The sequence below is a fragment of the Niallia sp. FSL W8-1348 genome, from assembly GCF_038006745.1.
GTDB lineage: Bacteria > Bacillota > Bacilli > Bacillales > Cytobacillaceae > Niallia > Niallia alba.
On the sequence record NZ_JBBOVV010000001.1, the window covers coordinates 3,034,557 to 3,149,899 of the forward strand.

Genomic DNA, 115,343 nt, shown 5'->3' on the forward strand with positions numbered 1-115,343 from the left:
AACCAGCAAGTAAGCAGACGATATTTTCATCTAAAAGTAAAAGTCCCAAATAAACAGCTATTCCCTGTTCAAGCAGGACAATTTTTTCATATAAAATGTAGTGATGATGCCAAGCCTTTGCTTCGCAGACCGCTCAGTATTTTTCGCATCAATGAAGAAGAATGTACATTGGAGTTTCTTTATCTAGTGAAGGGCGTAGTGACGAAGGCATTAGCGCAGCGAAAACCGCAAGAAATGCTTGATATATTGGGACCATTGGGCAAGGGGTTTAGCTTGAAAGAAGAAAGTGAAAATATTCTTGTCGTTGCAAGAGGCGTAGGGATTGCCACACTTTCTGCACTGGCATTTAAAGCGAAAAGTAAGAATATTTCGTGTTTTGCTATTATAAGTGCCAGAGCAAAAGAGGATTATTTAGTGGAAGCGGAGTTAAAGGAAGCGGGGGTTGAGGCGATCTTTGTAAATGATGAGGATGGAACTAGTGATCCTCGTTGTGTAAAACTTTTAGCAGAAGCTCTGATAAAAGAAAAAAAGATAGATGGAATCTATACATGTGGTTCACGAAGATTATCGGTATTAATGAAGCAAGTGGCTTGTGAACATCAACTATTTGCTGAAATTGCCTTGGAAGAAAATATGGGATGCGGGATTGGTTCTTGCTACGGATGTGTTTGTCAAATAGAAGAAGAGGAACGGATTCGTCCTGTACGTATTTGTTTGGAAGGACCAGTCTTTCCTTTAGAGAAGGTGGTTTTTGCATGAGTGGCTTGGAAGTAACATTAGGCAATCTACATTTGAAAAATCCATTAATGCCTGCATCGGGAACATTTGCGGAACAGATGACTCACTATATTGATGTTAATCAGATTGGTGCGATTATCCCCAAAAGTATTACGAAGCATCGGCGAACAGGCAATCCAACTCCGCGTATCTGTGAAACGAAGGCTGGTGGCATGATCAATTCGATTGGGATTCAAAGTGAGGGGTTAACGTATTTTAAGGAAAAGACGGTCCCTTTTTATGCTTCTTTTTCTACACCATTTATTGCGAGTGTTTCAGCAGAAAGTATGGAAGAATTTGCTGAGGTTTGCGAGGAACTTGGTGAAATGGAAGATGTGGATGCTATCGAATTAAATATTTCTTGTCCGAATTTGAAAAATAACGGTTTAGCTTTTGGAATGGATCCATCTGTCACATATGAATTAGTAACGCGTGTACGAAAAGTGACAAATAAGCCGCTTATTCCGAAGTTATCACCCAATGTAACTAGTATTACGGAAATTGCTCGAGCGTGTGAAGCTGCCGGCGCCGATATTTTAACGGTTTCTAATACTTTTTTGGCAATGTCTATCGATGTTCATTCACGAAAACCGAAAATCAGCAATATTATGGGCGGATATTCTGGCCCTGCCATTTTGCCACTTGTTGTGCGAATGGTTTATCAAGTATATCAGGCTACCTCCCTCCCGATTATCGGATGTGGTGGTATCATGACTGGTGAGGATGCAATAGAGTTAATGCTAGCGGGTGCCTCTGCTGTTCAAATTGGCACGGCTTCATTTGTTGATCCCGAAGCGATGATAACGATACGGGAAGAGATGGAAGCGTATATGAAGTTGCATGGAATAAAAGAGATAGAAGAGATAATCGGTGGAGTGCTGGTTCATCAAGCGTAGGGAGTGGGGGTTGGCTGATATTTATGAAGAATTGGCTGATAAATTGTGGGTTTGGCTGATATTTGTGAAGAATTGGCTGATAAATCAGAAGTTTGGCTGATATCCATGAAGAGTTGGCTGATAAATTGGAAGTTTGGCTGATATTTATGAAGAGTTGGCTGATAAATTGGAAGTTTGGCTGATATCCATGAAGAGTTGGCTGATAAATCAGAAGTTTGGCTGATATCCATGAAGAATTGGCTGATAAATTGGAAGTTTGGCTGATATTCATGCAGAATTGGCTGATAAATTGGAAGTTTGGCTGATATCCATGAAGAATTGGCTGATAAATCAGAAGTTTGGCTGATATCCATGAAGAGTTGGCTGATAAATCAGAAGTTTGGCTGATATTCATACCAAATTAGCTGATAAATCAACTTTTAAAACATGAAAAAAGGAGTGGAGAAAATGTTGTGGGATCATGTCATAAAAAATGGCTATTTATATACTGGAAGTGGATTTGATAAAGGGCATCTTTACATAAAAGATGGAAAAATTGCTGCTATCTCTAAGGAAGAGTTAACGGGAGAAGCTTTGGAAGTAACGGATGGAGAAGGATTGTATGTCTGCCCTGGCTTTATCGATACACATGTTCATTCAAGAGATCCAGGTCCCACTTATAAAGAGGATTTTTACTACAGTACCAAGGCAGCAGCTGCTGGGGGGATCACAACTGTTTTTGAAATGCCCAACACCAATCCGCCTATTAATAATGTGGACAATTTTGAGAAGCAAAAGGAAAATCTTACATCGAAGGCACATGTGGACTTCGGGATATGGGGCATTTGCTTAGGAGATGCCAATAAAGCGGATATCGTTCCCCTTCATCATGCTGGTGTTATCGGCTTTAAGTTTTTCTGGGGCTATGCGATTAATAAAGAGACTTATCAGTTAATGTATAACTATAAGGATGGGGACGAAGGCGTAATTCCGCCCCTCTCAGATGGAGAGGTATATAGTATTTTCCGAGAGGTGCAAAAAACAGGACAAATTCTTGCCATTCATGCGGAAAATAATCAAATTATTCAAAGGCTGACAGAGGAAGTAGAGGCTTCGGGAAAAAGAGATTATAAAGCACTTCTTCAAGGACGTCCCAACCTAGCAGAGGAAATGACGATTCAATCTGGCATTGCCCTGGCGAAAAAACTTGGAACGAGGCTGCATATTCTCCATGTAAGTACAGGCGAAGGAGTTAAGCTAGTAAGACAAGCACAAGCAGATGGCTATGCGAATATTACATCAGAAACTTGTCCACATTATCTCTTTTTATCCAATGAGGATTATGAAAGAGTAGGCCCACAAATGAAAGTATATCCACCTGTTAAATATAAAAAGGACCAAGAGGAGCTGTGGAGAGGGATTCAGGACGGAACAGTATCGATTGTGTGTTCTGACCATGCTCCACACACGGAAGAAGAAAAGGAAGGAAGTTTATGGGATATCCCTGCTGGAATGTGTGGAGTAGAAACCCTTGCACCATTATTATTAAATGCAGTAAGCGAAGAAAAAATCTCTTTAGTCGATGCATGTAAGCTACTCTCCGAAAATCCAGCAAAACAATATGGAATCTATCCACAAAAAGGATCATTACTGGTAGGAACAGATGCAGATATTACTATAGTAGATAGGAATAAAAAACATACTATTAAAAGAGAACAGCTCCATAGCAAAAGTAAAGTAACAGCATACGACCAAACCCCCATTACCGGAATGCCAGTAGCCACAATTGTCCGAGGAATAAAAGTGATGGACAATGGGGAAATCATAAGCCAACCAACTGGGAGGATTGTGGTGCCAGGGAGATAAAGCAAGTTTTCGGTTTAGTAGATAAAAAGACTGTTTTCAAAAAACAGGAGGAGAGAGGATAAATGAATAAAAAAGAAAAGCTAGATTCCTTTGTAAAACTATACCACTTAATTAACTTTTATTACGAAAACCGCGACCGCCCAGTAGATAGGGAGTTTGATTTCTTTGAAGAAGTGAAGAGCAATTGTGATACATTAGAGATTGATTATGATTCATTTATTCAGGAACTTCGACTGCAGCGGTTGTGAGGAGGAAGCTGGGGGGGCGGTTCTACGGATACCTTTAATTATTTGAAGGAGTAGAAGGGGGAGAGCTGAATAACTCGCTTCCTTAAAATGAAAAATCTTCCGTCTTATTGGGAGATTTTTTATTTTGCCTGAATGGCGATGGCTAGACTAATGGAACGTACGTTTGGTATAATTAATTTATTCATAAGTACAAGTTCAGAGATAAAAAAAATAAACAAATAAAAAATAGCTCAGCCCCACAAAACGGTAGCGGGGAAAAGCTATCTTTACGATTATAGTTACCAGCACTACAATACGGTAGCAGAGAAAGTAACTATCAATATTAATTTATTCTGTAATTATAACATCTATGTACTAAAAGTCAATATTTTAATTCAAAGGGGAAAAACATGAATTACTTAATCTATTTTGATGAATCGAATAAAATTGATCAATTTAATAAAGAGTTTTCTTACTATGGTGCTTATAGTGGAACAGATAAATCATTAGCAATGATAGTTAATAAGATCAGAAAAATTTTTAAGGCGGCTAATTCAACCAGTGAGCTGCATTTTCGTGAATATAAAAAAGATTTACATCTAAAAAAGTATTTTCAAACTTTACATACGGTAATAAATGAGAATATACGAATAAACATACTAATAGTCAACAATGAGGATGCATTGACCTCTGCAACAAAAATTGGCCTAAATGCTTCTGAACTAAGGAACCTGTTTTATATTAAAATACCAGAGAGATTATTTTACGGATTAACTAGAGACCTTTCCCATCTAGATAATCAAACTAATGAATTGGTAGAAGTGAAGATTAAAATTGATCGTAATGACGAATATGACAAGTTATTTCTTAATGATAAGATAATTGAACAAATGAATGCACATTCCGCATATAGAAATAAAAATTATAGAGTAAATAAAGTAATTTCTCAGGACTCTAGTAAATCAATTCCTCTTCAAATCATTGATACATTTATCGGTATAGTAGTCTTCTTACTTGAAGAAAGTTACCTAGAAGATACTGATCGAACTATTGTTAAAAGTGATTTGATTTATCGTTTTTTAATGGAAAATGCTAATATTAAAAGGTTTCAGGAACAAGTGCGTCTATTTAAATGGACTGGAAATGAAGAACTAACACGTATTAATATTGCTGAATACCTATCTCCGTTTATGGTATACAAGATCAATTATGATATTAGTGAAATAGTCAAGGTCCAAGAAATTTTAACTATGGAACCAACTATTACTACGAAGGAATTAAGAATAAAAATGAAGTATCCTAATACAAGATTGAGACAATTACTTGGATATAAAGATCAACTAAGTGGCATAGGGAGAAATACCTTTCTAAAAAGCAAAGAATGGTGATTAATTATACATGGAAAATCACTAGTGTCGCATTAAAATAATTCAACATAGCTAAATAAATTAAATTTTCCGCAAATAAACTTTTCTATAAAAAAAGCCTTTATAATGGGTTGGTGGTAGTAACCTATCCAAATCCAAAATAAAGGACTAACGCATGGATAAGTTTACACGAAAAACATCATTTGAACAATGGCTTTCACCTATTTCCAACAATTTGTTAGAGGAACAAGTGAAAAACTATCAATTAAATTACTATACGAAGAAGCTGCATATGACTTCCTTTTTGAAATTACTACTATATGCACAACTCCATGAAACGGAGAGTTTGCGTGCATTAAGTGATTGCGTGTTTTCAGAAGAATTACAAAACGCCACTCAACTTGATTCCATTAGTTTCTCTCAACTGGGTAGGCGATTAAATCTGGTTCCAACGGAGTTTTTCCAAACTATTTTTCTTGATTTAGTCAAGCAAATTCATCGGAAGACTGATTTTCAAGCGAGACGAAAAACGACAACACCTCTTAAAATTATTGATTCCAGTACATTACCATTAAACTTGAACAACCATAAGTGGGCAAAATTTCGAAAAACCAAATCTGGTGTGAAGCTCCATCTACGCCTCGTATTTATGGAAAAAGGTCATTCCTATCCAGATCAATCCGTGCTTACAAATGCCAACGAACATGACCGAGGCCAGCTTGAGATCCTGGTCGATGACAAAGAATGCATGTATGTGTTTGATCGTGGATACTTGGACTATGAACGATTCGATCGCATGACAGATGAAGGCTATTTCTTCGTCTCTCGACTGCGTAAAAATGCGGTTGTACGTAGCCTTGAAACACTCTCGTTACCAGAAGATTCTTCTGTGTTATCGGATGAGATGGTCGTCATTGGAACCACACAAAATCGATCGGAGAATGTTTTCCGTTTGATCAAAGTATGGGATACAAAAGGAAATGAGCTACACTTGTTAACGAATCGTTTTGATTTAAGTGCGGATGAAATCGCTGAACTTTACAAATCACGGTGGGCCATTGAACTGTTTTTCAAATGGATGAAACAGCATTTGAATATCAAAAAATTCTTTGGACAGAGTGAACAAGCTGTGCACAACCAAGTGTATATAGCGATGATCGTCTATTGCTTGAATGTACTGGCTCAACGGAACACGAAAAGTAAGCGATCGTACTTACAAATTAGTCGTTATTTGAAAGCAGCTTTATGGAAACCGGAACACATTTGGTTGAGAAAAATAGGGGGAAACACTGTCCCATAAGCCAATCACTGTCTCTATCACACTCGCCACAAGGTATAGTAAAAAAATGGATGTTTACTACCTATGTTTAATCATCTTTCTTTTTACTCAAAAGTAAGGATAATTAATAACGGAAAATTCCGTCAATGTTTATGCGACGCTAGTGAAATAGTATATATATACTTAATTGAGTTGTTGCTTTTTTGACGAAATGAATCGAGTCTCGGTCAATCAATAATATAGAAAGGATATTTACTAGCACAAGTATCCCTGTTAAGGAAAAACTTGATTTGATATTCAGCATTTCCTTCAAACTTCGTGTTATAGCCCAAATACATAAACACATTGGAGGCATTACAACAAGTAACCATGAGAAAATGAAAATATATTCGAATCGTTCAATAAAAGGAACTTGAACAATTTTTGTCATGGAGAGTGTTGGCCATATTATATATTTCAGCATTCCTTGATTATAAAAAGCATACGTTATGATCGTTAAAATAAGATAGGTCAGGGTTGTAAATAGCAATCCTAAATGTGCCCATCTTTTTGTACTCTTCCCTTTTTTAATAAAAGGAAAAAATAATAGGACGGTTTCAAAACCAACAAAGGAAATGATTCCTTCTTTAGCAGACAACAGTATTTCTTTGATATCATGATTAAAAAAGGGTTGTAAATTAGAAAAGTGACTAAACTTTAGTGTATATCCTAGTACGAAAACTAAAATAATCGGTATTAATGTACTCCAGAATGATATTCCGGCAATCACTCTAAACCCACCTAATACGATATAAAAAATTACCACGGTAATCACTAACCCAATTTCCCATGGAGCAACAATGGAGTATACCCAAATTTGCAATATTTCAATATAAGACCTAAAGACAAGTAAAAGCAATAAAAAAAAGTAAACTACAAAGACCATAGACAAGATATTGCCAAAGATCTTTCCAAAGTATTGTTGGTGTAGGGAAATAACATCACCATTATTAGAGCTTGCTAAAATTTTAAAGAGCATTAAAAATATGACATGAAGATATAATCCAGCAATCACTATTCCTATCCAAGCGTCTTGTTCCGCGTATTTAGCAATATCTCTTTGCATGCTTAACATACCAATGCCAGTTTGTGAGGAGTGAATGAGAAAGAAAAGGAAAAATGGAGATAGAGTTAGACTTTCTCTAATTTTTATTTTCTCATTACTCATAAGTATCTTCTCCCACGCCTGATTGCAATATATCTATCTTAATAGTTGGTTCAAGTTTTAAGTTTGGATACCTCTTATTATAGAAAACTTTCTCGTTCCAATTCTTATTTTTACTTCTATAGATATCACCAATTCCTAGAGGATCAACGTGATTGTCTTGGAATTGCTTAAATAGTTCTTGATATTTTTTTTGAAAAAATTTTTTATTTCTTTCTCTAAAAATGCGTAATCATCCGGAAGCTTTATCCATTCAGGATAATCAAGTATGATGGTATCAAGCTTTAGCCTTAATAGGACAATATCATTATGATTAGATTTTATGTTGGATTTTCCACGTAAGCTTTTTAATGTGATACTGCCTTCTTTCCCATCCCTTTCAATAGGTACTGGAAAGAAGATTTCCTTGGATTGGTCCTGAATTAGTTTGATGAGTGTTGCGTCCTCTTCTTCTAATAGGAGTCGAGCGGACGCCTCTCCAAACCAACCTTATTTTCACTTTCAAATATGCTTGCTCTTCATTTCGCACGAAAAAAAGACTTTTTCAGTGGTCTCGGACGGTTCCACTGATTCCTTTAAGAATGTTCATGCTAAAGCTAGAGAAGGAAGATACATTCACTTTATAATAGTTTTAATTTTTTCAACGTTGATATTCTTTCCCTTTACGATTTATAAAACGCAACGATTTTTCTAGCCATCTGATAAATGTCCTGTTGCAATGAGGTAGGGAAGATGACTCTGATTTGGTCACCGAAACCAAGGATATAAGCAATTGCTTCTTGTTCCGTATCACAGCGAAGACTTACGGGTATCCATCCATCGGCAGTCGGTGGTTCTATATTTTCTATTTGCACAAAACGTCCAGTGAATTTCATTCTGTGAACGATTGATGGTGACACTTCCACCTCTGCCTTATATTCAGGGAGAGTGTTAATGAAGTTTTGCGTTGATTCCACCCAGTATTTTTCCAAATGAAAGTCATCCGGTCTCGTAAAAGATTTATCTGTCATCTCTACAGTAAGGAGTCTTGAAGCTCGGTAATTTCGTATCTTTTCGTCTGAGGAAGCAATTAAGTACCAAGTACTACCTTTTGCTACCAATCCTAAAGGATCGACTGTTCGAAAAATCTCCTTACCATCTGCTCGTTCATATTTTATCTGCAGTACTTTTTCCTGCCAAATCGCTTCCTGCAAAATTTTAAAGGAGTCAATTTTTTCAGATGGTTGCTTCCAGGCGGAAGTGTCTATGTGGATGCGATTCCAAACGTCGAGGGATTCTTTGCGAAAAGAGTTTGGTAGTGCAGCAACCATTTTTTGACGAGCATCATACCATTCCTTCGATAAATCTAGATCGGAGAGCAATTGAATAGAAGGAGAAATAAGCAAAGATATTATTTCATCATACTTTAATCCAGTTAAATTCGTGCGATACTGGTCAAGTAATTTCCAACCGCCAGATTTTCCCCTCTCAGCTACAATAGGTATGCCCGTTGCACTTAATGCTTCCATGTCCCGATGTATCGTTCTCTCCGTAACTTCCAATTCCTTAGCTAATTCCTTTGTTGTCATTTTTCCTCTATTTTGTAAGAGGAGCAAAATGGATAGCAACCGATCAGCCCGCATACAACCACCTCTAAAATTTTATATATGACAAAGGATGTCATTATTGAGCATTATACTATAAATATTAATCTTTTTAGGAGGAAAGTATATGCGAAAACAGCGAAAACTTGTATTATTAATCGCAACAAGTCTGGACGGTTATATTGCTACAAAGGATGATTCATTAGATTGGTTATTTAAAGTAGAAGGTGAAGGGGACAATGGAATTTCTGAATTCTACGAAACGGTAGATACGATTCTAATGGGAAGAAAAACATATGATTGGATCATCACTCATATGACGGAAGAGTTCCCATATAAAAATAAGGAATGTTACGTATTTTCGAGACAGGAAAACGAGGATACGGAGGATGTTAAATTTATAAAGGAAGACATAATCGATTTTACAAATAAATTAAAAAATGAAGAGGGGAAGAACATTTGGATTGTTGGTGGGGGAGATCTATTACACTCGTTTATCAAAGAAAAGTTAGTGGATGAGTTTATCATTACAATCGCCCCAACAATAATAGGAGAAGGAGTTCCTTTGTTTAAAGAAGATGAATATCAATTGGAGCTATTCTTAAAGGGAACGAGATGTTTCAATCAATTTGTAGAGCTACATTATGACAGGAGAAGGTAGAGAAAAACTAACTAAAGTCATATTAAACTAGTCTTCCAGTATAAAGAGGAATGAATGATTAACTGAACTTCGAATGGTTAACATATGATGGTCTATAACGATTGTATAAACTATTATTATCCAACCAATATTTTCTCTGTGTTATACTATTCTTACAACTACATAGGTGCGGGTGGTATGCACTCTTTTCCTGATTTAAAGGGAAAGGAGGTGATATACCAATGGACTTCGTATTGGACTTACTCAAAGAAGTGGCAAAAGCCTTTTTTACTACTCTGGCTGCAGGCATTGCAAAGCGCATAGCAAGCAGAAAAAAGAACAAACGAAAAACCACCCCGCGCCGTAGGAAGCAAAAGGGTGGTTCTTCTAAATAAAATTTAGCATCCCACTCGTAAGTAGTTGTCCAAGGAGTTCCAGCTCCTTGGTTTTTTTAGTTTAATTCTTATATATAATAATATACCCTAACTGAAAAAAATTCAATCATCATGTAGGTGTCAGGCACCAAGAAAATACATTAAGGGAAGCAGTAAAACGCCCCCTCTGCTTCCCTTTTATCTTAAATTTGGATATCCCTGCTGTCGCAATGCTTCGAATACCAATATTGCTGCTGTATTTGAAAGGTTCAGTGAACGGATATGTTCTGTCATTGGTATTCGTAAAAAATGGTCTTTATGTGTTTCGAGTAGGTCTTTCGGTAATCCGGTTGTTTCTTTGCCAAAGATAAAATAATAATTCTTTGATTGATCTGTGAAATCATAGGATGTATATGTTTTTTCTGCGAATGTTTCAATATAGTAAAACTCCCCTTGATTTTTTACAAAAAAATCATCTAATGAGTCGTAATACGTGATGTTTATAGTCTCCCAAAAATCTAGTCCCGCTTGTTTGATCATCTTTTCATCAGTTGAAAAGCCAAGTGGTCGAATTAAATGTAGGGCTGTTTCTGTTCCTGCACAAGTACGTGCAATATTGGCAGTATTAGCCGGAATTTCTGGCTGATACAATACAACGTGTATTGCCATAAATGTCACCTCTATCTTTATTTTCCCCTTCGAATTATAGCATATTTTCTAGAAGTTGCAGGGTTCAATTCGCTTATTCAAGTGATATCTGTCTATGAAATAGTGCTATTTATCAAGTAACTCCCACGATAACTTCAAGTTAGCCGCCATTTTTAAACATTTATTTCCTTTTTCTCCTCGTAACTTTCTTTTTCTTCAATCGAAAAGAGTCCTTTCTTTCCATAAAGTAAAGGTACCTAGGAATAAGCAAGAAAAGTACTTTTCTAGAAGGAAACGAGTATGGAAGGGAAGAATTATGAGCAATTAGTGGAGGAGTTTACACCGATGATTCACCATATGATGAAAAAGCTGGCGATTTATAAAGATAAACAAGAGTTTTTTCAAATTGGCTTAATAAGCATTTGGGAAACAAGGAGAAATTTTAATAAGGAAAAGGGGAAATATAGCAATTATTTGTATCGGCATATGCAAGGGAGATTTCTTGATGAGTTGAAGCGCCGGACAAGGGAAGCAGAAAGAAATGATTACCCAAGTGAAGCGTTTTGGACCATGATAGAAAGTCCTGTTTTATATCGGGAAGAAGAGGACTATATCAAAGGACTTTGCGATGAATTAACCGAAGGAGAAACAAAGTGGGTAATTGCTACCTTTGTTCATCAGCTGACGGTGAAAGAAATAGCGAAGAAAGAACAAGTCTCACTTTCCGCAGTTAAATGGTGGAGGAAAGGAGCAAAAGAGAAGTTAAAGCAAACGCTGTGGTCCTAATGGATACAGGGGGGACGGTTCTCCTGTTTTCCTCAAATGAATGCACCTTTAGAGATGACTCTAATTTAGAACTTAGTTTAGCTTAAAAGGAATTTATGCCATAATAATTTTAACTATTCAAATGAGGTGAAAGAATTGGTTAGAAGAAGATAGCTAGCCTCCTAAAGTAGATGTTGTGATTGTTTTAGGAGGCTATGTTAAATGATAGGAGATGGAAAGTATGAAACAAAATAAATATGATGATAATAATTTCTTTTCTGCGTATGAAAGAATGCCACGTTCAGTTCAAGGACTTGATGCTGCGGGAGAATGGCATATATTAAAAGAAATGATACCTGATCTACAAAATAAAAGTGTCCTTGATTTAGGATGTGGGTTCGGCTGGCATTGCCGTTATGCTCGTGAACAGGAAGCAAGTTCTGTAATTGGTGTAGATATATCAGAAAAAATGCTACAAAAGGCTCGGGGAATGACAGATGACTCTGCAATATCCTACATCAAAATAGCAATTGAAGACATAAATTTCTCAGAAGCACAATTTGATGTTGTCATTAGTTCATTGGCTTTTCATTATATTAAGTCATTTGAAGCAATCTGTAAAAAAGTTTATCATTGTCTAAAATATGGAGGTTCATTCGTATTTTCAGTGGAACATCCAATTTTCACTTCTCGGAATGAACAAGATTGGTATTACGATGACCAAGGGAATCGTCTGCATTGGGCATTGGATAATTACCAATCAGAAGGTTTGCGGGAAACAACTTTTCTTACTGAGAATGTTATAAAATATCATAGAACTTTTTCGACATATGTCAATGACTTAATTAATGCTGGGTTTATTATAAAGGAAGTTAAAGAACCAATTCCTTCTGAAGAAATGCTGAAGAATAGTACTAATATGAAAGATGAACTGCGAAGACCGATGTTTTTAATTTTTTCAACAGAAAAATAAGACGGTTTATTAAACGGAGTGTATTTTATAAGCAAAGAGACTGGGATATAAGTATTCCAGTCTCTTGCCAAAAATATTATAAGGTTATCAATAGTTCAAACATTATTGGCGGCATCATTTAACTGCTCAGCTGAAGCGGCTACACCCGAAGTGGCTTCTCCTATTTCTTTTATTATCTCCGTTAGTTCAATCATCTGACTACTTACTTCATTTGATTGATGGACGTTATGGTCAGAAGAATATAAAATGTGTTGGAATGTCTCATTCGTTTTTTCAGCCTTTGATTTCCCATCGAGAACAGCCGTTTTAACTTCTAGTAGAGATGATGTAACACGTGTTGTATAATCGCTTGAATTAGAAATAAGTTGATGTATTGTATCAACAGCCTGTTTTGTTTGCATCGCTAGTTTTCTTACTTCGTCAGAGACTACTGCAAAGCCTTTTCCATGTTCGCCAGCTCTAGCTGCCTCAATGGCAGAGTTTAATGCTAAAAGGTTTGTTTGGTCTGCAATCTCTTTGACGATTTGAACAACATTTAGTATTTCTATAGAAGATTCCTCTAAGCTAGAAACCATCTTTTCCATATGTTCTGTATCTTCTACAACCTTTTCGATGGTATGGTGTAATGTATTCATTTGTACTTGTCCATCTTTAACAAATTCTTGTGTTTTAAATGTTTCTTCACTGCTTTGCTTAACAATATCCTTAACCACATCACTATTTTGGATTAATGTTTCTACAGAAGCAGAAGTTTGTTGAGAAAGTGCAACTAAACTAGTACTGATATCAACAATTTTTCCTTTGAGATCTTGTTTCACTTCCTCGTACTGTGCTTCTTTTGCCAGCCTATTTTCATTCTCGTATTGCTCTAATACTATTTGTTGCTCTAGGCTAATAATTTTTGTAATAGCCTTAATAATCGGAGGTATTTCATTTTTATTACTTAAGGACGAATAGATAATATCGATTAGTGATTCTGTAATACTTTGAAAAGCTCCCATATACCATGCTGGTTTCAAACCAATATGAAAATGGATTTTAGCTACTTGAAGTCGCTTTTCAAGGAAACTAGAATCAAATTTCACATTAAAGAGCTCGACAATATAACCACTTAGCGTATTTCTTAATCGATCAAGTGTACTATGTGTGTTTATTATTGTATTAAGTTCTGGTACTTGCAGAATTCTTTCATAAAAGGAATCTACCAATAATGAAATATTTTCCTTCACGATTGGCTGTAGACTTTTAATTATCTTTAAATCTTCCTCGGAAAGATTAAGCATGTTAATTTTATCTTTAATGCTAGGATGGGTGCTATTTATGGAAACATCTATGTCAGTAGTCTTTGCTAACCAGCTAGATTGCTTTTTCTTAAAGAATTTTTTCATATTCATTCTCCTACTTTTAACCTTGGTAAATGAACTATTTACCTTCAGTGATTGTATTTTTCATTTTGTAAAAGAGAACAGCCTTTCCGCTATCATATGTTGAAAAATTCCTGTTGAGTTATCTAAAGGGGAGCTGTTTTCTAATTTTATTTACTGCCTTAAAACGTAATCCCTTTCTTTTGTAGTAAAATATACCTAATTATATAGGAGGAGTCCCAAAAATTGAATCTTTTTTTATCTGTAATTTTTCTGGGAAGCGAGAGGACGGTTAATCGTCTTTTAACGAAGGTTTAGTTTTTACATCTAATCCCTAAAAAAGTAACAAAATGTTAACAAATTCCTTCCTACAAGAAGTACTACAACTAACTAGTCTCCTTCATAATAGTTCTAAAGGAGGTGAAAATTTTGATAGGAAGAGGGGAAAAAGGTTGTATTGATTATCGGCTATTGAAAAAGAGAAGGTTAGAAAAGAATTTATCTCAATCTAGGCTTGCGAGTGAGACTGGCTTAAATCAAAATCATCTTGGCCAAATTGAAAGAGGACAAAAGGTACCAAAAGTGAAAACATTATACAAGATTTGTGAAGCGCTTGATTTACAATTGGATGCAGTCCTAATTAAAGAAAAATCGGAGGAACTGGAATAAAAGAGTGAGAAAGAAGGAGTGTATAGGATGAAGGAAGGAATCATTCTAAATAAATATATTGCAAGTGATACCACTATGATAATTATGCCGATTAAAGCGATAGAATATTATGCGGTTGTAAGAGAAATCGATCGGACTGTCTATGTTAAACAAACTCCTTTTGAAATAATAAAGGAAAATCTATTAATTGGAGGTTCTGATTATAATGGAAGAAGACGTTCCATTACATATAAACTAGGAATGCAGAAAAAACTGCCAATGCCAATTAACCCCGCTAGAAATATTTATGCATTTCCCACCCATGCTCCAAGTCAATTTCACTGCCAATGGATATTCACCGAGCATATTGATCATATACACCCAGTCAAACACAATAAGAAATACAAAAGCGCTATCCTCTTTAAAAATAGTGAAAAAGTATTTACAGAAGTATCGCCTTATATTCTAGAAACACAAATCATAAAATCATGGAAAGTAAGAAAGGCAATGGAGGGAAGCAGAGGGATGGTTCGAGGGCACTGAAAAACTGGCTAGTTAATGATGATGGACAATAGCCACTTTTTAAACATAAGATGATGGATTTGTTTTCCGAGGCGTCCGCTCGCTTTCCATGGGGCGAGCGCCAAGCCTCCTTGCGGGGTCTCGGACTTTCTCGCAGCTCCCATAGGAGTTGAGCGGACGCCTCTCCAAACCAACCTTATTTTCACTTTCAAATATGCTTGCTCTTCATTTCACACGAAAAAAAAGACTTTTTCAGTGGGCCCGAACGGTTCTTCTGTAGACATTCTTTTTATTTATAGTTAAAAGAAAGCAAGAGAACCGTCCCTCTGTACATCTAGTATAAACTTCTAATGGCTTCTTTCATGTCTGTATACTGAAATATATATCCATTTTCAAGAAGAACAGTAGGTGTAATATGTTGACCTTCCGTAATTAATAGGCTCATTTCACTAAGTGCGATTTTCAATAATGGTTCTGGAATAGAAAACCAATTTGGGCGTCTTAAATGATTGCTGATACAGCGACCTAATTGACTCATTCTTATTGGTTGTGGAGAGGTGAAATTTACTGGCCCTTCTATTGTGGGATGATTGATGATAAAGAGAAGGGCCCCCACAACATCTTCTAGCTTTTATCAAGGTCCCTTTTGATACGTGCAATCATTAATAGCTCGGTTGCATCACGTTCACTTAAAATAGTAAAAATATCAATTAATTCTTTTGCTTCTTTAGATAAACTTAGAAGTTTATTGGTAGTTGAATCATAGGTTGTTTCCATTAGTTTATTAGTCCCAATTGCAGGCTTGTCATCTTTTATAAGGATGTTCCCGCTTCTCAGTGCCGAGTCCCCTATGTATTCTTCTCCACCAAGTAACCAATCAGATGATACTTCAAATTCCCTCGAAATTGCGTAGATTGCTTTTGCACCAGGCAAAGATTTTTTTTTATCACTCTCCCAATCTCCAACATTTCCAGAAGATACGCCAATTCTTTTTCCAAATGCTGCCTGCGATAATCCGTGTTTTTCCCTCAATAATTTAATACGATCTCCAATGTTTTCAATATTTTTCAACTCTTTTCCCCCTCTACACGAAAAAACGTAATAATATACGAAATTTCGATTATTTTTAGTTGACTCACTCGAAAAAACGTGTATAATTTTAATTAATAAAGGATATATGGTGCACCTAACAGTTAGGTCAAGCTACATAAAAAGTATTAAAAAGAGCAACAAAAAAAGTTCATAGTTGTTTCAAGCCAATGTCATTAGTTGGTTATTTGGGTGATCCCTTATACTTTCAAAATAAACAATACTCTATTACGTGGTGTTGCCGAGAAGCTTTTGTGCGCACTTCAAAGAAGGGGTAGCTTACCTCCCAAATCTAGTAGACTAGCAATCCCTAAAAATAAACTCTGGCTGCTAAACACAGTCTCATCCGAAAAGTTATTAACTTAATTTAATGAAGCGAAAGTTTTTTCAAAATACACAAGCATTGTTTTAAAACAAGGAGTGGATTTAATGCAAATTGGAATGATTGGTTTAGGAAAAATGGGATACAACCTTGCGTTAAACTTAGCAAACAATGGTCATTCTGTCTATGGTTTTGACCAATCTAATGAGGCAAGAATTAGTGCAAAAGAAAGCGGTATACATATTGTGGAAAGTATAGATCGAATGCTTACAAGCATGCCGTCTCCAAGAGTGGTATGGGTAATGGTACCGGCAGGGAAATCTAGCGAACTGGTGATAGACGAGCTGTTTCAAAAAATGAAAGCGGACGACATTGTGATTGATGGTGGAAATGCGAATTATAAGGACTCAGTCCGCCGAGCAGCTCAAGCGGATGAAAAGAAAATGCATTTCTTAGATGTTGGAACATCTGGGGGCATTTCAGGCGCTAATGAAGGAGCATGTTTAATGATTGGAGGCAAACGTGAAATTTTTGAACGTGTGGATCCAATATTTAAAAGTGTTTCGATTCAAGATGGTTACTTATATGCAGGAGAATCTGGTAGTGGCCATTTCTTAAAAATGGTTCATAACGGAATTGAATATGGATTTATGCAAGCGATTGGAGAGGGATTCCAAGTGCTAAAGCAAAGTCAATATCATTTTGATTTAGCTAAAGTAGCTACAGTCTGGAATAATGGTTCCGTAATTCGTAGCTGGCTTTTGGAATTAATGGAATCCGCATTCAAAAAAGATGCTAGACTCGAAAATATTCGTGGAATGGTGGCATCGTCGGGTGTGGCCAAATGGACGGTAGAAACAGCGTTAGATTTAGAAGTTCCTGTTCCCGTTATTGCTTTGTCGCTTATGATGAGAAACCGATCTTTGGAAGAAGATAGTTTTTCTGCGAAAGTGGTTGCTGCTCTCCGTAATGAATTTGGTGGGCACAGTGTGATAAGGAAGTAATTTATATTAAATATAATTATTTCATTTTTATTATTCGAAAGGAGGTTAGCTTTGTAGTAGTTTGTGCAATTATTAACATTTTAAAAACATAAGGGAGTGATAAGACAAATGGCAACACTATCCGTTGGTCAAGCACTGATAATAGCCATTTGGGTTGCAATCGTTATGTCCCGCGGTATTGGGTATGCAACCTTAACATTGCGCTTTAGCCCGTTAATGACGGGGTTAGTTGTTGGAATTGTTACAGGACATATAACAGAAGCAATGATTATTACGGCTGCAATTCAATTGGTTTATATGGGAGCAGTAGCGCCAGGAGGAGCATTACCGAGTGAACCTGCTATTGCCGCAGCCATTGCTGTAACAGTGGCAGTATTAGGTGATTTTACACCAGAAAAAGCAGTAGCTATCGCAGTTCCAGTTGGGATATTAGGTAGTTATGCTTATCAATTCCGCTTCTTTTTGAATACGTTTGCATTGCGTGTATTAGATAAGTATGCAGCAGATGTAAATGACAGAGGAATATTTACGTCCGTCATCATTATACCTATCGTCATAAGTTTCATTCTTTATGTCCCATTAGTGTTTGTTGCTCTTTATTATGGAGCTCCTGTTGTCGCTGATTTTGTAAATTCTATTAGTGACGGTCCAATTATCCACGTGCTTGAAGTCGTTGGTGGAGGTCTTGCAGCTCTTGGAATTGCCGTTATTATGCATGTAATTGGCAAGAAGGAATTGCTTTTATTCTTCTTCCTTGCATACTTCATGAGTGTTGCTTTAAAAGACTTACAAATTAACACTGTTACTTATGCTATTTTCGGTGCTATTCTTGCTGGTCTCTATGTATTATTCACGCGAAGAAAGGAATCAGCTTAAGAAATTTAAAAAGGTGGGTTAATAGATGAATACGGAAGAAAAGAAACAAAGTCCAGTGAGTTATCCAGATCCTATTACTAAAAAGGATTTGCTTAAGGCTTGGTCAAGATGGTGGTGGGCAAATGAAATCCCCCATACATTTGACAGAATGGTAGCTCCTTCCTTTTTATTCGGGATGACACCAATATTAAAAAAATTATATAAAGATAAAAAAGATCTAAGCGAGGCGTATCAAAGACACTTATTATTCTTTAACACGCAAGCAATTTGGGGTGGAGGTACGTTGACTGGGATTACAGCCTCTCTTGAGGAATCTCGTGCAAAAGCGCTTGCGGAAGGAAAAGAAGAAGAAGCGCCTAGCCCAGACATGATTAACAATACAAAAGTAGGATTGATGGGTGCTCTAGCTGGTATTGGAGATGCGATTGATTCAGGTACTGTTCAATATATCTTTATAGCAATCGCTTTGCCATGGGCAATGGCAGGTAGCCCACTTGGTGCATTGTTTCCGTTCCTTGGCTTCACGCTTGTAACATTTCTTTATGGCTACTATTTCGTCAGAATGGGCTACGGTTTAGGCCGAAATGCTGCAAAAGAGATTTTAGCCGGCAGCCGGATTAAAACCATGATTGACGCTTTATCTGTTCTTGGATTGTTTATGATGGGGATATTGGCAGGATCCTATGTAAAAGTAAGTAGCTCGTTATCTTTTACTCTATCGGAAAAGCAATTCGTCCTGCAGGACATACTAGACTCGATTTTACCTGGCTTATTGCCATTATTAACCGTATTAGGCGTTTACTTATATTTTGATAAGAAGGGCTTTAATATTACAAAAGGTTTATTATGGCTAACCGGTACATTAATTGTACTTGGGACAATCAAAGTCTTATAAGATTGCTATTTATAGGATGTTTAAGGGTTAATAAATTCTAAATGGAGTATAAAAACATAATTAACAATACAAAATGGGTAACTTAATAACTTTTATCCCACTCTTAACGGAAAGTAAGATGCCTCCTCAAGCTTATAAGAATACGAGGAAGATAGGTGGGGGATCAACTGTCTGTAAAGGTTCGATTGGTTAAACTAACCATCTGTGGGGGAGGAAGGAAAACCTCACTGATGGAAGTTTCCCTTTATAGCTTCATTAGGTTATCCAAAAAATAAAGGAGCAGGAGTATGGCAAATCGGGCAATTTTGGTTATTACACATGGTGAGTTCGGCATCGAGATCATTAAAAGTGCTGAAATGATTATGGGTCCACAGAATAATTTGCGTGCATTAGCACTTAGACCAGGTGAATCAGTGGATGCCCTGCGGGAAAAAGCAAATGAGATTGTGGAAGAGAACGAAAAAAACGGTTTAGAAACAATTTTATTAGTAGATTTATTGGGGGGCAGTCCTTCTAACGTATCATTGTCTTTATTATGCAAGTACGATTTACACATATTAACAGGGATCAATATGCCGATGTTAATTGAATTATTAACTTTCTACCAAACAGTAGAAGAAACAAAAAATTTAATAGAAACAGTTCAAGGAACAGGTGCTAGTGGGATCCATCATTTGAATCGGAGTTTCTTAAAGAAATAAATCTTTATCGTTGAAAGGGAGGCCAGTATGGGGAAAATCAATTTAGTAAGGGTAGATGATCGCTTAATTCATGGGCAAGTAATGACAAAATGGTCGAAAGGTTTGGGTACGAATGCCCTTTATGTTATTGATAATGAAACAGCATCTGATGAATTTATGAAAGATATTTATATAAATACAAACTCTTCTTCTGGATTAAAGATTCAGGTATACAGTAATCAAGAAGTAGTTGAAAAATGGAATAGCGATCAATTTGGAAACGATACTGTTGTCCTTCTATTTAAACATATTGCTAGTGTGAAAGAAGTCATTGAAAGTGGCCTGCCTGTTACTAGACTAAATGTAGGCGGAGTTTCAAAAAAAGGGAATGCTCAATTTGTTATCCCAACTGTTGCTCTAACTAATACTGATGCTGAAAATTTAAAAGCAATAGACGCAAAAGGAATCGAAGTGTTTTTCCAGACTGTTCCAGATAGTAAAAAAGTTTCGTTGATTGATGGATTAAAAACAATTAAAAAATAGTTCTCAGGATTAATATCATTCCATCTAAGTATGTTCAGTAGTAAACAATATAAGTGGAAAGGAACAAAAGCAATGGGAAATAAAATCGCAATTGTAAATTCAAGTAGCTTTGGAGAAAAATTCCCTAATCAAATAGAACGTCTTGAAAAAATTGGAGAGGTAAAAAGATTTACATTCCCTGTAAATACTTCTGGAAAAGTACTAGCAGAAAAATTGTATGGCTTTAATATTATCATATCTAGCGTCACTCCCTTTTTTACAAGGGAATTCTTTGACCAAAAAGACGAAACACTAATTATTTCACGTCACGGAATTGGTTATAACAACATTGATATCGAAGCTGCAACAGAAAAAGGAACGATTGTGACAATTGTATCGGCATTAGTAGAAAGAGATGCAGTAGCTGAAAATGCAGTGACTAATCTCTTAGCAGTAGTGAGAAAAACATATCCAGCAGCAACCGCGGCAAGAGAAGGGCGTTGGACCGATCGGGCTCAGTTTATTGGACACCAAATCAATGGTAAAACAGTTGGTGTGATTGGATTAGGCAATATAGGAAGTAGAGTGGGTGAGATTTTAAAGAATGGATTTAATGGTAGATTACTAGCATATGATCCCTATCAAACAAAAGAACAGTTGAGACAAAAAGGTGCAGAAAGTGTTACTTTAGAAGAATTATTAGTACAGTCCGATATTATTTCGTTAAATGCTTTTGTTAATGAGGGAAGCTATCATCTGCTGACTGACAGTGAATTTTCTTTAATGAAAGAAGGCGTATATATCACTAATACTGCACGAGGAGAATTATGGGAGCAAAATGCTGTATTGCGAGCATTGGAGAGTGGAAAAATTGCTGGGCTAGCAACAGATGTTTTAGAAGGAGAACCAGTTGATAAAACTCATCCATTTTTCCAATATGAAAATGTTCTTGTAACGCCACACACTTCTGCTTATACAATGGAATGCTTAAGAGGCATGGGAGAGAAAGTAGTTTCAGACATAGAAAGAAGTATTAAAAAAGAGAAACCTGACAATGTGGTAAATGTAGAGTTGTTTCTGGGATAAACTGTCTCGAGAGAGTGATGGTTGTAACAAGTGTTGTATCAATTGAAAGGAGAATCGGTTTGGGACTTCCATCTTTAGTTATTTTTGATATGGATGGCTTAATGTTTGATACGGAAAGGTTAGCCTATGAAGCTTGGCAAATTGCATCTGACCATTATGGCTTTCAATTTGAAAGAGTGCTATTTGAACAATTTATCGGCATTACGAATCAAGATATTGTCCGTAAAATGGCGGATTATTATGGGCCAAGTCATCCCGTTCAAGAGTGGCGAGCATATATGCGTTCTAAAAAGTATGAATTAGAGCACTCATTTATTAGAGGACCTCATTTTAAAAAAGAAGGGTTGGATAAATTACTCCAATTTTTAAAGTCTAAGGGCATAAAAGTAGCTGTTGCATCATCAAGCTCAACTGAAGTGATCAACAGATTTCTAACGGTATCTGATACTTTACCATTTATAGACTTATATGTTTCGGGAGAGGAAGTGCCAAAGGGGAAACCAAGTCCTGATATTTTCCTTGAAGTCTGTACTCGATCAAAAGTGAAGCCGAAAGATGCAATTGTACTGGAAGATTCTCCAGCAGGTATTCAAGCAGCCAATAACGCAAGCATACCAGCATTTTTTATACCGGATTTTGTGAAAGAATCAGAAGTAATCTGCAAGCTTTCACCAAAAAAATTTGTGAATTTAGCTGAAGTCGAACAGTATTTACGACTACTATAATGTTCCACAATAAGCAAACGAAAGGAGGAGGGAGATAGATGCCCAAAGTATTAATTACTCCCCGATCATTTGGAAAGCACAGTGATGAGGCCAAGCGGATATTAACAGCTCATGGCTTTGAGGTGGTTACCAATCCATACGGAAGAATTCTGACAGAAGAAGAAATGAAAAAGGAAATTGTTGATGTAGACGCAGTTATTGTGGGTGTGGATCCATTGAATGCTGATGTATTAGCTTTCGCGAAAAACTTAAAAGTCATTTCAAAGTATGGCGTAGGTACAGATAATATCGACATAGAATATTGTAAAGCCAACAATATCCCAGTAACGATTACTCGTAATGCAAACTCAGACTCTGTCGCAGATTTTACTTTTACCCTTATGTTAGCGATTGCTAGGAGAATAGTAGAAATAGATAAATCATGCCGCGCAATGGATTGGGGCAAAAAAACAAGTATTGGGATATATGGAAAAACCCTTGGTGTTATAGGCACAGGTGCAATCGGAAAGGGTGTCATTAAAAGAGCATATGGCTTTGACATGACTATTCTTGCCTATGATATGTACCAAGATGATCAATTAGCAAAAGAATATAATGTTAACTATGTTGCATTTGAACAGCTTATTAGAGAAAGCGACTTTATAACACTTCACTTACCAGCAACGTCCGAAACAACCAATATGTTTAGTGAGAAAGAATTCAGCATAATGAAGGATACGGCCGTGTTGGTCAACACAGCTCGCGGAGAACTTATTGATGAAGACGCCCTTTATGAAGTTCTAAAAAACAAGAAAATTTGGGGAGCAGGGCTTGATGTTTTCAAAAAAGAACCACCTGAAAAGAAAGAATTACTTGAGCTGGATAATATTATTGTAGGAGCACATGCCGCTGCTTCCAGCGTCGATGCAGTCAACAAAATGAGCTTAATGGCGGTTGAGAATATCCTTGCAAATTTCAAATAAAACGAAAAGGTGATCTTTTATGGATAAAATTGAAATTTTAGCAAAAATGAGAGAGGAAAAGGTTGTAGCAGTTATACGAGCACAAAATGAAGAACAAGGATTGCTCGTAAGTGAGGCAATACGTCAAGGTGGAGTTAAGTTTTTAGAGCTGACCATGACGGTTCCGGGCGCGTTAGATGTTATAAAAAAACTATCTGACAAATACGCGGGAGAGGATGTCATAGTTGGTGCTGGTACGATATTAGATCCTGAAACAGCACGCCTAGCTATCTTGGCTGGAGCAAAATTCATAGTAGGACCAAATCTTTCACCTGAAGTAATTACTATGTGTCATCGCTATCGTGTTGCCGTTATGCCAGGCGTTATGTCACCAACTGAAGCGTTAACTGCTATAGAACTTGGCGCAGATGTCATCAAAGTCTTCCCAGGTGGAGCTTTCGGACCAAGTGTTGTCAAAGATTTTAAAGGACCACTTCCACAAGGAAACTTCATGCCAAGTGGAGGCGTCACCGTAGAAAACGCGAGCGAATGGATCAAAAATGGCGCCTTCGCCATAGGAACAGGCTCAAGCTTAACTAAAGGAGCCACTACAGGAGATTACGAAGCAGTCACCCACGAAGCAGAAAAATTTGTTGCGATTGTGAAATAGGGAAACATAGGGACGGTTTTTACGAGGACAATACCCTCCATAAAAAACCGTCCTCTATCATTCTATCTATAAAACCTTTGGTATTTGTACCTCTACCGTTGTCCCCTTTCCTCGCTTGCTAGTATAGGATAAACCATATGCTTCTCCATAGGCCAACTTAATTCGATGATGAACATTCTGTACGCCATATCCTTTTGTTTTGGTAGTTAGAATGGTTTCTAGTATTTCTGGTTCCATACCAGGACCGTTATCCGAAATAGTAAATAGGAGATCGTTATCTGTCTGTTTTCCGATAATCGTTACTATTCCTCTCTCTCTATCTTCTTTATGGTCTATTCCGTGATTAATTGCATTTTCTACTAGTGGCTGAAGTAGTAAGTTAATCATTGTATATCCAAGTATTTGATCGTCCACATTGATAGAAAGATCAAAGGAATTGCTATGCATCATTTGCTGTATTTTCATATAGGAAATTGTATTTTCTAGTTCATCTTTAACGGTTATCATATTTTTCCCTTTATTTAAGGTAGTGCGATAAAACGTCGAAAGGAGTTGTGCCATCTCGCTAATGTCTTCTTGCTCCACAAGGATAGCCTTACTATTAATTAGAGAAAGGCTATTATAAAAAAAATGCGGGTTGATTTGTGCTTGTAGTGCTTTCATTTCATATTCTTGCTGGGCAATTTTGCTTTTATAAACTTCATCAATCATTTCTTGGAGATTGTGAACCATGTCTCCAAACTGTCCAATTACATCGCCAATTTCATCTCGAGAGGAATGGGTCACAGTAACGGTTAAGTCTCCTTTTTCAATTTGCTTCATATTGGCTGCTAGTAACTCCAATGGACGGACCACAACCTTTGAAAGAAAAAAAATAGAAAGATAGAGAGTAAAAATACATAGGACAATAACAATAATTACCCAAGTCATAATAGGTGAAGTAGATTGAGAGACGATATCCAATGGTCGAAATAAATAAGCAGACCACTCGTTTGATTGGAAATTAGCACTTTTATACACATATTCGGTTTTAAGTGACCCATTATTGATTTTGTTTAACAACTCGTCTGCTGAGAGTGTATAAGATTGTCCCTTTTTATTAAAGTTTTGATGGATGTAAACAGGTTGCTTATTCTCATCTAAAATAATGAGTCCATAGGAATTTTCAAATAGGTTGGATAACGGATTAAAGAAAGATTGATAATGGATATCCATGTAGACAATATTTATATTGTTTCCGTTATAATCAAATATTTTGCTGACCATTTCAAAAGAGCTTTTATCAGAAGAAACGATTAAATGGGCGGAAGCATTGCTGATGACTTCCGGAAACCATTCTGATTTTCCTACATCTGTAAGAGGTCGAAGAAAGTTCCCATGTGGGAATAATGTATTGTTATTGCTATAAACTGTTATCCGATTGATATCGGTTTGTGAATTTTTTACATTGAAAATAAGTGGCTTAAGATGATCACGGTACATAGTATACATATCAAAGTTATTGTCATAATTAGCGGTTAATCCGCTTTTTATATTTTGATTCCAAACAATTTGATTCATTGCATCATTATAGGAATTGATTTTATAATCAAGACTTAGAATAGCTTGGTGTAAGGATTCTTCTAATACTTCCTTTTCTCGATTGATTAATAGTTTTTGAATTTGAAAATAGCAATAGCTTCCTAATGCAGTAACAGGCAATAAACTGGATAGAAGGCAGATCACTAATATTTTTCTGCGATATTTTAAATCTTTAAACCATTGGGATAGCTTATTCATCAGTTCGTCTTCTCTTTCGTCTTTCCATTTGATTGTCTGAATTTTTCAGGACTTAGACCAAAACTTTCACGGAAACTGCGGACAAAATAGGAAATATTTTGATATCCCACTTGCTTGCAAATATCATTGACTTTCATATTTGTATGAATTAGTAGATTCTTGGCCGAATCCATTCGAACCTGTTTTATATATTTATTTATCCCAGAACCAGTTTCTTGAATAAATACTTCACTTAAATAACGCGGTGATAGGTATACTTTATCAGCAAGAATATTTAGGCTTAAGTCTTCGACATAATGTTCATGGATATATTGCTTTACAATATGAATTACATGTTTAGGTGACTTTTCCTTTTTCTCTAGGAAGGATAAGACATTCCTTTTTACTTCTTCTATTATTTGTTCTATTTCTGAAAAATGAGTGCATGTATAAATAGCTGATATTTTTTTATTCAAAATCGTTTCTTTGTACTCAGGTAATGCATTACATAAAATCTGAAGCAATCGTGAAAAGAAAAAACGAACGTAAATATGCGATATTTGCTTTTGGCTATGATATTTTTGAAAAAGGGTATCTATGCTAAGTCGAAAGCTAAACGTATCTACATATTGAATAGCATTCTGTATCGATAGCAGAAAATTTTCATCCTGTTCTAGATATTCCTCTTGTTCTAACTTTCCACATTCAATCGGATAAAGATAGTTATCTTTATAGAAAAATCGATCTTCTAAATAATATTCGATTTGTTTAAATCGTTCTGGAATGTTTTCCGGTGCTTCCACTTCTTCACTAATAGAAAAATAACCATGTATCCCAAAAGTGGAGTGAATCTGCTGATGAATATTCTTGGCTATCAGTCTTATTTCTGTTTGCTCTATTGGCTTCTTTAATAGAAGTAATAATTGATAGGGATTTAGATGAAGATAGTCAAAAGACATTCCTTCCATACATTGCTTGATTTGTGCAAAAAGTAGGGAGGTCTCTTCTTTGAGCAATTTATCAAATAAAGGTACATCAAATTGCATCAGTATCATTCGTCTATATTCATGTAAATAATCTATATCTATGAAAGGGTATTCATTTTTTAGTACATCTATGGAGGTGCCATTCAATAACCGATATAAGAGATGATTTTTAAGGAAAGCAATATTCGATTTTTCTCGCTTCAGCTCCCTATTTTGTTGTTCCATGTTTTGGATAACAGAAGATATCGTTTGTTTTAATTCATTTGGATTAACTGGTTTTAATATATAGTCAACGGCTCGCAGCGACAAGGCATTTTTGACAAAATGGAAATCATCATGGCCGCTAAAAAAAATAAGTTGTATATTAGGATTTATAGACTTGGCCATTTTAGCTAAATCTATGCCATTGACAAAAGGCATTTTCACATCGGTAAATAAGATATCAATGGATTCTTTCTCTAATAAGTGGATAGCATCTTTTCCATTAGCTGCTTCTATAATATCGAGTTGAAATTGAAATTTATCAAGAAGAAAACGAATAACGCTACGTTCGTCCTTTTCATCATCTGCTATTAATATACGATACATAGTAATACCTCCTGACTAAAATTCTAGTTGATTATAACATATTGTCCTTTTTATTAATGATGAACAGAAAAACTTCCGGAAAAAAGTACATGAAAACGGTTTATTTAATATATTCATCTCTTTGTTAATCCAGTAAACTTTAACTATATTTTGGTAACATGTAAGATTTCTTAAAAAACTTATTTCATTTGCTATCACTTATATAAAAAAGGGAGGACATTTTATGAAATACAAAACATTTTGTAAGCGTGCGGCATTAGGATTAATGGCAACTTCATTAACACTATCACTAGCAGCATGTATGGATAATTCTTCATCCGGTGACAGTGTGACAGAAGATGGGAAAACCATCATTACGATGGGACGGGTAACCGCAGCAAATTCTAAATTGCCTGAAGGAGACACTTATGAAAACAATGCATATACAAGATTAGTAGAAGAGAAACTAGATGCTAAAATAGTGGATCAATTCGAAGCAGAAGGCGATGACTATAATCGTCAAGTTGCACTTGCGATCGCATCCGGTGAGTTGCCAGATATGATGCGTGTAGATAGTCGTGAAGAGCTGAAAGAGCTAGTGGAAAATGACCTAATTGCTGACTTGACGGAAGTGTATGATAAAAATGCAAGCGATTTCATCAAAGAGGTTTATGGCACGTATGATAACAGAACGCTAGAAGATGCTACATTTGACGGGAAATTGATGGCTATTCCAGGTACAATTGGAGATTCTGCGCCAAATATAGTGTGGATTAGGAAAGATTGGATGGATACATTAGGGATTAAATTGGATACAGATGGAGACAGACAAATTACTTTAGACGAGTTAGAGAGCACTGCAAAAGCGTTTGTTGATAAGGATCCAGGTTCCACGGGGAATCCAGTGGGTATTCCATTTGCTTCTTGGTTAAATGCAGGTGATTATGGTGGAAGCGGCATGAATATGACTAGCATTGCCGGAGTGTTTAATGCTCATCCTCGAATGTGGTTAGAAGATAGTAAAGGAAATATTGTCAATGGTTCTACAACCGAAGAAACGAAACAAGCATTAGGGGTAATGGCAGATTGGTTTAAAAAAGGTATCATAGATCCTCAGTTTGGAACAAGAACATGGGATGATATTATGGCACTTGTTACTAACGGTCAAACTGGGATAGTTACGGGACCATGGCATATACCGGATTGGGGATTATCAACAGTAAGAGGAATGGATAAGAATGCTGAGTTTGCTGCTTATGCAATAGAAGGAGAAAACGGTAAAGTAAATGTATTTCATAATAACCCAACAGGTCAATTTATTGTTGTCCGGAAAGATTATGAGCATCCAGAATTAGCAATAAAAATATTAAACTTATTCTATGATGAAATTTTAAACGCAGATGACTTACAGAAAGATTATCCAGAAATCTATAAATATGGAGAGTTGGCAGTGGATGGTTCTACAAGACCATTTAATATTGAAGTTTATAAATCCACAAATATTATAGACGAATATAAATATATTCAAGAAGCTGTGGAAGGGAAAATTTCCATGGATGATATTCCTACTGCTGGTTTAAAAATCGATGCGAAAAGTGTAATGGCATATCAAAATGATCCAGAAGGTGCAGGAACGTCTGAATGGGCAAAATATCATTCGAGAATGCTTGGTATGAGTATGATCGATAAATTTACAAACGAAGAGCAATTCAATTGGACTACCCCTGTATTTTTCGGTAATACTCCAACCATGGAGAAAAAGGGTGCCAATCTTTTAAAATTAGAAGAGGAAGATTTTATTAAAATTGTTACAGGTAATAAGCCACTAGATTATTTCGATACCTTTGTAGCTAATTGGAAGAAACAAGGAGGCGACGAAATAGCTGCTGAGATAAAAGAAGAGTTAGCCAATAAATAAGATAGATTCTAAGCTGTTCTAATCATGTAATTCTTCTATTAGGAAGGGAAAGTCATCATTAGAACAGCTGAATTGTAAGGAGGGGTTAGAATGTTTCAGCAGCCGCATTTGAAAATAGAAAATGGTAAGGATCCATTAGCTAGCACAAAAAGGAAAAAAACAAAAAAAATAGTAACGAAAGAAGAAATGTTTTATCATTCGATGTTGCTTCCTGGAATGATTTTTTTGATTATCTTTACGTTTGTTCCAATGTTTGGGGTAATCATGGCATTTCAAGATTATGTACCTGCAAAAGGAATTAGGGCTTCAGAATTTGTAGGTTTCGAACATTTCAAGTATATGTTCTCTTTACCTGATATCGGTAAACTTTTCAGAAACACAATTGTTATCGCTATCGGAAAAATCGTTTTAGGATCTCTGCTGGCGATCGTTTTCGCTATCCTATTAAATGAAGTTAGATTGAAACTGCTTAAGAAATCCATTCAAACAATTGTTTATTTACCACACTTTCTTTCATGGGTAGTGCTAGCATCTGTGGTAGTTAATATGTTCAGCCTAGATGGAACAATCAATCAAATTCTTGCTTTTTTTGGCATAGACAAGCTGAATTTTCTTGGAAGTAATAAACTTTTTCAACCGTTGCTGATAGGGACAGACGTATGGAAAGAGTTTGGTTATAATTCAATTGTTTATTTGGCAGCATTAACAGCTATTGATCCTGGTCTTCATGAGGCAGCAAGCATAGATGGCGCAAATTGGTGGAAGCGAATCTGGAACATTACCCTTCCCGGTATGCTGCCGATTATCCTATTGTTGGCAGTATTAAGTTTGCCTAATGTTTTAAATGCTGGATTTGATCAAGTGTATAATCTTTATTCACCAATGGTATATGAATCAGGTGATATACTGGACACTTATGTCTACCGAGTAGGATTAATGGGTCGGGAGTATAGCTTTGGTACAGCAGTAGGTTTATTTAAATCAGTAATTGGAATAATCCTGATTATATCAGCAAATAATGCAGCAAAAAAATATACTGATCGCAAATTATTCTAGGAGGGAAGAACGCATGATAGAAAATAAGAGCTTTTCTGCACGATGTGGCAGATTAACTATTTATGCAATCGTCATTTTCCTTGCCCTTACTTGTTTGCTTCCACTGTGGAATATTGTGGCGATATCATTTAGCGGAGGCGATGCAGTAGCTAGTAATAAGGTTGGTCTAACACCAATTAATACGACCTTTGAGGCATATAAAATGATTATGGAAGATAGTCAGTTTTGGCGCTCCTTTGGTATTTCGATTCAAAGAGTAATATTGTCATTGGTTATTAACATGGTGTTAATTGTTACTATGGCCTATCCTCTTTCGAAAACCAAAAGAGAGTTTAGAGGCAGAGGAATCTATATGAATCTGCTTATCTTCGCGATGCTATTTAATGGCGGAATGATTCCAACCTATTTGGTTGTGAAAAACCTTGATATGTTGAATACGATTTGGGCACTAGTTCTTCCAGGAGCTGTTCAAGTTTTCAGCATTATCCTTGTAATGAATTTTTTTATCGGCGTTCCCAAATCACTAGAGGAAGCAGCAATTATGGATGGCGCGAACCCATTACAGGTACTGATTAAAGTATATATACCGATATCGATGCCTGCTTTGGCGACAGTTGCTTTATTTAGTATCGTCGGAAACTGGAATGACTTTTTTTCAGGATTGATCTATATGACAAAAGTAACTAATTATCCATTAATGACATATATCCAATCATTGACAATCAGTATTGAGGAAATGCTAAAAGCTGGAGCAACTTCAAGTGACCTAGCAAATGCAGGAGAAGTATCTAACAAGAATCTTAATGCAGCAAAAATTGTTGTTTCCTGTGTTCCATTGCTATTAATCTACCCAATGCTGCAAAAATACTTTATTACTGGTATTGTAGTAGGTTCGGTGAAAGAATAGCCAGATTGATTTGCTTAAAAGGAAAAAGAATGAGGTTATCCAGTGAAACTCATTCTTGTGGTTTTATTAGAAAGGATAACCTCTAAACTTAGGAAAGGAAGGAATTGCGGTGAATAATATTTTTGAATGGAATGGACCTTTCTACCGATTTCTAGCAAAAATAGTTGATTTATTACTATTAAATGCTCTATTTCTCATTTCTTGTTTGCCTATTGTTACAATAGGATCGGCACTAACAGCTATGTATTCGATAACAATAAAAATGGCTAGAAATGAGGATGTATCAATCATTAGGGGATATGTCGCTGCCCTTCAAAAAAACTTTAAACAGAGTACCCTCATATGGTTGATTTTATTAGCAGTCGGCGTTGTGTTGTATATGGATTACTATTACCTGAATCAATATACAGGAAATTTACTTTTCCTTGTTAAGGTAAGTCTTGGTCTATTTTCTTTTGCTTACTTACTATTGTTTAACTTTATTTTTCCTTATGTTGCAAGATTTGAAAATTCAGTAAAGGATTCAATCATTAATACATGGAAGATAGCGCTAGTTCACCCCATTAAAACAATTTCCGTCCTAATGATTACTATGATTCCCATTATAACTTTGTGGATATCGGTCTATTCCTTTTTCTTTCTTTTATACTTTTGTCTATTTATTGGCTTTTCCTTCTTTGCTTATATAAATACTTTTATCATCCTCCATATTTATGAAGGATATGAGAAGTGAAGAGGGAACCGTCCCTCTGCCTCTGCGTCCCCTGTCGCTATCTGTCACATGCCGTCGCAATGTCAAATTTCCCCGAAATATTTCTTCTTTTATTAGTTGTATCTCTATTTCCACAGTGTTAACATTGTTTTTGTAAGCGTTTTCTTATATTGGTGCATGACCATTAAATTATCTACTTTTTAAGGAGGAATTCGATGAACCAACAGACTGTAGTTTTAAAAGAAAAGGTTGAAAAGTTCCTAAGTGGTAAGAAAAAGTTATTTATTAATGGTGAATTTGTAGAGAGTAAATCACAAAAAACGTTCGACAGTTATAATCCAGCGACAGATGAGGTTTTAGCAAGTGTATATGAAGCAGGTCCAGAAGATATTGATTTGGCAGTGAATGCTGCACGTAAGGCTTTCGATGTGGGACCATGGTCAAAAATGAGTGCTTCTGAGCGCAGTCGTCTTATGTACATACTGGCCGATTTGATGGAGGAAAACAGTGCAGAACTTGCCCAATTAGAAACGTTAGATAACGGAAAGCCGATTCGCGAGACTACGAACGCGGACATTCCATTAGCAATTGAACATATGCGCTATTATGCTGGTTGGTGTACAAAAATTACAGGACAAACGATTCCTGTTAGTGGACCATACTTTAACTATACGCGTCATGAAGCGGTAGGGGTAGTAGGACAAATCATTCCTTGGAATTTCCCACTTTTAATGGCAATGTGGAAGCTTGGAGCTGCTCTTGCAACTGGATGCACGGTTGTATTGAAGCCAGCTGAGCAAACGCCATTATCCGCGCTTTATTTAGCCGAATTAATTAAGGAAGCTGGTTTCCCAGATGGAGTTGTGAACATTGTTCCTGGCTTTGGAGAAACAGCTGGTCAACCATTAGTTGATCATCCTTTAGTAGATAAAATTGCCTTTACAGGATCCACAGAAGTTGGAAAAATGATCATGGCAAATGCCTCTAAAACATTGAAAAGAGTAACACTTGAGCTTGGCGGAAAATCACCAAATATTATCTTGCCAGATGCGGATTTAACAAAAGCTATTCCAGGTGCGTTTAACGGTGTTATGTTCAACCAAGGCCAGGTATGCTGTGCTGGTTCTCGGGTGTTTATTCAGAAGAAGCAATTTGATAATGTTGTTGCAGATATGGCTGCACAAGCGAAAAAACTGAAACAAGGTGCTGGCATTCATGCTGATACAGAAATTGGACCACTTGTTTCCGTTGAGCAGCAACAGCGAGTTCTTGGCTATATTGAGAGAGGGTTAAACGAAGGAGCACAACTTGTCGCGGGTGGTTTCAATCCACGTGAAGAAGGTTACTTTGTTTCTCCAACCGTTTTTGCAGATGTGCGGGATGAAATGACGATTGCCAAGGAGGAAATCTTTGGACCAGTTATTTCTGCTATGCCATATGACGATTTAGATGAGTTAATTAATCGTGCAAACAACAGTAATTACGGATTGGCAGCAGGCGTTTGGACACGAGATATCGCCAATGCCCACTATATCGCCAGCAAATTACGCGCCGGAACCGTTTGGGTCAACTGCTATAACACATTTGACGCAGCTTCCCCATTCGGCGGCTACAAGCAATCTGGCATTGGTCGCGAAATGGGCTCTTACGCATTAAATAACTACACTGAAGTAAAGAGCGTTTGGGTTTCCATGCAATAAGGAAAGCAAGGGGACGGTTCTTGTGTCTCCCTTATTGAATAAATGATATAGAATCAGAGGCTGACTCAGGAGGCGTTAACAAAACAACTTCTTGAAGTCAGCTTCCTTTTGTTAAAAGAAAATTATATATTTGAGGGAGTAGTAATAAGGTATCGTGTATTGATTATGCGATATTTTTTTTACAGTTTCGCATAATAGTGCATAAATTTCATTAATGAATTAAGGGAGAAGGGAGAAAACATGAGATGAGAAACATTCTTTTAATAGCTGCGTTTGCTTTAACAGTTGTGGTAATTTATTTTATTGCCACACGTCCTAGTCCGACTAAGCCTGTCATTATTCCTACTACCTCCTTGGAAGAAAGTGTATGTGAAGAAGTATCGGCACAGTTTGGCGATTGCAAAAGAATTCTTTTGTTTGATGCTCAGTCCCATTTAGTATTTGCTGAAAGTAGTTCGGGCATCATTCCTGTACTTACTAATAATGAATTTACGGACTTTAAAAAATTTATTTATCCCATATTGGATTTTCAGGAGTTTAAAGAGGAGAAACAGGAGAGAGATTCCATTACCTGGCAAGCGGATAATAATGTTCAAAAGGATTTCTCCATTATATATGGGTTTGCCGAAGATAACGTTAAAACTATCGTAATTACTAGTGAAGGCAATAGACAACCCAATAAGTTCTTCCTTCGAGATAACCTATGGGTATGGTATGCTACCTTCCCAAAAGATAAAGTCAAATTGCCAGTTGAAATAGAGGTTTATGAATAAAAGGAAGCAGAGGGACGGATCTTCTGCTTCTCTTTTTGATGGTTTCGAAAACCCCTGGCTATGCCGGGGGTTCCGGAGAGCTTATAGCGAGGTAACAAAAAAACCTCCTTTCATGGTAGGATAAAGTTGGTTTCCCGACCACTTTATCTCACGCAAGAAGGAGGTATGCCCTTATGAAGGTCATGAACAGTTTAGCACATACAACATGGAATTGTAAGTATCACATAGTCTTTGCCCCAAAATACAGAAGGCAAATTATTTATGGCAAATACAAAAAGAGTATAGGACAAATCATAAGAGAGCTATGTGAAAGAAAAGGTGTCATTATACATGAAGCAAATGCCTGTCCGGATCATATCCATATGTTGGTTAGTATTCCACCAAAATTAAGTGTATCGCAGTTCATGGGTTACCTAAAAGGAAAAAGTAGCCTGATGATATTTGATCGACATGCGAATTTGAAATATCGCTATGGGAATCGTAAATTTTGGTGTCGTGGTTTCTACGTTGATACCGTGGGGAGAAATAAGAAACAAATACAAGAATATATAAGAAATCAGCTGAAAGAAGATTATATGGCTGATCAGCTAACGTTGTTCGAAGAATTCGATCCGTTCACGGGTGAGAAAAATCGGAAGTAAATAAAGAAATTCTTTAGAATTGGTGAGTGAATGTGGTGCAGAAGGGAAACCTTTTCAGTGGGCCTTTAAGGCCGAGGCCGGTAAGAGAGGCTTTTAGCCGCAGAGCAAACCACCAGTTCACACTGGTGGTTTTGATTTGCTAATTATATGGGAGGATCGATGCTTTGTTGTGTGTTTGATCACTTCCTTCAGGTTGTTGAAGATGGAGAAGTAAAAAACTATATCGAGTTTGCTATTACACTTTCTCAAAAACATCTTAAGCAAATGGAAAACATCTTCAATCGAGAAAATATTCCTATTCCTGTTGGATTTGGGGAGCAGGATGTTCGGAAGGATGGACCACGTTTATTTAGTGATATCTTTATGATTTTTTATATTACTCAAATGGCCGGAGCAGCTGTAATTACATATGGTCATGCTTATACCAATGCGACAAGACAGGACATAATGGACTATTTCAGAAACAATATAGACGATGCAGTTGAAACCTATGAAAAAGGTATACATTTATTGTTTTTAAAAGGAGTGGATATTAGCCATCCTACGATTCCGTATCCTAAGAAAGTGGACTTTGTGGGGAAAAAATCATTTATCTCTATCTTTACTGGAAGAGATAGACCGCTTACTGCTAATGAAATAAAACATTATCATTATAATATTATTACGAACATATTAGGAAAATCTTTGATGATAGGATTTAGTCAAGTCGCCTCTTCAGAAAAGTTAAGAGAATATTTTCAAGAAGGCGCAAAACTAGCTAGTAAACAAATTAAGATTTACACGAATCGCTTAATCAATCAAGATTTACCATCACCTAAATTAATGGATACTCATATAACTGATTCAACAGCATCTCCTTTTTCAGATAAGCTTTTGATGTATCATGTTTCGTTGGCAGGAAACATGGCTTTAGCAAATATTGGTACTGCCCTTTCGGAAATGTTAAGGCATGATTTAGCTGCAGAGTATATAGCGTTAATTCCTACTATTGGAAAATATAATAATGATGGATTAAATATAATGATTGAACAAGGATGGTTGGAAGAACCATATACAGCAGCGGACAGGAAAAAACTTTCTAAGCATTCATCTGGAAATCAGACATAAAAATCAATCATATTTTTTAAAAAAGGTGGCCTGGGAATGATGTGAATAAGAATTCGTTTGAAAAACTTCTATGGTCTATCGCTTTACCTGGATTTGGGCAGCTACTTAATAAGAAATATACAAAAGGAATTATTCTTATTGTTCTTGAGGTAGTAGTGAATGTACAATCAAACTTTAACATAGCGATTATTTCAAGTTTTCATGGAGATATTTCTGCATCTTTAGAGGAAGTTAATTTGAGGTGGCTAATGTTTTATCCATGTCTCTATTTTTTTGCTATGTGGGATGCAGTTAAAGATGCTGATGATCAAGGAAAAAATTCTTCCTTCTTATTCCTACCTTTTGTGTTTGCTGCCTATTTTGTAACGGTAGGATTAATCTATTCATCAGAAGTTAAGCTATTTGGGCATTTGATAGGTCCTATATTTTTACCAATACTTTTTGTTATACCAGGAGTAATCGTTGGGTTGGTAATAAGAAAATTAATCAAAGTATTTGTGAAAAAAAAAACCATCTTGTAAAAAGCAGATGGTGTTTTATTTTTCTTTTCAGGCTTTCATGTTGGTGGTCCATCATTAGTAAAGACGTTTCGACGAGGTTTAGAACAAGGAGATGAACAGTATTATAGTGCTGAAAAAATATTTGAAAGGGAACAGAGGGACGGTTTTACCACTTCCCTCTGTTTCCTTCCTTACATATACTTAGCTACCAATTCATAGCATCTGTCTTTTGTAACAGACGCTTGTGTTGCCACATATTCCAATCCTTCCATTGTGCCACCTTCGTATTTGAGGGAAGCTTCTTTAGCTTTTTGATCTCTTTCCTTTATCCAATCCCGTTGTTCTTCATGCAATTGCTCCATCTCTTCTGCAGAAAGCTGTTCATTTAGGACGCTATATATTTCATTTAATGCTTCGTCCCAACGATCCAATCTTTCTGCTTCCTCTTTTTCCAACTCTACTGTAGTACTAGCCTTTGAGGTGTCTGCAGGTACTTCTCTGTCTTTTTTATCCATTTCGTTTAGTTTCTCTAAATACTCATCTTTCAAACTGTTAGAAGTATCTTCTTTGTCATTCGGTTCAGTAGCAGTATCCTCATTTGACGAGGAGTCGCTTTCTTCCGTTTGAGTAGAGTCATTATTAGAAGGCAGGTTATCTGAGGATGAAGCAGTACCATCAGTTGTTTTTCCACAAGCAGCTAAAATAACTCCGACTAAAGCTAACATTGTGATGAAAAATTTTTTATTACCTTTCATGTTTAATTGCACCTCCACTAGTTGAATAGGATCTTCCGTTTTATCCAATATTCTAATCGAATCAAAGGGAACCGTCCCCCTAATTTCCTTGATTCCCTGTATCCATCATTCAAAAACATATCAGCGGCTTTCTCTGAATAGGCTGTAAGAGAATAGAAAACGGATGGTGGTAATGATGGATCTGCCGTTAATTTTGTCTGGGCCGATGGTGCGTAGGGTGGAGGTAACCTCCGCCTATCTTTGGATTGCTTTAAGTGAAAAATACCGATTGAACGCTAAGGTTTACTCCATTGAAATAAATCCAGAAACAGGGGAATATGATTATCAACCAATTAGTATCCAGTCGGATGCGCAAATCTTTCGCTTAGGAAAAAAAGTATATGTATATTTGATCAAAATCCAGCCTAACTCCAAAATCCTTCCTTCTCAAACTTTGTTAGGATACAATATTGAACTAAAAAAAGGGAAACGAAGCTATGATTTAAGTGACTTTGGCTTGCTGTCCCCAACACATCCCGCTTCTATTTGTTATGGAAATTTACAATACCCCACTTTTTTTATTCCAGCAAGGGATCAATCAAACATCTTATATGGTTCCTGTCGTAAACTACATGGAATTGGCAAGGATGCGTTAAGCTTAGGAGACGAAAAACTGCAGGAATACTATTTTCAGTTAGAAAAAAGACCAAATGCACTTTTTCTGACAGGTGACCAAATTTATGCAGATGATGTCCCAGCGCCAGTCGCTCCTTTCTTATCTGCATTAGGTAAGCAACTGATAGGTAAGGAGGAACCGTTAAAGGAATTATGCAAGGACTTTAATAGCAAATCCCTCCAAACAGCCTTCAGCCAGTTAAATGGAAGAAAAGAACTAATAAAGAAATACTGCCAGTTTACTTCAAGGAAGGCTGATAATCACCTTATGACACTGGGTGAGTATGCGGCAATGTATATCATGAACTGGAATCCTGAAATTTGGGAGCTGGCAAACAAGGCGGGGTATTTGAAAGATTTTGATGACTATTTAGTAGATGACGAGATTTATATAGATAGTGATAAAGAACAACCAAAAGAGTATGGAAGAAAAATCAATATAATAAGGAAAGAATTTAATCAGCAGCAAAAAGATATGGAAAGGTTCCAGCAATATCTGCCAAAGGTGCGCCGTTTATTGGCAAATATCCCGATTTATATGATATTTGATGACCATGATGTAACAGATGATTGGAATATAACAAAAGAGTGGCAGGAAAAAGTAGCGAGTTCGCCGCTTGGAAATCATGTCATTGCTAATGCTTTAACTGCTTATTGGGCTTTTCAAGGCTGGGGTAATAATCCGGAAGCTTTCCCTCTTTCTTTTTTCACAAAAATAGGAAACTATACAAAAAGGTTAAAAGTACACACATTAGCATATACAGAGTGGCTTCAGACGATATTAACCTTTCGTTCATGGAGTTATGTAGCACCAACAAATCCGAGAAGCCTCATATTAGACACTCGAACACAACGAGCTTATCCAGCAGAACGGACCTATGTTATTGGAAATGTCCTAAAGCAGCGGACAAACGGACCGAATTTAATCCGGAAAAAGGAATGGAATCATTTATCAGAACTATTATTTTCAAGTGGATGGCAAACGCAAACGCCATTAGTCATCATCTCTGCGACTCCCTTATACGGGGTTCATTTGATTGAGTCCTTTTTAAAAAATTTCATTCTGCCTCTTACGAATATCCTTCCTTCTCTGCAAAAAAGTTTAGATTTGGAATGGTGGAAATTTAACGGAAGAGGTTTTTCCTTTTTCCATCAACAAATAGCTGAATGGAATCCAAGCAATTGCATAATTCTTTCTGGAGATGCCCATATGGCTTCTTCGATTGCGGTAGAGGTATATTTTCAGCAGCAAAAAAAACGAAGTCTTCATCAATTTACAAGCAGTCCCATAAAAAATCAGTCTTTTGATGGATTATCTGGAATGGCATTAAAAAGCATTCTTCACTTTAGAAAGAGTAGTACAAAGCAACAGAAAATGTCGCGATATTGCGGGAATGATTATGTAATTCATGAAAAAGAGGCTTCTGCATCCTTTCTATGGAAGGAAATAATCTCCCATCAAGTTTTAGCAAATGGATCGATGATTGATACAAAGAATAATTTAGGGTGGCTAGCTTTTAATAAGGATAGTTTTAGACATAGTTTTCTAAAAAAGTAATCATTTTTTAAAATAAGAGAGGACTTCTTTTGGCTTCCCGGCACTATTGGATAAGAGGAAGCATCAGTAATAGGCACTGATTTAAAGATTCATCCTTTTGATGCGTGTTTGATTAATGGATATTCTGCACATGCTCTAGATTTAGATGATGTTCATTCGGAAATTCGAGGACATCCGTCTGCGATTATTTTGAGCTTATTACATTCACTAATAGAAAAGAAGCGTGATAGAGAACGCTTCTATGAGGCTTATTTAATAGGGATTGAAACGATGAAGTGCTTTGCTCAATTATTAGGTGCACAGCATTATGAAAAAGGGTTCCATACAACAGCAACTGCAGGAATTTACGGAGCGGTTGCTGCTGGAGCCCATTATTTAAATTTCGACTCGGAGAAATTCGCGCAAGCTATTAACTTATGTGTCTCAAAACTAAGCGGTTCTCGGAGTCAATTTGGAACAATGGTTAAACCGTTGCATGCTGGTATGACAGCCCAAAGTGCTTGGCAGATTCTTCATTTTATTGATAAAGGGATTGCAGGAAGTATTAATACAATTCAAGCAAAAAATGGTTTAATCTCTATGTATGTGGAGCAAAGAGAAAATCCATTTGAGATTTTCGAAAAGTGGGGAGACCCTTGGGCAATAGATAAACCAGGACTATGGTTTAAATTATATCCATGTTGTTCTGCGAATGCACATGCAATTGATGCAATCCAGTATATAAAGACACAGAAAAAATTTTCTGTAGATGAGGTTGCCTTTGTGGATTTGTACTTCCCACCCAATGGTGATGCTGCATTAGTTTACACCCACCCACAGAATGGGGAGCAAGGGCGCTTTAGCGTAGAATACTGTGTAGCTTTATTATTACTGGGGGAAGCGTTATCTATAGAGAACTTTTCTGTCGATCAAATTGCTACTGATGTCAATCAAGTAATGAAAAAAATTCATCGAAAGTATGATCACCGAATTCCAGTAAAAGTGGATAGCTATCCAAAAGATAGATATTGTATGGTAAAAGTAACTTTAAACGATGGTCGACAGTTGGTTTCTAGAGTGGATGCGCCAACAGGTTCACCAGGTAAGCCGCTAATAATGGAGGATTTAGTCAATAAAGCTAACACTCTATTGGGCGAACAAGCAAATACGTTAAACAAGTATTTTGCTGGAGGAATAGAAGGTTGGTAAGACAGTCGGTGTCAGGCACCATAAAAAGACAAATCATATCATTTTGTGTTTATCAGCAGGACGGTAAAAGTGTAGAATAATTTCGATAAGCTTATTGTGTCCATCAATTATTTTTTAGGCTTTCTCCCTTAATACTCAGAAACAATTTCATCTAAGGTGACCTGCCAAAAATCTGGTGTAATGGTATAACTCCTTGTGCTGCAATATCTCTATATCTTTTAAACGGAGAATTTCAAACAACAATTTGACTCTCTGTTTCAATGAGCAAAGAAAATGGCTGTATTCTTTTATAGGCGATTTTAATAATAGTGCAGCCTTCAAAAAAAGGACGTTTTCGGTAAAAGACTCTTATACCGAGAACGTCCTTTTTTTATCTTTCTTTAATCAACTGCACCCGTCCTACCTGTCCATCTTCTAGGCGAACCTTAATTCCATGAGGATGAAATGGAGACTTTGTTAAAATATCTTTTACAATGCCTTCTGTTCGTTTCCCTGTTCTTTGGTCTTGCTTCAGCACAATTTCAACGTGCAAGCCTGGAGCTATGTCTTTTCTATTCTGGCCGTTCATTACACACCCATGCGTTTTCTTTGATTATTTGGCTTTTTCGTCAGCTGACTTTTCATTTTCTGCATTTTTTGATTGCCGCTTAAACTTGCTTTGCCACCTTGTCCTTGCTGCGTTTTATTTGCCAACTGTTGTTTCATCGCTTCCTGCAAGCTAATTTTCTTTTTGCTTTCTTGCTCATTTGTCTGATTATCGTTCACGGAAGTTCCCTCCATTATTATAGAAATAAGGCTACTATCCCCATCATAACAAAGGACGGTGGATACTTCCAATCCAAAATCAGTGTCAGGCACCATAAAAAGACAAAAATTAGTTTTTATAAAGAGGGTTTTAATCATGTCCTTTAGCTTAGATAAAAAGAGAGTGCCATTCTTAACGGGATTCTGCGAAGGATGGCACTTTCAGATGAGAGCTTTGATAGAGCATGGCTTAGGAACTGGTGCCGATTATATTTTACTTGGATAATGGTAATTTATCAGGGTTCATAGTCATATACATTTCTTTAATTTTGTCCTTGATGATGTAAAAGCTCAAGATACTATGAAGTGTTCCATTCATGTAAATAACGATCGCGGGCTGACTATTGACATTTCTAATCTCAAAATAAAAGTCTTTTGGGACTTTTTTTATGATACCGTATAATAGGGATAAAACATTGGGCAGAGATACGATTGGGCGAACAGCAGCCCTAACTTTTCCTCCACCATCTGAGTAAAGGGTGACATTTTCATATATAAGTTCTAATAGGGAATCCATGTTTTGCGTTTGAAATGCTTGAATAAAGCGACTAATAATAGATTTATTCTTTTCATAGTTTAAACTTTCATCCCCTATATAAGGGATTTTTTGCTTAGCACGACTGAGAATTTTTCGACAGTTATCTTCGTTCTTACCTATGATAGTAGCGATTTCTGAATAGGAAAAATCAAAGACTTCTCTTAAAAGAAGGACTGCTCGCTCATTTGGTGATAAATGTTCCATCATTCGTAAAAAGGCAATACTCACTCCTTCTTTTTTCAATATAATTTCAGATGGATCTGAATCATTGGTTTCCTCTTGCAATAATGGCGCAGGATTCCATGGTCCCACATATTGTTCTCTTTTGTGTCGTACTGCCTTTAATTCATCAAGACAGCGATTAGTTACCATTTTACAGAGATACGCCTTCTTATTATCTATTTTCTGTTCTTCCATTTGATACGCTTTTAAAAAGGTTTCTTGCACAATATCTTCGGCATCCACCATTGAACCTAACATACGATAGCCTATGGAGAACAACAAAGGTTTAAATTGTTGATATTCTTCAGTGCTAATCTGCACAATATCCACTCTTTTCTTTTAGGCTGTTTTCGCAAAGTTTGTTGCAATGAACCCGCAGCCTGAAACACATTGCTATTGCTTTCTGTGGATTTTACGTGTATCAGACTGTTCAGTATATTTAAGTCATTTTTATCCCATTGCAAAAGTAATAATCTTTTAGAAAACAATCCTCCTTTTTAAAATTTCCTCTGCAATTTCCTTCGCACTACTGACTGCCCCCTCTGACAAAATAGAATTTGGAGAAGTCCAATCTCCTGCTATATATAATCCAGGAATTCCTAATTTAGAACACTGTAGCATCTGCTCATCTCCTATCTGAGGTAAGCGTTGATTAACTGTAATTTTAGGAAGGAAACGGCTAGTTATTTCATAGTTTTTCCACCCAGGCTGTATCTTTTCTAAGAATTGTTCAAGTTCCATTTTAATCTGCTTGCTATCTATCGTATCATCTGGATGGTGGTATCTAAAGACATGCATGACTGTCCCTTTTGCATCGTCAGAGAGTCGGGCGTAATTGGAATGGACGGAAAAATAGATTGGATTCTTTAAGTCCATGGCGAACAATTGTTTAGGATTAGGTAATTGTGATAAAGCAACATCGAACGTGGCTCCCTTTACAGGTATAATTTTGGTAATAGTGTCATTTGGAGCGAAGGGAGAGTTTTCTCCTAACATATGATGAAGTTCGTGTGGTCCTGTTGTACATATTACATGTTTTGCAAATATTTTCTCATCATTTGATAGAACTATTTTAAAATTGTCAGGTGCAAGGGGTGCGATGTGCTTAACCTGCTTATGTGTTTGAATCTGCACACCAGCGATAACAGCCTTATTATGGAGCTGGTCTATCATTGTCTGCCAACCGTTATCTAAATAATGTACGCCGCCACTAATGACAGTTTTTAAATGGGATACAATAATTTTGGCACTTGCTTTTTCGGGAGCGTGACAATAAGTAGCAAGTCTACCTAGTAAATAGAGTAATGCTTGAATGTTTTCTGAACTGGTTGTTTTCTGAACCCATTGTTTGAAGGTCTGTTGTGCTAGCTTTTCCTCATTAACGAAAACTACTTTTATCAAAACATTCGCCCATTCCATTCGTTCTTTCCAATTTAAAAAATTTGTTTTAATAATGCCTGGAAAAGTAAAAGGTGCAGTATATTTTAGGCTATCTTTAACTAAAATACCTCCTAATTTAGGTGACTTTCCTAGAAGCTGTACATTTAATTCTTCGAGAATTGACTTGGCTTTTCCTCTTTTATATAGTGCATGTGGACCTAAATTGAAATATTGTCGTCGTATCTGATCCGTTCTAGCCCTTCCACCAAGCTTTTTCCCTTTTTCGAGTACCAATATGGATAAATCGTTACGCGCTAAATAATTTGCTGCCACGAACCCCGACAGTCCACCACCAACAATAACAACATCCCACTTTTGAATCATCTGATAACCTCCAATTGTTATTTTCATAAACAAGACGATGAAGAGGTAATAATTGTGACAAATTATTTTGTTGCTGGTATTGATATCTTTGGTAATTCTTTTTAGTTTCTGGTAAACGAGAAAAGTCCTTGAATCAATGGTACCCATAGAAAATAAAAGATTATAGTTCTATTAATGATAAACAAAATATGGTTTATTTAACCAATCGTCAGGTTTGTTTTGGTGGAAACAAATAGAGGAACGGTTCTTATAAGGTCACTCGACCCTCAAGAACCGTCCCTCCGTATTCCTTGTTTAATATTCCACCATCATTTTGGCTTTTGAAAGCTGAACATTACTAAACGCAATTCCCCCTAATATAAGAGCAACGCCGATCCATTGTAACATTCCCACATGTTCTCCTAAAACTAGCGCAGACATGGAGACAGCTACTGGAAGCTCAGATGCTGTTAAGATAGTGCCAAGTCCTGGACCGATCTGCGGCATCCCAATGGAATAGAGGAGAGGCGGAAGAACAGCACCGAAAATTCCAAGCAGCAATCCGTATGGTGCTACTCCTATTAAGGTTGGAATATCAACTAAATAAACGGGTGGGAAAACTAGAAAAACAACGAATAAACCACCCGCTGAAAGAAGACCACTCTTCAGAAGAGGAGCGGTATTTTTCCCGACGGATCCGCTAAGAAAAATGAATGTTGCAAAGGTAAAGGCTGAGAGTAGTCCCCAACCGGCACCTTGCCAGGAAAGGTTCATTCCCCCTTCTAAAGAAACGCCTCCAGCTAAGATGGAACCGAATAGGAGAATGATGATCGCAATTACCTTCTCTAAGGTAGGTTTTTTCTTATAAATGATCGTTTCGAAAAGTGTACCAATCCATACAAATTGAAACAATAAAATGATTGCTAGTGAAGCATTAATTGTTTGCAATGCTTGATAATAAAAGATTCCCGTCAATCCAAACGGAATTCCAGATAATAGTAGTTTGATAGCTTGAACGCGCGTAACCTTATATTTCCTTGTAAATAAAACAAGTATCCAAGTAATTAATGTACCAAATAAATATTGTGCTCCTGTTACCTCAGCCACTGAAAATCCAGCTGCGTATGCCAGTTTAACAAATGTAGATAGAATGCCGTAGCAGCACCCTCCTAAAAAAACAATTAATGCATAGTTCCATTTTTTCAAAATGAATATCCTCCTTTTCAACATAAAAAGCCACACAACTGTCTATAGACAATTGTGTGGCGAAAATAGAGTTTCCTCTAGAAAAATCCACGTCCTACGTAAGGTTTTATTATTCCATTCGTAATTTATCCCACTCTAAATGGACAGTTAGACTTCCGCCTCAAGCTTATGAAAATACGAGGAAGCTAGGTGGGAGATCAACTGTCCGTAAAGGTCCGATTGGTTCAACTAACTATCAGTGGGGATAAAGGAAAACCCCCACTGATGGAAGTTTCACTTTATTATAAGAACAATCTTGTTAGTTGTCAAAGGATTCAAAAGGATGAAGCCCCCCTGACTGATACGGATGGAATGAAATAGTAAATAATAGTCAGTAGATCAATGAAGTATATGTAATGCTAGGATAATAGAACGTTCTGTTAAAAAGACGAGAGCATTTAACTGGTTGGGAATTGATAGGATATATTTGACAAAATTCTTCGCCGTTTTGTCAAATATTGAATCATTTATCAATTTAACAATGATAATCATTATCACTTATAGTTAATTTACAAATGAAAATTATTCTCATTTAAAAGGTGGTCAGAGTGAAGGTATTAATTAGATATGTGAGTATGACAAGCAATACAGAAGACATAATGATTGTTATAAAGAATAAATTAGAAACATTAAATTGTGAGGTTAAAGTAGAGGAATTAGACTTGGTCCCCCTCCAAAAATTATCCGCGTATGATCTTGTTCTTTTCGGAAGCTATACATGGGGAGATGGCGATTTACCATATGAATTGGAGGATATGTATGAAGACTTAGATGATGTGGATCTAACTGGAATTTCCTTTGGAATCTTCGGGTCAGGTGATCGTTTTTATCCTGCCTTTTGTCAAGCTGTAGATCTTTTAGCAGACAAGGTAAAGGAAAGAGGGGGAGATGTGTTTAGCTCCTTATTAAAAATTGAGTTCAGTCCGGATAGTGAGGAGGAAGTGTTGGAATGTGAACAATTTGCAGTTGGTGTGTATGAGTGGGTAAAGGAAAAGGATACAAGTCATGCACGCTAATGGGGCGACCGCTGTCATTTCTACTTCGCCAAAAGAATTTTTAGTCTCGATTAAGAGGAAAGGAATTTTTTCATTTAAAAATAATAAATGGAAGCTTGTGATTCCATTACATGACTCTATTTATCAGCTAAAGAGAATTGGTGAATATATAATGGGGGTTGGTGAGAGGGGAAGATATATTCAGCTTCATTTGAAATTAGGAAGATGGAGAACGTCTTTCTTTCCAACTAGGCAGCGCCTATGGGATATTATTGGCAACGAGAGGGGGCTAGTTATTACCCATGCAGGGACACAATTACTAGTATCATATGATTTTGGGCAGAAATGGAGCATAATTTCTCTTTTTAAAGAACTTTCCGTAAGACCGATTATTCGTTCATTAAACTTAAATGATGAAGAGATATACGTAGGTACACAAATACATAAACAGAATGGTGGGTTATGGAAATACTCATTGTATTCCAATCGACTGGAATCGTTACGTTATGAAAAAGATAAGATGGTTTCATCTATTTATGTAGACAATTCTTTTCTTTGGATGACAACAGGGGCATGTCAAACCAAAAAAGGCACAATCTCCTTTCGGAATCATGGAGAAAACGAATGGCATTCGTTTTCTTCTCAAATAGAAGAACGTGTATTTTTAAGTATGGTACATTCTGATGATAAAATTTACGTTTGCTCCAGCAAGGACGAATATGGCTATTCGCGAATCTATTATTGTGACTTGTTGCAAATGAAATTAGTGCTAGTCGAAACAATAAAGGGTCATTGCTTTTGCGGAGCTGTTAGCGACGGAGACCTATTTTGGGCTGGCGGAGAAGAGTCCAAATGGATAAAACAAAGCTTAAAAGAGAAGCAAATACTTCATTGAGATGGGAAGTAGAGGGGCGGTTCTAACGTAACCTAATAAAAGAATATAGTTGGCCTAAGTTAGAGCGGAATGTTGGATAATGTAAACGAAATGTAACTTTGATGTTAAGTGTCAATTGCGAATAACTAGTGGTAATGGGGTTAAAAACCTCCTCTGAAATTGTACTGCACCCCAAAAGCTAGAGTGAAATCTAACTTTTGGGGTGTTTTTAAATCATGAGTCCAGTTCAATATCAAATCCATACCAGCCAATTAGCTGCTTAAATATAAAACTCTAACTTTTTGGGATCACCTCAAGAATACAAGATTCTTAGTGGGAGTTTTTCAGTATCTTGAACCATCCCTCTAGGTTTTTGTCAACAAGCATTAACTTAAAAAAATATACTTTTTTTATTTCTTGAAACTTCTTTTAATAAGCATTGTAGAAGTAACTCCTCAACTGCTGACAATAGAGCAATCGCTAAAAGCGTATATAAGAAAAAAATGCTGTTATTTAATAAAAAAAATGGAAGATAGAGAAATAAGGCGAAACCAGTTAGTTTATTTCCATATGTATGAATGGAAGTAAATGTGTGAAATTTATAATAGCCAATAGCCATAGCACAAACTCTTATCAATCCAATAAGCATTATCATACTCCAGATCCAAATTGGAAGCACGGTAGATGGGAGGACAATCTTACCAACAATTGCTAAAAACGTCATATCTGCAATCGTATCTAAAACTTCCCCTTGTTTACTTGTAACTTGAAATTTCCGTGCAAGATAGCCATCTAACATATCGCTAATACCACAGATAAAATAAACTATCCAAAACCCCAATCCGCTATGGAAAAATAATAAGGTCAATGATAAAAGGATTCTAATGCCAGAAATTATATTTGGTATTAGACGTACCACACAACTCACCTCTATTCTGTATAAAGTATATCGCTTTTTTGTTCTAATAGTGTGTTATATAAAAGAATTATGAAATATATGTGAAATAGTACACAAATTGGAGTGTTTTCAAAGTAACTGGAGTAAAATAGGGGTATAAAGGAAAGAAGGAGAGAAGTGAAATGTACTCTAATAATCAAACGCATTCAAATATTGATGGTTATGTCAAAGGTTTTCATGTGAAGCCAATTCAAGAGACTTGTTTTTATGATACGGGATCTTATTATTCAAATGGTATTAATATTGAAGTACAGCTAAGTACTGAGCAATATGCGAATCTACTAAAATACGGATATTCTGGTAAGCAGCACAATGTCTATTTTACAGCAAGATCTAATCATTATGCCCATCTTTATGCAGCTTCAGCTGAAGACATTAACCAACTCCTAGAAGTAATTAGTAATTAAGGGAAACAGAGGGACGCCTCGGAAAACAAATCCATCATCTTATGTTTAAAAAGTGGCTATTGCCCATCATCATTAACTAGCCAGTTTTTCAGTGCCCACGGACGGTTCTTGTGATTCCTTTCCAGAACCGTCCATCTCTATGCTTTTATGTACCTATCCGGTAAATCTTCCTTGGTCTTCCTCTTGTAAGTGGAACTTCTTCACCGATTATTTTGGCAAGTCCTTGTTCTTCTAAGTTGGTAAGTATTCTTCTTGCATTTCTCGCGGTCATTTTAAGCCATTCCGAGATGTCTGCTGCTGTTATTGCGTGCTTTCCTAAATTTTTTTGGACAGAAGCCATTTTATTGTAAGTACTAATGGTTACTCCAGCTTTTTTGAGTTTATTGCTAAGTTCTTCATCTGTCACTCTGTAATTAAATCCAATCGTCTTTTTTTGATGAAGAGGACCGGTGATATTTCCTTTATCATCGACAAGAAATCCTGTATAGGTACCATATGCTTCGGCGTGTTCAAGTGCTAGGATTGCATTTTTTTCAGCAATCATGGCAGTATCCCCATAGCCGATGCCAACATTTGCTTTAGAATCTGTGAGTAGCTCTATCTGGAAAAGAAGAGAATTTCCTTCTTGGCTATTCCTTTCTATCGAGCCCCTTGTAGAGAAAATAAGAAAGCTTCCAATGCCGGTCGTAATAAAAGATCCTGAAACAGATTCGGCAAAATCTAATACCGAGTTTTGGATTTTTAAGTTTAATCGATGTAAATCATAGGAAATCGAATCCTTTGCTGCTGTATCCATCATCTCCCCGATTTTTATCATCATGACCGCAATTTGGGAATTACGGAAATGAAACTTTTCCCATTTTTCATATCCTTCGCTAATAGTTTGTTTAATATTTTCCTTTGTAGCAGTCACTCGATAAACAGGAATATTCATCGAAACAAGCTTTTCATAAACTGAACGTAGGGAGGTGATACAAATATCTACTTTCCTAGTTCGAAAGAGATTAGCATGATATTCTACAATTTCACTGGATGGAAGTCCTACATTATGTAATAAATGTAATTGGCCTAAAGGGATATGATTTTCCTGGTAAAGGTCGATAAATTGCTGTTTAAAAAAACTATCGATACTAATTCTTTCAATATTTTTTCTATCCTTATATAGAATATTTAATAGTATTATTGCGATGGACCCTTGATTAAAGCGTGGATAAAAGAATAATTGTTGTTTATGATATTTTTTCGTTAGATAGTAAGGGGTATATCCTGTACATATCCAAAAATCAACAAAATGCTGATTTTGTTCCACAATTGCTTCTGATTCACTTGGTTCGTTATAAATATAGGGGATAACTTCCAGCTTAGATTGAAAATCTGCTGCAATTTCCATTATATTTTGCACCGAGTCTTTTGGTCCTAGCAGACCAGCTTTTGCCTTCATGTATGCCTCCAACTGTACTTTTTCTAGAGTATACTATACAAAATAAAAGGTTTGCAAATTATATTTCCGTAATAATTCTGTAATAAATGATAGGTGGATTTTTTGTGTCAGATAATCTAACAGTGTTTTTAATATGCATTATTGACTTTAATAATTTGTCTCTCTATACTTTAATTTAAGGAACAATTAAGGAATAATTCCGAATATAACGATGGAAAGAAAGGGGGAGCAAAATGCAAGATATGATTACATTTGCTGCAACGGGTGATTCCTTTATCACTCGTAAACTTCCAGCAAAAAATAAATCTTATAAAGAAATTGCCGACATCATTAATCAAGCTGATTTTCGATTTACAAATTTAGAAGTAACGCTCCATCAGAATGAAGGCATCCCAGGAGCGGTAAGTGGAGGAACTTGGGCCATGGGTTCTCCAGAATTGCTGTCTGATTTAAGGAATTATGGATTTAATACGTTAGCATGGGCGAATAATCATACATTGGATTATTCTATTGATGGCCTAAAAGCAACAGAAAAATATTTAAATCAGTCAGGATTTGTGCATGCAGGGGCTGGACAGAATATGGCATATGCTAGCGAACCAAGATACTTGGAAGCGGAGACGGGAAGAGTTGCCTTGATATCAGCCACATCAACCTTTCATGAGTCTTGGGTGGCAGGTGAGCAGCGCCCTGACATGATCGGAAGACCTGGCATCAATCCACTACGTTATAATACCATCCACCAGATTACATCAGAGAATATGAACACTTTAAAAAAAATTGCCTCAGCCACTTATATAAATGCAACCCAAGAATTGTCAATTAAAGAAGGTTTTCGCTTAAGAAGAAATGATGGAATCTATTCATTTGGCGAATATTTATTCGAAGAAAGTAATGAAGAAGGTCAATCGACGACTCCTGATGAGCAGGATATGAAACGAATTATAAGAAGTATCAAACAAGCAAAAAGGCAAGCTCATTATATTATTGTTAGTATTCACGCACATGAAATGAGAAAAGGAGAGAAGGAACTACCTGCTCAGTTTTTAGAGGAATTTGCAAGAGTATGCATTGATGAAGGAGCACATGCTGTCATCGGACATGGACCTCATGTATTAAGAGGGATAGAAATTTATAAAAATCGACCAATATTTTATAGCTTGGGTAATTTTATTTTTCAAAATGATACTGTTCCTTATTTGCCAACAGACTTTTATGAAAAGTATCAATTAAGTCATACAGATAATGTCGCAGATGCCTTAGATAAAAGAAGTAAGAATAACACAATAGGATTCGGAATCAATCATAAAATCTGGGAATCAGTCATCCCTGTTTGGACAATGGAAAAAGGAGAATTGATAGAGCTAAAGCTTTATCCAGTGGAATTAGGCTATGGTAAAGACAGATATGAAAGAGGTTGGCCAGTTCTATCAGATAATCAGGACATATTGCTAAGACTAGCTAAACTCTCAGAGCCATATGGTACAAAAATCAATATAGAAGGAAATATAGGAGTCATTCGTTTAAATGAAAAAATAACTGCGGCTAAAATAGACAGAATCTTTTTATAATTCTAATATTAATAGAGGGGGAAATGCTTTGAAAAAGTTAGCAATGATTATTTCTGTTTTATTTTTACTTATAAGTGTTGGTTGTAGTAAGTCCTCAAGTTCTGGTGGGACATCAAGTGAAGATTCCTATGGCGGGAGTTTGAATATTGCAATTAGTGTCCAGCCGCCAACATTGGATGCTCATTTGACTACTTCTTCTGATGCTATTGAAATAATGAGAAATATTTATGAGACATTGGTTACGCAAAACAAGGACCAACAAGCAGTGCCGATGTTGGCAGAATCGATTGAAACAAGTGAGGATGGCTTAACTTATACGTTTAAGTTAAGAGAAGGGATAACGTTTCATAACGGAAAAGAGATGACTTCAGAAGATGTTGTTGTTTCCATGAATAGATGGCTGGAGCAATCCTCTCGAGCAAAATTATTATTGAGTGGAGGGAAATTTGAAACAGCCGATGAGTATACGGTCACATTAAAACTAGCTGAAGCCGTTACTGATGTGTTAGATATTATGGCAGGAAAAGGGCAGTTTCCCGCTATTATGCCATCTGAAGTAATAGAGGATGCTGGTAAAGATGGGGTTTCCGAATATATTGGTACTGGACCACTTAAGTTTGTGGAATGGAAACAAGATCAATATATCAAGTTAGAAAAGTTTGCCGACTATGTAGCATCTGAGCAAGAATCCAGTGGTCTATCCGGTAAAAAGACCGTCTATATAGATGATGTTACTTATCATATTGTTCCAGATTCGTCTACAAGACTTGCTGGCATTCAAACAGGAGAATATGATATTGCAAATAGCATGCCTTTTGATAACTATGAGCAATTAAAGAATACACCAAATCTTAAAACCTTTGCTTCCTTCGATTCTGGAACGTTGAATGTAGCTTATAACAAAAAGCAAGGGATAATGACAAACCCGGAGATAAGAAAAGCAATTAATACTGGTATTAATGCGAATGCTATTATGCTTGCCAGCTTTGGTAGTGAAGATTTATATAATTTAGATCCTGGTTATATGAGTCCAGAACAAAAAGACTGGGCTACAGATGCGGGAAAAGAAGTCTTTAACTTAGGCGATGTAGAAAAAGCGAAACAAATGCTAAAAGATGCTGGGTATAATGGCGAAGAAATTATTCTCTATTCTACAAGGGATTATGACCATCAATACAATTCTTCTGTTGTATTAAAAGAACAGTTAGAGCAAATGGGAATAAAAGTGTCACTAGAACTCTATGATTGGCCAACTTTGACCGAAAAACGTGCTAATCCAGAAAATTGGGATTTGTTAATTGTAGGTACTGGCTATGTTACCACGCCATCACAATTATTAGTAGTTAACCCAGATTATGTAGGCTGGACAAATGATGAAACAATGACAACTTCCTTGCAAAAAATTCGTACAGCAGCAACAAAAGAGGAAGCAAAAGAACTCTGGGCTGAGATGCAATCCTATATGTGGAATGACTATGTTCCTTATACCCTATTTGGACATTATGCAAGTATTATCACGGCTACAGATAAATTGGAGGACTTCACTGTATTTCAAGGACCTATTTTATGGGACGTGAAAAAAACGCAGTAAATTCATTTTCTTCATAACTCACTTAAATAGGACAATGCTTAGCTATAACTCTTGTTCCTTTTTAGGAGGTAACTGCAACTAGCCATCAGTGGGTAAGGCACCACTGATGGAAGTTTTCTTATTTTCATCGAATGTAAAAGGAGGAAATTAGATGAAAATGTATCTTGTTAATCGATTGTTTTCGTTACTACCCGTTTTATTTGTTGTATCGGTTGTTATCTTCTCTATCATTCACTTAACTCCTGGTGATCCTGCTGCTGTTCTCCTTGGAGAGGAAGCAACAGAACAACAAATTAAGGAATTACGCATGGAAATGGGATTGGATTTACCGATCATCGAACAGTATTTTAACTGGATAAAAGGAGCGGTTCAAGGTGATTTTGGTGTTTCTTATTTTATGAAAATGCCTGTCCTTGAGGCAATTACCAGTCATCTCGGTCCAACCATTTCTGTAGCTATTTTAGCTGGGATAATATCGCTAGTTTTTTCTTTGCCACTTGGTATTCTAGCTGCCATGCATAGAGGGACAGGTACGGATCAGACGATAATGGGAATTTCTTTATTAGGAATGTGTGTACCTAGTTTTTTGCTAGGGTTGTTTTTAGTATTGCTCGTTGGTGTTCAACTGCAATGGTTACCTGTAGCAGGATATCGACCATTAAGTGAGGGGATATGGGAACATTTAAAATACTTAATTTTGCCATCTATTTCCCTTGGAGCGATGCACACAGCATTGATTTCCCGAATGTCTCGCTCTAGTTTGTTAGAAACATTAAATACCAATTATATAAAAACAGCAAGAGCGAAAGGTGTTACAGAAAAACTGATTATTTATAGACATGCCCTTCGAAATGCTTTTCTTCCTATATTAACGGTTATTGGTCAAACCTTTGGCTCATTGGTAGCTGGGGCTGTTGTAACAGAAACAATCTTTAATATTCCAGGAATTGGGCAATTAATCATTAATTCGGTAGAGCGAAGAGACTATGCGGTCATCCAAGGAGTAGTGTTATTTGTGACCTTCATCTATGTCATTATTAATTTAATCGTCGATTTATTATATGGTGTCGTTGATCCAAGGGTGAGATTGGAGAGGCAATAAAAGTTTATGGGAAAAAATGATAATTTTTAGCGATAAGCAGAGGAGGGGAATCGATGAGTGTATTAGAGCGAGATTTGAAGTTTATAGAAAGTAAGAATGATTTAAAAAAGCAGCAACGGCTTTTACTTTTTCACAGAATTATTGGTAATAAGCTGATTGTAACAGGGGGAGTTATTCTAACGCTTTTAACATTAATAGCACTTATTGCTCCGATCGTTGTTCCGTACGGTCCTTATGAAATGCAAGTGGAAAATCGTCTGAAAGCACCAAGTGTCGATCATCTACTGGGAACAGATAACTTTGGGAGAGACTTGCTTTCCCGAATTGCATATGGTGCAAGAGTCTCCTTAGGAATAGGGGCAATGGTAGCCTTTTTCGCCTGCTTAATTGGGTTAATTATCGGGTTACTCGCAAGCTATTTTAAAACATTGGATAATATTTTGATGCGCATTTGTGATGGATTAATGGCTATTCCAGGAGTTTTATTAGCCATTGCTTTAGTCGCTGCATTAGGACCATTAAAACAAAATGTAGTCATTGCCCTTGTGATTGTTTTTATTCCTAACGTAGCTCGAATTGTTCGATCTACGGCATTGGTCATAAGAGAAGAGACTTATATTGAAGCGATTAGAGCGCAAGGAGCGAGTACTTGGAGAATTATTGCTCTGCATATTGCGCCAAACACGATTTCCCCATTAGTTGTTCAAGCATCCTTTATTTTCGCAGATGCCATCATTACAGAGGCGGCGTTAAGCTTTCTAGGTGCGGGCATTCCAGCTCCCAACCCAAGTTGGGGGAACATTTTATATGATGGGAAAATTGTCATTTTTAATGCATGGTGGATGACTGTATTTCCAGGGATTCTTATTATTCTATCCGTACTGGGACTAAATCTGTTAGGAGATGGTTTAAGAGATTTATTAGATCCTAATATAAGCAAAGGGAAAAAAGGAAGATAGTAAGGAGGGAAGGGCATGAGTTCGGATACGTTATTGGATGTGAAAGACTTAAAAACTCATTTTTTTACAGAAAGAGGAAAAGTGACGGCAATAGATGGTGTCTCGTTTCAAATCAATAAAGGGGAAATCGTTGGAGTAGTAGGGGAATCAGGTTGTGGGAAAAGTGTTACTTCCCAATCGGTTCTGCGCCTTTTTGATGAAAAGCATCTTGTGAAATATGAAGGAGAGATTCTTTTCGAAGGAGAGACAGATTTATTAAAGCTCTCAAAAAAGAAAATGCAGATGATTCGGGGAAATGATATTTCCATGATTTTTCAAGATCCTCTTAGTTCTTTAAATCCTGTGTTAACAATTGGTTTTCAAATAGCAGAGGCGATCATGCTTCATCAAGATGTCACCAAGAAGGAAGCTTATGAAAGAGCAGTCGAAATGCTAAAACTTACTGGTATTCCGTCGCCGGAAAAGCGCGTTAATGACTATCCTCATAATTTATCAGGCGGTATGCGACAACGTGTCATGATCGCTATGACATTAGCATGTCAGCCTAAATTGCTGATAGCTGATGAACCAACAACAGCATTAGATGTGACGATTCAAGCGCAAATATTGGATTTAATTAGTGGGCTCAATCAAAAGCTTGAGATGGGCGTTATGTTTATTACCCACGATTTAGGTGTGGTGGCAGAGCTTTGTCATAGAGTAGTAGTTATGTATCTTGGCCAAATCGTCGAAGAAGCTAGTGTAGAAAGTTTATTTGAAAGCCCCCTTCATCCTTACACAAAAGGATTAATCAAGTCCATTCCACAAATGGAGGGAGATCGTTCACAAAAACTGCATGTAATCGAAGGTACTGTTCCTTCCCTTGATAGTATACCAATTGGCTGTAGGTTTGCACCAAGATGTCCGTTTGCTGATTCTGTATGTTTAGAAAAGGCACCAGATTTAACCGAAACCTCCTCTAATCAAAAGGTTCGATGCTGGCACTTTGAAAAAATAGCGCAAGAGGAGGAATGTTATGCAAATGTTTCAAGCTGAACAACAAGAGAAGAAAATCCTGTTGGATGTGCAAGGGTTAAAAAAATATTATCCTATAAAAAGTCCTCTTGGGAAACTGGGAGGAATAAAAAATTATGTTAAGGCGGTCAATGATGTTTCCTTTCAATTATATGAAGGAGAAACATATGGATTAGTTGGGGAGTCGGGCTGTGGAAAAAGTACAACAGGCAAAACATTGATGAGACTAACTGATCCAACGGAAGGTACAGCTATTTATAGAAATCAAGATATTTTTCAGCAAAAAGGTAAGGGATTAAAAAAGATGAGAGAAGAAATACAAATGGTTTTTCAGGACCCTTATTCTTCTCTCAATCCGCGAAAACGAATTGGAAATACATTAGAAGAGCCCCTGATAATTCATTCGATTGGCGATAAAAAAGACCATACGAATAAGGTGATGGATATTATGGGAAAGGTTGGCTTACAAGCAGATCACTATTATCGATATCCACATGAATTTTCCGGAGGCCAACGACAGAGAATTGGGCTGGCAAGAGCTCTTATTGCTAATCCGAAGTTAGTCATTTGTGATGAACCTGTTTCTGCTTTAGATGTTTCCATTCAGTCTCAAATTATTAATCTTATGCAAGAAATTCAAGCAGAGTATCAATTAACCTATCTGTTTATTGCCCATGATATTAGTGTTGTAAGACATATTTCAGACCGGATTGGAGTTATGTATTTAGGAAGAATGATGGAAGAAGCAACTACGGATGAATTGTTTGCAAATCCATTGCATCCTTATACAAAAGCCTTATTATCCTCCGTACCAATCCCAAATCCAAAAAGAAAACGAGAAAAAATACAGTTGAAAGGAGAGTTGCCTTCACCATTGGATCCTCCAACAGGATGTGTATTTCATACAAGATGTCCATTTGCAATGGATCGATGTAAGCAAGATGTACCTACAAAATTACAAGTTAACGATAAACATGTCGTTGCTTGCCATTTATATGATTAACCGAAAAAAAGAAATTAATGGAGAGGGAGTTCATTTACATGGAAAATGTAGAACAAAAAACAGCGGCTATTACAGAAAAGGTGGAACAGGTATATAAAAAGCTTGCCCAGAATGAGCAAGTCAAAACAGCGCTAGCGTTTTTAAAAGAAGATAATGAAGCAACGACTGAGGAACAAATTGAGCTCACGGAAATAGAAGCACCAACCTTTGAAGAAGATGAAAAAGGAAAGTGGTATAAAAAGAGATTAGTAGAGCTAGGTGTTCAAGGAGTATCTACAGATGAGGTAGGGAATGTTTTTGGGGTGCTGCCTGGAAGTGGGAATGGTCCTTCCCTTGTTGTTTGTGCACATCTAGATACTGTCTTCCCAAAAGGAACGAATGTAAAGGCAATACGGAAAAACGGGTTAATTTATGCTCCTGGGATTTGTGACGATGGGAGAGGGTTAGCCGTTGTCTTAACGATTATCCGTGCTCTCACTGCAGCAGGGATAAAGACAGAAGGAGATCTCATCATTGGCGCGACAGTTGGAGAAGAAGGACTGGGTGATTTAAGAGGAGTGAAGGCATTGTTTGACAATCGCCAAGATATAGATGGATTTATCTCCATCGAGCCCGGAGATCCAAGCCGTATTACCTATTTAGGTACAGGAAGTAAAAGGTTTAACGTTTTATTTACAGGGCCAGGTGGACATAGTTTTGGAAATTTTGGTATTCCCAGTCCTATTCATGCATTAGGGAGGGCTATTGCTAAAATTTCTGATTTGCAGCCACCTGCCGAACCAAAAACAACTTTTAATGTAGGGATGATTAAAGGGGGAACTTCTGTTAACACCATTGCCGAAACAGCAGAAATGTTAGTTGATTTGCGCTCCAATTCCCAAGAAGAGCTAGAAATAATCGAAAGTAAGTTTTTGCATTTGATGGAACAAGCCAAAGAAGAAGAAAATGCTCGATGGAACGTAGAATCACAAGTAAGTCTTCAAATAGAAAAAGTAGGTGATCGTCCAGCAGGATCACAAGATAATGATGCTATTATAGTGCAAGCTGCTCGATGTGCGACATCCGTTCTAGGATTTGAGCCGATTTTAGATAAAGCAAGCAGTACCGATTCTAATGTTCCTATTCATTTAGGTATTCCTGCCTTAACACTTGGCGGAGGTGGTGAAGGGGGAGGATTCCATACATTACAAGAGTATTATAATCCTACAGATGGCCACATTGGTGCACAAAAAATCTTATTAACAATTCTAGGTTTAGTTGGATTAGAACAGGTTACCTCATCATTATTGGAGAAGAATAAATCAAAATGTTAAATGGTATAAGGGAGAATTCAACTATGAAAGAAGTATATCAATATATTGAAGATCATAAAGAAATGTATGTAAAATGGTTGTTCGATCTTTGCGAGCAACCGAGTGTAGCCGCGCAAAATAGAGGGATTAAGGAGACAGCCGAAATGGTTGAGCACCATTTGAAGAACCTAGGGGCAGAAGTAGAGTTAGTGGCAACAGAAGGAAATCCAGTTGTTTATGGGGAGATACAAAATGGCAAGGAGAAAACTCTCTCCTTTTATAATCATTATGATGTTCAGCCAGAAGACCCGATTGATCAATGGTTAAGTGATCCATTTACTCCAGAGATCCGTGATGGAAAAATATATGCACGAGGTGTTGCTGATAATAAGGGAACACTTCTCTCTAGAATTTGTGCTGTCCATGCGTATCAAGCAGTATATGGTACATTGCCGATTAATCTGAAGTTTTTGGTAGAAGGGGAAGAAGAGATCGGCAGCCCTCATCTAGAAGAGTTTATTATCAATAATCCTAAAAAAATCCAAGCAGATGGATGTATTTGGGAAAATGGATTTAAAACATTAGATGGGAGACTGCAGATTACTTTAGGCTGCAAAGGAATGTTGTATGTAGAGTTAAGAGCTAAAGGGGCTAATATTGACTTGCATTCAGCGAAAGCAGCCATCGTGGAAAATCCGGCTTGGCGATTAGTATGGGCCCTTTCTACATTGAAAAATACGAAAGAAGAAGTATTAATAGAGGGATTTTATGATAAAGTCAAAACTTTGACAGAGGAAGAAAGAAAGCTGACAGAAGAAATGGAACTTGATGAAGCAGCTGATTTAGAAAATTTAGGGTTAAAAAACTATGTAAATAATTTAACTGGTTTTCCTTTGAAAGAAAAATTAATTTTTCAACCAACTTGTACGATTTGCGGGATCGAATCTGGTTATACAGCAGAAGGATCTAAAACGGTTCTTCCCTCGACTGCAAAAGTAAAACTCGATTTCCGTCTAGTATCAGAACAAGATCCAGAAGAAATTTACGATCTATTGGTAAAGCATTTAGTTAAACACGGATTTGGTGACATCGAAGTTATCAAGTTAAAAGGGCAAAGAGCAGGCACAACTGAATTAACTGATCCACTTGTCGAGAAAGTTGTCAGCACTGCTCAGCAGTTCTATGACCAAAAGCCACAAGTCTTACGCTCGCAAGCTGGAACAGGTCCTATGTATAACCTTTGTCAAAAATTCGGCATTCCATCCCTTGGATTCGGAGTAGGCAACGCAACCTCCCAAAACCACGCACCAAACGAAAACATAAACCTAACCGACTATATAGAAGGAATAAAGTTTATGGCATCCGTATTACGGAGCTATGCATAGGGAAGCAGAGGGACGGTTCTTGTGGGGACATTCGACTCGCAACAGCTGTCTCCTGTATTTTGCCAATTAAATGAAACCAATTGCACCACCATAACGTATGAATATTATGAATAATCAATCATATATGTATGATGGAGGTGTTTGAATGATATTTTTATGGTTATTTGCACCAATAGCAATTGTGATGGGCCTTGTTCTATTTTTCGAAAAGAAATCTGGCATGACAGCACCTGATGAAAACAAACAAGCAGAAAAATTAGGAGAAGTAGTACATTATAATCGAGTTAATTCCAGCGGTGGACCAGGAGGAATGGGATGAATGATGGGGAAGCAGAGGGACGGTTCTTGTGAGGACATATCATACACAAGAACCGTCCCTCTATTTCTTTTAGCAATGCAGGGAGTCCCCCTGCTTCCATTACTTGATTACCACATACTCCAATCCAACAAGTTTTGCGTAAGTGATAATTTGATCGGTTGTTAAATTTAAGGAAACAACTGTATGGTGACCTCCGCCATTCTCTATCCAAGCTTTCACGCCGTCTTGGAAATTTGGCTTAATTGTCCATAGCACTCTGGCTACAGGTAGATTTGGCGCTGGAACAGTTGGTTCAAATGCTGATACTTCATTAATTAATAGTTTGTAATGCGTACCGAAGTCAGCCATTGAAACAACGACTCCGTCTCCAGCTTTCCCATCAAAAACTAAACGAGCGGGATCTTCGCGATTGCCAATTCCTAACGGAGATACAATCATTTTAGGTTTAGTCCTTGCTAAAGTTGGATCGACTTCCAGCATATGTGATTGAAGAGCTGCCTCTTGACCAACCGCTAATTCATAGGTGTAATCTTCCATAAAGCCTGTTGATTCATTATGGCTCATTACTTTTAGAAGGCGATCAAGTGCAGCTGTTTTCCAATCACCCTCACCAGCGAAACCATATCCTTGTGCCATCAAACGTTGGACAGCCAGACCAGGAAGTTGCTTCATGCCATATAAATCCTCAAAGTTAGTTGTGAAAGCATTGTATCCGCCTTCATCTAGAAAACGTTTTATCGCAATTTCGTAGCTTGCTTGTACTTTCACACTAGCTTCCCAATCTTCCTTACTATATGTGCCGTAATCCAATTCATAGAGTGTTTCATATTCTGCAAATAAATCATTAATCTCTGTTTCGCTTACCTCATTTACATATTGGACAAGGTCTCCGATTCCAAAGTAGTCAACTGTCCAACCAAATCGTATTTGTGCTTCGATTTTATCGCCTTCTGTAACCCCTACATTACGCATATTGTCCCCAAAACGAGCTACTTTAATATGGAAGCTTTCATTATAAGCTACTGCTACGTCCATCCAATCAGCAATCTGCTGTTGTACTTTTGCTCTTTGCCAGTGACCTACAACTACTTTATTTTGTTTTTTCAAACGGGCATTGATGAAACCATATTCTCGGTCACCGTGTGCTGCTTGATTTAGATTCATAAAATCCATATCAATCGTTTCCCAAGGGATACTCTCATTGTATTGTGTTGCTAAATGAAGCAATGGTTTTTGCAATAGTTTTGTTCCATGAATCCACATTTTCGCAGGAGAGAAAGTATGCATCCAAGTGATGACACCAGCCACTTCATCACGATAGTTGACTTCTTTCATAACATTCGTAATAGTATCTGCACTGACCGCTAATTCTTGTAAAACAAGTGGATATGGTAAAAGTCCACTTTCATTTAAAGTGTCTGTCATTGTTTGTGCGTGTGCCTTGACTTCTTTTAACGCTTCTTCTCCGTAAAGATGTTGTGAACCTACAACAAACCAAAATACTTTGCTCGTTGACATATATGTCCCTCTTTTCGAATTTTATTGTTTAATAGATTGCATTACTGTTGTCCGTAATAGGCGTTTTTTCCATGCTTTCGTAAATAGTGTTTATCCAAAATACGTTGAGGCAATTCTTGAGAAAAACGGTTTAATTCCCGTGTAAATAAATTCAACTTCGCCACTTCGTCTAATACAACACTGTTCATTACGGCCGATTTGGCATCTTTGCCCCATGTGAAGGGACCATGACCATGAAGTAAAACTCCAGGAATGGCTAATATATCTAATCCGCGTTCTTCGAATGTTTCGATGATTACCTGACCTGTTTCTTCCTCATAACCACGATCAATTTCTTCTTGAGTCAAAAAGCGAGCACATGGTACAGCACCATAAAAGGTGTCTGCATGAGTGGTTCCCATTGCAGGAAGATCTAGACCGGATTGCGCCCAAATAGTGGCCCAAGTTGAATGTGTATGCACAATTCCACCAATTTCTTGATAATGCTTATAAAGAACTGCGTGAGTAGCTGTATCAGAGGAAGGGTTCAATTCTCCCTCCACTACATTGCCCTCTAAATCAATAACGACCATATCACTAGGTTGCATGGTTTCGTAATCAACACCACTAGGTTTAATAACAAATAGACCACTATTGCGATCAATCGCACTTGCATTTCCCCACGTGTATTTTACTAGTCCGTGTTTCGGTAAATCTAAATTTGCGAAGAATACTTCTTCTTTCAAATGTTCTAACATATTAATCCCTCCAATTCTGACTTAAAGAATTAAATTTTCTATTGCTGCTTTCTCGATAGCCAATCCTTTTTTGTATCGTTCAATAAATTCCTCAAAGCCTTCTACATCAAAGCAATCAGGGTAAATTTCTTGGTTATCAACCTCTTTAAATACTTTTTTGTCGAGGAAATCTTCTAAACTAGCATTCTCGTTATTATTCACCATATAAGAAGCAAGAAGAGCAATTCCCCATGCTCCGCCTTCACCTGCAGTTCCCATTACGGATACAGGAGTATTCATAGCAGCTGCAACAATTTTTTGACCGACGACAGGGGTTTTAAATAAACCACCATGTCCTAAAATGCTATCAATTGCTACGTTTTCATTTTTTGTCAAAATATCCATGCCGATTTTTAATGCACCAAAGGCAGTAAAGAGGTGTGTTCTCATAAAATTCGCTAAATTGAAATGGCTTTCTGGTGAGCGGACGAATAACGGTCTCCCACTTTCTAGACCTGTGATATTTTCACCGGAAAAATATCCGTAACTAAGTAAGCCTCCACCATCTGGATCCGCTTCCAATGCGGTGTTCAATAAGACTCTAAATAATTTATCCGTATCAACCTTTTGTCCCATTGCCTCTGAAAATTCACGGAATAATCGCATCCAAGCATTTAAATCACTCGTACAGTTATTCGCATGGACCATTCCAACTGGACTTCCATCTGGAGTTGTAACGATATCAATTTCTGGATAAACTTTTGAGAGCTCTTTTTCTAGCACGATCATGGCAAAAACGGAAGTTCCAACAGAAATATTTCCAGTCCGTTTTCTCACACTATTGGTTGCGACCATCCCTGTGCCTGCATCACCTTCTGGGGGGCATAGTGGAATACCGGGTTGTAAATTTCGTGAACGATCTAGAATTTTTGCTCCTATTTCCGTTAATTCTCCTGCCTGTTCTCCCGCAATAGCGACTTTAGGAAGGATATCTTTTAGCTTCCAAGGATATTCCTTAATGGCAATTAATGCTTCAAACTGCTCGATCATTGCTTCATTATAATCTTTTGTAGTTTCATCAATTGGGAACATACCGGAAGCATCCCCGATACCAATTACCTTTTGACCAGTCAATAACCAATGGATATATCCAGCTAAAGTGGTGATATGGTTGATTCGCGGGATATGCTTTTCATTGTTTAATATTGCTTGGTAAAGATGGGCAATACTCCAACGTTCTGGAATATTGAATTGGAATGTATCGGTTAATTTTTTTGCAGCTCTACTGGTTGTTGTATTGCGCCATGTTCGAAAAGGAACAAGTAGTTCACCAGTATGATCAAAGGCCATATAGCCATGCATCATAGCTGAAAATCCAATAGAACCAACTGTGCGAATAGTAATCCCATACTTACGTTCAACCTCTTGTTTCATTTCACTATAAGCTGTTTGTAAGCCAGTGATAATATCCACTAAATTGTACGTCCAAAATCCATCTTCTAAAAGGTTTTCCCATTCATAACTTCCTGATGCGATCGTTTCAAAGTTATGGTCAATTAATACAGCTTTAATCCGAGTGGAACCGAATTCAATTCCAAGTGAGGTTAATCCGTCAACAATTGCTTGTTTCGTGTTTGTTTGATTGTTTTTCATATATTCCCTCCTTGATAGCGATTTCATATACTGTAATCGATTGGAGTTGCTTTTTATTAGGATGTTTTCTAAAGGATTGTTGTTTTTCAATCGAAAAAAAGAATGAGTTGGAAAAATGGAGCAGCCAGAATACACGTAGACTCCTATAGGCTCAGCGGAAGTGTATTCCAGTTGCGGGTAATCGCAACGAATTTTACGAAAACAGCCTTTTATTATTTCAAAACTTTACACATTCACGATAATATATGTACGTACTTTTGTCAATGATAAATAAATTTGTTCGTATTGAATGGGCAAGCTTATACTTTGTATTTATCTTAATCTTTGTAATAAAGGTTTTTTTACCTATTTAATAAAAAAATCAAAAAAAATTGTTTTTTAAAAATTGTATGGTATTTGTATGTTGATAGTATATTTAGTTTCATTCATACTTATGTTAAAATGTGACCATACAAATAAAGAAGCGTTTTAATCGGGGGACTATTTTCGCCCTTTATTAGTTTTAATTGAAACGATGGACTTTTAAATATTTTAAATGGTAGCAATCAACAATGAAGGAAGTGCGTTAATTGAAATTAAAGTATCAGATTATTATTGATGATATAAAAAGTAAGATTCTTTCAGGTGACTATCGCGTAGGTGAACAAATACCTACTGAAACAACCTTGCAAGAAAAGTATAAAGTTAGCCGTCATACTGTTCGAAAGGCGATTTTAGAGCTCTCAAACGAAGGCTTTCTCAGAAGTGAAAAAGGTTCAGGTACGTATGTTTCTAATCAATATCAGTCCAAAACAAGTGGAAAATCAAATAATAAAACGATTGGTGTAATCACCACCTATATTTCAGATTATATTTTCCCTTCCATTATTCGTGGCATTGAAGGGAGATTGAATGCAGATGGTTATTCGTTGCTGTTAGCTAGTACAAATAATGATGTAGAACAAGAAAAAAAAGCGTTGGAAATGATGCTGGCATTTGGAGTAGATGGATTAATTGTTGAACCTACGAAGAGTAATCTATACAACCCCAATATTGCTTACTATTTATCATTCAAGGAACAAGATGTTCCGTTTATTATGGTCAATGCCTATTATGAGGAATTAGAAGTTCCGTTCTTTTGCCTCGATGACGTAGAATCCAGCTATCTCGCAACAAATGAATTAATTTCAAAAGGACATACCAAAATTGGTCTTATTGCAAAAATGGATGATTTACAAGGGAAATTTCGCATGAAGGGATATATCAAGGCACTGGGTGAAGCCAAGCTGCGCTTTCAGGCTGAACATGTCTTTTCTTTTACTACAGAGACTAAGTTGGATTTAAATGTAAACTTGCAGGGATTTTTAATCGAGAATATCGAAGAAATGACTGCCATTGTATGTTATAACGACGAAGTTGCATTGGAAGTTGTAAATGTATGCAGACAACTTGATATTCCGATACCGGACAAATTATCGATTATTGGTCAGGACAATTCTTATATCGCTAAAAATGCCAATATAAAACTTACAACTTTAACACACCCACAAGAAAAAATGGGACACGATGCAGCTGATTGGATTATTAAGAAATTACAAGGAAAAAAAGATTTACTAAATGAAAATTACTATCAGCCTGAATTAATAGAAGGGGAAACGATTAGGGAGGCAGAGGGACGGTTCTTGTGAGGTCATTCGACTTACAAGAATCGTCCATTTGTATATTTTCTCAGACAATTTTGCTTAATAGGCTTTCCTATAAGAAGAAGATAGTATTTAATAGATAGAAAGATGAAAGATAGTTAAAAATGGTTTGATATACTATTATATCCATTTTTAGCTATGGATTGAAAAAGGGAGGACGTTCATGAGTCTTAAAGAGGAATTAAAACATGAAATGCAAAATTTAAAAAGGGATATGGAAAAAGAGGTTCATAAGGTCTGGACCATTGATTATAAAGGACATTGTATTGAAGTTATCAATCAAATGAAAGAAGAGTTTCTAATCATTGATGGAATAACAGTTGATGAAAATAAACGAAAGTCTTTATTTTCACTTATTATTCCTTACACAAAGTTATCAGGAACTCTTACATTAGAAGATGGGAAAAAGCATAAGGTTTCTGTCAAAATTGGTGGCTATATTAGACTAAACTGTATCATCAAAATTGACCATGAGATTATTATGAATAAATCAGAAAAGCTTGAATTCCTTCCATGGGAACATAAAGAAAAAATTGTTCCCTATATCCAAAAACAAGTACAAGCAAATCATAGAATAGTAGATGGACAGCTACCAGATGATGACTACTTTTTTGGTACAGATAAACCAAGATTAGATCCAGGTCTATTTGATATTATCGTGAATGAACCACCGACACCTTTATTTATGAATAGACTAATGAAACTTTTTAAAGAGCAGCTGGAACACCCTACTGTAAAAACGAGAAAGTCGACATACGACCAAATTATTTTTGATCATATTGCTATCTATCGAGATGAGCTCATTGAGCAATTAGGGCAAGCTGAATTGGATGGGCATGCGTTACAGCAAGAGGCACTATGGCTTCTCGAACATGCTGCACATAGAGATGTTGTCAAATTTGCTATCCTTGTACTTGGTTTTACCAATTGCGAAGAATATCAAGATCTCTTATATACAATTGGCTTGCACGATGAATTTACTCCATATGTTATATTTGCAATAAGAAATGGAGGGAAGGGAGTAAATGATCAAATTTGGAGTCTGGTTCAGTCTGTCCAAGGGATGGGTAAAATAACAGCGATTGAGCTCGTAGAAGCCAAAACGCCTGAAATGAAATATTGGCTGCTTACCAAGGGTTGTGAAAATAGGAAATTTGCTGATTTTATAGCTCTGCGTTGTGCTACAAAGGGAGAGTTAGATGTGGCACTCTATGAAAAGGATATTTCGAAGGAACTATACACTGGAGCAGCCATGATTATTGAAGGTTTATTAGATGAGTCAAATCCAGACGGTATCGATAACTATCCTTATGCTGCTGCTGTGCTGACACGTTTCCTTTACCATGCACATACTCATTGTGAAAACTTGGAGGATTTCTATCCGCTTTTAAAAATAAGTGAATTTCTACATGCTGATGAAGAAATTTGGGAAGAACGTTTGAAGGAGCAATGGAAACAGCATGAACGTACGTTACTTCAAGAAGCACTTCAACCATTTTTAGATAATCCTAAATGGTCACATTTAGCATTTGATGCATTGAAACAGGACTCAGAAGTTGATTTTCGAGCGATTAAGGTTGCACAATTCTATCAATTGGACATCACTTCTTTATTACTTAAAATACTAAAGAAGGAACCGTCAAACAGTGCTTTATTTGCCGCAATAATGGAGACAAAAGATATTCAGCTTATTAAAGAGCTCTGTGCTTTTGCAGAAACGCGTTTCCCTTTACCAAGGTTAACGATAGAAGAACAAGAATGTTTAGAATTCATTATTCAAGATTTGCAAGAATTTGAGGGTGTAGGTTTACCGTTAATTCAGGTAGCGCTCGAATCAGAGAATGAAAGATTACGCTGGCAAGCACTAACTGTACTAGAGAACTGGTCTCCATCAGTCTGGAATCAGCCAGCTATACAAGATGCACTAAAAACAATAACAAAAACCACAAAAGATAAAGAAGAACGCCGATTTGCCAAACAATTATTAAGTAGATAAAGAGGAAGCAGAGGGACGGTTCTTGTGAGGTCATTGACTTCACTTCAAAACCGTCCCTCTGCTTTCTCTTAAAAATATGGAACATTTCTAGGGTGATAAGAGATAGCTTCTGATGAATACATCTCAATGAGTACATGATTTCCTAGCATTTTTGCTTGGAGGAGTACTGGTCGTTGGTAGTTATTTTCAAACACAAAATCTGGTCCGTCCCAGCTAACTGTGGCGTCTCGTTTAGGTGGAACATACGGGATTTTTCTGCTATGTGAATAGCGATGGACAATTTTTAATCCCGCATTATCTACCGCATTAAAAAGAGTAGAAGAAACTTGGCATATTCCCCCACCAATATCTTCTGAAAATTTCCCATTAATGATTACTGGAGCTTGTAAATATCCTTTTTCTACGGTTCTCTTTCCGACAACTTGATTAAAGGAAAATTGTTCATTTGGAAAAATTACACTATTATTTATTGCTTTTGTAGCAAGCGAAATATTCATGCTTCGTTCTTTATTATTTCTGTTAAAGGTTGTTATATATCTGCCAATCCTTTTTCGGCGAATACTTTCTAATAGTTCGCTATCTACTTTAGGATAAATGACTTCTAAGGGGAACTCCTGCTTACTGGAAGTATCATTGAAATAATGGGCATACATTTGATCAATAAATTTCAGTCGATGGAGACGATATCCAACTTTTTCGGGAACAATATTCCCAGATTTATTAATTCTGGCGTCTTTTGGTTTGATATATACTTGTTTATCTATTTCATCCATCACTTTATTAAATTCTTTTGTATCGATGACTGGCAAACTAGGGGATTTCCATAAAAGTTCTTGTTCCGTAACCTTTTGCTGTGCGGAACTTTCAACTGCTCTAAAAAAATCATTAGGTAAAATTGCTGCATATGAAAATAGGATGAGTCCGATTAAAAAATGAGAATACATTCGAAACAACCTCCATAAAAATCTCCGATATCCTTTAATATGTGTTTGTTTTACAATTTAATGTATTTATTTGTAAAATTACTGATTCCCTTTGTGCCCATGTAAAAATAAATATAATAATTACAATAATGGTGAAGGAATTCTATGTTTCTAATAGAAGTATTCAGAAGATTCATTAAAGAAAATTTAGGAGGATACATATGGGGAGACCAATTCATTTTGAAATTCATGTGGATGACATGGAACGTGCAAAAAAGTTTTATGGAGAGGTATTTAATTGGAAGTTTGAAGATTGGAGTGATTATGCTGGAATGCCGTATTTTGGAGCAGTGACCGGGGATGAGAGTGAGCTAGGTATTAACGGAGCTTTAATCAAACGCACCGTTCCTCTCCCAGAAAAAATCCAAGCTGTAAATGGGTATGCTTGTACAATGGGAATAGAAGACTATGATGTAGCCGAGGAGAAAATTCTTCAAAATGGAGGAACAGTTGCATTGCCAAAACACGCTTTACCTGGAATGGCATGGCAAGGCTATTACAACGATACAGAAGGAAATATATTCGGCATTCATCAACCTGACAAAGACGCGAAATAATGGGCGCAGAGGGACAGTTTCTTGTGAGGCATGGACCTCACGAGAACCGTCCCTCTGCTTTTCTTATCCTTCCTTTTTCAAAATGCTGTATGCACCGCTGAACATGGCCATAAGTAGTCCTGATATTGGGAAGATAATCCAATTGATATGCCAGTTTCCGTACACAAATCCAGTAATTAAGAAAATGGCAACGGCGAGTGGCCAGATAATTGCTGCGAAGGCACCGATTACTTTATCTTCATGCTTTTTTTCAAAAGAATGAGATGTTTCCTTTAAAAGTTTGTCGTAAGCATCCTTTTTTCCACCACTTACAATAAATAGGTAAACTGCTATGGCAATAAGAACTAATAAAATACAGACGCCATAGTTTGCTGCTTGATCGTTAATGGCGATTGTCACTAATAAAGCGATAGGGGATAAAATACATAATGCCACACCGATAATAAGCGAACGGAAAAAGTTTGGCTGAGATGCTTCTTTTTCCATTTGTATCTTTTTTTTCAAATGGATGGGAAGCTTCAAATTAGTACCTTTTTCAATATATTTATATTTCTCTAATAGTTGGCCACTATAAATGAATAAACTAACTGCGATTGCTATGAATAAAAGTAATTGTGCTACACCAATTAAGGTGGCTGTATTTTCTGTAATCCCGGTTAGAAAACCTTGCTCAAATAGTTGGATGAAGAAGACTAATAGAGAGGAACCGAGTAAGCACAGCATCACACCAATTCCAATAGATTTCATAGCTTTTGAAGTTTGGTGAAAAAAAGTATCTACTTCTTCTTCTGAGAGTTGATGTACTTGTTGTTTTTCCTCATTTAATGGTAAATCAAGTTCACTCAATAGTTCGTCTATATTCCCAAATTCAGATATTACGATGCCAATAGCTTCATTTTCCGTTTTTCCTTCTTCCTTCAGTTCATAATATTTATCTTCCATGTTTGAAAGCATTTCTTGTTTCAGTTTTTCCATTTCGGATGTTTTTGGCAGGCTGGCAAAAACATTGTCCAAATAATTGATAATGCTATTCATTGTAACCCTCCTTAATAAATAAGTTAACTACTTCCTGTGTAACGGCCCATTCTTGGCATTTTTCCTGATAATACTTCCTTCCTTCTGCAGTAATGGTGTAATATGTCCTTCTTTTTCCAAATTCGCCTTCTTTGTAATAGGAGTTAATATAGTTATTTTTAATTAATCGATTAAAAGCGGAGTAAAGGGTCGTTTCTTTAATAATGTATTTTTCCTTTGTAAATGTTCGAATATCTTTTGAAATCTCATAACCATAAGAATCCTTTTCCAATAATAGAGAAAGAATGATGGTGTCATTATATCCTCGTATGACATCACTGCTGATCAAGAAATCACTCCTTTCTGATACTTCATCTAACATACTATGACTGTCGTAGTAATTATACTTTACCATATATACTACGACAGATGAAGTAAAATGTTAAAAATTTTTAAGGGAACAGTCCCTCTGTTTTTCTTTACACAAATTTTATGTTTATTAATATTCACTTAAAGGCTCCTTAAAATAAGAAATCTATGATTCTAGTGAGTAGGATAATAGATTAAGGGAGGAATGGGCTTGTGTCTTTAAAAAAGAGGATAGCAAGGAGGGCTTTTGTCGTCTTTGTTATAGGGGTATTTTTCTTTTCTACTTATTTTCCAGCATTTCCAGGTTTAACGATTTATGCAGCAGAACGAACTGGGGAAAAAGTAGATGAAAGCACACTAACAACAGAAACGGATAGCACGTTAGAAGCATCAGAAACAGAAGAAACAACACCAGAGCAAGAACAAGAAGTAACAAACGAAGAGGAAAAGGCTCATTTAGAAGAGGAGGAATCATCGTCTTCTAAACAGGAGGAACCAGTAACGAAAGAAGAAAATAAGCAGCAGGAAAATGATGTGAAAGAGGAAAAAACTGAAGAAAAAGCAGAAGAACCACTAACCGAAATAGAACAAGAGCAAGAAGAAAATCAGCAAGAAACCATTGATTATGCAAAGCTACCACCACTACTTATTACTGAGTTAGCGCCTGATTCACAAGGAACCGATAACTTTGAATTTATCGAACTCTATAATAACACCAATCAACCGATTGACTTAAATAGCTATTATTTTTATTACCATTACATTGGTGGTAGTACTCCGGACAAAATAATGTCTATTCCAGCAACGACGATAGCACCTCAACAATCTATTGTCCTTTGGTTTAATGTAAAAGATCTTAAAATAGAGGATTTTAACAAGCATTTTAGCACTTCCTTAACAGAACAGCAAGTCATTTCCTTTAAAGGAGATTTTCCTGGATTTGCTAATGGTGGCAATAGAGGAGTTGTGATAAAAAATCTCGATGGTCAAGAAGTAGTATCCGCTACATATTCATCAGGTGAAACAGATAATACCGGTTTAGATGTTCATTACGCTTTTCCAACAGAAGGAACAGAAATGGTAAAGCAGCAAGTGAAAGCTTCGCCAACACCAGCTGTATTAGGAGATGGACAAGTTCCAACTGAGCCGCTGCAGGAAAATCCAAAAGGAGAAGATACAGAAGCTCCAGTTATTACGCATGAAGCAAAGACAACAGCTAAAGCGGGAGAAGCGATTTCATTCGAAGCAACAATAGTAGATGAATATAAAAATCCATCCGCTATCTTGTATTATCAAGTAGAACCAGATCAAATATATAAGGCAATCGAGATGCAGCAAGATTCAGCAAATCCGCACAAATTCACAGTTAACATACCAAAAGAAGATGTGCAAGGTAATATTGCTTACTATCTCGAAGCAACAGATAATAAAAATATTGCTAAAACATCAACGTATACGATTGAACTAGAAAAAGAAGAAGCGCCAGAGCCAGCTGATACATATAGTGATCGTCCGCTCTTGATTACAGAGCTTGCTCCTAATTCAATTGGTGGTGGAACCGATTATTACGAGTATTTTGAGCTATACAATAATTCCAATCAACCGTTAAATTTAGCTGCTTATTCTTTTTACTATGTATATACAGATCTTTCAAGAGAGCCAGTTTTATTCCAATTGCCAGCAACAGAGATGAAGTCAAAAGAAAAGCTTGTTTTTTGGTTTAATAATGGGGATAAAACGTTAGAGGATTTTAACAAGGAATATGGGACAAACCTTACAAGTAATGAAGTAGTTATGTTTACTGATAAAGCCTTCCCAGGATTAGCTAATGGCGGAAATCGTGCACTTGAAATAAAGGATTCCGATGGGAAAGTGATGATTTCAGCTAGTTACTTAGGCTCTGAAAATGACAATGATGGCAAAGTGGTTCATTATCAATTTCCTCAAGAAGGAATGGAAATGGCGAAATACAAAGTGTTAGCAGATCCTTCTCCAGGAACAATTGAAGCGAATCAAGTTCCAACAAATGTTGTGGAATTACCAGAAGTACCAAAAGATACGGAGCCACCGGTTATATCTCATAATCCAATTCAAACAGCAAAGGCATTTACCGCAATGACGATCGAAGCAATTGTAACCGATAACGAGGTAGCAAATCCAATTGTAACTTTATTTTATAAAAAATCAGCAGATGACAATTTTAAATCTTTAGCAATGTCTAAAGATGCGCAAGGTCGTTATTCGATATCCATTCCGGCGGCTGAAGTTGATGGGGAAATTGTCTATTATATCGTTGCCAGTGATGGAATCAACGAAAGTAAAACAGAAGAATACAATATTTCTGTGGAAGAAACAGACATTGATTTTACCAAGATTCCTAAACTACTCGTGACAGAGGTAGTGCCAGATAGTGCAAATGTGGGAACTGCGGATGGATATGAATATGTTGAAATCTACAATAATACCGATAAAGCGATTAACTTTAAGGATTATAAAATTCAATACAGATATAACGCTGATCCTGCAACAGATGTCATTTGGCCTTCTATTCCAGATAATGTCGTAATCGAACCACAAAAAACACTGGTATTTTGGATTATTAATGCACAAAATGGCGAAATGACAGTCGCTGATTTTAATGCGAATTACGGTACTAGTCTTGTAGAAAATAAAGACATTGTTCGAATAAAAAGTGACGGTATGGCAAATGGCAGTATGCGTGGATTAGTTATCGCTACGAATACAAAAGAAGAGATAAACGTTGCTTATTATAATGATGAGGCGACACAATTAGATACGGCAATGAATATGGGAATTCTTTATAAGTTTCCTGAGGATGGTTCTACCCAATCGGTAAAAATTAGTGCAAAAACAAAACTAGGAACACCAGGAACTGTAGAACCGACACAAGTACCAGCACAACCGGTCCATGTTGAAGATGATACTGTGCCACCAACTTTAACAAATGCTACAAATATTCAAGAAATCAATCAAAATGATGATGTAACAATTCGTGCAAAAGCGACTGATGACAAGGGGATTAAATCTGTTGTTCTGTATTACCGTACAAACGATCAAGCGGATTATGAAAAATTACTTTTAACAGTAGATCCAAGTGACATCGAATATTATGTTACGACTTTATATGCAGCAAACTTTATTGCTAAAGAAAGCATTGAATATTATTTTGTGGCAACAGATGGGCAAAATGAAGTAACTTCCGAAAAATATGTCATCCACATTAAAAATGATAGTAGCAATGAGCCTATTCATTTAAATGTCAAAGAGGATGATATCTTATCTGGAAATGTTATTTTAAAAGCAACATCAAAAGAAAATAAAGCAGATGATGTAGAGCTTTTTGTGGATGGAAAAAAAGTGGAGCAAAGCTCGTACAGCTCTTTGGAATCTCAAGCTTATCTTGCCGTTGATATTAGCGGGCTAAATATGTATTTTAAAAATGCGATTACAATGGGTGATGAAATAATTTATTTATTGGATAAGGATAATAATTCCGATTGGAAAACATTTACGATTCCGATTGATCCAAATAAATTGTCCATCGGAGAAAATATCATTACTGTACGTTCTGGTAATAAAGCATCTCCATTTCAATTAGATGAAAGTGAAGAAAATAGAGATGACTATAACTTAAGAAATGTTCGCTTAATTTTAGCAGATGGTACAGTTATTAGGGATCCGAAAAAGGCGAATCCTGTTCAAGTATTTGATATGGGAGATGATGGTACTTACCGCCCATTCGAAGACTTTACTTTTACAATAACAGAAGAACAAGCGAAAGCAAAAACGTACCTCTGGGAAACGACAGCTGTTGCAGATGGAGCTTACAGCATTAAAGCGGCAGATAAAGAAAATGAAGTAACTGCAACGGTTCAAGTGGACAATACGGCACCAGTAATGAAAACAAATATGGAAGCAAATAAGGAATACAAGGGAGCCTTCGCGATTGAAGCAAGTGCAGTAGATGGAATCGCTGGAGTTGAATCATTAGAAGTAACATTAGATGATGAAAAAATTAGTGTTCCATTTGACACTGCTTCCTCAAAGCTTGCTCCAGGAACGCATGATTTAAAAATGGTGGCAGTAGATAAGGCTGGTAATAAAGCAGAGACTGTTATCTCGTTCTCTGTTACAAATGAAAATCCTAATAAGCCTGAATTAATTGCACCAGCTAATAATGCAGCAACGGCAGTAGATGGAGATCCTGCATTAAAAGTTAAAGTAACGGATCCAACTGAAGATTCAATGGATGTTACTTATTATAAAGGGTATAAATATGAAGCGAAGGATAGTCAAGTAAAATCATTTGAAAATGCTAGCGATACAGAACCGCCAGTAGAGCTTATACCCGCTGGAGAAAAGGCGTTAACTGCTGAGGATGTTTCCGCTATTACTTCTTTAGACGGAAAGTACTTAACAACAGATTCTAGTACACAATTTCCTTACCATCGCTTTGAAGTGGAACTAGATTCTTCTATCGATGAACAAGATCAAGTCGAGTTAGTGTGGAATGGAAAATCATTAGAAGGAAGAAAGGTTTCCATGTATGCATGGAGCATACAAGAAAATAAATGGAAACTATTAACCTATAAAATTGCAGGAGCAGAGGATTTTGCATTAAAAGCAGATGTGCATATAAGTGAGTTTGCCGATGTGGCTAACAAAATCAATGTGTTAATTCAAGACGAAATTCCGAGTTCTCCAGATGAATATGATTATACATTTGTCTGGATGTCTGATACCCAATACTATTCAGAAAGCTATCCATATATTTATAAGCGACAAACAGAATGGATTGCCGAAAAACAAGAAGAGATGAAAATTAAGTACGTCTTGCATACTGGAGATGTAGTGGACGAATCGGATGACGAGCAACAATGGCTTTACGCAGATGAATATATGCGTGTTTTAGAAGACAACGGTGTTCCATATGGCGTACTTGCAGGAAATCATGATGTAGATCAATTGTCTAATGACTACACAGAATTCTCTAAATGGTTTGGAGAAGATCGCTTCAAAGATCAACCCCATTACGGAGAATCCTATAAAGATAATCGCGGTCATTATGACTTAATATCAGCTGGTGGAAATGATTTCATTATGATTTATATGGGCTGGGGTGTAAATGATGAGGATATGCAATGGATCAATGATGTGTTAAAACAATATCCTGATCGAAAAGCAATTCTCAATTTCCATGAATACCTATTAGTTTCTGGAAATCGAAGTCCGATCGGAGAAGAAATTTTCCAAAAGGTAGTAGAAAAGAATGAAAATGTATTTCTTGTGTTATCCGGACATTATCATGACTCAGAGACGTTAATCAGTGAGGTTGATGATGATCAAGATGGAATTGCTGATAGAAAAGTCTATCAAATGCTCGGAGACTACCAAGGTGGTCCGGAAGGCGGACAAGGCTATATGAAACTCCTTCATTTTGATCAAAAGAATAACCGTATCCTTATTAATACGTATTCACCATATCTTGATGATTATAATTTCTATGAACCAGATGAATATCCATTAAAAGATGAATTAGTGATTGATTTTGATTTAACTGTGCAAGAAAAACAAGTAGCGACCGATTACTTTGCGGTAAATGTTTATACGAATGAAGAAATCGGCCAGCAAGAGAATGTAGCAAGCGGCGATACTTCTGAAGTTGTTTGGAAAAACCTTGAAGAAGGGCAAACCTATGACTGGTATGTAATAGCTGCAGACAATTATACAGGAACAGCTATTTCTGATATTTGGTCATTCACAAAAGGACAGCCAGCACCAGAAGTACCTTCAGAACCGGGTGATGGAGACGGAGAAGATGGAGGAAGCGAAGACCCGACGATCCCGAATCCAGATGATAATGATGGCGGAAGCGAAGACCCGACGATCCCGAATCTAGATGATAATGATGGAGGAAGTGAAGACTCGACGATCCCAAATCCAGACGGGAACGGTGAAGGAAAAGATCCAAGCAAGGACAATACAAATCAAAGTGGGCAAAAAGATAATCAATCTTCTATCTTACCAAATACAGCAACTGCAAATTATACAATTATGTTGGTAGGAATAGTATTATTGATTGTTGGAATGGTGATAGTTTCCTTCCGAAGGATTCGCAAGGAAGCATAGGGGACTAGAAGATATTACGTCAACTCGATAAAATAGGAGCTACTCAAAGTCAAGTGACTGATTTTGTAGCTCCTTTTTATTGTATAATGAAATTTTAGTAAGCGCATCACCTCAGAAATTCATTAATCCTCTCAATATAACTATCTTTTAGATAGTTATTATATAAAAATCCGGAAAGACGGACAGGATCACCAAAAAAGTATCGCTCATATTGCGTTTGTCTTGTACCGAAAGAGCTCATTGTCAAATCCCAGGCTAATCGAAAAATTTTATTGCGTTCGTCTGCAGATTTACACGTTGCTTGAAGGTATTGATTTAAATCTTTCCCCACTTCAGAGAGAAACATTTTTTCAGTTGGCAATGAAACTAAGCCGCTTGCGCCAATTAATTGAATGATTTCTGAAAATCGGGGATAAATTTTCGGGAAAATATTACTAGCAACTTGAAGCGGTGTTGAACTTGGAATCATCCATCCTTGTTCATTGACCGTAGCGTCGTTCTCTGACTTTTCTAATAGTGCCTTCATCGTTTCTAATCCAATAATGATTTCTGCCATTTTTTCTTGGATATGTTGATATTCGCCTACATCAATTGTATTTATCATTGTTTCTGCTAAGCCTAAAATAAACTCTGTTTTAACAATCTGCCTCGTAATTACTTGATGATAAGCAAATGGGTTAAAAGAGCTTTTTGTTAAAAACATATTGGCAATTCTGATATCACCATAGAAAAATACACGCTCCCACGGTACAAGGACGTGATCAAATACGACAATGGAATCCATTTCTTCAAATCTGGAGCTTAATGGATAATCAATAGTGGAATCTCCTCCTACAAAGGATTCTCTACATAGAAACTTCACTCCTTTTGTGTCTGAAGGTATGGCAAATGCAAATGCTTCCTCTGGGTCAAATTTGGGAGCTCCAAAAACTAAGAGCTCATCTGTAAGTCCTCCCTGTGTGGCTAGAAGTCGAGCCCCTTTAATAATTAGCCCTTTATTATTTTTCTCGATTATTTTTGCTGCAATTGGCTCATTAGAATATTCTAGATACAGACTTGAACGATTTACTTGTGGGGTTATAAATGTATGGGTAAAACTAAGATCTTTTTCTCTTGCTGTTTCATATAAGGATTGGATATGATCGGGGAAACAATTTTCGCTTTCCTTTAATAGGGAAGCAGATGAGGCAAAGCTCATGATAACCGTATTTAAATAATCTGGACTTCGGCCCATCATACCTGCCGTTTCCTTCGCCCACCGTTCCATCATTTTTCTCCTTTTTAACAAATCTTCTTTTGTTTTAGGCTGTAAGTAGGACACACCTACAGATTCACCAGAAAGCGGGGACGAAAAGGTCATTTCCTCCTTGAAGTTTGGATCACATTGCAAATCATAAAGCGATGCTTTAGATTGTAGAATACCCTTAAAAGCAAGATGATCAGAGATATTTTCTATTTTTTCTCCGTCCAGCCAAACTTCCGTATTTAGCTTATTTATTCTTTCTAAAAATGTCTTTCCATTCACTACTCCCATAATTCCCTTCTCCTCATTAATAAGAATGATAAAATACATTATTTTTTAGTATTTTATTAATGTATACAACTTTCAGTGCCAGTTTCATTGAGAATTATGGGGGCGGTTCTATTGCTTCCTTTTTGGAAGAGAAAACAAATAAAAAACTCAGACTGTAGACAAACCCCTAAATTTTAAAAAAAGAAGTTTGTTCCTTTTGTATATAATTTTTTACCTTTTTATTTTTTCACCTTTAAACACTAGTGTTGCATTAATTTAATTCCACTATTAAAAATACTCGAAATGTTCACTTTTATTATTTTATGCATAGAAAAAGTCCTTTATAATGGATAAGTCAGGTGGTAACCCGTCCAAATCCACTAAAAAAGGACCAATCTCATGGACAAGATTACACGAAAAACTTCATTTGGACAATGGTTTTCGCCAATTAATCTTCAATTATTTGAAGAACAGGTGAAAACATTGAAATTAGATTGCTATACGAAAAAGTTAACGACAGAATCATTCCTAAAACTATTACTTTTTGCACAATTAGAAGAAGTTGAAAGTCTTCATGCGTTAAGTGATTGCCTTTTTGATGATCATCTTCAAAAGGAAATCGACCTTGATTCTATAAGCATTTCTCAGCTCTCGCGCCGTTTAAATGGTCTAAATCCAGATTTGTTTCAAAGACTTTTCCTTGATTTAGTCGGACAAATTCACGCCAAAACACACTACACAAAACTTGTCATGCCGTTAAAAATTATTGATTCAAGTACTTTGCCACTAAATTTGACCAATCATAAATGGGCGAAGTTCCGCAAAACTAAGGCAGGCGTAAAGTTACACTTACGCCTTGTATTTATGGAAAAGGGAGAATCCTATCCCGAAAAAGCCGTGATGACAACGGCAAGCGAACACGATCGTGGTCAACTTGAGATTATGGTTGACGATAAAGAATGCATGTATGTGTTTGACCGAGGTTATCTAGACTACGAGCGTTTTGATCGCATGACCGATGAAGGCTACTTTTTTCTTTCTAGGCTACGAAAAAACGCAGTCGTACGGGAGGTTTATGATTTTAAACTACCCAAGGATTCATCTGTTTTGTCGGATCAAATGGTGTTGATTGGTACAACTCAAAACCGAGCTGAAAACTATTTTCGACTTCTAAAAATAATAGATTCAAAAGGTAATGAACTTCATTTAATCACAAATCGTTTTGACTTAAGCGCCGAAGAAATATCGGAAATGTATAAATCACGATGGGCAATTGAGCTGTTTTTTAAATGGATTAAACAACATCTCAATATCAAGAAATTCTACGGTCAAAGTGAATGGGCGATTCAAAATCAAGTGTTTATCGCACTTATTGTTTTTTGTCTTCATGTTCTGGTACAACTCGAAACAAAAAGTAAGCGGAAAACCTTGCAAATTAGCCGTTATTTAAGGGCATCATTGTGGAAACCAGCACATGTCTGGCTTCGCAAAATTGAAGGAAAAGCCATCCCTTAATCAACAAATTGTTGTCGTTGCACAGGTCTAATTGTAAATAAATTTCCAAATGGACAGGAGCCGCCTTTAGAAAGGTAATTACTTTTTTGGCTCTAAGTAGAGTAAACAATTAAACTGAAAATTATGACACTATTTACGCAACACTAGTGACCTTTAAATAAAATTACATATTGGAATTTGAGGGATATAGAGGGACAATTACCATGAATTGGTTGGATATATTCGCAGTAGAATGGTCTTTTTGAATACATACTAAGGATTGAAGTGAAGTATTAGATTAATTTGCGGTTATACGATTTAGTATTCTTTATAGTTAATTCAAAAGATATCATTTCCTATGTAGGATTTTATAGGGAGGGATGGTTCTCCTGCTTTCTTTTTAGAAAATTTAGGAGAATCATCCTTATTTTCATCATTTTCTCATTTTTTTATACTAAAATGGATGAGCAAAAATTTAACAAGGAAAGTGAGAGCGTGAATGAGAACAAGGAAAAGCAAAAAGAAAAAGATATGGATTACTTTAGGAGTAATTATTGGAATACTTGTTATTGGATTAGGGTCTTATGCGTTTTATCTATTTCATAGCGTAGAAGAGACAGCAAACAAAATGTATAATCCTCTTGAAGGTGATTCGAATTCCGAGAAAAAAGCAAGAGAAGAAAAGCTTGATAATACAAAACCAATCTCTATTTTGCTCATGGGTGTGGATGAAAGAAAAGGTGATGTAGGAAGATCGGATACTCTCATTGTCATGACTTTGAATCCAAATAATGATAAAATGCTGATGGTAAGTATTCCTCGTGATACGAAAACAGAAATCATTGGGGATGGGCGAGTGACAAAAATCAATTCAGCCTATGCTTATGGCGGAGTGAAAATGGCTAAGGATACGGTAGAAAATTTCACAGGTGTTAAAATGGATTATTATATCCAAGTAAATATGGAAGCGCTAAGTGATTTGGTTGACGCCCTTGGCGGAATTACTGTTCAAAATGACTTGGATTGGATTGATGAAGGATATTATAAAAAAGGCTATCATTATAAAAAGGGAACTTTAACATTAGATGGTCCTCAAACATTGGGATTTGTTAGAATGCGTCATCTAGATCCAAATGGTGATTTTGGACGAAATGATAGACAGCGGGAAGTCATTTCAGCTATTATTGATAAAGCTACAGGAGTATCAACAGTAGCTCATTTTGATGAAATACTAGATGCACTTGGAGCAAATGTCAAAACAAACATTACGTTTGATCAAATGATGAGCATACAGAAAAACTACCGTGATGTGCGAAAATCCGTAGAGCAATATGAAGTAAAAGGACAAGGCACTCCTCCTGGACAAACCTATTATTTAAATGTTCCAGAAGAAGAAAAAACGAAAGTTCATGATATGTTGAGTGAGAATTTACAATAAAGAAGGTTAAAAAGGTACTAGCTGACAATAGCTAGTACCTTTTTTAGGGGGGACAATTATCCTGTCTCTGTCTTTGCTAAAAGGATGCAATGAATTGCAAATTTCAACAAGTATAGGAATTTCTTCTTATAACCCAACTGCTCTTTCTTATATGGATGAACAAAAAAACTGAAGAAAGCAGTTTTTTTTGTTTTTCTAAATTGTCAGGAAAATTTTCACTATAATAAATATAGACATACTGTATTCCAATAGTAGAGAGAGAAATACTTTATATAGAAAAAAGAAGGTGGTAAGTGAAATGGCGAGAAAGAAGGTCTTAGTAACAGGTGGGGCAGGGTTTATTGGAGGAAATTTTGTTCAATATATGGTGAATAAATATCCGGATTATGAAATTTATAATTTGGATTTACTAACATATGCAGGTGATTTAATAAAGCATAAAACAATAGAAGGAAAGGAAAATTATCACTTTATTAAGGCAGATATTTCGACCCAACAAAAATAACAGCATTAGGCTGGCAGCCAACCTTCACATTTCAAACTGGCATAGCCCAAACTATCCAATGGTATAAATAGAAGCAGTGGGAAGTATCTTCTGCTTTTCATTTAGATTGGATCATTAGGATAATTGTGACTGAATAGGGAATAATATTTCTAAAATGCATGAGGTATATAGCTATTTATTCTTCCTTTTTCTATTCCTGTGGTGCCTCCCGCAAGCAAATAATTTTTTTTCTTGTTAAGCAATTGATATGATTAAGAATGACTTAAACAAGAAAGGATCTTGCAAAATGGCAAATTTAAATATACCTATATCTGTATTAAACCTTGCTCCAATTCGTGAAGGACAAAATTCTAAGGAAGCTATTGAATCAATGGTGGATTTAGCACAAGCAACGGAAAAAATGGGTTATAAACGCTATTGGATTGCTGAGCATCATAATACTTCTACACTTGTAAGTTCGGCAACTGCAATCTTAATTAAGCATACGCTTGAACACACAGATAGTATTATCGTAGGCTCTGGTGGAGTTATGCTGCCTAATCATTCCCCATTAGTGGTTGCAGAACAATTTGGGACGATGGCAACGATTTATCCAAATCGAGTTGATCTAGGTCTTGGAAGGGCTCCTGGAACTGATATGCTGACTGCGAGTGCATTAAGACGCTCTCAAAAGGATTCAGTCTATACATTTCCTGAGGATGTTAACGCCCTTCTTACGTACTTTGGACCTGAAGAAGAACAAGGATATGTAAAAGCTCATCCAGGAGTTGGTACAAATGTACCGATATATATTCTTGGTTCTTCTACTGACTCTGCTTACTTAGCGGCAAGTCTAGGTTTGCCTTATGCTTTTGCTTCTCACTTTGCACCAAGATATATGGCAGATGCAATCAAGATTTATCGTGAACGTTTCAAGCCTTCAAAGTATTTGGATAAGCCTTATATGATGGTTTGCTTGAACTTAATTGCAGCTGAGACAGACGAAGAGGCGGCCGTATTGCAGACGTCTACTCATCAATTTTTCCTAAATGTTGTGCGTGGAACACAAATGCCGCTTCAGCCACCAGTGGATAGTTTAGATGGTCTTTGGAATCCACAGGAAGAAGAAATGGCCAAATCCATGTCTAGCGTGACTCTTTTAGGAAGCAAAGATTCCGTTCGCAACCAGCTTACAGCTTTTCAGGAACGCTTTAATGTCGATGAAATCATGGCAGTTTCTTATATTTTTGATCCTGAAAAACAGAAACGCTCTTATGAGATATTGAGAGAAGTGGTAGAGGGGAAATAGGTTTTACTTGAATGAAATATAGTGATATGAAAAATGGTACTTGCTCTCCTGAGAGCAAGTACCATTTTTCATTATTTCTCTTTATCCTCTTTCTTCTTTTCCTGCTCCTCCGTTATCTCAAAATCACGATCTACCGTTTTGTTTTTTAAATCCTCATTTTTAACCATATATTAACGCCTCCCTTTTTCTTATATATAGACGATTTGAAGGACATTGAACATGAATGAATTAGGCAAAATGGGATTATGTGGGGTTTGGGAGTCGGTGGGATAGTTCTCCAGCTTCCCTAAGCTTAACGCACCTCATAAAAAGAATTGGTAGAACCGTCCCTCCCCCCTCTGTTAGGATAGATGTCGTAGGGAACTTTAGTGTATAGTTTAAATCATACACGGAGGTTGATCGACATGAAAAGTAATAATGGTAAACGTTATACAAAGGAAGAGAAAGCATCAATTATTAAGAGAATGATGCCCCCCACTAATGAATCGGTTGGCCAATTAAGTGAAGAGTTGGGCATTACTGAACCCACGCTTTACAAGTGGAGAAAAGAGGCTAGATCATCTGGAAACCCCACACCCGGAGATGGACAAAGTTCTGAACACTGGAGCAGTGAAGATAAGTTTCTCATAGTTATGGAAACATACTCAATGAATGGTGCGGAGCTAGCGGAGTATTGTCGAAAAAAGGGACTTTATAAAGAACAGATTGACGCATGGCGAGATTCATGCCTTAATGCAAATGGGCGAGAATCTAGTCAAACAAAGCAGTTAAATCAAGAATTAAAAGAGGAGAAAAAGCGAGGAAAGGCATTAGAGAAAGATTTGCGTAAAAAAGAAAAAGCATTGGCAGAAGCTGCAGCCTTATTACTATTAAGAAAAAAGGCCCAAGCGATCTGGGGGGACCAAGAGGACGAATGATCAGCCCGTCAGATCGCGCACTAGCAGTAGAACTCATCCAAGAAGCAAACCAAAATGGTGCGCGATTAGCCCCGGCGTGTAAAGAATTGAACATTAGCGTTCGCACCTATGAACGCTGGATTTCAGAAGGTGGAATCAAGGAGGATCAACGCCCTATTGCGTTACGTCCAGAGCCAAAAAATAAATTAACGATAGAGGAAAAACAAGAGATACTGGAGGTTGTTAAAAAAGAGGAATTTGTAGACCTACCGCCTACTCAAATCGTGCCAAAATTAGCAGATCAATGCATTTATATCGCCTCCGAATCTAGCTTTTATAGAGTTCTTCGTGAGCATAAAATGCAAAATCATCGGGGAAGAAGCAAAAAGCCCGAGGGTAGATTACCAGAAAGTCATTTAGCAGTAGCCCCAAACCAGGTATGGACATGGGATATAACGTGGTTAAAAGGGCCGGTGAAAGGCTTGTTTTATCGACTCTACTTAATTATCGATATTTTTAGTAGAAAAATCGTAGGTTGGGAGATTTGGGAGTCAGAGGAGGCAAAACACGCTGAAGATTTAATGAAGAAGACGATTATTAGTGAAAAAATCCAAGGTAAACCACTCGTTTTACATTCCGATAATGGCAGTCCCATGAAAGCCGCAACATTTCAGGTATTACTTGAAAAATTAGGGATCCAAAGCTCTTATTCAAGACCAAGAGTAAGTAATGACAATCCCTATTCTGAAGCAATGTTTCGGACTCTGAAATATCGACCTGAATTCCCGTACAGAGGCTTTGAAACACTTGAGGCTGCACGTGAATGGGCATTAAGATTTGTGAATTGGTATAACTGTATACATTTACACAGTGGTATAAATTTTGTGACGCCAGAACAATGCCACACAGGTGCGCATATTGGGATACTGAAAAAGCGCAAAGAAGTTTATGAACTAGCGAAACAAAAGCATCCAGAACGTTGGACGCGCTCAACTAGAGACTGGAGTGCACATGATTCAGTGGCTTTAAACCCAATAAAGGACAAGATAGAAAAGGATGGAACAAAATAGCCCCACTGCGACTGAGCTTGAACTACCCATTCCCTTCTCATCAAAGAACAGAATGAATTCTGTTCTTTGATGAGAAGGCCACCAAGCAAAGCGCGGTAGTTACCCTTACGTTCTTACACTAGTAAACAAGTTAAATGCGACAACTATCTTGACAAACACCGCCTCTGAGTACTTTTAATGAAATTCGGGTATTAATAAGGTAATAGGGAGGTGATAGTTGATGGCGGAAAATAAAGGGAAGTCAGCTTCTAATAATCCACAAATGGATATGGATAATCCGGAACAATATCCTACAGAGAATGAGAGTATATTTGATAAGTTTGAGATAGAGCAGACGGTTGATCCTATTCCAATGGAAGATTTAAAAGAAGAGCTAAGAGAAGAAAAGGCAAAACATGTTACAAAAAATACGTCTTCAAGTGAAAAAAAATATAAAACAGGTATGTGACATAGAGGGAAGCAGAGGGACGGTTCTTTTGAGGTTATTAAAATAAAAAATCGAGACTTGATAAGTACTCGATTTTTTTGTTGTTATAGGTTTCTTTCTATGTGGTAAATATGTATATTGCAAATAAAAACACAAATAAAGATCAGAAGAGATTCTTCTGATCTTGAGAGAGTCGATTATTTTTTTGTGAAAACAACCTTATTTAAGCTGGAAATATTTATCCGGTCTCCTGTTTTTAGTGTAGTGGTTACACTAGTTACAGAGTAGTCATCTGATTTATTAGAAAGGATCTCATTTACTAACAAACTACTTCCTCTATAAATAATTAAATTGCCAGAACCGCTTGGTGTTGTTATTTTATATTTTCCTGGATTAATATCCTTCCCTACAGTCCAATATCCAGCATGGAGAGTATTTGATTTAACGTTGGATACTTGCTTAAACTGCACATTATTTAATCCTGCAATTTCAATGGAATCGCCATTTTTAATGTCGGTTGTCACAGCAATAACACCGAAATCATCTTGCTCGCTTGAAAGAATTTCGTTTATAAATCGATCGGTTCCCATTCCGATAAATAAATTGCCACTACCAGAATTAGTTGTAATTTTGTAACGACCAGCAGGAAGGTCTTTGCCTGCTTTCCATGTTCCTGCACTTAAGCTTTTTACATAAGGTACGGTTATCGTTGCAGTTGCGTTTTTTCCATTGGTAGTGGAAGCGGTAATTTTAGCCGTACCTGCACCTAGTGCGGTTACTTTTCCTTTGCTGTCTACTTTGGCTACTTTGTCATTCGATGTTTTCCATTTTACTGTTTTATTGGTTGTATTACTAGGACTAACTGTTGCAGATAAAGTTAGTGTTTTTCCTTTATCTAAAGTAGCGGCTGTTTTATTCACCTTTATTGATTTAGCAGCAACTGGGGCAGTAATTGTCACTTTTACCTTTACCTCTTTAGCTCCTTTCACTGAAGCTGTAATGGTAGCTGTACCTTTTTTCACCCCTGTTACTTTCCCTTTACTATCTACTTTTGCTACTTTGGTATTGGAAGATTTCCAGCTAACTGTTTTATCGGTACTATCTGAAGGGGAAACAGTTGCTTTGAGTGTTTCTGATTTCCCTTCTGTAATAGATAAACTAGTTTTATTTACTTTTACCGTTTTAGCAGAGACAGTGACTGCAACTGTTTTAGCAACTTTTGAGTTATCCTTGGCAGTAGCGGTAATCGTTGCTTTCCCATTAGCCACTCCTTTTATATTCCCTTTTGTATCAACCGTTGCAACTTTTGTGTTAGAACTTTTCCATTGCACCGTTTTATCAGCTGCATTTGCAGGTGTTATAGTAGCAGATACTTTGAATGTCTGATTCTTTGTGATATTTAAAGTAGACTTACTTAGTTTCAAATCAGTCGGTACAATTTTTGTAACAGTAACGGTAATGCTCTTCTTTATATTAGGATTGCCTTTTGCTGTTGCAGTGATTGTTGCATTTCCTGCTTTTACGGCTTTCACATTTCCGCTTGCATCAACTGTAGCTACTGCCGCATTATTTGTTGACCAGGTCAATCCTTTATTTGTAGCATTTGCTGGTTGTACTGTAGCAGTTAATTTTTCAGTTTGGTTTACTTTAAGCGAAACACTAGATTTATTGAAAGTAATGCTTTGTGGAATGATGTTTTTTCCGTAAAGCTTATTGTACCAATCATATAGTAGACGTATACTATGTCTCCTTTAGAGATAGTATCCGAATAAGGTTCGTCTTCTGGATAGAGGATATCCGTTCTTTTTTCATTATAGTTTTTATCGTAGATGCCTATATATACTACATCTTCTTCATCATCAGGATTATCAAAATTAATGGTTTAATTTCCTGCAGGTATATCGGTTCCAACTTCATAAAAACCATTGGATATTTTCTTTAAGTTAATTTTTGAAATAGACGCGACTTCTACTGGAGAAGAACCTCGGGATAGATCGAGTCCAACTATATCCCCTTTTTTTAAACTGGCAACAAATTGATTGGAACTATAGTAATTATCACTATCAATTTCTTCCTCAATAATTGTATAATCTCCTCGATCAACGTATAATTCTGCCGTACCACTGGAAATGGTAAATTTATTTAAACCTAGGGATAAATCCTTTCCTACAACATAAACCCCGGTTTTTAAAGTTTTAGCGGCAGCTTGTACATCGAGAGTAGTACTTCCTGACGCTAATGAAAAAACTAATAACAGCATAACAATAGCTTTCATAGCTAGATTCCTTTTCATTCGAACCCTTCTTCCAATAATAGATTAGTAGTATTACAGGATGATTATAAACGTTTTCATTGGAAAAATCATCAAAAAAAGGGAAGCAGAGGGACGGTTCGAGCCCACTGAAAAAGTCTTTTTTTTCGTGCGAAATGAAGAGCAAGCATATTTGAAAGTAAAATAAGGTTGGTTTGGAGAGGCGTCCGCTCGACTCCTATGGGAGCTGCGAGAAAGTCCGAGACCCCGCAGGAACGTAGTGACGAGGAGGCTTGGCGCTCGCCCCATGGAAAGCGAGCGGACGCCTCGGAAAACAAATCCATCATCTTATGTTTAAAAATGGCTATTGTCCATCATCATTAACTAGCCAGTTTTTCTGTGCCCTCGGACGGTTCCTCTGCTTCCCTTTTTTGGGGTACTAAATTAAAAGAGAAACGGTAGAACCGTCCCTCTGAGAGCGTTACTTACCTTCTAGTTTTTCCAAAGCAGATGCTGCAATTGCTGCGCAAATGTCCCCAACAGTGCTTAAGAGACCAAGAACAAAATCTATCACTTAGCAATCAGCTCCTTTGAGAAGATAATACCATAAAATGGAATGAATCTGCTAGTGATGCCTTTAAAAAAGAAATCACTAGAACTATCTCTCTGCGTCCCTCTAGAAAAACGAGCACCTGAGAAGTTCTTTCCCAGGTGCTCGTTTATCAAAAATTATCACATATCCCTATCTCTGTGGAAATGCTACCGTATATTGTTTAGGAATTTCTGTTTCTTTTCGTAATTGTGCAGCAGCTTCAATGGTCCAATATGGATTGCGAAGCATGCCTCTTCCAACTGCAACAAGATCTGCATCTTCGTTTCCGATAACAGAGTTTGCTAATTCTGGTGAGTCTAATCTTCCAACTGCAATAACTGGTACAGTTAATCCTTGTTTAAATGCACGAGCTAAAGGAACTTGGTATCCGACATGTGTTCCTGGTTTACCTGCAGCAGCAATTGGACCTTCTCCACCCGCACTGACATGGAAAATATCTACTCCAGCTTCTTCATACTTTTTAGAAAATGCAACACTGTCTTCAATATCATATCCACCCTCAACATATTCTTTACCAGAAACACGCATGATTAACGGCATATCTGCTGGCATTTCCTCTTTCACAGCTTTAATGATTTCTACACCGAATTTTGTTAGATCTTTGCCGTATTCATCTTCCCGTTTGTTTGTGTAAGCAGATTGGAACTGGTGAATTAAGTAACCATGAGCACCATGCAACTCGATTGTATCAAATCCAGCTTTAATAGCACGAGCAGCAGCCTGGCGGAATTTCTTTACCATGCCTTTTACTTCTTCTGTTGATAATTCTCTTGGTGTTTTTGACTTATCATCAAATGGAATAGCAGATGCTGATACTGGCTGTGGTGCGTCTTCTGCTTTTCTACCAGCATGGGCAATTTGAATACCTACTTTTGCGCCGTATTGATGACATGCATCTACAATGCGTTTTAATGGTGCGATATGCTCATCAGACCATAAACCTAAATCATTATCGGAAATACGACCATCGGGTTCTACATCGGTCATTTCAATAATGATTAACCCAGCTCCACCAATCGCACGACTTACATAATGTACATAATGCCAATCTGTTGCGATTCCATCTTTCTTCTCCACTGAATATTGACACATTGGAGGCATCACTACACGGTTTTTTAATGCTAATCCTTTATAAGAAAAAGGAGAAAATAGATCTTTCATATCCAAGCCTTCTTTCATTGAAATTTAATTGTTTGTCTAAAAATTACCACTAGCGATCGTTTAATTCAAATATTCTGCTTTCAACAAGAAATTATTATGCACAAAAGGGGGAAAAAGATCCGTTGTCTCCCTCTAGTATGTGTGGATTTTAGAACCTTAAATACTAGTAAAAAAAATTATCCATTAAGAGAAATCAATTTTAATATTAAAATATTTTAAATATACAGTAAATTAAAGGTATATTATTTTATCTTATTAATATGTTGTTATATAATGAATATAATTACTAAAATGCGGCTTCAAGTAAAAAAAAGGCGCAACTTCACAGAGGAAGACAATTGAATACTCAAATTATTGGGGGATGGAGATGATAAAGTGAAATTACGTTCCATTATCTGTTTTCTTAAAAGACGGCATAAATTTAGCTATTACTCCAATAAGTGTGTGCGTTGCGGCAAAAAAAGAGAGATATAAGTCTATAATAAATAAATGAATTAACTTTTATAATACTCTTGATAAGGAGTATTTTTTTGTTTTAAAAGTTATTTCTTGCTAAAACTAATGGTATTAGTTAAAATGAAAACTAATACCATTAGTTTTGTTGAGGAGGTTAATCTATTGAGAATAATCCAACGTAATTATTTATATCAGTTAACATTTCTGCCAATGATTTTTCCAGTAAACTGTTATCTGATTGAAGAAGGAGAAGAATTAACATTAATTGATGCTGCTTTACCTTTTAGCTATAAAAAAATTCTAGCGTTTGCGGAAGAAAGAAAAAAGCCAATTACGAAAATTATTTTAACCCATGCCCATGGTGATCATATTGGATCATTGGATGCTTTAAAAGAGAGACTACCGAACGCAAAGGTATATATATCGGTAAGAGATGCTCGAATATTGAGTGGGGATCATACCATTGATAAGGAAGAGGAGCCATTTGTTTTAAAAGGTGGCCTACCAAAAAATATTCAAACAAAACCAGACGTTTTAATAAAAGATGGTGAACAAATTGGTTCTCTGTTGTGCATTGCTTTACCAGGTCATACACCTGGGAGTTTTGGATTTCTTGATAAGCGAGATAATAGTTTGATTGTTGGAGATGCTTTTCAAACAAGAGGAGGCCTCGCTGTTAGCGGTCAATTTAGAGCTTTTTTTCCATTTCCAGCAATGGCTACTTGGAATAAAGCAGAAGCGATAAAGAGTGCAAAAAAAATACTTCCTCTTAATATAAGTCTTCTTGCCACTGGGCATGGAAACTTACTTGAAAATGCTCATCTATCCATTGAATCATTACTTGAAAGAGAAAGGGGATAACTATGTCACCACGAGCAGGGATAACAACCCAAGATATTATTACATCAGCAATAGAGATTGCCAATACAGAAGGGATAAAGGAAGTAACGATGGCTAACTTGGCGAAGCGACTTCGAGTTAAATCTCCTTCTCTTTATAATCATATTAGCGGACTACCCGATATTATGAATCTACTCACATTACGAGCTCTCGAAAACCTCTATCAAGTACTGAAACAAGCAGTTTCCCAGGTCAAAAAAGAAGTGGCGATTCATCCGTTAAGTATTGCTTACTTAACCTTTGCTAGAGAGCAGCCAGGATTATATGAGTTAACTATCGAATCCACTTCAAAGAAAGGGACAGAAATTACCGCTGCTGCCAATCAAATAATTGCATTGTTGACAGAAGTATTAAGCCCTTACAATTTAAGCAGGGAAGATACCATTCATGCTATTCGTGGCTTAAGAAGCATTCTCCATGGCTTTGCATCCATAGAAAACCATAATGGGTTTGGGATGCCGATAGATGTGAATGAAAGTTTTTATTATTTAGTTTCTACCTTTATAGAAGGCTTAGAAAGGCATTAAATCGTTTATCCCACCCTTAACGGACAGTAAGACTCCGCCCTCAAGCTTATGAGTATACGAGGAAGATTGGTGGGAGATCAACTGTCCGTAAAGGTCCGATTGGTTCGACTAACCATCAGTAGGGAGGAAGGAAACCCCCTACGGATGGAAGTTTCACTTTATTGGAGTCACTATTCGTAGTGGCTCTTTTTTTTGGAGAAAAATTTGCTGAGAAAACATATATGTGGTTTAAAAAAAAAGAACGTGTTAAAATAGTTCAGTCACTTAACTAATTAATGAAATATCCTCTATTAATAATAACGATAATATTCGCAATAGTAAATATACAGCGGCTAATCGATAACATTAGTCATTTTTTAAAGAACAAGACAGAAATAAGGTAGTGGATGCGGAGGGAAAGGAGTAAACTATGTCAATAAGGACAATTATAGCTGATAAAGACAACCGAATAAATGCCTGTATTCGTCATTATCTAAAAGCACATTCAGATATTGAAATTATTGATGAGTGTAATAATGGCAAGGACTTACTAGATAAATTTATCAAGTTCAAGCCAGATTTAATTATTACTGAGGTAAATCTGCCATTCAAGGATGGATTGGAAGTAATGCAACAGTGTTATAAATTATGTAAGGATGTTAACTTTATCTTTATTGCGGATTCTGAAGAGTATGCACTAACTGCATTAGAATTAGAAGCAATAGATTATCTAATGAAACCAATTAGGAATTTTCGCTTATCAAAATCGATTATAAAAGCAAAACAAATAATAAAAAAGCAAAAAGAGAATCAGGCATTCCACTCTATCAATAATTTGCCAGTTAAATATAGTAAGGGCATGTACTATATTAAAAAAGAAGAAATATATTTTATTGAGAAGATAGATAAGAAATGTGTTATCTATACAACTAGGGATGTATTTGAAACACGAGAAAATATCGGAGAGTTATTGCATCAATTGAATGGCTCATTTTGTCTGTCACATCGCTCCTATATTATCAATCTAGAAAAAGTCACGGAAATTAGTCCATATAAGGAAACATATATTGCTTCCTTTAATGGAGTTAATAGACAAGCGAAAATATCCAAGCTGAAAATTGATGAGGTCAAGAAAAGGGTATTGATGTTTTTATAAAAGTAGTTCTTTTTTATCTGTTAGTTAGAAATAAATATGTCGAAATGTGGAACATTTTGTAGAAGCTCTGAAATGTATCAAGTTCTGTTTAAAATGTATGCTTTTCATTCGTAAATGACTGAAAATACGTCTCAATGGCGGTATATCGAATAGACAATTAATGACAATTTCGGTACATTTACTTGTATGATTAGGTCAAATGGAGAGAATCAGGACTTTTAGTTTATTTTGGAGGATACCCTAAGTGGATATAATAAAAAGATTAAAAAGCCAAAATTTTTATCATGTATACCAGCCTATTTGGAATATAAAAGAATGGAAAATAATTGGATATGAATCATTGTTGCGTATTTCTGATGATCCAGACTTACCGTTAGAAACTTTTTTTGCTAATGCAAGAAAAGAGAATTATTTATCTAAATTAGATACCTTTCTTATCAACGATACGATTGAACACTACCAGACACTCTCAGCAAGAAGGAAGAAGCCACTATTTATCAATATATTTCCATCGACTCTATTAGATGAATTATTTGAATCGTTTATATTATCATTAGTAGAAAATTTTCCTGCTATGAAAGGCAAGATTATTTTCGAATTAAATGAAACCGTGCTAGATAGTGAATTATGGGATTTACCACTATTTAAAGAAAAACTCCAGTTTTTAAAGGAAAACCAGTTTCAGATTGCATTAGATGATTTTGGAAAAGGGGTCGCTAACTTTCAAAATATCATGGAGGTGTCTCCAGACTATCTTAAACTTGATCGCTATTTTTCTAATAATTTAGCCTTTTCTCCCGAAAAACAAAAAATAGTCCATTTACTAATGGACTTTGCAGATGAAAAGATGAAAGTTATCCTTGAGGGAATTGAAGAAGAGACAGATTTAGCTATGACAAAAGCACTTAAGGTTCCTTTTGGGCAAGGGTTTCTGCTAGGGAAACCAGAAATGTTAGTATAAGCTGATTATAATGAAAGGTCCATCTTTTTTCTTCTTCTACTCCTATTTAATAAAGAGAGTAATGGGTATAATATTGTTTTATCTCACTCTTAACGAGCAGCAAAACCCAACCGCAAGCTGCAGAAAATCGAGGAAGCTAAACTGCCCGTAAAGGTCCGATAAGTGCAACTAACCTCCACTGAGGGAAGTTTTCTTTATAGAAAAAGCTGTCGTAACACTTTGTTTAGATTTCGCTTTCTAACATGCGATTCAAACATTTGAGGGCAGCTATTTTTGTATAGCTAGGATGGGAGACCCGAGAGAATAGTTCAAAATGCCATTGGAATATTATAAGAAAGTAGTTATATTTTACTTAAAGACTTAGAGATATATGAGGGAGTATGGGACGAAAACCTTGTTGCTAGTAAAAGGAATAGATGGTTATGTTAAACTTTTTGGTTACTTTAGTTAGCATTTAGGACTCCTTAACTATACAATCATTACCCAGATGAAATGGGAGATAATCAAATGGATCATCAGGTGTAGTCTTATATAGAAAGGAGAAAGAATGGAAACGCTAACGATAGCGGTAGCTGAAGTAGATTCACATATAAGTTCTTTTTTACAAGAATCTATTGCTATACATTCTAGTTTTAAGATAATAGGTGAAGCAAAGACTGGTGAAGAATTATTAGAATTAATTTATCTGGAAAGACCCAATATTATTATTGTTGACTATGATTTACCCTCTATCCATTCCACTATTTTTAATAGCGCGTATAAGGATTATCTTCCCGCTTTTGAGTTGATTTTAATAGGAAGGGAAAAGAAGTTGGCAATAGAAGCATTCAATTATTCAGCAATTGGTTATTTATTCAAGCCTATTGAGGAATCACGACTGCTATCCCTTTTATATAAAATAAAAGAATCACATTCCATAATTAAAAGAACTACTCAGAACGGAAAAGACAAGAGAATTCTAATTAAGTTAAGCAATCGTTTTTTCTATTTGCGAATAGAAGATATACTATACATAGAGATAATAGCTCGAAAGACAATCATTCACACTGTAAAGTCATCTTATGAAACAACGGAGGCTTTTCTATCTTTTGTTGATCGATTACCTTGGTATTTTTATCGTACCCACCGTTCCTTCCTTGTAAACCTAAAGAGAATCACTCGAATTGAATTATTCGGTGAATCTTATTTGGCTTACTTCGAAGGAACAGATAAAAGCGCAAACATTTCAAAATTAAAAATTCGAGAAGTTCATTCGCTGCTTATTCGATAAGATTATTTGAAAGGAAAGAAGAGTCGAGGGACGGTCTTATTGAGGGCTGTTTTTCTGCTTTTTTACACATCGAGGCTCTTGTAATAACGAAATAGTCCTCACAAGAACCAGCCCCGAATTCGAACAAAAAGAACCGCCCCTCTGCTTCCCTTATTCCTTAATAAGAAGATAGATAAAATATGGTGCTCCTAAACAGGATAAAACAAGGCCGACTGGTATTTCTGAGCCAACTATTAGACTTTTTGCGACTATATCTGATGTTAAGAGCAGAAGGGCTCCTATTAGTGCTGCTACTGGTAGGAGTCGCTGATGTTTTGGACCGACAAGCATTCTTGCTAAATGTGGGGCAAGAAGTCCTAAAAAGGAGATTCCTCCGCCGACAGAAACACAAGCTCCTGAAAGTCCGACAGCAATGAGTAAAAGTATTCCTCGTTCTCTTTCAATGGAAACACCGAGTCCTTTTGCGAGGTTATCTCCTAACTGCAATAGATTAATTGATTGAAACTTACTCATTGCAATTGGAACTAGAATAAGGATCCAAGGTAAAAGGGCAAGAACATAACTCCAGCTTGCACTCCAGATACTCCCTGATAGCCAAATAGTTGCTTGGGTAAAATCACGAGGATCCATCATCAATTGAAAAATGATGATTAAAGCACCAAAAGCAGAATTAATTCCGATACCAACCAATACTAAGCGGACAGGTGTAACCCCATCTTTCCATGCGATTATGTATATTAAGGCGGCTGCAACTAATGCTCCAGCCAGTGCAAAAAATGGCATGATATAAACAGATAAGGGACCAGCTTGAAAAGAGCTTCCTTGAATAAAGAAGATATAAAGAATAACTGCGAAGCCAGCACCTGAATTGATACCAATAATCCCTGGATCCGCTAAACTATTTCTGGAAATACCTTGTAAAATTGCCCCGGCAATAGCCATTCCAATTCCTATTAAAATGGCAATGACTGTTCGTGGGAGTCTAAAATTATATAAAATATTAAAATTTTGAGTGGAGCCTTTGCCAGTAAAAGTTTCTATAACTTCTATTGGGCTAATTTTTATGGTTCCCATATTTAAACTAAGAAAAAATACAAAAATAATTGTCCCAATTAGAATAGCGCTAATGATATATAATTTCCTATTAGTTGAATTTGAAGAAAGCATTATAGACCTCTCCCTTCGCGACGTGCTAAATAAAGAAAGAAAGGAACCCCAATTATAGCAGTTATTGCTCCTAATGGTGTCTCAAAAGGAGGGTGAACTAAACGTGCAATTACATCTGACAGCACTAATAAAAGAGCACCTACAACTGCCGAACAAGGAATAATTAAACGATAATCCGATCCTACAATAAAACGAACGATGTGAGGAACAACAAGCCCTACAAAGCCTATTGTTCCACCGACTGCAACTGCAGCTCCAGTTAAAAGTAAAACAACAACGGTACCCAATAGTTTCACAAAACCAACTTTTTGCCCTAAACCTGCAGCAACGTCCTCCCCTAAACTTAAAATCGTAATGGATTTGCTAATGAAAAAAGCAAGAATTAATCCTAAAATTGCTATGGGAATAAGTAATTGAACATTAATCCATTGTACGCCTGCGACTCCCCCTGCATACCAAAAGCTAATATCCTTTGCAACATCAAAGCGAAGGGCGATGCCAGTTGAAATTGAACCAAGAAGTGCACTAATAGCAGTACCGGCAAGGGCTAATTTCATTGGTGTTAATCCCCTTTTGGAGAGAGCACCGATTAAAAACACTAAAGCCGAACCTAAACCTGCGCCAATGAAAGCAAATAACATAATCGTCATGTTTGAAACAAAAGGCATAAAAGCAAATGCAATAGATACAGTAAACATAGCGCCAGATGTTACACCCATTATAGAGGGAGAAGCAAGTGCATTTCTCGTCATCCCTTGCATTATCGCACCTGAAACAGCAAGACTTGCTCCGATAAAGGCTGCCGCAAGCGCTCTCGGCAAACGTAAACGATAAACGATTTGATGAGCGGTTGAAGTACTATCATAATGAAAAATCCCTTGCAAAACAGTTGAGAAGTTAATGTCAGCGACACCTAGTATGATGGACATGCAAATAGAAAAAAACAGCAAGATGAGTCCAATAATAATAACTAAAGTTGCTGCTTTTGGTCGAAATACCGTTGCTTTTTCACTTTCTATAGAATGACTTTTACTCATGAAGAACCCACTTTCCAATTAGGTAAAATAAAGATAATAATAATATGTAAATTGTCGAATAATAAATAACGGTGGTAAACTTTTTAATTAATTCTACTATAAAATTAGTTGAAAATCGATATTTATATTGAAAGTGATAATCGTTATCATTTATAATCTAGTTATATCATATTAGGAGGATACATAATGAACAACCGTAAAGTGAAGTTTGTATTATTTACATGCTTATTACTTGTCTTCACAGTGTTAGCAGCATGTGGAAATAATAATAGTAAGGAAGATAATGGAAATAAAGAGAACGGATCTTCCGAAGAAGCGAAGGATCGTACAGTAACAGATGCAATCGGAAATGAAGTAACAGTTCCAGCAGAGCCTAAAAGTGTTATTGGTTCTTATCTAGAAGATGACTTAGTAGCCTTAGGAGTTACTCCAGTTGCACAATGGTCCATTCAAGAAGGAAAAGGAGTGCAAGATTACCTTCAAGAATATTTAAAGGATGTTCCAACTATTGATTCTGCATTGCCATACGAAGCAGTATCTAGCTTTACTCCTGATTTAGTATTAATGTCTTCAGCTTCAGTAGTAGAAGGGGCGAAATATGATCAATATGCGAAGATTGCTCCAACATATGTAGTTGCCAAAGAAAATAATAATGACTGGCGTACTAGATTACAAACAATAGGGGATGTAGTAGGGAAAAAAGAGGAAGCAGAAAAAGTACTAGCTGACTATGATAAAAAAGCAGAAGAAGCAAAAGGGAAAATTCAAGAATCCATTAAGGATGAATCAGCAGCAGCAATCTGGCTTGTATCCAATCAATTATTTATTGTAGGAGAAAATGTATCAAGCGGTGCGGTATTATATGGAGATTTAGGGTTGAAAGTACCAGAAGTTGTAAAAGAAATTTCTGCTACAGCAACAGGTAACTGGTCAGCGATCTCATTAGAAAAATTAGCACAACTTGATGCAGATCATCTTTTCCTAATTAACAGTGATGGAGAAGGAGCAGAAGTATTAAAAGATTCCTTATGGTCCAATATTCCGGCCGTGAAAAACGGAAATATTTACGAATACAGCCCAGACTCAAGCTGGCTATACTCCGGTCCAATCGCTAACACACAAATCATTGACGACGTTGTGGAAAGTTTAGTGAAATAAGAGTATATACTCTTTGATTTTGTAGTGGAGGAAAGCAGGGGAACGGTTCTACTGAGGACATTTCTCTAAATTATAAACGCCAAGAAAAAGGGATGAATACTTTTTCTTGGCGTTTTATTTTTTCTAGGAATTTTAGTTTAAACAAATAAAACTCCATGAATTGTCCTCACAAGAACCGTTCCTATGATTCCCTTCTTCTATAATATCGAAATCTTGAAACGAGCATGTCCATTACGATTTGATAGATAAAGGAGTGGGTTTGGATATCTGTTTGATGTGGGAAGAGAATGGAATCGGCAACAAAATCGTAGTCATTTACCTTTGGATTGGAGGAGATGACGACGATTTTTGCTTTTGTGTTTTTAAATACATTTTTCTTAGGTGTTCCTGCCCGAAGTTGCTGTTTTTCTAAGAAGTTTCCTGAATTAGAAAAAATAATGATTAGCGTATCCTCTTCTGCTTCTGCAATGTATTCCTCTTGTTTAATATCGCTTTGAAAGGTTACAATAAATTTCCCATTATAAGCTAATTTATATTGTAGATCAAAGGCCGCTGATTCTGAGAATAATAAGCCAAATGAAGCAACATTTTTGAAATGAAGGATATCCCTTGCTAGTCTGTCAATAGCTTCTAAATCAATTTGCTTTTTGTATGCTTCAATATCTTTTATGATGGCATCAAAGTAGCTTTCTGTCCCTGATTTTTCAATAGAAGACAAGATATTAGAGATATAATTTAAATCATTTTGATATCGGTTCTCAATAAAAGGCGCTGCATCTTTTAAGTCAAAGTAGTCATCAAATCCGATAGAGCGTGCAAATTTCTTTATTAGAGCCTAACTTTGTAGGACTTGTAACGGAAAATGGAACTACTGTTGATTTTCTTGGCATTCCGACAGTTTTAATGACTTATTCTGGAACAGTAATTCCGGCAATTGTTGCCATTTATGTTTATTCTCACTTAGAGAAAATTTTAAAGCGCTTTATTCCAAAAAGCATTCAAATTTTTGCCCTCTCAATGGTTGCGTTGCTAATTATGGTACCCCGGTTTATCCGTTATGCCGCTATTCAAGAAAGATTGATTGGACCGGATGGAACTTATCCTGTGATTGGTCGTTCCAGTACATATCGATTTGGAGCATTTCAAGCTTTGGCTCAAGCAGCGCTGCAAGATTCCTTACCTACTAATGTCACGCCTGCTCAAGTAAGATGTGGTTTAACAGCTGTGGTTGAAAAGGGAATTCGTGCAGCTGGGACGTTTGATGAAAAAGGGTGGCTCTTGCCTGGGGTATGTGGACATCAACCTGCTTTAGCTGAATCCTATATTGGAATTGGAAGTTTATACCTTTGTTTAGCAGTATTTCTACCATTGGGGATTTCTGAAAATGCTGCTTTTTGGAAAGAGAAGGATACAGACTGGAGTAGTAAAAAAATATGGCAAGGGGAAGAAATTGCCATTGATCATAGTATCTAGAATTTCCATCTAGAATGTAAACAGAGTTACTGTAGGTAATAAAAAATTATTTGTTAAATTGGATCACTAGTGTTGCATAAATGTTGTTAGAATATTCAGTTTAAATATGTCCCCTGTTAAGAGCCAAAAAAGTAAATACCCAACTAAAGGTGGATCCATCCATTTGGAAATTTTTTTACAATTAGACTTAAGAGACGACGACAATTTGTTTATTAAGGAATGGTTTTTCCTTCAATCTTTCGAAGCCAAATATGTGCTGGTTTCCACAAAGCTGCCCGTAAATATCGGCTAATTTGTAGGGTTTTTCGTTTACTTTTTGTCTCGATTTGTGCGAGAACATGCAGGCAAAAAACAATAAGTGCGATAAACACTTGATTCTGAATTGCCCATTCGCTTTGGCCGTAAAACTTTTTGATATGGAGATGTTGTTTAATCCATTTGAAAAATAACTCAATCGCCCAGCGTGATTTATACATCTTTGAGATTTCTTCAGCACTTAAATCAAAACGATTTGTGATTAAATGAAGCTCATTTCCTTTTGAATCAATCACTTTTAGAAGACGAAAGTAATTTTCGGCACGGTTTTGCGTCGTACCAATCAACACCATTTGATCCGACAAAACAGATGTATTCTCGGGTAGTTTAAAATCGTAAACCTCCCGTATGACTGCGTTTTTTCGCAGCCTAGAAAGGAAAAAGTAGCCGTCATCTGTCATCCGATCAAAGCGTTCGTAGTCTAAGTAACCACGGTCAAACACATACATACATTCCTTGTCATCAACCATTACTTCAAGCTGACCGCGGTCATGTTCTTTGGCCGTTGTCATAATGGCCTTTTCGGGATAGGATATACCTTTTTCCATAAACACAAGGCGTAAGTGCAATTTAACACCCGCTTTTGTTTTGCGGAATTTTGCCCATTTATGATTAGTCAAATTGAGAGGCAATGTGCTTGAATCAATGATTTTTAATGGCATCACAAGTTTCGTGTTGTGCGTTTTGGCATGAATTTGTGAAACTAAATCAAGGAAAAGCTTTTGGAATAAGTCTGGATTCATGCCATTTAAACGGCGTGAGAGTTGGGAAATACTGATAGAATCAAGATCAATGCCCTTTTGCAGTTGATCATCGAAAAGACAATCGCTCAGCGCATGCAGACTTTCGACTTCTTCTAGCTGCGCAAAAAGTAATAATTTTAGAAATGACTCTGTCGTTAGTTTTTTCGTATAGAAATCTAATTTCAACGTTTTCACGTTTTCTTCAAATAATTGAAGATTTATTGGTGAAAACCATTGTCCAAATGAAGTTTTTCGTGTAATCTTGTCCATGCGATAGTCCTTTTTAGTGGATTTGGACGGGTTACCACCTAACTTATCCATTATAAAGGACTTTTTCTTTGCATAAAATGATAAAATTGAACATTTCAAGTATTTTTAATAGTTAAATTAAATTAACGCAACACTAGTGAAATTGGATAAATAAATTACTGATATAAGTCACGTTTTATAGGGAGTTTTTTAGCTCCCTATAAAACGTGTTCCATAAGGTTTTATCAGGAATGTGTAATTTCTTACATGTTCTACTTGAAGCATTGAATGACCTTAACGGATTTACTAATTGCCGAAAAGAAAATTTAAATATCTTTACTATAGAATATCTACAAAAAATGAATCGGTTGCCTCTATTAACCAAGAAAGATTATTATTGGCGAAGAAGATTGGTACGACAAGTGTGGTTGTAACTACGAAAAATGCAAAAACGGATACAATCGTTGTTAGGGTGACGAAATGAATGGTACATTGCTGTTCATTTTACAATAAAAAATAATTTTGGAATAAATCTTATAAAATACGAAGTTATTTCGTAAAGGCTTTTTATAAAGCTCGATTGCTAGAATGGCCAATCAGCGAGGAAGTAGTAATCTCACTGATTGGCCATTTTTATCCCACTTTTAATGGGCAGTCATCCCCACTGTTGGACGTTTGCTTTATTGTTCTTATTTAAATAGAAATACGATGGTTTCCATGAAAGAAAAAAGATAAAAAACATAGTATCATGCTACTTATCCCAATATTCCCCTAAAAAGGAGTCACCATTGCGGTAAAATCGTGGATCATATATGCCAATTCTATTATTATCATCTACAACTACAACAAAGGGTGACCATTTATAAAGAGTAGCTGCAGCAGGATTTTCTGCAAATAACAGATTAAGATCTGCCTCATTGCTAGAAGTAATTCGCTCCACGAAATCAGCCTTTGTTAGAAGCGAATCATTAATAATATCAATTGTATTGTCATTTTTGCCAATAACGGTAAAATGCCAAGGGACAAAGCTGGCGGATAGTGCAAGATCCTGATAATCCGTCTTATAATTTTTGTATAAAATAGAGCCTTGTATAGATTGAATAGCAATATGAAGCACAATTAGCACCCAGCCAATACGGAACAATACATGTGTTTTTACTTTAGGATAAAGCTTGGATCCGATAAATGTTAATAAAAAGATGAACCATATCACTAAATCAACGATAGGAACCGTACCGAAAGTTAATCGAACAGATGAAAATGGTTCGAGATAACCTGTTCCCCATGCATTAAACACATCACTAGTATTGTGGATAAATACTGCAAGAAGTGCAATGAAATAGGATTGAATTCCCTTTGTTTTAAATACCAAACGATTGATAATGTAAAAGAATAATGCCCATAGAGGAGCTAGAAAAATAGAGTGCGTAATTCCTCTATGCCACATCTGATATTGACCAGTAGTATCCCAAAGCTGTGATATAACATCAATATCAGGGATTTGACTGGCACCTATGGATGTAATAAGAAGGGCATATTTTTGTTTCTTATTCATTTTTTCTTTATTGACACTTTGATAGATTCCGACTCCAAATAAGGTATGTGTAATAGTATCCATATTTCCCCCGCTCTTGCAACGAATAATCTTTACTTTATCCCACTTTGACAGTAAAACTCCCTCCTCAAGCTCATGAGAATAAGAGGGAGATAGGTGGGAGATCAACTGTCCGTAAAGGTCCGATTGGTTCAACTAACCATCATTGGGATGAAGGAAAACCCCCACTGATGGAAGTTTCACTTTATTTTCTCTAATATTTCAATATATAGTTCGTTTTTGGTGGATGTTCTTTTATTCATCTTTACAAGGTGATACATCACAATGATGAAAAAGAAAATCCATGTGAATAGTTGTACAAAGAAATCAAATTCAGCATTTACTGTAATTTCTATGCTGAATATCCTCGGATTTTGAATGAAATACAAAAGGACTCCAGCGAATAGAGTAGAAAAAATAGCTATAATTGTGGCGGGAAGGGAGACTGTATTTCTTTGTGCCCTAAAATAGGCTAGTAAAAGCTCTCTTTTCTCCTTATCGATTTTAGTAAAGGCCTCTTTTATAAGCTCAAGGTTATCCACAAGATTATATTTTGGCTTGATGTCTTTAAAGAGATTTTGTTCTAGTCTTCTGCCGCCATTTCCTCCATCATCAACCCATTCTAAAAGGTTTTTATAATGTTTCTTTTTCCATCTTGTTTCACTATTAGAAAGAAGTTGTAAGAAGCTATCTAAAAGAAACATAATAAAGACAGAAAGCAGAATCGAAAAAATCCCATTGATAGCTGGTTGATTTAATACTTCCATTGCACTCATTATTGCTAATCCTAAAAATAATACAATAAAAATAAAAGTAGCCCATAGTATTCTGTTCATAAAATCATCACCAATACATGTTAATTTAAGTAATATTTAACTTTACTTTCATTATAGCAATTTATTGGAGGGAAACATAGGGACGGTTCGAGACTACTAAAATACGGCATAAATTGACGATTGAAAATAGCATAGTATTAAAATGGGATATTGTAATGGATTTCCGAGACGATTGCCATGCTTTCTGGGGCTATTTCGAATTTTCTCGCAGCTCCCATCGGAGTCGAGCGGGCGCCTTTCCAAACAAATCTTATTTTTATTTTTAAATAGGCTTGCTCTTCATTTCTTTCGAAAAAAAGACTTTTTTTAGTGCTCACATTCATTACACCTCATAGCAGAAACGGTTTCTCTTAAGAAAAAGGAAATGAGTCGAAATATATAGGTATAATTAACTATTGTTCCAATAAAAGGTATACCGTTCATTTTATTTTATGGTAATATTGTACTATTGTTGAAAAAATTTAATAAGAGGAGATGGGGAAATGAGAGAAGTAGTATTTTCGATGAATTTATTATTCTTTTGGATTAAGGGAAAAGTAGAAGTCGATAGTAGGTTTGTGAAAACAAATCTATCAAACACAATATTAGGATTTATTCCAGCAGGTAAAGACCAACAAAGCATTCCTTTAAAAAATATTTCTGGGGCTATTTTATCATCAAAATATCATATTAAACGCATTCTTTTAGGACTAATTATATTTTTTATAGGATTAGGTTCTTTAAGTTCCAGTATTTTTGGATTGATTATACTCCTAATAGGTGTAGGGATTGTTGGGAATGGTATACAAACTATACTTACAATTGAAAAATCAGGGACAACCAATGTTATTAGTGTTCCTTTTTTTGAAAAACAAAAGATGCAATTATTACAGGATAGTATACATAATGCCTTAGCAGAAGATACAGATAAAACAGATCTAAATTTATTTTTTGATAAAAAATCGCAAGAAGTATAAATTTATTTTCATGAGATTAGTGCTATTGTATCCATATTATTAATTGCAAAATGTGGCTTCTAAAAAGCTGTATACAAGTCTTTTTAGAAGCCCAATCAATTTTAAGCTATCAAAATTCAATCGAAATCCAACTGACTCTCATCACAAGAACGCCCTTTTATCTCTCTCAAACTTCGAATGAAACGACTTTGCCTTCGTTCACTGCAATCAACCCATAGTCTGTTATCTTTAGGGCGGGACTTACAGGCAAGGAAAGGGTACTTAAAGACATGATTACGTTGTAATGTTCATACCCTAATGACTTTAAAGCATCTGTTAACTTTTCTACTTGAGAAGCAATGACTGCTAAAGGTTCTTCAGAAAGGATGCCTCCAACTGGTAGTGGCACCATGGAAAGGATCTCTCCATTATGCACACAGCATATACCGCCTTGGTTTTTGATGACTTCATTTGCAGCGAGTTGCATGTCTTCTTTATTTTTCCCTACAACTAATAAGTTGTGATTATCATGGGAATAGGTGGTTGCGACAGCCCCTCTCTTTAGAATGTCTCCACCAATTAGGCCATGGGCTTTATTTTGATTTTTTCCGTAACGTTCAAATGTTTTCACTAAACAATAAGAGCTATCCATCCATTGCAATTTACCCGCCTTCACAGCCAGTGTATCTTGTCTTTCTTCTGTAAAAGTAGAGCCATTTTGCACATGAATGGTACGAACGGTTACACTATTCTTATCTGTGTCTATACGCACTTCAAAATCTTCTTCATGAAGTGGTGAGAGTTTTACACTTTCATAGAAAGAGGCAGGAAATTGTTTAGAACGAGCGCTCTGCACATATGGTAGTTTTTCATCAAACACCTTTTCGCCATCTTTATACACAGCATCAATGGAAAAGTCCGCTATATTACTGACTACCACAAAATCAGCGATTTTACTTGGTGCAATGACCCCTCTATCATACATTCTCATTCGTTGAGCAGGAGTATAGGTGCAAGCATAAATGGCATCCTCAATAGACATTCCCATCGAAATAGCTTTCTTCAGTAATACATTTAAATGACCCCTTTTTTGAAGGGAATCAGCCATAACATCATCCGTAACAAAGCAGAAATGTTCTTTTACTGGATTTTCGATGAGATACTCGATTACTTCTGGTGTCATCGATTTCTCTTGAATTTCTAAAAACATCCCAATTCCAATTCTTTCCTTCATGCCCTCAACTGTTTGGTGAGTATGGTCAGAACCAACGCCAGCGAATGCTAGGCCTTGTAATTCCACATCTAACAATTTAGGAACATGACCTTCAATGATTAGTTCAGGATAGTTTTCGCGAACAAAATCTAGAATTTGATTGGTTTTGCAATCAGGCTTTGTAAGAACATCATAGTAATTCATAATTTCGCCTAAACATTTGATAGTTTCTGTCTGCAACAACTCTTCCATATCTTCTATATCAATGGAACCACCTGTAGTCTCCATTGAAGTAGCAGGAACAGAGCTTGGGATACCGTAAAACATATCGACCACTTCATTTTTGCTTGCTTTTATCATTTCTTTCACACCGGAAATTCCAAATACATTGGCCATTTCATGGGGTTCCGGAATGATCGTTGTTACCCCATTTTTTATTAATCCGTAGGAAAATGTTGCAGGTGTTACCATTGTACTTTCGATATGCAGATGAATATCAATTAAGCCTGGTACAATGTATTTTTCAGTAGCATCAACAATCTCCCTTGCTTGGAAAAATTCTTGCCCCTTTTTTCCGATATAAAAGAACTTACCATCCTTGATGGCAATATTTTCTTTTCTAAATTGTTTAAAATAACTATTGAATACTGTTCCGTTTAAAACGAGTGTATCAACTTGCATGAAAACCCCCTCCTTTATTCCACAAGCACCATTTGATTTTGTGGAATAATTACCGTTACTTCTTGTCCGTTTTTAAATGGTTGAACCATTTCTTTATTAATCGTGAAATTACCGAGGGCCGTTTCCACCACATATTGATAGCTTCTGCCAAGGAATGTTGTAATTTTGATTGTTCCATTCATGCCGTTTTTTGGGATAGCGGTTGAGCTTGGTTCCATCATAAAATCATCGGGGCGGATGGCACCAACTTTTTTATTTGGATTTTCCATATGGGCATGGCGATCTATTCTAAATACTAATCCAGCTTTTTCAAGTTCGATATAATCCTTGTGATCGGTGCGTTTATCAAATGTAATAAAGTTTTTAAATCCAATAAAGTCAGCGACGAATTTCGTTTCTGGATATTTATAAATGGTTGCAGGGTCGCTTAGCTGTTCAATGACCCCTTTATTCATAATCGCAACTTGATCTGATATGGAGAAGCATTCCTCTTGATCATGAGAGACATAAACTGTAGTTATTCCAAGTTCCTGCTGAATTCTGCGGATCTCGACTCTCATATTAACGCGAAGGTTCGCATCTAGATTACTTAACGGTTCATCAAATAATAGAATGTCTGGTTCGATAACTAACGCTCTTGCAATCGCAACTCGTTGTCTTTGACCACCAGATAATTCGCCAGGAAAGCGGTGTTCAAATCCTCTTAAGTTTACAATTTCTAGCATATTTTGAACCCGTTTCTCGATTTCCTTTTTGCTAACTTTACGTAAACGCAGGCCGAAAGCAATATTGTCAAAAATGGAAAGGTGGGGAAAGAGTGCATAGTTTTGAAAAACAAAGCCAAAATTCCGTTTGTTCACAGGAACCCTTGTATAATCTTTATCTTGAAAAATAAATTTCCCTTCACTCGCTTCTAAAAATCCAGCAATCAAGCGCAAAGTCGTTGTTTTTCCACAACCACTTGGTCCTAATAAAGAAACAAGCTGTCCTTTTTCAATACTTAAATTAAAATCTTCTAATATATTTTTCTTTTCATAAGCGACAGATACATTTTCTAAAGTAAATAAAGCCATTTTTATCCTCCATTATCTTTTCGTGAAATAAGACAAGCCCATTAATCTTTCGACTGCAAACATAAAGATGGCAGTAAGGAACATTAATAGAACAGAGATGGCTGCAACAGTAGGATCAAAGTAATTTTCTACATAGAGCAGCATTTGAATAGGGAACGTACTTACACCAGGTCCAGTCATATAAACGGAAATATCTACATTATTAAAGGACTCTAAAAAGGCAATCATGACAGCGGCAATAATACCGGATTTAATATTCGGCAATACCACGCTAAAGAATGTTCCGATTCGAGTCCCGCCAAGACTAAGTGCTGCTTCTTCTATAGAAAAATCAAAGTTTGCTAGACTAGAAGAAATCACGCGAATAATAAATGGCAGCATGATGACCGTATGACCAATAAATAGGGATAAATAAATAGGAAGGTTGTAGGTCACAACAATATAGCGTAAAAAAGAGAAACCTAGAACAATTCCTGGAATAAGAATCGGAGAAACAAAGATAGCATTGATGATTCCTTTGCCAGCAAAGTTGAAGCGGCTCAGTGCATAAGCTGCTGGTACTCCGAGTAATAAAGCTAAAATATTTCCAGCTAGGGAAACAATAATGGATGTTTTAAAGGTGCTTAAAAACATCTCGACTTTAAAAATATTTTCATACCATCTAAAGGAAAACTCTTCTGGAGGGAATTTCAGAATGCTTCCACTCTCAAAAGAGGTAATCGATATTATTACAAGTGGTCCAAGTAAAAAAATAAAAACGAGGATAGTAAATAGGGCCAATCCTCTATGTTTTTCCTGCATACACGTTTACCCCTTTGGATTTAGTTTTTTTGCAACACCATTCATGATTGCAATAATGATAAAGGTACAAATAATCATTATTGTTGCTACAATGGAGGCAAGCTTCCAATCATTTAGGGTAATTGCATTTTGATAAAGAAAAGTGGAAATAACCCGTTGTTTTCCACCTAGTAAAGCAGGTGTTGTATACGCAGTAAAGCTTCCTACAAACACTAAAATACTCCCAATAACAAGGCCAGGAACACATAATGGCACAATGATTTTCATAAATGTCGCAATTTTGGAAGCACCAAGGCTTTCTGCTGCACGCAGTAAATCACTGTCGATATTCTCCATTACGCCGACGAGTGTTACGATTATTAATGGAAGAAAAAGGTGAACCAGACCGATAATAATGGCATTTGGCGTATATAAAATGTTCAGTGGTTCTTGAATAAGGCCTAGGTTCAATAACGTTTTATTTAGCACGCCATTCTTCCCAATAATAATCATCCAACTAAAGGAGCGAACAACAGGGCTTGTCAGCAATGGGAAAATGGTAAACAACAAGAGAATGGCTTTCCTTTTGCTAGGTAGCTTTGCAATATAATAGGAAACCGGAAAACCAATTAAAATACAGATAAAGGTAGTGAGTAAACTAACGCGTAAAGTAGTAAGTAGGATATCGATAAAGTATTTATCCTTAAAAAAATCGATATACCCTTGTAAACTAAAGGTTCCTTCGTCATTGAATGTTGTCCCAATCATAGAAAGGATTGGAATTACTAAAAAAATCGTTAAAAATAATACACCAGGTAACAAGAGTAAATATAAATATCGTTTCTTCAAGACGTCACTCCCTTTCCTCAAAGTGACCATTTAAAATGTCGATAAACATCTGGAAGAAGGCATCATCATCTACCTTTAAGGAAACATATAAGTTCGCTTCCTTATTTAGACGATTTTGGAAATCACAGACGAGTTGACCATCGCATAACTCACTTTTCGTTTCAATATCGACGAAATACTTTTCTGTTTCTACGATTCTTTTGTTTATGGCAATTCCAACTGCTAGTGGATCATGCATAGCACAAGCATGGATTCCATAGCGGTTATAGTATTTCTGTTGATAGTCATTTGTGCTTTGCGTAATATAATCTTTTAAAGGTTTATCCATTATTAAATCAAGATGGTTTTTCGTTAAAAGTGCTTTTCTTGTTACATCCAGACCAACTTGAGTGATGGAAGAAAAGCCTGCATGTAAGACAATTTTTGCCGCTTCAGGATCAACATAGCTGTTGAATTCGGCAGTTGGCGTCACATTGCCAGGTCCTTTTATTACACCACCCATGAAAATAACTTCCTTTACGTGATTCGTAATTTGCGGGCATTTTTTAACGGCTAGTGCTAAATTCGTTAATGGTCCAGTCATCACCAATGTTACTTCACCAGAAAAGCTTAAAATGGAATTAATCAAAAAGTCAGGAGCAAAGCCGTCACTCACAGGGTGAGTAACAGCTGCCTCCTTTAGTGCTCCGCCTAAACCATCTTCTCCGTGAATGCGGTGTTCAAAGAAAGCTTCCCGAAGGAGTGGAGTGGCAGCACCTTTTATAACAGGGATATGATCAGCTCTAACTAAATCTAGTATTTTACATGTATTTGTAGTGGCTTGTTCTAAGGAGACATTTCCATTCACGGTTGTAATCCCCAAAATATCAAATGCTTTACTTTTTACTGCTAGTAGAATACCAATTGCATCATCAATGCCAGTGTCTACATCCAATATTAGCTTTTCTTTCATGATGACCCTCTTTTCTATTATTGAACTAGCTCTCGGTTCCAGCGATCAATCCAACCTTTTAAGTTATCATTGATAAATTTCATATCTAATGTGTGTAAGCTTGCAATAACATCTTCTCCATATGTTAGCCCTTTAGCTTCTTCTTCTGTTAGTACAACCTCCGTATTTACTGGAGAATCTACTTTATTTTTTGCAGATTTCTCTTGTGCGTCTTTTCCTAAAATATAGTTGATGAACTTTTCAGATAGTTCCTTTTGGTCTGTATCTTTTACGACGTTGATTGTATTCATAACAGCATATCCGCCTTCAGCTGGAGTAACAAATTCAGCATTAGGTACTGCTTCTTGTAAATCTGCAAAATACATCTCCATGATGGGACCAGCTGCAATTTCTCCTTGAGCAAACATGTTTACATATTCAGAAGTCTGTCCATATTCTTTAACAACGCTTGGCATTAATGATTTTAACTGTTCAAAAGCTTTATCTTCGTTAAAAGTCGGTTCACCGCTAACTAAGGAAGCCGTATCTACGATCATTGGTCCTGTAGTTGATGTAATGCTTGGTATGGTTATTTTTCCTTTTAAATCATCGCTCCATAGGTCTTTCCAAGAAGTAATTGGGTTTGTTACTTCATCTGGATTATAAGCAATTCCGAATTGAGCAATGGTGTATGCAGGACCATATTCTTCACCAAGCGGAGCTTTTGCTACTTCATAAATATTATCTAGATTAGACAGCTTGCTACGATCAATTGTTTCAAATAAATTATCTTCAATTCCTTGTTGTGCATAATAATCAGAAAGGAAAATGACATCTACATCGGAATTTCCTTGTCTTACTTTATTTAAGCGGTCTGCATTATTACCGGTATCCAAAACGATTTCTACATTATTTTCTTTTTCGAATGGTGCATAAATTTCGCTGCGGAAGAAATCTTCATTAAAGCCCCAAGTGGAAACGACTAGTTTTTCCTTTTTTTCTTTACTGCCGTTTGATGCGTCATCTGAGCTACAAGCAGCTAATAGTAAGAAGGATGATGCTGCAACTGCACTAACTAATTTTTTCATTTTCATTTTTGAACCCCTCCGAATGATTTTTTTTGGTTTGGTATACTATCTTTCATGTAAGCTATAAAAATAATAAAAAAAGACAAGCTTAAATAGAATTATCCTTCTACTTAAGATTGTCTTTTCTCTGTAAACAAAGATTAAACTTATCTTGTGTATATAGTGGCGTTCTACTTAGATAAATCCAAGAAGAAATCCAAGTTTAATTTTTATCTAATACAATGTTTGTAAAAGCAAGCTGTGTGAAAGAATCATAATCCCTAAGAATTGCTTCGATATTCCAATTTGTATCAGCTTCTAAATGTTCTTTTAGCTTCTTCTTAAAAAGTAAGGACAGATGAAAGTCAACCTCTTGTTTAAGGCTGGGCACTTCTCCTTCCAAAGCAGCAGAGCGCGAGGCGCGAGGATGCTTCGCATGAAGTGTAATGACATTCTGATCGATTGTCACTTTTAGCAATGTCGTACCAGCACCAAATAATTCCTTAGAAATTTTATTGTATACCTGAGATAAAAATCTCTTCATTTCATTTGTGTCGATGATAACTCACCTGCCAAACTATTGATATTGGTTATTATACATATCATTTTTTGATATTTCAATAGAATGTGCGGATTTTGGTGAAAAAAATATTATTTTTTCGTTTTTTCTATAGTTAAATAAGTAAAAAAACGAACTTTATAGGAATCGGAGGGTCGGTTCTTCTGTTTCCCTATAGAGCATACTAGCAGGAACAGAATAGAGTTTTTAGTATCTTTATTGCAATTTTAATATTGGTAAAATTGCGTATATTCATAACTTTATTACATTATCTTTTATTTTTCTAGTGTGGGGTAAGATTTTTTAACATTATTTTAGATTAAACGAGAGAATGGAAACTGTAGGTCGTAAATTGGAATGACGAAGTTGGTCGAATAAGTAAATGAAAAAATTGTGCATGCTTTCGATGAAATTATTTTGCCTACTATAGGGAAGTAAAGTGAATGTAAGCAATACTTGTTGATTTATCCTATTCTTAACGGTCGGTAAAACCTCGGCTGATGGAAGTCTTCATTATAAGAGATAAAAAAATAGAGATTTTTATAACAGTGGTTAAGGAGCTAAGTTTATCGGTTATTAACTGGGGATTTGTGCAAATGAACAAGGAATTTTGGTTGATTTATCAATTGTTAAAGGGCTTTCAATAGAATAGAATGAAAACGTATTCAATGTGGTCTAGTTGCAAATGGTTTATAAGGGGTATACAACAATTTGTAAGCAGTAGAGAAACAAGAGCGGAATACAGGATGAAATTTTTAAAGGGACTATTGATTGGGAGATTCGGATGTAATAGGCCGTTATTGTAAAGAGTAATAGATTAGGAGGATTATTTATGGCAACTGGGTTAGATATTAGTTGGATTGGAGCCTTGTGTGGATTGGCGCTGGCAATTATTTTAATTTTGTTTAAGTTAGCCCCAACCTATTCACTTATTTTAGGAGCAATCGTTGGAGCATTTATTGGTGGTGCTAATTTTACAGAAACAATTACTATTTTAGTATCAGGGACACAAAGTGTACAAGGAACGGTTATCCGTATTATTGCTGCAGGTGTTTTTGCGGGTGTTATGATGGAATCTGGGGCAGCAGAAACAATTGCCAAGTTTATTGTAGATAAGCTCGGTGGAACGAAAGCAATGCTATCTTTAGCATTAGCTACGATGATTATTACAGCTGTAGGTGTATTTATTCCAGTAGCAGTACTGATTGTTGCACCAATTGCACTGTCTGTAGCAAACAAAATGGGCTATTCTAAAATTGCTGTCTTAGTTGCGTTGTCTGGAGGTGGGAAAGCAGGAAATATTATCTCTCCGAATCCCAATACAATTGCCGCGGCAGGCGGATTTGAGCTTGATGTTAACCAAGTGATGATTGGAGGACTGATTCCAGCTATTTTTGGTGTTGTGGTAACAGTAATCCTTGCATCTCTAATCAAGTATAAAGGAACTAAAGTGACAGATGAGGAGGCCGAGGAGCTAGAAAAAGCGAACGTTTCCAATCTTCCAGCTTTATCTAAGGCTTTAATAACGCCAATTATCGCGATTGTTCTTTTGATGATTAGTCCAATAGGATCAATGCTTGGAATGGAGGTTCTTACGAAGCTGAATATTGACTCCTTGTTTATTTTGCCTTTTGCTGCAGTCGTCGGAACGCTAGCATTAGGTAAAAAAGATAAGCTTCTAGATTATTGTACAGCTGGCTTAAATAGAATGACTCCAACCATTTTAATTATTATTGGTGCAGGTGCTATTGGTGGATTGATTACTGCTTCAGACTTGCCTACACAAGTAGTTGCATTGGTAGAGTCCTCTGGCATTTCTGGTACATTCCTTGCGCCGATTGCAGGAACTTTAATGGCAGCGGCAACAGCATCTACTTCAACAGGGGTTATTTTGGCAACTGGTTCATTTTCAGAAGCAATATTGAATACTGGAGTTGCACCTATAGCTGCTGCAGTGATGACACATACTGGTGCTACTGTAATCGACCACTTACCACATGGAACTTATTTTCATGTTACCCGTAATGCTATGAACATGAGTATGGCAGACAGAATGAAAGTGGTAGGGTATGAAAGTATTGTTGGCTTAACCATGACTATTGTAGCAATAATCCTATACGGATTTATCTTATAAAACGAGGTGGAAGCAATGGGGAAAACATTTTTATTAGCTCCTGATTCATTTAAAGAAAGTATGACAGCCAAGGAAGTTTGCGTTGCTATGGAAATAGGGATAAAAAGAGCGATCCCTGATGCAGAATGTATTCATGTACCAATGGCAGATGGTGGTGAGGGGACTGTTCAATCTTTAGTAGATGCAACAGGCGGAACACTAGTTACGAAGGAAGTTACAGGACCTCTTCAAACGGCGGTTTTAGCTCAATATGGTATTTTAGGAGACGGAAAGACGGCTGTTATTGAAATGGCATCTGCTAGCGGAATCCATCATGTTACTAAGGAAACCAAGAATCCTCTTATTACAACCACTTATGGGACAGGGGAACTAATAAGGGAATGTATAGAGCAAGGAATTACTGACATTATACTGGGAATTGGCGGAAGCGCAACTAATGATGGTGGCACAGGAATGGCCGCAGCGCTTGGCTATAAATTTCTTGATGAAGATGGAAATGAACTGTTATTTGGTGGTGGGTATTTAAATGAACTAGTTACAATCGATGATTCCAATGTTATTCCACAGTTGAAAAATGTGAATATTTTGGTTGCATCAGATGTAACGAATCCTTTATGTGGAGAAAATGGAGCATCAGTTGTCTTTGGTCCGCAAAAGGGTGCTACACCAGAGATGATTGAGATCTTAGATAGAAACTTACGTCACTACGCTAAAAAGGTAAAAGCGCATCTTGGAATGGATATAGTAAACACGCCTGGTGCGGGGGCTGCGGGTGGTCTTGGAGCAGGTTTACTGGCTTTCACTAATTCAACAATGAAGAAGGGTATAGAGATTGTAATCGAATATACAAATTTAAAAGAAAAGTTGAAAGCGGCAGATTATTGTTTTACAGGAGAAGGCGGCATTGACTTTCAAACAAAATTTGGTAAAGCACCATATGGAGTTTCTCAAGCTGCTAAAAATGTGAACAATGATATGAAAGTGATCGCACTGGCAGGTTATATTGGTCAGGACGTGGAAGTTTTGTATGAAGAAGGCTTTGACGCTATTTTTGGAATCGTCCCTGGAGCAGCTTCCATTGACACGTTGCTGGCTCAGGGAAAAGCAAATGTTGCACGAACCGCTGAAAGCATTGCAAGACTATTAAAGTAGTTAAGAAAGAAGAAAAATTAATTATGCTAGCTTTTGGTAGAAGCTGTTCCTTTGACTTGGGAGCAGCTTCTTCACTTAATACGATTAATTAACATAAAGATTAGTTCTAAAAGATCCAATATATTCTTAGGATCTTTTCCTGTAATTTTGTGAATTCTATTTAATCTATAGTTTAATGTATTTCTATGCACAATAAGTTGGCTGGCTGTTTCATTCATGTTCATATTGCAGTTAAGATAAGCCTGGAGGGTCTTAATAAGTTCATCGTTTGTTTCAAGCAAATCTGATTGAGGGGCTGTTTTTTTTATTTTTCTCAAAGAATAGGATAGATCGGCGATAAATTCACAATCAGCATAAAAAATAACTTTCTGATGAAAAAATAATCCCTTTAATACTTTTAAAGCTAATTTTGTCTGAAGAAACCCATCAGCAATCTTATCATTTATTTTACTTATGGAAATGAAGACGTCTTGATACTTAGCTAACTGCTCTTGTAGTTCTTTTATGTTGTTTGGCTCTTGCACAACTACGCATAGCGTATTTTGATATGGTTGAAAGAAAGGATAGTTGTTGACTATTGACTCATTAACGTTTTTGGGAAATTCGATATACACCAATTGGCTGGGCTTATTTAGGTGAACATCATAGAATAATGCCTGGTCTGTTATGTCTTTTGTATAAATGGTAGT

At 36.4% G+C, this 115,343-nt stretch carries 106 protein-coding genes and 2 pseudogenes (2 of these 108 cut by a window edge); 66 read left to right on the forward strand and 42 right to left on the reverse strand.

All coding sequences use genetic code 11. From position 1 onward, the window contains the following. Together NST60_RS14405 and NST60_RS14410 are read left to right on the forward strand one after the other, a co-directional pair. Positions 1 to 759, forward strand: partial view of a dihydroorotate dehydrogenase electron transfer subunit gene (locus NST60_RS14405; protein ID WP_224428469.1) — the 3' portion only. The gene continues 27 nt to the left of window position 1, outside the view; only the last 759 of its 786 coding nucleotides appear in the window; its start codon lies off the left edge, out of view; its stop codon occupies positions 757 to 759. Beyond that, the gene (locus NST60_RS14410) at positions 756 to 1,673 is read left to right on the forward strand and encodes a dihydroorotate dehydrogenase (RefSeq protein ID WP_224428470.1); all 918 of its coding nucleotides are present in this window, start codon (positions 756 to 758) and stop codon (positions 1,671 to 1,673) included. The genes NST60_RS14405 and NST60_RS14410 overlap by 4 nt, the downstream gene beginning before the upstream one ends. Here the strand turns inward: NST60_RS14410 and NST60_RS14415 are convergent. After that, positions 1,664 to 2,026 (reverse strand): hypothetical protein, encoded by a 363-nt coding sequence (locus NST60_RS14415; RefSeq protein WP_341099130.1) that lies wholly within the window; start codon positions 2,024 to 2,026, stop codon positions 1,664 to 1,666. The genes NST60_RS14410 and NST60_RS14415 overlap by 10 nt on opposite strands. Positions 2,027 to 2,120: 94 nt before the next feature. On the opposite strand from NST60_RS14415, the gene NST60_RS14420 reads away from it, so the two are divergent. The 4 genes from NST60_RS14420 to NST60_RS14435 all read left to right on the forward strand — a co-directional run bounded on the left by NST60_RS14420 (position 2,121) and on the right by NST60_RS14435 (position 6,412). Continuing rightward, positions 2,121 to 3,518, forward strand: a complete 1,398-nt coding sequence (locus tag NST60_RS14420) for a dihydroorotase (protein WP_101729523.1) — start codon at positions 2,121 to 2,123, stop codon at positions 3,516 to 3,518. Positions 3,519 to 3,580: 62 nt separating this feature from the next. Then, positions 3,581 to 3,766, forward strand: a complete 186-nt coding sequence (locus tag NST60_RS14425; RefSeq protein ID WP_016205085.1) for a hypothetical protein — start codon at positions 3,581 to 3,583, stop codon at positions 3,764 to 3,766. A 389-nt stretch (positions 3,767 to 4,155) separates the two neighbouring features. After that, positions 4,156 to 5,133, forward strand: a complete 978-nt coding sequence (locus NST60_RS14430; protein ID WP_016205086.1) for a DUF3800 domain-containing protein — start codon at positions 4,156 to 4,158, stop codon at positions 5,131 to 5,133. A gap of 154 nt (positions 5,134 to 5,287) precedes the next feature. Continuing rightward, positions 5,288 to 6,412, forward strand: a complete 1,125-nt coding sequence (locus NST60_RS14435; protein WP_016205491.1) for an IS4 family transposase — start codon at positions 5,288 to 5,290, stop codon at positions 6,410 to 6,412. Positions 6,413 to 6,551: 139 nt separating this feature from the next. On the opposite strand, the gene NST60_RS14440 is transcribed toward NST60_RS14435, so the two are convergent. The 3 genes from NST60_RS14440 to NST60_RS14445 form a co-directional block, all read right to left on the reverse strand. Then, a complete protein-coding gene (locus tag NST60_RS14440) occupies positions 6,552 to 7,598 on the reverse strand; it encodes a GerAB/ArcD/ProY family transporter (RefSeq protein WP_169189293.1) in 1,047 nt (348 codons plus the stop codon). Next, complete coding sequence (locus NST60_RS26820) at positions 7,591 to 7,821, reverse strand: Ger(x)C family spore germination C-terminal domain-containing protein (RefSeq protein ID WP_412758683.1); 231 nt, start codon at positions 7,819 to 7,821, stop codon at positions 7,591 to 7,593. The genes NST60_RS14440 and NST60_RS26820 overlap by 8 nt, the downstream gene beginning before the upstream one ends. A gap of 436 nt (positions 7,822 to 8,257) precedes the next feature. Further along, positions 8,258 to 9,217, reverse strand: coding sequence for a helix-turn-helix transcriptional regulator (locus tag NST60_RS14445; RefSeq protein WP_341099134.1), 960 nt, complete (start codon positions 9,215 to 9,217; stop codon positions 8,258 to 8,260). Positions 9,218 to 9,305: 88 nt separating this feature from the next. Between NST60_RS14445 and NST60_RS14450 the strand changes: the two genes are divergently transcribed. Both NST60_RS14450 and NST60_RS14455 read left to right on the forward strand, forming a co-directional pair. After that, positions 9,306 to 9,839, forward strand: coding sequence for a dihydrofolate reductase family protein (locus NST60_RS14450; RefSeq protein ID WP_341099135.1), 534 nt, complete (start codon positions 9,306 to 9,308; stop codon positions 9,837 to 9,839). Between the two features lie 221 nt (positions 9,840 to 10,060). Then, positions 10,061 to 10,213 (forward strand): hypothetical protein, encoded by a 153-nt coding sequence (locus NST60_RS14455; RefSeq protein WP_016205090.1) that lies wholly within the window; start codon positions 10,061 to 10,063, stop codon positions 10,211 to 10,213. A gap of 177 nt (positions 10,214 to 10,390) precedes the next feature. Here NST60_RS14455 and NST60_RS14460 read toward each other — a convergent pair whose 3' ends face one another. Beyond that, on the reverse strand, positions 10,391 to 10,861 hold the full coding sequence (locus NST60_RS14460) for a tRNA (cytidine(34)-2'-O)-methyltransferase (RefSeq protein WP_341099136.1): 471 nt from the start codon (positions 10,859 to 10,861) through the stop codon (positions 10,391 to 10,393). A gap of 279 nt (positions 10,862 to 11,140) precedes the next feature. On the opposite strand from NST60_RS14460, the gene NST60_RS14465 reads away from it, so the two are divergent. Continuing rightward, a complete protein-coding gene (locus tag NST60_RS14465; protein ID WP_169189291.1) occupies positions 11,141 to 11,626 on the forward strand; it encodes a sigma-70 family RNA polymerase sigma factor in 486 nt (161 codons plus the stop codon). Positions 11,627 to 11,846: 220 nt separating this feature from the next. After that, complete coding sequence (locus NST60_RS14470; RefSeq protein ID WP_341099137.1) at positions 11,847 to 12,578, forward strand: class I SAM-dependent methyltransferase; 732 nt, start codon at positions 11,847 to 11,849, stop codon at positions 12,576 to 12,578. A gap of 95 nt (positions 12,579 to 12,673) precedes the next feature. On the opposite strand, the gene NST60_RS14475 is transcribed toward NST60_RS14470, so the two are convergent. Continuing rightward, positions 12,674 to 13,966: a globin-coupled sensor protein gene (locus NST60_RS14475; protein ID WP_341099139.1), complete on the reverse strand. Its 1,293-nt coding sequence runs from the start codon at positions 13,964 to 13,966 to the stop codon at positions 12,674 to 12,676. A gap of 405 nt (positions 13,967 to 14,371) precedes the next feature. On the opposite strand from NST60_RS14475, the gene NST60_RS14480 reads away from it, so the two are divergent. Both NST60_RS14480 and NST60_RS14485 read left to right on the forward strand, forming a co-directional pair. Beyond that, positions 14,372 to 14,611, forward strand: a complete 240-nt coding sequence (locus tag NST60_RS14480; RefSeq protein WP_016205095.1) for a helix-turn-helix domain-containing protein — start codon at positions 14,372 to 14,374, stop codon at positions 14,609 to 14,611. Between the two features lie 27 nt (positions 14,612 to 14,638). Further along, on the forward strand, positions 14,639 to 15,133 hold the full coding sequence (locus tag NST60_RS14485) for a competence protein ComK (RefSeq protein ID WP_101729515.1): 495 nt from the start codon (positions 14,639 to 14,641) through the stop codon (positions 15,131 to 15,133). 313 nt (positions 15,134 to 15,446) lie between these two features. On the opposite strand, the gene NST60_RS14490 is transcribed toward NST60_RS14485, so the two are convergent. Together NST60_RS14490 and NST60_RS14495 are read right to left on the reverse strand one after the other, a co-directional pair. Then, entirely contained in the window at positions 15,447 to 15,728 is a 282-nt protein-coding gene (locus tag NST60_RS14490) for a DUF1731 domain-containing protein (protein WP_341099141.1), read from the reverse strand. An 8-nt stretch (positions 15,729 to 15,736) separates the two neighbouring features. Continuing rightward, positions 15,737 to 16,183 carry a helix-turn-helix domain-containing protein gene (locus NST60_RS14495; protein ID WP_341099142.1) on the reverse strand — a complete coding sequence of 149 codons (447 nt, stop codon included), beginning with the start codon at positions 16,181 to 16,183 and terminating at the stop codon, positions 15,737 to 15,739. A 447-nt stretch (positions 16,184 to 16,630) separates the two neighbouring features. Between NST60_RS14495 and gnd the strand changes: the two genes are divergently transcribed. The 9 genes from gnd (at position 16,631) to NST60_RS14540 (ending at position 23,922) form a co-directional block, all read left to right on the forward strand. Continuing rightward, complete coding sequence (gene gnd / locus NST60_RS14500) at positions 16,631 to 17,527, forward strand: phosphogluconate dehydrogenase (NAD(+)-dependent, decarboxylating) (protein WP_341099144.1); 897 nt, start codon at positions 16,631 to 16,633, stop codon at positions 17,525 to 17,527. Between the two features lie 108 nt (positions 17,528 to 17,635). Continuing rightward, on the forward strand, positions 17,636 to 18,403 hold the full coding sequence (locus NST60_RS14505) for a PTS sugar transporter subunit IIC (RefSeq protein WP_169189286.1): 768 nt from the start codon (positions 17,636 to 17,638) through the stop codon (positions 18,401 to 18,403). A 25-nt stretch (positions 18,404 to 18,428) separates the two neighbouring features. Beyond that, on the forward strand, positions 18,429 to 19,298 hold the full coding sequence (locus NST60_RS14510) for a PTS system mannose/fructose/sorbose family transporter subunit IID (RefSeq protein ID WP_169189285.1): 870 nt from the start codon (positions 18,429 to 18,431) through the stop codon (positions 19,296 to 19,298). Positions 19,299 to 19,585: 287 nt separating this feature from the next. After that, positions 19,586 to 19,999, forward strand: coding sequence for a PTS sugar transporter subunit IIA (locus tag NST60_RS14515; protein ID WP_169189284.1), 414 nt, complete (start codon positions 19,586 to 19,588; stop codon positions 19,997 to 19,999). Between the two features lie 27 nt (positions 20,000 to 20,026). Beyond that, entirely contained in the window at positions 20,027 to 20,521 is a 495-nt protein-coding gene (locus NST60_RS14520) for a PTS system mannose/fructose/N-acetylgalactosamine-transporter subunit IIB (protein ID WP_169189283.1), read from the forward strand. Between the two features lie 72 nt (positions 20,522 to 20,593). After that, positions 20,594 to 21,586, forward strand: a complete 993-nt coding sequence (locus NST60_RS14525; protein WP_224427891.1) for a D-isomer specific 2-hydroxyacid dehydrogenase family protein — start codon at positions 20,594 to 20,596, stop codon at positions 21,584 to 21,586. 59 nt (positions 21,587 to 21,645) lie between these two features. Beyond that, positions 21,646 to 22,311: an HAD family hydrolase gene (locus NST60_RS14530; protein ID WP_205835672.1), complete on the forward strand. Its 666-nt coding sequence runs from the start codon at positions 21,646 to 21,648 to the stop codon at positions 22,309 to 22,311. A gap of 38 nt (positions 22,312 to 22,349) precedes the next feature. After that, entirely contained in the window at positions 22,350 to 23,273 is a 924-nt protein-coding gene (locus NST60_RS14535) for a phosphoglycerate dehydrogenase (protein ID WP_224427892.1), read from the forward strand. 19 nt (positions 23,274 to 23,292) lie between these two features. After that, a complete protein-coding gene (locus NST60_RS14540; RefSeq protein ID WP_341099153.1) occupies positions 23,293 to 23,922 on the forward strand; it encodes a bifunctional 2-keto-4-hydroxyglutarate aldolase/2-keto-3-deoxy-6-phosphogluconate aldolase in 630 nt (209 codons plus the stop codon). A 66-nt stretch (positions 23,923 to 23,988) separates the two neighbouring features. On the opposite strand, the gene NST60_RS14545 is transcribed toward NST60_RS14540, so the two are convergent. Then, positions 23,989 to 25,701 (reverse strand): sensor histidine kinase, encoded by a 1,713-nt coding sequence (locus tag NST60_RS14545; RefSeq protein WP_224427894.1) that lies wholly within the window; start codon positions 25,699 to 25,701, stop codon positions 23,989 to 23,991. Then, positions 25,701 to 27,254: a response regulator transcription factor gene (locus NST60_RS14550; RefSeq protein WP_341099156.1), complete on the reverse strand. Its 1,554-nt coding sequence runs from the start codon at positions 27,252 to 27,254 to the stop codon at positions 25,701 to 25,703. The genes NST60_RS14545 and NST60_RS14550 overlap by 1 nt, the downstream gene beginning before the upstream one ends. A gap of 223 nt (positions 27,255 to 27,477) precedes the next feature. Here NST60_RS14550 and NST60_RS14555 point away from each other — a divergent pair, with 223 nt between their 5' ends. From NST60_RS14555 to NST60_RS14595, 9 genes are all read left to right on the forward strand, one after another. Continuing rightward, positions 27,478 to 29,151, forward strand: a complete 1,674-nt coding sequence (locus NST60_RS14555; protein ID WP_169189278.1) for a sugar ABC transporter substrate-binding protein — start codon at positions 27,478 to 27,480, stop codon at positions 29,149 to 29,151. A 186-nt stretch (positions 29,152 to 29,337) separates the two neighbouring features. Next, positions 29,338 to 30,207 carry an ABC transporter permease gene (locus NST60_RS14560; RefSeq protein WP_051994053.1) on the forward strand — a complete coding sequence of 290 codons (870 nt, stop codon included), beginning with the start codon at positions 29,338 to 29,340 and terminating at the stop codon, positions 30,205 to 30,207. Positions 30,208 to 30,220: 13 nt separating this feature from the next. Continuing rightward, positions 30,221 to 31,114: a carbohydrate ABC transporter permease gene (locus tag NST60_RS14565; protein ID WP_101729509.1), complete on the forward strand. Its 894-nt coding sequence runs from the start codon at positions 30,221 to 30,223 to the stop codon at positions 31,112 to 31,114. Between the two features lie 109 nt (positions 31,115 to 31,223). Next, on the forward strand, positions 31,224 to 31,847 hold the full coding sequence (locus NST60_RS14570) for a YesL family protein (RefSeq protein WP_341099159.1): 624 nt from the start codon (positions 31,224 to 31,226) through the stop codon (positions 31,845 to 31,847). A gap of 194 nt (positions 31,848 to 32,041) precedes the next feature. Next, positions 32,042 to 33,526, forward strand: coding sequence for an aldehyde dehydrogenase family protein (locus tag NST60_RS14575; RefSeq protein ID WP_212120447.1), 1,485 nt, complete (start codon positions 32,042 to 32,044; stop codon positions 33,524 to 33,526). A gap of 245 nt (positions 33,527 to 33,771) precedes the next feature. Further along, positions 33,772 to 34,299: a hypothetical protein gene (locus NST60_RS14580; protein WP_016205104.1), complete on the forward strand. Its 528-nt coding sequence runs from the start codon at positions 33,772 to 33,774 to the stop codon at positions 34,297 to 34,299. A 173-nt stretch (positions 34,300 to 34,472) separates the two neighbouring features. Continuing rightward, the gene (gene tnpA, locus NST60_RS14585; protein WP_341097993.1) at positions 34,473 to 34,940 is read left to right on the forward strand and encodes an IS200/IS605 family transposase; all 468 of its coding nucleotides are present in this window, start codon (positions 34,473 to 34,475) and stop codon (positions 34,938 to 34,940) included. A 147-nt stretch (positions 34,941 to 35,087) separates the two neighbouring features. Then, positions 35,088 to 36,047, forward strand: a complete 960-nt coding sequence (locus tag NST60_RS14590; RefSeq protein ID WP_341099162.1) for a DUF3231 family protein — start codon at positions 35,088 to 35,090, stop codon at positions 36,045 to 36,047. 41 nt (positions 36,048 to 36,088) lie between these two features. Next, positions 36,089 to 36,568: a hypothetical protein gene (locus NST60_RS14595; protein WP_341099165.1), complete on the forward strand. Its 480-nt coding sequence runs from the start codon at positions 36,089 to 36,091 to the stop codon at positions 36,566 to 36,568. 170 nt (positions 36,569 to 36,738) lie between these two features. On the opposite strand, the gene NST60_RS14600 is transcribed toward NST60_RS14595, so the two are convergent. After that, positions 36,739 to 37,302 carry a lysozyme inhibitor LprI family protein gene (locus NST60_RS14600; RefSeq protein ID WP_341099166.1) on the reverse strand — a complete coding sequence of 188 codons (564 nt, stop codon included), beginning with the start codon at positions 37,300 to 37,302 and terminating at the stop codon, positions 36,739 to 36,741. 163 nt (positions 37,303 to 37,465) lie between these two features. Here NST60_RS14600 and NST60_RS14605 point away from each other — a divergent pair, with 163 nt between their 5' ends. Both NST60_RS14605 and NST60_RS14610 read left to right on the forward strand, forming a co-directional pair. Further along, complete coding sequence (locus tag NST60_RS14605) at positions 37,466 to 39,514, forward strand: hypothetical protein (RefSeq protein ID WP_341099168.1); 2,049 nt, start codon at positions 37,466 to 37,468, stop codon at positions 39,512 to 39,514. Positions 39,515 to 39,583: 69 nt separating this feature from the next. Continuing rightward, positions 39,584 to 40,702, forward strand: a complete 1,119-nt coding sequence (locus tag NST60_RS14610) for an MmgE/PrpD family protein (protein ID WP_224427903.1) — start codon at positions 39,584 to 39,586, stop codon at positions 40,700 to 40,702. 370 nt (positions 40,703 to 41,072) lie between these two features. Here the strand turns inward: NST60_RS14610 and NST60_RS14615 are convergent, their stop codons facing one another. Next, positions 41,073 to 41,270 (reverse strand): YwbE family protein, encoded by a 198-nt coding sequence (locus NST60_RS14615; protein WP_016203518.1) that lies wholly within the window; start codon positions 41,268 to 41,270, stop codon positions 41,073 to 41,075. Continuing rightward, positions 41,270 to 41,467, reverse strand: a complete 198-nt coding sequence (locus tag NST60_RS14620) for a hypothetical protein (RefSeq protein WP_016203517.1) — start codon at positions 41,465 to 41,467, stop codon at positions 41,270 to 41,272. Before NST60_RS14620 ends, NST60_RS14615 begins: the two co-directional genes overlap by 1 nt. Positions 41,468 to 41,603: 136 nt before the next feature. On the opposite strand from NST60_RS14620, the gene NST60_RS14625 reads away from it, so the two are divergent. After that, entirely contained in the window at positions 41,604 to 41,732 is a 129-nt protein-coding gene (locus tag NST60_RS14625) for a hypothetical protein (RefSeq protein WP_263479793.1), read from the forward strand. Here the strand turns inward: NST60_RS14625 and NST60_RS14630 are convergent. From NST60_RS14630 to NST60_RS14640, 3 genes are all read right to left on the reverse strand, one after another. Beyond that, a complete protein-coding gene (locus NST60_RS14630) occupies positions 41,721 to 42,587 on the reverse strand; it encodes an RNA polymerase sigma-70 factor (protein ID WP_224427831.1) in 867 nt (288 codons plus the stop codon). The two genes, NST60_RS14625 and NST60_RS14630, sit on opposite strands and share 12 nt — an antisense overlap. 156 nt (positions 42,588 to 42,743) lie before the next feature. Beyond that, positions 42,744 to 44,030, reverse strand: a complete 1,287-nt coding sequence (locus tag NST60_RS14635; protein WP_341099173.1) for a phytoene desaturase family protein — start codon at positions 44,028 to 44,030, stop codon at positions 42,744 to 42,746. A gap of 294 nt (positions 44,031 to 44,324) precedes the next feature. Continuing rightward, positions 44,325 to 45,215 carry an EamA family transporter gene (locus NST60_RS14640; RefSeq protein ID WP_016203514.1) on the reverse strand — a complete coding sequence of 297 codons (891 nt, stop codon included), beginning with the start codon at positions 45,213 to 45,215 and terminating at the stop codon, positions 44,325 to 44,327. A gap of 587 nt (positions 45,216 to 45,802) precedes the next feature. On the opposite strand from NST60_RS14640, the gene NST60_RS14645 reads away from it, so the two are divergent. Together NST60_RS14645 and NST60_RS14650 are read left to right on the forward strand one after the other, a co-directional pair. Continuing rightward, the gene (locus tag NST60_RS14645; RefSeq protein WP_224427829.1) at positions 45,803 to 46,270 is read left to right on the forward strand and encodes a flavodoxin domain-containing protein; all 468 of its coding nucleotides are present in this window, start codon (positions 45,803 to 45,805) and stop codon (positions 46,268 to 46,270) included. After that, entirely contained in the window at positions 46,260 to 47,144 is an 885-nt protein-coding gene (locus tag NST60_RS14650) for a hypothetical protein (RefSeq protein ID WP_224427828.1), read from the forward strand. The genes NST60_RS14645 and NST60_RS14650 overlap by 11 nt, the downstream gene beginning before the upstream one ends. Before the next feature lie 370 nt (positions 47,145 to 47,514). Here the strand turns inward: NST60_RS14650 and NST60_RS14655 are convergent, their stop codons facing one another. Then, positions 47,515 to 48,042 carry a CDP-alcohol phosphatidyltransferase family protein gene (locus tag NST60_RS14655; RefSeq protein WP_341099178.1) on the reverse strand — a complete coding sequence of 176 codons (528 nt, stop codon included), beginning with the start codon at positions 48,040 to 48,042 and terminating at the stop codon, positions 47,515 to 47,517. A 161-nt stretch (positions 48,043 to 48,203) separates the two neighbouring features. Here NST60_RS14655 and NST60_RS14660 point away from each other — a divergent pair, with 161 nt between their 5' ends. Beyond that, the gene (locus NST60_RS14660; protein ID WP_341099180.1) at positions 48,204 to 48,488 is read left to right on the forward strand and encodes a hypothetical protein; all 285 of its coding nucleotides are present in this window, start codon (positions 48,204 to 48,206) and stop codon (positions 48,486 to 48,488) included. A 145-nt stretch (positions 48,489 to 48,633) separates the two neighbouring features. Here NST60_RS14660 and NST60_RS14665 read toward each other — a convergent pair whose 3' ends face one another. Continuing rightward, positions 48,634 to 49,929 carry a hypothetical protein gene (locus NST60_RS14665; protein WP_016203509.1) on the reverse strand — a complete coding sequence of 432 codons (1,296 nt, stop codon included), beginning with the start codon at positions 49,927 to 49,929 and terminating at the stop codon, positions 48,634 to 48,636. Positions 49,930 to 50,162: 233 nt separating this feature from the next. Between NST60_RS14665 and NST60_RS14670 the strand changes: the two genes are divergently transcribed. The 9 genes from NST60_RS14670 to NST60_RS14710 all read left to right on the forward strand — a co-directional run bounded on the left by NST60_RS14670 (position 50,163) and on the right by NST60_RS14710 (position 60,165). After that, positions 50,163 to 51,500, forward strand: coding sequence for a CapA family protein (locus NST60_RS14670; RefSeq protein ID WP_016203508.1), 1,338 nt, complete (start codon positions 50,163 to 50,165; stop codon positions 51,498 to 51,500). Positions 51,501 to 51,528: 28 nt separating this feature from the next. Then, the gene (locus NST60_RS14675; protein WP_016203507.1) at positions 51,529 to 53,091 is read left to right on the forward strand and encodes an ABC transporter substrate-binding protein; all 1,563 of its coding nucleotides are present in this window, start codon (positions 51,529 to 51,531) and stop codon (positions 53,089 to 53,091) included. Between the two features lie 151 nt (positions 53,092 to 53,242). After that, entirely contained in the window at positions 53,243 to 54,193 is a 951-nt protein-coding gene (locus tag NST60_RS14680; protein WP_341099185.1) for an ABC transporter permease, read from the forward strand. Between the two features lie 53 nt (positions 54,194 to 54,246). Further along, entirely contained in the window at positions 54,247 to 55,152 is a 906-nt protein-coding gene (locus NST60_RS14685) for an ABC transporter permease (protein ID WP_016203505.1), read from the forward strand. Positions 55,153 to 55,167: 15 nt separating this feature from the next. Further along, positions 55,168 to 56,187 carry an ABC transporter ATP-binding protein gene (locus NST60_RS14690; RefSeq protein ID WP_101729493.1) on the forward strand — a complete coding sequence of 340 codons (1,020 nt, stop codon included), beginning with the start codon at positions 55,168 to 55,170 and terminating at the stop codon, positions 56,185 to 56,187. Then, positions 56,174 to 57,169 carry an ABC transporter ATP-binding protein gene (locus NST60_RS14695; RefSeq protein ID WP_169189732.1) on the forward strand — a complete coding sequence of 332 codons (996 nt, stop codon included), beginning with the start codon at positions 56,174 to 56,176 and terminating at the stop codon, positions 57,167 to 57,169. The genes NST60_RS14690 and NST60_RS14695 overlap by 14 nt, the downstream gene beginning before the upstream one ends. Before the next feature lie 38 nt (positions 57,170 to 57,207). Further along, positions 57,208 to 58,482, forward strand: a complete 1,275-nt coding sequence (locus tag NST60_RS14700; protein WP_341099186.1) for a M20/M25/M40 family metallo-hydrolase — start codon at positions 57,208 to 57,210, stop codon at positions 58,480 to 58,482. Between the two features lie 23 nt (positions 58,483 to 58,505). After that, on the forward strand, positions 58,506 to 59,846 hold the full coding sequence (locus NST60_RS14705) for a M20/M25/M40 family metallo-hydrolase (protein WP_235678854.1): 1,341 nt from the start codon (positions 58,506 to 58,508) through the stop codon (positions 59,844 to 59,846). A 145-nt stretch (positions 59,847 to 59,991) separates the two neighbouring features. Next, entirely contained in the window at positions 59,992 to 60,165 is a 174-nt protein-coding gene (locus tag NST60_RS14710) for a hypothetical protein (RefSeq protein WP_169189265.1), read from the forward strand. Between the two features lie 99 nt (positions 60,166 to 60,264). Here NST60_RS14710 and araA read toward each other — a convergent pair whose 3' ends face one another. Genes araA through NST60_RS14725 form a run of 3 tightly spaced genes read right to left on the reverse strand, consistent with a single transcriptional unit; the run spans position 60,265 to position 64,052 of the window. Further along, positions 60,265 to 61,683: an L-arabinose isomerase gene (gene araA, locus NST60_RS14715; RefSeq protein ID WP_169189264.1), complete on the reverse strand. Its 1,419-nt coding sequence runs from the start codon at positions 61,681 to 61,683 to the stop codon at positions 60,265 to 60,267. Positions 61,684 to 61,724: 41 nt separating this feature from the next. After that, entirely contained in the window at positions 61,725 to 62,420 is a 696-nt protein-coding gene (locus tag NST60_RS14720) for an L-ribulose-5-phosphate 4-epimerase (RefSeq protein WP_169189263.1), read from the reverse strand. Positions 62,421 to 62,441: 21 nt separating this feature from the next. Then, the gene (locus NST60_RS14725) at positions 62,442 to 64,052 is read right to left on the reverse strand and encodes a xylulokinase (protein WP_341099189.1); all 1,611 of its coding nucleotides are present in this window, start codon (positions 64,050 to 64,052) and stop codon (positions 62,442 to 62,444) included. A 569-nt stretch (positions 64,053 to 64,621) separates the two neighbouring features. Between NST60_RS14725 and NST60_RS14730 the strand changes: the two genes are divergently transcribed. Further along, entirely contained in the window at positions 64,622 to 65,719 is a 1,098-nt protein-coding gene (locus NST60_RS14730; protein ID WP_212121647.1) for a GntR family transcriptional regulator, read from the forward strand. A 178-nt stretch (positions 65,720 to 65,897) separates the two neighbouring features. Then, positions 65,898 to 67,730, forward strand: a complete 1,833-nt coding sequence (locus NST60_RS14735; protein WP_341099191.1) for a hypothetical protein — start codon at positions 65,898 to 65,900, stop codon at positions 67,728 to 67,730. 68 nt (positions 67,731 to 67,798) lie between these two features. Here the strand turns inward: NST60_RS14735 and NST60_RS14740 are convergent, their stop codons facing one another. Continuing rightward, positions 67,799 to 68,674: a VanW family protein gene (locus NST60_RS14740; RefSeq protein WP_341099192.1), complete on the reverse strand. Its 876-nt coding sequence runs from the start codon at positions 68,672 to 68,674 to the stop codon at positions 67,799 to 67,801. Positions 68,675 to 68,874: 200 nt separating this feature from the next. Between NST60_RS14740 and NST60_RS14745 the strand changes: the two genes are divergently transcribed. Further along, entirely contained in the window at positions 68,875 to 69,270 is a 396-nt protein-coding gene (locus NST60_RS14745) for a VOC family protein (protein ID WP_341099194.1), read from the forward strand. 63 nt (positions 69,271 to 69,333) lie between these two features. Here the strand turns inward: NST60_RS14745 and NST60_RS14750 are convergent, their stop codons facing one another. Together NST60_RS14750 and NST60_RS14755 are read right to left on the reverse strand one after the other, a co-directional pair. Further along, positions 69,334 to 70,305 carry a permease prefix domain 1-containing protein gene (locus tag NST60_RS14750; RefSeq protein WP_169189258.1) on the reverse strand — a complete coding sequence of 324 codons (972 nt, stop codon included), beginning with the start codon at positions 70,303 to 70,305 and terminating at the stop codon, positions 69,334 to 69,336. Next, positions 70,298 to 70,633: a PadR family transcriptional regulator gene (locus NST60_RS14755; RefSeq protein ID WP_016203490.1), complete on the reverse strand. Its 336-nt coding sequence runs from the start codon at positions 70,631 to 70,633 to the stop codon at positions 70,298 to 70,300. Before NST60_RS14755 ends, NST60_RS14750 begins: the two co-directional genes overlap by 8 nt. Before the next feature lie 233 nt (positions 70,634 to 70,866). Between NST60_RS14755 and NST60_RS14760 the strand changes: the two genes are divergently transcribed. After that, the gene (locus NST60_RS14760) at positions 70,867 to 76,803 is read left to right on the forward strand and encodes a lamin tail domain-containing protein (protein ID WP_341099197.1); all 5,937 of its coding nucleotides are present in this window, start codon (positions 70,867 to 70,869) and stop codon (positions 76,801 to 76,803) included. Between the two features lie 106 nt (positions 76,804 to 76,909). Here the strand turns inward: NST60_RS14760 and hpaB are convergent, their stop codons facing one another. Further along, the gene (hpaB, locus tag NST60_RS14765) at positions 76,910 to 78,337 is read right to left on the reverse strand and encodes a 4-hydroxyphenylacetate 3-monooxygenase, oxygenase component (protein ID WP_254415780.1); all 1,428 of its coding nucleotides are present in this window, start codon (positions 78,335 to 78,337) and stop codon (positions 76,910 to 76,912) included. A 378-nt stretch (positions 78,338 to 78,715) separates the two neighbouring features. On the opposite strand from hpaB, the gene NST60_RS14770 reads away from it, so the two are divergent. The 6 genes and pseudogenes from NST60_RS14770 (at position 78,716) to NST60_RS14795 (ending at position 85,455) form a co-directional block, all read left to right on the forward strand. Continuing rightward, positions 78,716 to 79,831, forward strand: coding sequence for an IS4 family transposase (locus tag NST60_RS14770; RefSeq protein ID WP_016205139.1), 1,116 nt, complete (start codon positions 78,716 to 78,718; stop codon positions 79,829 to 79,831). Between the two features lie 478 nt (positions 79,832 to 80,309). Beyond that, complete coding sequence (locus NST60_RS14775; protein ID WP_169189256.1) at positions 80,310 to 81,248, forward strand: LCP family glycopolymer transferase; 939 nt, start codon at positions 80,310 to 80,312, stop codon at positions 81,246 to 81,248. Positions 81,249 to 81,546: 298 nt separating this feature from the next. Continuing rightward, positions 81,547 to 81,747: pseudogene (locus tag NST60_RS14780) on the forward strand (GDP-mannose 4,6-dehydratase); the annotation flags it as partial. Positions 81,748 to 82,039: 292 nt separating this feature from the next. Further along, positions 82,040 to 83,041, forward strand: coding sequence for an LLM class flavin-dependent oxidoreductase (locus tag NST60_RS14785; protein ID WP_341099202.1), 1,002 nt, complete (start codon positions 82,040 to 82,042; stop codon positions 83,039 to 83,041). 404 nt (positions 83,042 to 83,445) lie between these two features. Next, a pseudogene (locus NST60_RS14790) lies at positions 83,446 to 85,007 on the forward strand (IS3 family transposase). Between the two features lie 220 nt (positions 85,008 to 85,227). After that, a complete protein-coding gene (locus tag NST60_RS14795; RefSeq protein ID WP_169189254.1) occupies positions 85,228 to 85,455 on the forward strand; it encodes a hypothetical protein in 228 nt (75 codons plus the stop codon). A 176-nt stretch (positions 85,456 to 85,631) separates the two neighbouring features. Here the strand turns inward: NST60_RS14795 and NST60_RS14800 are convergent, their stop codons facing one another. The 3 genes from NST60_RS14800 to NST60_RS14810 form a co-directional block, all read right to left on the reverse strand. Further along, positions 85,632 to 87,173, reverse strand: coding sequence for an Ig-like domain-containing protein (locus NST60_RS14800; RefSeq protein ID WP_341099867.1), 1,542 nt, complete (start codon positions 87,171 to 87,173; stop codon positions 85,632 to 85,634). A gap of 143 nt (positions 87,174 to 87,316) precedes the next feature. Beyond that, complete coding sequence (locus tag NST60_RS14805) at positions 87,317 to 87,727, reverse strand: hypothetical protein (RefSeq protein ID WP_224428095.1); 411 nt, start codon at positions 87,725 to 87,727, stop codon at positions 87,317 to 87,319. Between the two features lie 700 nt (positions 87,728 to 88,427). Next, positions 88,428 to 89,459: an NADH:flavin oxidoreductase/NADH oxidase gene (locus tag NST60_RS14810; RefSeq protein WP_224428094.1), complete on the reverse strand. Its 1,032-nt coding sequence runs from the start codon at positions 89,457 to 89,459 to the stop codon at positions 88,428 to 88,430. Between the two features lie 618 nt (positions 89,460 to 90,077). Between NST60_RS14810 and NST60_RS14815 the strand changes: the two genes are divergently transcribed. The 5 genes from NST60_RS14815 (at position 90,078) to NST60_RS14835 (ending at position 94,708) form a co-directional block, all read left to right on the forward strand. After that, positions 90,078 to 90,776, forward strand: a complete 699-nt coding sequence (locus NST60_RS14815) for an MBL fold metallo-hydrolase (protein ID WP_212118393.1) — start codon at positions 90,078 to 90,080, stop codon at positions 90,774 to 90,776. A gap of 2 nt (positions 90,777 to 90,778) precedes the next feature. After that, positions 90,779 to 91,342 (forward strand): TetR/AcrR family transcriptional regulator, encoded by a 564-nt coding sequence (locus tag NST60_RS14820; RefSeq protein WP_169189249.1) that lies wholly within the window; start codon positions 90,779 to 90,781, stop codon positions 91,340 to 91,342. Between the two features lie 409 nt (positions 91,343 to 91,751). Next, positions 91,752 to 92,477: a LytR/AlgR family response regulator transcription factor gene (locus tag NST60_RS14825; RefSeq protein WP_169189248.1), complete on the forward strand. Its 726-nt coding sequence runs from the start codon at positions 91,752 to 91,754 to the stop codon at positions 92,475 to 92,477. 244 nt (positions 92,478 to 92,721) lie between these two features. After that, positions 92,722 to 93,438 carry an EAL domain-containing protein gene (locus NST60_RS14830; protein WP_169189247.1) on the forward strand — a complete coding sequence of 239 codons (717 nt, stop codon included), beginning with the start codon at positions 92,722 to 92,724 and terminating at the stop codon, positions 93,436 to 93,438. Between the two features lie 547 nt (positions 93,439 to 93,985). After that, positions 93,986 to 94,708, forward strand: a complete 723-nt coding sequence (locus NST60_RS14835; protein WP_169189246.1) for a LytR/AlgR family response regulator transcription factor — start codon at positions 93,986 to 93,988, stop codon at positions 94,706 to 94,708. 150 nt (positions 94,709 to 94,858) lie between these two features. On the opposite strand, the gene NST60_RS14840 is transcribed toward NST60_RS14835, so the two are convergent. Together NST60_RS14840 and NST60_RS14845 are read right to left on the reverse strand one after the other, a co-directional pair. After that, on the reverse strand, positions 94,859 to 95,875 hold the full coding sequence (locus NST60_RS14840) for a FecCD family ABC transporter permease (protein ID WP_341099208.1): 1,017 nt from the start codon (positions 95,873 to 95,875) through the stop codon (positions 94,859 to 94,861). Then, positions 95,875 to 96,912: a FecCD family ABC transporter permease gene (locus NST60_RS14845; protein WP_169189244.1), complete on the reverse strand. Its 1,038-nt coding sequence runs from the start codon at positions 96,910 to 96,912 to the stop codon at positions 95,875 to 95,877. The genes NST60_RS14840 and NST60_RS14845 overlap by 1 nt, the downstream gene beginning before the upstream one ends. 186 nt (positions 96,913 to 97,098) lie before the next feature. Here NST60_RS14845 and NST60_RS14850 point away from each other — a divergent pair, with 186 nt between their 5' ends. Continuing rightward, positions 97,099 to 98,070, forward strand: a complete 972-nt coding sequence (locus tag NST60_RS14850) for an iron-hydroxamate ABC transporter substrate-binding protein (protein ID WP_224428093.1) — start codon at positions 97,099 to 97,101, stop codon at positions 98,068 to 98,070. A gap of 181 nt (positions 98,071 to 98,251) precedes the next feature. On the opposite strand, the gene NST60_RS14855 is transcribed toward NST60_RS14850, so the two are convergent. Then, complete coding sequence (locus NST60_RS14855; protein ID WP_169189242.1) at positions 98,252 to 98,788, reverse strand: hypothetical protein; 537 nt, start codon at positions 98,786 to 98,788, stop codon at positions 98,252 to 98,254. A gap of 95 nt (positions 98,789 to 98,883) precedes the next feature. Between NST60_RS14855 and NST60_RS14860 the strand changes: the two genes are divergently transcribed. Continuing rightward, positions 98,884 to 99,543: a DUF2264 domain-containing protein gene (locus tag NST60_RS14860; RefSeq protein WP_205835669.1), complete on the forward strand. Its 660-nt coding sequence runs from the start codon at positions 98,884 to 98,886 to the stop codon at positions 99,541 to 99,543. 212 nt (positions 99,544 to 99,755) lie between these two features. Here NST60_RS14860 and NST60_RS14865 read toward each other — a convergent pair whose 3' ends face one another. Next, on the reverse strand, positions 99,756 to 100,871 hold the full coding sequence (locus tag NST60_RS14865; RefSeq protein WP_100525938.1) for an IS4 family transposase: 1,116 nt from the start codon (positions 100,869 to 100,871) through the stop codon (positions 99,756 to 99,758). 289 nt (positions 100,872 to 101,160) lie between these two features. Between NST60_RS14865 and NST60_RS14870 the strand changes: the two genes are divergently transcribed. Beyond that, a complete protein-coding gene (locus NST60_RS14870) occupies positions 101,161 to 101,334 on the forward strand; it encodes a pilus assembly protein N-terminal domain-containing protein (RefSeq protein ID WP_169189241.1) in 174 nt (57 codons plus the stop codon). Positions 101,335 to 101,601: 267 nt separating this feature from the next. Here the strand turns inward: NST60_RS14870 and NST60_RS14875 are convergent, their stop codons facing one another. Beyond that, a complete protein-coding gene (locus NST60_RS14875) occupies positions 101,602 to 102,468 on the reverse strand; it encodes a metal-dependent hydrolase (RefSeq protein WP_169189240.1) in 867 nt (288 codons plus the stop codon). 176 nt (positions 102,469 to 102,644) lie between these two features. Continuing rightward, a complete protein-coding gene (locus tag NST60_RS14880; RefSeq protein WP_224428091.1) occupies positions 102,645 to 103,280 on the reverse strand; it encodes a hypothetical protein in 636 nt (211 codons plus the stop codon). A 482-nt stretch (positions 103,281 to 103,762) separates the two neighbouring features. Here NST60_RS14880 and NST60_RS14885 point away from each other — a divergent pair, with 482 nt between their 5' ends. Then, positions 103,763 to 104,236 (forward strand): hypothetical protein, encoded by a 474-nt coding sequence (locus NST60_RS14885; RefSeq protein WP_169189238.1) that lies wholly within the window; start codon positions 103,763 to 103,765, stop codon positions 104,234 to 104,236. A gap of 166 nt (positions 104,237 to 104,402) precedes the next feature. Here the strand turns inward: NST60_RS14885 and NST60_RS14890 are convergent, their stop codons facing one another. The 7 genes from NST60_RS14890 to NST60_RS14920 form a co-directional block, all read right to left on the reverse strand. Continuing rightward, complete coding sequence (locus NST60_RS14890) at positions 104,403 to 106,109, reverse strand: adenine deaminase C-terminal domain-containing protein (protein ID WP_224428089.1); 1,707 nt, start codon at positions 106,107 to 106,109, stop codon at positions 104,403 to 104,405. A 14-nt stretch (positions 106,110 to 106,123) separates the two neighbouring features. After that, positions 106,124 to 107,182, reverse strand: coding sequence for an ABC transporter ATP-binding protein (locus tag NST60_RS14895; RefSeq protein WP_224428088.1), 1,059 nt, complete (start codon positions 107,180 to 107,182; stop codon positions 106,124 to 106,126). Positions 107,183 to 107,194: 12 nt separating this feature from the next. Continuing rightward, the gene (locus tag NST60_RS14900) at positions 107,195 to 107,983 is read right to left on the reverse strand and encodes an ABC transporter permease (protein WP_016202054.1); all 789 of its coding nucleotides are present in this window, start codon (positions 107,981 to 107,983) and stop codon (positions 107,195 to 107,197) included. A 6-nt stretch (positions 107,984 to 107,989) separates the two neighbouring features. Then, entirely contained in the window at positions 107,990 to 108,811 is an 822-nt protein-coding gene (locus NST60_RS14905; RefSeq protein ID WP_016202055.1) for an ABC transporter permease, read from the reverse strand. Between the two features lie 4 nt (positions 108,812 to 108,815). Next, positions 108,816 to 109,763, reverse strand: a complete 948-nt coding sequence (locus NST60_RS14910; protein ID WP_224428087.1) for a nucleoside hydrolase — start codon at positions 109,761 to 109,763, stop codon at positions 108,816 to 108,818. Between the two features lie 17 nt (positions 109,764 to 109,780). Beyond that, on the reverse strand, positions 109,781 to 110,830 hold the full coding sequence (locus NST60_RS14915; RefSeq protein WP_040342890.1) for an ABC transporter substrate-binding protein: 1,050 nt from the start codon (positions 110,828 to 110,830) through the stop codon (positions 109,781 to 109,783). A 202-nt stretch (positions 110,831 to 111,032) separates the two neighbouring features. Beyond that, positions 111,033 to 111,353 carry a DUF2294 domain-containing protein gene (locus NST60_RS14920; RefSeq protein ID WP_101729444.1) on the reverse strand — a complete coding sequence of 107 codons (321 nt, stop codon included), beginning with the start codon at positions 111,351 to 111,353 and terminating at the stop codon, positions 111,033 to 111,035. Positions 111,354 to 112,200: 847 nt separating this feature from the next. On the opposite strand from NST60_RS14920, the gene NST60_RS14925 reads away from it, so the two are divergent. Next, on the forward strand, positions 112,201 to 113,502 hold the full coding sequence (locus tag NST60_RS14925) for a GntP family permease (RefSeq protein WP_224428518.1): 1,302 nt from the start codon (positions 112,201 to 112,203) through the stop codon (positions 113,500 to 113,502). A 15-nt stretch (positions 113,503 to 113,517) separates the two neighbouring features. Continuing rightward, positions 113,518 to 114,654, forward strand: a complete 1,137-nt coding sequence (locus NST60_RS14930) for a glycerate kinase family protein (RefSeq protein ID WP_341099215.1) — start codon at positions 113,518 to 113,520, stop codon at positions 114,652 to 114,654. 71 nt (positions 114,655 to 114,725) lie between these two features. On the opposite strand, the gene NST60_RS14935 is transcribed toward NST60_RS14930, so the two are convergent. Then, positions 114,726 to 115,343, reverse strand: the 3' portion of a protein-coding gene (locus tag NST60_RS14935; RefSeq protein ID WP_212118441.1) for a CdaR family transcriptional regulator. Its footprint extends 408 nt past the window's final position; only the last 618 of its 1,026 coding nucleotides appear in the window; its start codon lies off the right edge, out of view; it ends in the stop codon at positions 114,726 to 114,728.

What these genes read in the sequence shown, in the direction of transcription:
- NST60_RS14740 (WP_341099192.1), bottom strand. Translation starts at nt 68,674, where the DNA reads ATGTATTCTCATTTTTTAATCGGACTCATCCTATTTTCATATGCAGCA.
- NST60_RS14560 (WP_051994053.1), top strand. Translation starts at nt 29,338, where the DNA reads ATGTTTTATCATTCGATGTTGCTTCCTGGAATGATTTTTTTGATTATC.
- NST60_RS14845 (WP_169189244.1), bottom strand. Translation starts at nt 96,912, where the DNA reads ATGAGTAAAAGTCATTCTATAGAAAGTGAAAAAGCAACGGTATTTCGA.
- NST60_RS14555 (WP_169189278.1), top strand. Translation starts at nt 27,478, where the DNA reads ATGAAATACAAAACATTTTGTAAGCGTGCGGCATTAGGATTAATGGCA.
- NST60_RS14930 (WP_341099215.1), top strand. Translation starts at nt 113,518, where the DNA reads ATGGGGAAAACATTTTTATTAGCTCCTGATTCATTTAAAGAAAGTATG.
- NST60_RS14710 (WP_169189265.1), top strand. Translation starts at nt 59,992, where the DNA reads ATGATATTTTTATGGTTATTTGCACCAATAGCAATTGTGATGGGCCTT.
- NST60_RS14915 (WP_040342890.1), bottom strand. Translation starts at nt 110,830, where the DNA reads ATGAAAAAATTAGTTAGTGCAGTTGCAGCATCATCCTTCTTACTATTA.
- NST60_RS14910 (WP_224428087.1), bottom strand. Translation starts at nt 109,763, where the DNA reads ATGAAAGAAAAGCTAATATTGGATGTAGACACTGGCATTGATGATGCA.
- NST60_RS14685 (WP_016203505.1), top strand. Translation starts at nt 54,247, where the DNA reads ATGAGTGTATTAGAGCGAGATTTGAAGTTTATAGAAAGTAAGAATGAT.
- NST60_RS14895 (WP_224428088.1), bottom strand. Translation starts at nt 107,182, where the DNA reads ATGGCTTTATTTACTTTAGAAAATGTATCTGTCGCTTATGAAAAGAAA.
- NST60_RS14445 (WP_341099134.1), bottom strand. Translation starts at nt 9,217, where the DNA reads ATGCGGGCTGATCGGTTGCTATCCATTTTGCTCCTCTTACAAAATAGA.
- NST60_RS14805 (WP_224428095.1), bottom strand. Translation starts at nt 87,727, where the DNA reads ATGAAAAGGAATCTAGCTATGAAAGCTATTGTTATGCTGTTATTAGTT.
- NST60_RS14550 (WP_341099156.1), bottom strand. Translation starts at nt 27,254, where the DNA reads ATGTATCGTATATTAATAGCAGATGATGAAAAGGACGAACGTAGCGTT.
- NST60_RS14600 (WP_341099166.1), bottom strand. Translation starts at nt 37,302, where the DNA reads ATGAAAGGTAATAAAAAATTTTTCATCACAATGTTAGCTTTAGTCGGA.
- NST60_RS14745 (WP_341099194.1), top strand. Translation starts at nt 68,875, where the DNA reads ATGGGGAGACCAATTCATTTTGAAATTCATGTGGATGACATGGAACGT.
- NST60_RS14820 (WP_169189249.1), top strand. Translation starts at nt 90,779, where the DNA reads ATGTCACCACGAGCAGGGATAACAACCCAAGATATTATTACATCAGCA.
- NST60_RS14450 (WP_341099135.1), top strand. Translation starts at nt 9,306, where the DNA reads ATGCGAAAACAGCGAAAACTTGTATTATTAATCGCAACAAGTCTGGAC.
- NST60_RS14720 (WP_169189263.1), bottom strand. Translation starts at nt 62,420, where the DNA reads ATGTTAGAACATTTGAAAGAAGAAGTATTCTTCGCAAATTTAGATTTA.
- NST60_RS14430 (WP_016205086.1), top strand. Translation starts at nt 4,156, where the DNA reads ATGAATTACTTAATCTATTTTGATGAATCGAATAAAATTGATCAATTT.
- NST60_RS14540 (WP_341099153.1), top strand. Translation starts at nt 23,293, where the DNA reads ATGGATAAAATTGAAATTTTAGCAAAAATGAGAGAGGAAAAGGTTGTA.
- NST60_RS14925 (WP_224428518.1), top strand. Translation starts at nt 112,201, where the DNA reads ATGGCAACTGGGTTAGATATTAGTTGGATTGGAGCCTTGTGTGGATTG.
- NST60_RS14700 (WP_341099186.1), top strand. Translation starts at nt 57,208, where the DNA reads ATGGAAAATGTAGAACAAAAAACAGCGGCTATTACAGAAAAGGTGGAA.
- NST60_RS14660 (WP_341099180.1), top strand. Translation starts at nt 48,204, where the DNA reads ATGTACTCTAATAATCAAACGCATTCAAATATTGATGGTTATGTCAAA.
- NST60_RS14565 (WP_101729509.1), top strand. Translation starts at nt 30,221, where the DNA reads ATGATAGAAAATAAGAGCTTTTCTGCACGATGTGGCAGATTAACTATT.
- NST60_RS14455 (WP_016205090.1), top strand. Translation starts at nt 10,061, where the DNA reads ATGGACTTCGTATTGGACTTACTCAAAGAAGTGGCAAAAGCCTTTTTT.
- NST60_RS14650 (WP_224427828.1), top strand. Translation starts at nt 46,260, where the DNA reads ATGCACGCTAATGGGGCGACCGCTGTCATTTCTACTTCGCCAAAAGAA.
- NST60_RS14880 (WP_224428091.1), bottom strand. Translation starts at nt 103,280, where the DNA reads ATGAACAGAATACTATGGGCTACTTTTATTTTTATTGTATTATTTTTA.
- NST60_RS14900 (WP_016202054.1), bottom strand. Translation starts at nt 107,983, where the DNA reads ATGCAGGAAAAACATAGAGGATTGGCCCTATTTACTATCCTCGTTTTT.
- NST60_RS14475 (WP_341099139.1), bottom strand. Translation starts at nt 13,966, where the DNA reads ATGAAAAAATTCTTTAAGAAAAAGCAATCTAGCTGGTTAGCAAAGACT.
- tnpA (WP_341097993.1), top strand. Translation starts at nt 34,473, where the DNA reads ATGAAGGTCATGAACAGTTTAGCACATACAACATGGAATTGTAAGTAT.
- NST60_RS14775 (WP_169189256.1), top strand. Translation starts at nt 80,310, where the DNA reads ATGAGAACAAGGAAAAGCAAAAAGAAAAAGATATGGATTACTTTAGGA.
- NST60_RS14725 (WP_341099189.1), bottom strand. Translation starts at nt 64,052, where the DNA reads ATGAAAAACAATCAAACAAACACGAAACAAGCAATTGTTGACGGATTA.
- NST60_RS14690 (WP_101729493.1), top strand. Translation starts at nt 55,168, where the DNA reads ATGAGTTCGGATACGTTATTGGATGTGAAAGACTTAAAAACTCATTTT.
- NST60_RS14470 (WP_341099137.1), top strand. Translation starts at nt 11,847, where the DNA reads ATGAAACAAAATAAATATGATGATAATAATTTCTTTTCTGCGTATGAA.
- NST60_RS14410 (WP_224428470.1), top strand. Translation starts at nt 756, where the DNA reads ATGAGTGGCTTGGAAGTAACATTAGGCAATCTACATTTGAAAAATCCA.
- NST60_RS14525 (WP_224427891.1), top strand. Translation starts at nt 20,594, where the DNA reads ATGGGAAATAAAATCGCAATTGTAAATTCAAGTAGCTTTGGAGAAAAA.
- NST60_RS14635 (WP_341099173.1), bottom strand. Translation starts at nt 44,030, where the DNA reads ATGATTCAAAAGTGGGATGTTGTTATTGTTGGTGGTGGACTGTCGGGG.
- NST60_RS14505 (WP_169189286.1), top strand. Translation starts at nt 17,636, where the DNA reads ATGGCAACACTATCCGTTGGTCAAGCACTGATAATAGCCATTTGGGTT.
- NST60_RS14575 (WP_212120447.1), top strand. Translation starts at nt 32,042, where the DNA reads ATGAACCAACAGACTGTAGTTTTAAAAGAAAAGGTTGAAAAGTTCCTA.
- NST60_RS14510 (WP_169189285.1), top strand. Translation starts at nt 18,429, where the DNA reads ATGAATACGGAAGAAAAGAAACAAAGTCCAGTGAGTTATCCAGATCCT.
- NST60_RS14520 (WP_169189283.1), top strand. Translation starts at nt 20,027, where the DNA reads ATGGGGAAAATCAATTTAGTAAGGGTAGATGATCGCTTAATTCATGGG.
- NST60_RS14885 (WP_169189238.1), top strand. Translation starts at nt 103,763, where the DNA reads ATGAGAGAAGTAGTATTTTCGATGAATTTATTATTCTTTTGGATTAAG.
- NST60_RS14785 (WP_341099202.1), top strand. Translation starts at nt 82,040, where the DNA reads ATGGCAAATTTAAATATACCTATATCTGTATTAAACCTTGCTCCAATT.
- NST60_RS14705 (WP_235678854.1), top strand. Translation starts at nt 58,506, where the DNA reads ATGAAAGAAGTATATCAATATATTGAAGATCATAAAGAAATGTATGTA.
- NST60_RS14920 (WP_101729444.1), bottom strand. Translation starts at nt 111,353, where the DNA reads ATGAAGAGATTTTTATCTCAGGTATACAATAAAATTTCTAAGGAATTA.
- NST60_RS14615 (WP_016203518.1), bottom strand. Translation starts at nt 41,270, where the DNA reads ATGAACGGCCAGAATAGAAAAGACATAGCTCCAGGCTTGCACGTTGAA.
- NST60_RS14825 (WP_169189248.1), top strand. Translation starts at nt 91,752, where the DNA reads ATGTCAATAAGGACAATTATAGCTGATAAAGACAACCGAATAAATGCC.
- NST60_RS14670 (WP_016203508.1), top strand. Translation starts at nt 50,163, where the DNA reads ATGCAAGATATGATTACATTTGCTGCAACGGGTGATTCCTTTATCACT.
- NST60_RS14625 (WP_263479793.1), top strand. Translation starts at nt 41,604, where the DNA reads ATGTCCTTTAGCTTAGATAAAAAGAGAGTGCCATTCTTAACGGGATTC.
- araA (WP_169189264.1), bottom strand. Translation starts at nt 61,683, where the DNA reads ATGTCAACGAGCAAAGTATTTTGGTTTGTTGTAGGTTCACAACATCTT.
- NST60_RS14665 (WP_016203509.1), bottom strand. Translation starts at nt 49,929, where the DNA reads ATGAAGGCAAAAGCTGGTCTGCTAGGACCAAAAGACTCGGTGCAAAAT.
- NST60_RS14460 (WP_341099136.1), bottom strand. Translation starts at nt 10,861, where the DNA reads ATGGCAATACACGTTGTATTGTATCAGCCAGAAATTCCGGCTAATACT.
- NST60_RS14590 (WP_341099162.1), top strand. Translation starts at nt 35,088, where the DNA reads ATGGGAGGATCGATGCTTTGTTGTGTGTTTGATCACTTCCTTCAGGTT.
- NST60_RS14485 (WP_101729515.1), top strand. Translation starts at nt 14,639, where the DNA reads ATGAAGGAAGGAATCATTCTAAATAAATATATTGCAAGTGATACCACT.
- NST60_RS14840 (WP_341099208.1), bottom strand. Translation starts at nt 95,875, where the DNA reads ATGCTTTCTTCAAATTCAACTAATAGGAAATTATATATCATTAGCGCT.
- NST60_RS14680 (WP_341099185.1), top strand. Translation starts at nt 53,243, where the DNA reads ATGAAAATGTATCTTGTTAATCGATTGTTTTCGTTACTACCCGTTTTA.
- NST60_RS14535 (WP_224427892.1), top strand. Translation starts at nt 22,350, where the DNA reads ATGCCCAAAGTATTAATTACTCCCCGATCATTTGGAAAGCACAGTGAT.
- NST60_RS14735 (WP_341099191.1), top strand. Translation starts at nt 65,898, where the DNA reads ATGAGTCTTAAAGAGGAATTAAAACATGAAATGCAAAATTTAAAAAGG.
- NST60_RS14695 (WP_169189732.1), top strand. Translation starts at nt 56,174, where the DNA reads ATGTTTCAAGCTGAACAACAAGAGAAGAAAATCCTGTTGGATGTGCAA.
- NST60_RS14605 (WP_341099168.1), top strand. Translation starts at nt 37,466, where the DNA reads ATGGTGGTAATGATGGATCTGCCGTTAATTTTGTCTGGGCCGATGGTG.
- NST60_RS14850 (WP_224428093.1), top strand. Translation starts at nt 97,099, where the DNA reads ATGAACAACCGTAAAGTGAAGTTTGTATTATTTACATGCTTATTACTT.
- NST60_RS14415 (WP_341099130.1), bottom strand. Translation starts at nt 2,026, where the DNA reads ATGGATATCAGCCAAACTTCTGATTTATCAGCCAATTCTTCATGGATA.
- NST60_RS14890 (WP_224428089.1), bottom strand. Translation starts at nt 106,109, where the DNA reads ATGCAAGTTGATACACTCGTTTTAAACGGAACAGTATTCAATAGTTAT.
- NST60_RS14440 (WP_169189293.1), bottom strand. Translation starts at nt 7,598, where the DNA reads ATGAGTAATGAGAAAATAAAAATTAGAGAAAGTCTAACTCTATCTCCA.
- hpaB (WP_254415780.1), bottom strand. Translation starts at nt 78,337, where the DNA reads ATGGGAGTAGTGAATGGAAAGACATTTTTAGAAAGAATAAATAAGCTA.
- NST60_RS14420 (WP_101729523.1), top strand. Translation starts at nt 2,121, where the DNA reads ATGTTGTGGGATCATGTCATAAAAAATGGCTATTTATATACTGGAAGT.
- NST60_RS14750 (WP_169189258.1), bottom strand. Translation starts at nt 70,305, where the DNA reads ATGAATAGCATTATCAATTATTTGGACAATGTTTTTGCCAGCCTGCCA.
- NST60_RS14865 (WP_100525938.1), bottom strand. Translation starts at nt 100,871, where the DNA reads ATGGACAAGATTACACGAAAAACTTCATTTGGACAATGGTTTTCACCA.
- NST60_RS14515 (WP_169189284.1), top strand. Translation starts at nt 19,586, where the DNA reads ATGGCAAATCGGGCAATTTTGGTTATTACACATGGTGAGTTCGGCATC.
- NST60_RS14835 (WP_169189246.1), top strand. Translation starts at nt 93,986, where the DNA reads ATGGAAACGCTAACGATAGCGGTAGCTGAAGTAGATTCACATATAAGT.
- gnd (WP_341099144.1), top strand. Translation starts at nt 16,631, where the DNA reads ATGCAAATTGGAATGATTGGTTTAGGAAAAATGGGATACAACCTTGCG.
- NST60_RS14875 (WP_169189240.1), bottom strand. Translation starts at nt 102,468, where the DNA reads ATGGATACTATTACACATACCTTATTTGGAGTCGGAATCTATCAAAGT.
- NST60_RS14810 (WP_224428094.1), bottom strand. Translation starts at nt 89,459, where the DNA reads ATGAAAGATCTATTTTCTCCTTTTTCTTATAAAGGATTAGCATTAAAA.
- NST60_RS14545 (WP_224427894.1), bottom strand. Translation starts at nt 25,701, where the DNA reads ATGAATAAGCTATCCCAATGGTTTAAAGATTTAAAATATCGCAGAAAA.
- NST60_RS14580 (WP_016205104.1), top strand. Translation starts at nt 33,772, where the DNA reads ATGAGAAACATTCTTTTAATAGCTGCGTTTGCTTTAACAGTTGTGGTA.
- NST60_RS14770 (WP_016205139.1), top strand. Translation starts at nt 78,716, where the DNA reads ATGGACAAGATTACACGAAAAACTTCATTTGGACAATGGTTTTCGCCA.
- NST60_RS14425 (WP_016205085.1), top strand. Translation starts at nt 3,581, where the DNA reads ATGAATAAAAAAGAAAAGCTAGATTCCTTTGTAAAACTATACCACTTA.
- NST60_RS14465 (WP_169189291.1), top strand. Translation starts at nt 11,141, where the DNA reads ATGGAAGGGAAGAATTATGAGCAATTAGTGGAGGAGTTTACACCGATG.
- NST60_RS14795 (WP_169189254.1), top strand. Translation starts at nt 85,228, where the DNA reads ATGGCGGAAAATAAAGGGAAGTCAGCTTCTAATAATCCACAAATGGAT.
- NST60_RS14435 (WP_016205491.1), top strand. Translation starts at nt 5,288, where the DNA reads ATGGATAAGTTTACACGAAAAACATCATTTGAACAATGGCTTTCACCT.